The organism is Chlamydiifrater phoenicopteri (assembly GCF_902807005.1).
Lineage (GTDB): Bacteria > Chlamydiota > Chlamydiia > Chlamydiales > Chlamydiaceae > Chlamydiifrater > Chlamydiifrater phoenicopteri.
The window spans coordinates 57,672-173,014 of record NZ_LR777658.1; the positions used below are offsets into that span (position 1 = coordinate 57,672).

At 40.2% G+C, this 115,343-nt stretch carries 98 protein-coding genes, 6 tRNA genes and 2 pseudogenes (2 of these 106 cut by a window edge); 67 read left to right on the plus strand and 39 right to left on the minus strand.

What is annotated here, in order from left to right:
* On the minus strand, positions 1–729 hold the 5' portion of the coding sequence (gene ftsY, locus KJA58_RS00250; RefSeq protein WP_213357484.1) for a signal recognition particle-docking protein FtsY. Its footprint begins 138 nt before the window's first position; only the first 729 of its 867 coding nucleotides appear in the window; it begins with the start codon at positions 727–729; its stop codon lies beyond the left edge, outside the window.
* Positions 730–797: 68 nt separating this feature from the next.
* On the opposite strand from ftsY, the gene sucC reads away from it, so the two are divergent.
* From sucC to htrA, 4 genes are all read left to right on the plus strand, one after another.
* Positions 798–1,973 carry an ADP-forming succinate--CoA ligase subunit beta gene (gene sucC / locus KJA58_RS00255; RefSeq protein WP_213357485.1) on the plus strand — a complete coding sequence of 392 codons (1,176 nt, stop codon included), beginning with the start codon at positions 798–800 and terminating at the stop codon, positions 1,971–1,973.
* A gap of 4 nt (positions 1,974–1,977) precedes the next feature.
* Positions 1,978–2,847, plus strand: a complete 870-nt coding sequence (gene sucD, locus KJA58_RS00260; protein ID WP_213357486.1) for a succinate--CoA ligase subunit alpha — start codon at positions 1,978–1,980, stop codon at positions 2,845–2,847.
* 1 nt (position 2,848) lies between these two features.
* Positions 2,849–3,505, plus strand: coding sequence for a zinc metalloprotease (locus KJA58_RS00265; RefSeq protein ID WP_213357487.1), 657 nt, complete (start codon positions 2,849–2,851; stop codon positions 3,503–3,505).
* Between the two features lie 302 nt (positions 3,506–3,807).
* Complete coding sequence (htrA, locus tag KJA58_RS00270) at positions 3,808–5,205, plus strand: serine protease HtrA (RefSeq protein WP_246485735.1); 1,398 nt, start codon at positions 3,808–3,810, stop codon at positions 5,203–5,205.
* Positions 5,206–5,249: 44 nt separating this feature from the next.
* On the opposite strand, the gene KJA58_RS00275 is transcribed toward htrA, so the two are convergent.
* Positions 5,250–6,608 (minus strand): M20/M25/M40 family metallo-hydrolase, encoded by a 1,359-nt coding sequence (locus tag KJA58_RS00275; protein ID WP_213357489.1) that lies wholly within the window; start codon positions 6,606–6,608, stop codon positions 5,250–5,252.
* A 171-nt stretch (positions 6,609–6,779) separates the two neighbouring features.
* Here KJA58_RS00275 and KJA58_RS00280 point away from each other — a divergent pair, with 171 nt between their 5' ends.
* Together KJA58_RS00280 and KJA58_RS00285 are read left to right on the plus strand one after the other, a co-directional pair.
* Entirely contained in the window at positions 6,780–9,704 is a 2,925-nt protein-coding gene (locus KJA58_RS00280) for an insulinase family protein (RefSeq protein WP_213357490.1), read from the plus strand.
* Positions 9,705–9,786: 82 nt separating this feature from the next.
* Positions 9,787–10,473 (plus strand): 3'-5' exonuclease, encoded by a 687-nt coding sequence (locus tag KJA58_RS00285; RefSeq protein WP_213357491.1) that lies wholly within the window; start codon positions 9,787–9,789, stop codon positions 10,471–10,473.
* Between the two features lie 38 nt (positions 10,474–10,511).
* Here KJA58_RS00285 and KJA58_RS00290 read toward each other — a convergent pair whose 3' ends face one another.
* Both KJA58_RS00290 and KJA58_RS00295 read right to left on the minus strand, forming a co-directional pair.
* Positions 10,512–11,873 carry a DNA recombination protein RmuC gene (locus KJA58_RS00290; RefSeq protein ID WP_213357492.1) on the minus strand — a complete coding sequence of 454 codons (1,362 nt, stop codon included), beginning with the start codon at positions 11,871–11,873 and terminating at the stop codon, positions 10,512–10,514.
* Positions 11,874–11,919: 46 nt separating this feature from the next.
* Complete coding sequence (locus tag KJA58_RS00295) at positions 11,920–12,738, minus strand: CDP-alcohol phosphatidyltransferase family protein (RefSeq protein ID WP_213357493.1); 819 nt, start codon at positions 12,736–12,738, stop codon at positions 11,920–11,922.
* Between the two features lie 464 nt (positions 12,739–13,202).
* Between KJA58_RS00295 and KJA58_RS00300 the strand changes: the two genes are divergently transcribed.
* Positions 13,203–16,343: a ribonucleoside-diphosphate reductase subunit alpha gene (locus tag KJA58_RS00300; RefSeq protein ID WP_213357494.1), complete on the plus strand. Its 3,141-nt coding sequence runs from the start codon at positions 13,203–13,205 to the stop codon at positions 16,341–16,343.
* Between the two features lie 24 nt (positions 16,344–16,367).
* Positions 16,368–17,408: a ribonucleotide-diphosphate reductase subunit beta gene (locus tag KJA58_RS00305; protein ID WP_213357495.1), complete on the plus strand. Its 1,041-nt coding sequence runs from the start codon at positions 16,368–16,370 to the stop codon at positions 17,406–17,408.
* Positions 17,409–17,480: 72 nt separating this feature from the next.
* Here KJA58_RS00305 and KJA58_RS00310 read toward each other — a convergent pair whose 3' ends face one another.
* On the minus strand, positions 17,481–18,086 hold the full coding sequence (locus KJA58_RS00310) for a hypothetical protein (RefSeq protein ID WP_213357496.1): 606 nt from the start codon (positions 18,084–18,086) through the stop codon (positions 17,481–17,483).
* A 182-nt stretch (positions 18,087–18,268) separates the two neighbouring features.
* On the opposite strand from KJA58_RS00310, the gene KJA58_RS00315 reads away from it, so the two are divergent.
* A complete protein-coding gene (locus KJA58_RS00315) occupies positions 18,269–18,946 on the plus strand; it encodes a tRNA (guanine(46)-N(7))-methyltransferase TrmB (RefSeq protein ID WP_213357497.1) in 678 nt (225 codons plus the stop codon).
* Here KJA58_RS00315 and KJA58_RS00320 read toward each other — a convergent pair.
* Positions 18,937–19,010, minus strand: a tRNA-Val gene (locus tag KJA58_RS00320). The two genes, KJA58_RS00315 and KJA58_RS00320, sit on opposite strands and share 10 nt — an antisense overlap.
* A gap of 111 nt (positions 19,011–19,121) precedes the next feature.
* Between KJA58_RS00320 and mnmM the strand changes: the two genes are divergently transcribed.
* Positions 19,122–19,691 carry a tRNA 5-(aminomethyl)-2-thiouridylate-methyltransferase MnmM gene (gene mnmM / locus KJA58_RS00325; protein WP_213357498.1) on the plus strand — a complete coding sequence of 190 codons (570 nt, stop codon included), beginning with the start codon at positions 19,122–19,124 and terminating at the stop codon, positions 19,689–19,691.
* On the opposite strand, the gene murB is transcribed toward mnmM, so the two are convergent.
* Both murB and KJA58_RS00335 read right to left on the minus strand, forming a co-directional pair.
* Positions 19,686–20,576 (minus strand): UDP-N-acetylmuramate dehydrogenase, encoded by an 891-nt coding sequence (gene murB / locus KJA58_RS00330; protein WP_213357499.1) that lies wholly within the window; start codon positions 20,574–20,576, stop codon positions 19,686–19,688. The two genes, mnmM and murB, sit on opposite strands and share 6 nt — an antisense overlap.
* Before the next feature lie 19 nt (positions 20,577–20,595).
* Complete coding sequence (locus tag KJA58_RS00335) at positions 20,596–21,240, minus strand: transcription antitermination factor NusB (protein WP_213357500.1); 645 nt, start codon at positions 21,238–21,240, stop codon at positions 20,596–20,598.
* Positions 21,241–21,477: 237 nt separating this feature from the next.
* Between KJA58_RS00335 and infC the strand changes: the two genes are divergently transcribed.
* The 6 genes from infC to KJA58_RS00365 all read left to right on the plus strand — a co-directional run bounded on the left by infC (position 21,478) and on the right by KJA58_RS00365 (position 25,991).
* Positions 21,478–22,035, plus strand: coding sequence for a translation initiation factor IF-3 (gene infC, locus KJA58_RS00340; protein WP_213358346.1), 558 nt, complete (start codon positions 21,478–21,480; stop codon positions 22,033–22,035).
* Entirely contained in the window at positions 22,016–22,210 is a 195-nt protein-coding gene (gene rpmI / locus KJA58_RS00345; protein ID WP_213357501.1) for a 50S ribosomal protein L35, read from the plus strand. The genes infC and rpmI overlap by 20 nt, the downstream gene beginning before the upstream one ends.
* Positions 22,211–22,241: 31 nt before the next feature.
* The gene (gene rplT / locus KJA58_RS00350; protein WP_213357502.1) at positions 22,242–22,607 is read left to right on the plus strand and encodes a 50S ribosomal protein L20; all 366 of its coding nucleotides are present in this window, start codon (positions 22,242–22,244) and stop codon (positions 22,605–22,607) included.
* A gap of 25 nt (positions 22,608–22,632) precedes the next feature.
* A complete protein-coding gene (gene pheS, locus KJA58_RS00355; protein WP_213357503.1) occupies positions 22,633–23,661 on the plus strand; it encodes a phenylalanine--tRNA ligase subunit alpha in 1,029 nt (342 codons plus the stop codon).
* Between the two features lie 19 nt (positions 23,662–23,680).
* Positions 23,681–23,765 (plus strand) — tRNA-Ser (locus tag KJA58_RS00360).
* A 174-nt stretch (positions 23,766–23,939) separates the two neighbouring features.
* The gene (locus tag KJA58_RS00365; RefSeq protein WP_213357504.1) at positions 23,940–25,991 is read left to right on the plus strand and encodes a hypothetical protein; all 2,052 of its coding nucleotides are present in this window, start codon (positions 23,940–23,942) and stop codon (positions 25,989–25,991) included.
* Here the strand turns inward: KJA58_RS00365 and KJA58_RS00370 are convergent.
* Entirely contained in the window at positions 25,978–27,078 is a 1,101-nt protein-coding gene (locus tag KJA58_RS00370; RefSeq protein ID WP_213357505.1) for an LptF/LptG family permease, read from the minus strand. The genes KJA58_RS00365 and KJA58_RS00370 overlap by 14 nt on opposite strands.
* Positions 27,079–28,158: an LptF/LptG family permease gene (locus KJA58_RS00375; RefSeq protein WP_213357506.1), complete on the minus strand. Its 1,080-nt coding sequence runs from the start codon at positions 28,156–28,158 to the stop codon at positions 27,079–27,081.
* A 106-nt stretch (positions 28,159–28,264) separates the two neighbouring features.
* Between KJA58_RS00375 and tilS the strand changes: the two genes are divergently transcribed.
* Both tilS and ftsH read left to right on the plus strand, forming a co-directional pair.
* Positions 28,265–29,224 carry a tRNA lysidine(34) synthetase TilS gene (gene tilS / locus KJA58_RS00380; protein WP_213357507.1) on the plus strand — a complete coding sequence of 320 codons (960 nt, stop codon included), beginning with the start codon at positions 28,265–28,267 and terminating at the stop codon, positions 29,222–29,224.
* Between the two features lie 199 nt (positions 29,225–29,423).
* Positions 29,424–32,150 (plus strand): ATP-dependent zinc metalloprotease FtsH, encoded by a 2,727-nt coding sequence (gene ftsH, locus KJA58_RS00385; protein ID WP_213357508.1) that lies wholly within the window; start codon positions 29,424–29,426, stop codon positions 32,148–32,150.
* Between the two features lie 75 nt (positions 32,151–32,225).
* On the opposite strand, the gene pnp is transcribed toward ftsH, so the two are convergent.
* Positions 32,226–34,331, minus strand: a complete 2,106-nt coding sequence (gene pnp, locus KJA58_RS00390; RefSeq protein WP_213357509.1) for a polyribonucleotide nucleotidyltransferase — start codon at positions 34,329–34,331, stop codon at positions 32,226–32,228.
* Between the two features lie 31 nt (positions 34,332–34,362).
* The gene (gene rpsO / locus KJA58_RS00395) at positions 34,363–34,632 is read right to left on the minus strand and encodes a 30S ribosomal protein S15 (RefSeq protein ID WP_213318155.1); all 270 of its coding nucleotides are present in this window, start codon (positions 34,630–34,632) and stop codon (positions 34,363–34,365) included.
* Positions 34,633–34,891: 259 nt separating this feature from the next.
* Between rpsO and KJA58_RS00400 the strand changes: the two genes are divergently transcribed.
* Genes KJA58_RS00400 through KJA58_RS00410 form a run of 3 tightly spaced genes read left to right on the plus strand, consistent with a single transcriptional unit; the run spans position 34,892 to position 36,249 of the window.
* The gene (locus KJA58_RS00400) at positions 34,892–35,545 is read left to right on the plus strand and encodes a hypothetical protein (protein ID WP_213357510.1); all 654 of its coding nucleotides are present in this window, start codon (positions 34,892–34,894) and stop codon (positions 35,543–35,545) included.
* 1 nt (position 35,546) lies between these two features.
* On the plus strand, positions 35,547–36,026 hold the full coding sequence (locus tag KJA58_RS00405; RefSeq protein ID WP_213357511.1) for a nucleoside deaminase: 480 nt from the start codon (positions 35,547–35,549) through the stop codon (positions 36,024–36,026).
* Positions 36,007–36,249 carry a hypothetical protein gene (locus KJA58_RS00410; RefSeq protein ID WP_213357512.1) on the plus strand — a complete coding sequence of 81 codons (243 nt, stop codon included), beginning with the start codon at positions 36,007–36,009 and terminating at the stop codon, positions 36,247–36,249. Before KJA58_RS00405 ends, KJA58_RS00410 begins: the two co-directional genes overlap by 20 nt.
* A gap of 21 nt (positions 36,250–36,270) precedes the next feature.
* Here the strand turns inward: KJA58_RS00410 and KJA58_RS00415 are convergent, their stop codons facing one another.
* From KJA58_RS00415 to KJA58_RS00430, 4 genes and pseudogenes are all read right to left on the minus strand, one after another.
* Positions 36,271–36,984 carry a hypothetical protein gene (locus tag KJA58_RS00415; protein WP_213357513.1) on the minus strand — a complete coding sequence of 238 codons (714 nt, stop codon included), beginning with the start codon at positions 36,982–36,984 and terminating at the stop codon, positions 36,271–36,273.
* Between the two features lie 79 nt (positions 36,985–37,063).
* A complete protein-coding gene (locus tag KJA58_RS00420; RefSeq protein ID WP_213357514.1) occupies positions 37,064–37,600 on the minus strand; it encodes a CT847 family type III secretion system effector protein in 537 nt (178 codons plus the stop codon).
* A gap of 16 nt (positions 37,601–37,616) precedes the next feature.
* Positions 37,617–38,054: pseudogene (locus KJA58_RS00425) on the minus strand (DUF720 domain-containing protein); the annotation flags it as partial.
* Positions 38,055–38,162: 108 nt separating this feature from the next.
* Complete coding sequence (locus tag KJA58_RS00430) at positions 38,163–38,645, minus strand: DUF720 domain-containing protein (RefSeq protein WP_213357516.1); 483 nt, start codon at positions 38,643–38,645, stop codon at positions 38,163–38,165.
* A 339-nt stretch (positions 38,646–38,984) separates the two neighbouring features.
* Between KJA58_RS00430 and KJA58_RS00435 the strand changes: the two genes are divergently transcribed.
* A complete protein-coding gene (locus KJA58_RS00435) occupies positions 38,985–39,167 on the plus strand; it encodes a hypothetical protein (RefSeq protein ID WP_213357517.1) in 183 nt (60 codons plus the stop codon).
* 13 nt (positions 39,168–39,180) lie between these two features.
* Entirely contained in the window at positions 39,181–40,464 is a 1,284-nt protein-coding gene (locus tag KJA58_RS00440) for a coiled-coil domain-containing protein (RefSeq protein WP_213357518.1), read from the plus strand.
* Here KJA58_RS00440 and KJA58_RS00445 read toward each other — a convergent pair.
* From KJA58_RS00445 to KJA58_RS00455, 3 genes are read right to left on the minus strand one after another with little or no spacing between them, the layout of a single operon-like run.
* The gene (locus tag KJA58_RS00445; RefSeq protein WP_213358347.1) at positions 40,421–41,299 is read right to left on the minus strand and encodes a methionyl aminopeptidase; all 879 of its coding nucleotides are present in this window, start codon (positions 41,297–41,299) and stop codon (positions 40,421–40,423) included. The genes KJA58_RS00440 and KJA58_RS00445 overlap by 44 nt on opposite strands.
* Before the next feature lie 14 nt (positions 41,300–41,313).
* A complete protein-coding gene (locus KJA58_RS00450) occupies positions 41,314–41,931 on the minus strand; it encodes a MarC family protein (protein WP_213357519.1) in 618 nt (205 codons plus the stop codon).
* Between the two features lies 1 nt (position 41,932).
* Positions 41,933–42,517: a MarC family protein gene (locus KJA58_RS00455; protein ID WP_213357520.1), complete on the minus strand. Its 585-nt coding sequence runs from the start codon at positions 42,515–42,517 to the stop codon at positions 41,933–41,935.
* Positions 42,518–42,580: 63 nt separating this feature from the next.
* On the opposite strand from KJA58_RS00455, the gene KJA58_RS00460 reads away from it, so the two are divergent.
* Positions 42,581–43,246 carry a nucleoside monophosphate kinase gene (locus KJA58_RS00460; RefSeq protein WP_246485701.1) on the plus strand — a complete coding sequence of 222 codons (666 nt, stop codon included), beginning with the start codon at positions 42,581–42,583 and terminating at the stop codon, positions 43,244–43,246.
* Here the strand turns inward: KJA58_RS00460 and KJA58_RS00465 are convergent.
* A complete protein-coding gene (locus KJA58_RS00465) occupies positions 43,206–44,987 on the minus strand; it encodes an ABC transporter substrate-binding protein (protein ID WP_213357521.1) in 1,782 nt (593 codons plus the stop codon). The two genes, KJA58_RS00460 and KJA58_RS00465, sit on opposite strands and share 41 nt — an antisense overlap.
* 74 nt (positions 44,988–45,061) lie before the next feature.
* On the opposite strand from KJA58_RS00465, the gene fumC reads away from it, so the two are divergent.
* Positions 45,062–46,444 carry a class II fumarate hydratase gene (gene fumC, locus KJA58_RS00470; RefSeq protein WP_213357522.1) on the plus strand — a complete coding sequence of 461 codons (1,383 nt, stop codon included), beginning with the start codon at positions 45,062–45,064 and terminating at the stop codon, positions 46,442–46,444.
* Positions 46,445–46,460: 16 nt separating this feature from the next.
* On the opposite strand, the gene KJA58_RS00475 is transcribed toward fumC, so the two are convergent.
* Positions 46,461–48,173, minus strand: coding sequence for an SLC26/SulP family anion transporter (locus KJA58_RS00475; protein WP_213357523.1), 1,713 nt, complete (start codon positions 48,171–48,173; stop codon positions 46,461–46,463).
* 438 nt (positions 48,174–48,611) lie between these two features.
* Between KJA58_RS00475 and KJA58_RS00480 the strand changes: the two genes are divergently transcribed.
* From KJA58_RS00480 to KJA58_RS00495, 4 genes are all read left to right on the plus strand, one after another.
* A complete protein-coding gene (locus KJA58_RS00480) occupies positions 48,612–49,871 on the plus strand; it encodes an NhaD family Na+:H+ antiporter (RefSeq protein ID WP_213357524.1) in 1,260 nt (419 codons plus the stop codon).
* Positions 49,872–49,940: 69 nt separating this feature from the next.
* Complete coding sequence (locus KJA58_RS00485) at positions 49,941–51,809, plus strand: protease-like activity factor CPAF (protein WP_246485702.1); 1,869 nt, start codon at positions 49,941–49,943, stop codon at positions 51,807–51,809.
* 19 nt (positions 51,810–51,828) lie between these two features.
* Positions 51,829–52,773 (plus strand): 4-hydroxy-3-methylbut-2-enyl diphosphate reductase, encoded by a 945-nt coding sequence (gene ispH, locus KJA58_RS00490; RefSeq protein WP_213357525.1) that lies wholly within the window; start codon positions 51,829–51,831, stop codon positions 52,771–52,773.
* Between the two features lie 24 nt (positions 52,774–52,797).
* The gene (locus tag KJA58_RS00495) at positions 52,798–53,499 is read left to right on the plus strand and encodes a class I SAM-dependent methyltransferase (protein ID WP_246485703.1); all 702 of its coding nucleotides are present in this window, start codon (positions 52,798–52,800) and stop codon (positions 53,497–53,499) included.
* Here KJA58_RS00495 and KJA58_RS00500 read toward each other — a convergent pair whose 3' ends face one another.
* The 4 genes and pseudogenes from KJA58_RS00500 to KJA58_RS05225 all read right to left on the minus strand — a co-directional run.
* Positions 53,500–55,080 carry a hypothetical protein gene (locus KJA58_RS00500; protein WP_213357526.1) on the minus strand — a complete coding sequence of 527 codons (1,581 nt, stop codon included), beginning with the start codon at positions 55,078–55,080 and terminating at the stop codon, positions 53,500–53,502.
* Positions 55,081–55,121: 41 nt separating this feature from the next.
* On the minus strand, positions 55,122–56,741 hold the full coding sequence (locus KJA58_RS00505) for a hypothetical protein (RefSeq protein ID WP_213357527.1): 1,620 nt from the start codon (positions 56,739–56,741) through the stop codon (positions 55,122–55,124).
* Between the two features lie 11 nt (positions 56,742–56,752).
* Positions 56,753–57,289: a SycD/LcrH family type III secretion system chaperone gene (locus tag KJA58_RS00510; protein ID WP_213357528.1), complete on the minus strand. Its 537-nt coding sequence runs from the start codon at positions 57,287–57,289 to the stop codon at positions 56,753–56,755.
* A gap of 1 nt (position 57,290) precedes the next feature.
* Positions 57,291–57,731: pseudogene (locus KJA58_RS05225) on the minus strand (hypothetical protein); the annotation flags it as partial.
* A gap of 1,315 nt (positions 57,732–59,046) precedes the next feature.
* On the opposite strand from KJA58_RS05225, the gene KJA58_RS00520 reads away from it, so the two are divergent.
* Both KJA58_RS00520 and KJA58_RS00525 read left to right on the plus strand, forming a co-directional pair.
* Positions 59,047–59,128: transfer RNA gene (locus tag KJA58_RS00520), tRNA-Leu, on the plus strand.
* A gap of 152 nt (positions 59,129–59,280) precedes the next feature.
* Complete coding sequence (locus KJA58_RS00525) at positions 59,281–59,619, plus strand: hypothetical protein (RefSeq protein WP_213357530.1); 339 nt, start codon at positions 59,281–59,283, stop codon at positions 59,617–59,619.
* Between the two features lie 13 nt (positions 59,620–59,632).
* On the opposite strand, the gene xerD is transcribed toward KJA58_RS00525, so the two are convergent.
* Entirely contained in the window at positions 59,633–60,541 is a 909-nt protein-coding gene (gene xerD / locus KJA58_RS00530) for a site-specific tyrosine recombinase XerD (RefSeq protein WP_213357531.1), read from the minus strand.
* Positions 60,542–60,608: 67 nt separating this feature from the next.
* Between xerD and KJA58_RS00535 the strand changes: the two genes are divergently transcribed.
* The 3 genes from KJA58_RS00535 to KJA58_RS00545 all read left to right on the plus strand — a co-directional run bounded on the left by KJA58_RS00535 (position 60,609) and on the right by KJA58_RS00545 (position 64,251).
* Positions 60,609–62,204 carry a glucose-6-phosphate isomerase gene (locus tag KJA58_RS00535; RefSeq protein ID WP_213357532.1) on the plus strand — a complete coding sequence of 532 codons (1,596 nt, stop codon included), beginning with the start codon at positions 60,609–60,611 and terminating at the stop codon, positions 62,202–62,204.
* A 213-nt stretch (positions 62,205–62,417) separates the two neighbouring features.
* Positions 62,418–63,404, plus strand: coding sequence for a malate dehydrogenase (locus KJA58_RS00540; protein WP_213357533.1), 987 nt, complete (start codon positions 62,418–62,420; stop codon positions 63,402–63,404).
* Positions 63,405–63,426: 22 nt separating this feature from the next.
* The gene (locus tag KJA58_RS00545; RefSeq protein WP_213357534.1) at positions 63,427–64,251 is read left to right on the plus strand and encodes a hypothetical protein; all 825 of its coding nucleotides are present in this window, start codon (positions 63,427–63,429) and stop codon (positions 64,249–64,251) included.
* Here KJA58_RS00545 and KJA58_RS00550 read toward each other — a convergent pair.
* The 7 genes from KJA58_RS00550 to aroA form a co-directional block, all read right to left on the minus strand.
* Positions 64,212–65,264, minus strand: a complete 1,053-nt coding sequence (locus tag KJA58_RS00550; protein WP_213357535.1) for an NAD(P)/FAD-dependent oxidoreductase — start codon at positions 65,262–65,264, stop codon at positions 64,212–64,214. The genes KJA58_RS00545 and KJA58_RS00550 overlap by 40 nt on opposite strands.
* A gap of 109 nt (positions 65,265–65,373) precedes the next feature.
* Complete coding sequence (locus KJA58_RS00555) at positions 65,374–66,279, minus strand: DUF2608 domain-containing protein (RefSeq protein ID WP_213357536.1); 906 nt, start codon at positions 66,277–66,279, stop codon at positions 65,374–65,376.
* A gap of 68 nt (positions 66,280–66,347) precedes the next feature.
* A complete protein-coding gene (locus tag KJA58_RS00560; protein ID WP_213357537.1) occupies positions 66,348–67,835 on the minus strand; it encodes a type I 3-dehydroquinate dehydratase in 1,488 nt (495 codons plus the stop codon).
* A complete protein-coding gene (aroB, locus tag KJA58_RS00565) occupies positions 67,835–68,938 on the minus strand; it encodes a 3-dehydroquinate synthase (RefSeq protein WP_213357538.1) in 1,104 nt (367 codons plus the stop codon). Before aroB ends, KJA58_RS00560 begins: the two co-directional genes overlap by 1 nt.
* 95 nt (positions 68,939–69,033) lie before the next feature.
* Positions 69,034–70,131: a chorismate synthase gene (aroC, locus tag KJA58_RS00570; protein ID WP_213357539.1), complete on the minus strand. Its 1,098-nt coding sequence runs from the start codon at positions 70,129–70,131 to the stop codon at positions 69,034–69,036.
* Complete coding sequence (locus tag KJA58_RS00575) at positions 70,128–70,706, minus strand: shikimate kinase (RefSeq protein WP_213357540.1); 579 nt, start codon at positions 70,704–70,706, stop codon at positions 70,128–70,130. Before KJA58_RS00575 ends, aroC begins: the two co-directional genes overlap by 4 nt.
* A gap of 37 nt (positions 70,707–70,743) precedes the next feature.
* Positions 70,744–72,036, minus strand: coding sequence for a 3-phosphoshikimate 1-carboxyvinyltransferase (gene aroA / locus KJA58_RS00580; RefSeq protein WP_213357541.1), 1,293 nt, complete (start codon positions 72,034–72,036; stop codon positions 70,744–70,746).
* A gap of 427 nt (positions 72,037–72,463) precedes the next feature.
* Between aroA and KJA58_RS00585 the strand changes: the two genes are divergently transcribed.
* Positions 72,464–73,192 carry a hypothetical protein gene (locus KJA58_RS00585; protein WP_213357542.1) on the plus strand — a complete coding sequence of 243 codons (729 nt, stop codon included), beginning with the start codon at positions 72,464–72,466 and terminating at the stop codon, positions 73,190–73,192.
* 18 nt (positions 73,193–73,210) lie between these two features.
* Here KJA58_RS00585 and KJA58_RS00590 read toward each other — a convergent pair whose 3' ends face one another.
* Positions 73,211–74,233, minus strand: a complete 1,023-nt coding sequence (locus KJA58_RS00590) for a Ulp1 family isopeptidase (RefSeq protein ID WP_213357543.1) — start codon at positions 74,231–74,233, stop codon at positions 73,211–73,213.
* A gap of 86 nt (positions 74,234–74,319) precedes the next feature.
* On the opposite strand from KJA58_RS00590, the gene KJA58_RS00595 reads away from it, so the two are divergent.
* From KJA58_RS00595 to KJA58_RS00620, 6 genes are all read left to right on the plus strand, one after another.
* Positions 74,320–75,144 carry a 4-hydroxy-tetrahydrodipicolinate reductase gene (locus KJA58_RS00595; RefSeq protein ID WP_213357544.1) on the plus strand — a complete coding sequence of 275 codons (825 nt, stop codon included), beginning with the start codon at positions 74,320–74,322 and terminating at the stop codon, positions 75,142–75,144.
* Positions 75,145–75,275: 131 nt separating this feature from the next.
* Entirely contained in the window at positions 75,276–76,637 is a 1,362-nt protein-coding gene (locus KJA58_RS00600; protein ID WP_213357545.1) for an aspartate kinase, read from the plus strand.
* Between the two features lie 56 nt (positions 76,638–76,693).
* Positions 76,694–77,572 (plus strand): 4-hydroxy-tetrahydrodipicolinate synthase, encoded by an 879-nt coding sequence (dapA, locus tag KJA58_RS00605; RefSeq protein ID WP_213357546.1) that lies wholly within the window; start codon positions 76,694–76,696, stop codon positions 77,570–77,572.
* Between the two features lie 16 nt (positions 77,573–77,588).
* Positions 77,589–77,864, plus strand: coding sequence for a hypothetical protein (locus KJA58_RS00610; RefSeq protein ID WP_213357547.1), 276 nt, complete (start codon positions 77,589–77,591; stop codon positions 77,862–77,864).
* Positions 77,865–78,190: 326 nt separating this feature from the next.
* The gene (gene asd, locus KJA58_RS00615) at positions 78,191–79,303 is read left to right on the plus strand and encodes an aspartate-semialdehyde dehydrogenase (protein WP_213357548.1); all 1,113 of its coding nucleotides are present in this window, start codon (positions 78,191–78,193) and stop codon (positions 79,301–79,303) included.
* 165 nt (positions 79,304–79,468) lie between these two features.
* Positions 79,469–80,725: a hypothetical protein gene (locus KJA58_RS00620; protein ID WP_213357549.1), complete on the plus strand. Its 1,257-nt coding sequence runs from the start codon at positions 79,469–79,471 to the stop codon at positions 80,723–80,725.
* Between the two features lie 57 nt (positions 80,726–80,782).
* Here KJA58_RS00620 and KJA58_RS00625 read toward each other — a convergent pair whose 3' ends face one another.
* Positions 80,783–81,997 (minus strand): hypothetical protein, encoded by a 1,215-nt coding sequence (locus tag KJA58_RS00625; RefSeq protein ID WP_213357550.1) that lies wholly within the window; start codon positions 81,995–81,997, stop codon positions 80,783–80,785.
* A gap of 154 nt (positions 81,998–82,151) precedes the next feature.
* Here KJA58_RS00625 and KJA58_RS00630 point away from each other — a divergent pair, with 154 nt between their 5' ends.
* Together KJA58_RS00630 and KJA58_RS00635 are read left to right on the plus strand one after the other, a co-directional pair.
* Positions 82,152–84,107: an ankyrin repeat domain-containing protein gene (locus tag KJA58_RS00630; protein ID WP_213357551.1), complete on the plus strand. Its 1,956-nt coding sequence runs from the start codon at positions 82,152–82,154 to the stop codon at positions 84,105–84,107.
* 53 nt (positions 84,108–84,160) lie between these two features.
* Positions 84,161–84,233, plus strand: a tRNA-Ile gene (locus tag KJA58_RS00635).
* A 171-nt stretch (positions 84,234–84,404) separates the two neighbouring features.
* Here KJA58_RS00635 and KJA58_RS00640 read toward each other — a convergent pair.
* The 3 genes from KJA58_RS00640 to KJA58_RS00650 all read right to left on the minus strand — a co-directional run bounded on the left by KJA58_RS00640 (position 84,405) and on the right by KJA58_RS00650 (position 88,571).
* Positions 84,405–86,315, minus strand: a complete 1,911-nt coding sequence (locus KJA58_RS00640; protein ID WP_213357552.1) for a DUF687 family protein — start codon at positions 86,313–86,315, stop codon at positions 84,405–84,407.
* An 830-nt stretch (positions 86,316–87,145) separates the two neighbouring features.
* Positions 87,146–87,616, minus strand: coding sequence for a SufE family protein (locus KJA58_RS00645; protein WP_213357553.1), 471 nt, complete (start codon positions 87,614–87,616; stop codon positions 87,146–87,148).
* Positions 87,606–88,571, minus strand: coding sequence for a hypothetical protein (locus KJA58_RS00650; RefSeq protein ID WP_213357554.1), 966 nt, complete (start codon positions 88,569–88,571; stop codon positions 87,606–87,608). Before KJA58_RS00650 ends, KJA58_RS00645 begins: the two co-directional genes overlap by 11 nt.
* A gap of 292 nt (positions 88,572–88,863) precedes the next feature.
* Here KJA58_RS00650 and infA point away from each other — a divergent pair, with 292 nt between their 5' ends.
* From infA to KJA58_RS00720, 14 genes are all read left to right on the plus strand, one after another.
* Complete coding sequence (gene infA / locus KJA58_RS00655) at positions 88,864–89,085, plus strand: translation initiation factor IF-1 (protein WP_213358351.1); 222 nt, start codon at positions 88,864–88,866, stop codon at positions 89,083–89,085.
* A gap of 73 nt (positions 89,086–89,158) precedes the next feature.
* A tRNA-Thr gene (locus KJA58_RS00660) sits at positions 89,159–89,230 on the plus strand.
* Positions 89,231–89,276: 46 nt separating this feature from the next.
* Positions 89,277–90,461: an elongation factor Tu gene (tuf, locus tag KJA58_RS00665; protein WP_213318203.1), complete on the plus strand. Its 1,185-nt coding sequence runs from the start codon at positions 89,277–89,279 to the stop codon at positions 90,459–90,461.
* 41 nt (positions 90,462–90,502) lie between these two features.
* Positions 90,503–90,575: transfer RNA gene (locus KJA58_RS00670), tRNA-Trp, on the plus strand.
* Between the two features lie 29 nt (positions 90,576–90,604).
* Positions 90,605–90,850: a preprotein translocase subunit SecE gene (gene secE / locus KJA58_RS00675; RefSeq protein WP_213357555.1), complete on the plus strand. Its 246-nt coding sequence runs from the start codon at positions 90,605–90,607 to the stop codon at positions 90,848–90,850.
* Positions 90,851–90,854: 4 nt separating this feature from the next.
* Positions 90,855–91,403 (plus strand): transcription termination/antitermination protein NusG, encoded by a 549-nt coding sequence (nusG, locus tag KJA58_RS00680; protein ID WP_213357556.1) that lies wholly within the window; start codon positions 90,855–90,857, stop codon positions 91,401–91,403.
* Between the two features lie 110 nt (positions 91,404–91,513).
* Entirely contained in the window at positions 91,514–91,945 is a 432-nt protein-coding gene (gene rplK / locus KJA58_RS00685; protein WP_213357557.1) for a 50S ribosomal protein L11, read from the plus strand.
* A 30-nt stretch (positions 91,946–91,975) separates the two neighbouring features.
* Entirely contained in the window at positions 91,976–92,671 is a 696-nt protein-coding gene (gene rplA, locus KJA58_RS00690; RefSeq protein WP_213357558.1) for a 50S ribosomal protein L1, read from the plus strand.
* 11 nt (positions 92,672–92,682) lie between these two features.
* Complete coding sequence (gene rplJ / locus KJA58_RS00695) at positions 92,683–93,198, plus strand: 50S ribosomal protein L10 (RefSeq protein ID WP_213357559.1); 516 nt, start codon at positions 92,683–92,685, stop codon at positions 93,196–93,198.
* 45 nt (positions 93,199–93,243) lie between these two features.
* The gene (gene rplL / locus KJA58_RS00700) at positions 93,244–93,642 is read left to right on the plus strand and encodes a 50S ribosomal protein L7/L12 (RefSeq protein ID WP_213357560.1); all 399 of its coding nucleotides are present in this window, start codon (positions 93,244–93,246) and stop codon (positions 93,640–93,642) included.
* 132 nt (positions 93,643–93,774) lie between these two features.
* Positions 93,775–97,533: a DNA-directed RNA polymerase subunit beta gene (gene rpoB / locus KJA58_RS00705; protein ID WP_213357561.1), complete on the plus strand. Its 3,759-nt coding sequence runs from the start codon at positions 93,775–93,777 to the stop codon at positions 97,531–97,533.
* Between the two features lie 27 nt (positions 97,534–97,560).
* Entirely contained in the window at positions 97,561–101,718 is a 4,158-nt protein-coding gene (gene rpoC, locus KJA58_RS00710; protein ID WP_213357562.1) for a DNA-directed RNA polymerase subunit beta', read from the plus strand.
* A 210-nt stretch (positions 101,719–101,928) separates the two neighbouring features.
* On the plus strand, positions 101,929–102,912 hold the full coding sequence (gene tal, locus KJA58_RS00715; RefSeq protein WP_213357563.1) for a transaldolase: 984 nt from the start codon (positions 101,929–101,931) through the stop codon (positions 102,910–102,912).
* A gap of 93 nt (positions 102,913–103,005) precedes the next feature.
* Positions 103,006–103,425, plus strand: a complete 420-nt coding sequence (locus KJA58_RS00720) for a ferredoxin (protein WP_213357564.1) — start codon at positions 103,006–103,008, stop codon at positions 103,423–103,425.
* 10 nt (positions 103,426–103,435) lie between these two features.
* On the opposite strand, the gene KJA58_RS00725 is transcribed toward KJA58_RS00720, so the two are convergent.
* Entirely contained in the window at positions 103,436–104,071 is a 636-nt protein-coding gene (locus KJA58_RS00725; protein WP_213357565.1) for a hypothetical protein, read from the minus strand.
* A gap of 191 nt (positions 104,072–104,262) precedes the next feature.
* Here KJA58_RS00725 and KJA58_RS00730 point away from each other — a divergent pair, with 191 nt between their 5' ends.
* The 10 genes from KJA58_RS00730 to pknD form a co-directional block, all read left to right on the plus strand.
* Positions 104,263–104,910 carry a V-type ATP synthase subunit E gene (locus tag KJA58_RS00730; RefSeq protein ID WP_213357566.1) on the plus strand — a complete coding sequence of 216 codons (648 nt, stop codon included), beginning with the start codon at positions 104,263–104,265 and terminating at the stop codon, positions 104,908–104,910.
* A gap of 51 nt (positions 104,911–104,961) precedes the next feature.
* The gene (locus KJA58_RS00735) at positions 104,962–105,762 is read left to right on the plus strand and encodes a DUF2764 family protein (protein ID WP_213357567.1); all 801 of its coding nucleotides are present in this window, start codon (positions 104,962–104,964) and stop codon (positions 105,760–105,762) included.
* Positions 105,756–107,534: a V-type ATP synthase subunit A gene (locus KJA58_RS00740; RefSeq protein ID WP_213357568.1), complete on the plus strand. Its 1,779-nt coding sequence runs from the start codon at positions 105,756–105,758 to the stop codon at positions 107,532–107,534. Before KJA58_RS00735 ends, KJA58_RS00740 begins: the two co-directional genes overlap by 7 nt.
* Positions 107,535–107,537: 3 nt before the next feature.
* Positions 107,538–108,842, plus strand: a complete 1,305-nt coding sequence (locus KJA58_RS00745) for a V-type ATP synthase subunit B (protein WP_213357569.1) — start codon at positions 107,538–107,540, stop codon at positions 108,840–108,842.
* Between the two features lie 8 nt (positions 108,843–108,850).
* Positions 108,851–109,477, plus strand: a complete 627-nt coding sequence (locus KJA58_RS00750; RefSeq protein ID WP_213357570.1) for a V-type ATP synthase subunit D — start codon at positions 108,851–108,853, stop codon at positions 109,475–109,477.
* A complete protein-coding gene (locus tag KJA58_RS00755; protein ID WP_213357571.1) occupies positions 109,467–111,410 on the plus strand; it encodes a V-type ATP synthase subunit I in 1,944 nt (647 codons plus the stop codon). The genes KJA58_RS00750 and KJA58_RS00755 overlap by 11 nt, the downstream gene beginning before the upstream one ends.
* A 99-nt stretch (positions 111,411–111,509) precedes the next feature.
* Positions 111,510–111,935, plus strand: coding sequence for an ATP synthase subunit C (locus KJA58_RS00760; protein ID WP_213357572.1), 426 nt, complete (start codon positions 111,510–111,512; stop codon positions 111,933–111,935).
* Positions 111,895–112,392: a hypothetical protein gene (locus KJA58_RS00765; protein WP_213357573.1), complete on the plus strand. Its 498-nt coding sequence runs from the start codon at positions 111,895–111,897 to the stop codon at positions 112,390–112,392. The genes KJA58_RS00760 and KJA58_RS00765 overlap by 41 nt, the downstream gene beginning before the upstream one ends.
* A 25-nt stretch (positions 112,393–112,417) precedes the next feature.
* Positions 112,418–115,261, plus strand: a complete 2,844-nt coding sequence (locus KJA58_RS00770) for a valine--tRNA ligase (RefSeq protein ID WP_213357574.1) — start codon at positions 112,418–112,420, stop codon at positions 115,259–115,261.
* A gap of 38 nt (positions 115,262–115,299) precedes the next feature.
* Positions 115,300–115,343 carry the beginning of a serine/threonine-protein kinase PknD gene (gene pknD, locus KJA58_RS00775; RefSeq protein ID WP_213357575.1) on the plus strand. The gene runs 2,809 nt beyond the window's last position, so 44 of the gene's 2,853 nt are visible here — the first part of the coding sequence; the start codon lies at positions 115,300–115,302; its stop codon lies beyond the right edge, outside the window.

Here is a 115,343-nt window from a genome sequence, read left to right on the forward strand (position 1 = left end):
GGCGCTACTGTCCGTTTTTGTTAAAATAAAGCCCGTAAGAGGGAGAGACTGTAAGAAAGCTCCGACCTGTTCTACAGCATTTCCGCCGGCTGTAGCATCTACAGTGATCAATATCTCATGGGGAGCATTAGGAATGGCCTTATTGCATACTTGAGTGATCTTATCTAATTCATGCATTAGAGGTTGGTTTGTATGCAATCTTCCAGAAGTATCTACAATAACAATGTCGTAATCTTTTGCTTTGGCCGATTGGAGGCCGTCGAAAGCTACAGAAGCAGGATCTCCCCCAGGTTGACCTGAAACGAATCCGCAATGCATCCTATCTGCCCAAAGCTTGAGCTGATCTATTCCTGCTGCGCGGAAAGTATCTGTAGCCACGACAAGAACTTTTTTTCCTTGTCGCTGAAAATAAGAGGCCAGTTTAGCTACAGAGGTTGTTTTACCTGTGCCATTGCTTCCCACGATAAGAAAGACTTTAGTGGGGAAATTGTTATTAATTTCGTGCGCCGTAGATGGCGGTACATCCCAAACTACTTTGGAAAGAACGTCTTTGAGATGCTTAGGTAATTTAGAAGTTTCTCCTGATCGCTGAACGGTCTTTAAAAGTTTCTCTGTAAGCTCAGCTCCAAAATCGGACTCATAGAATAACCTCTCCGCATTCTCCAGAAATTCTTCATCAACAGTTCCTTTGAACAATGACTTAAGCTTGCTGGAAAGAAATTTGAACATCCGAAAGGTAAAGTTGAGTTGAACGAAAAGGGATTATACAAGATAAGGGGGCAAATAGGAAGATTTTTATGAATCTGCATGAGTATCAAGCCAAAGATTTATTATCGCGCTATGAAATGCCTATACCCCCCTATGAAGTAATTTCTTCTGGAGAGGAAATTACCTCAGCGTTGAGCAAGTTGCGTGTAGATGAAGGTATAGCAAAAATTCAAGTACATGCAGGAGGGCGAGGTAAAAACGGTGGAGTAAAGGTTTTTAAAGGAAAAGATTCTGCGGATTCTGTAATTAACGAGTTATTGGGAATGAAATTTTCTAATAACCAAACAGGGGGAAAAGAGCTTTTAGTAGAAAAAGTCTTGGTTTCACCCTTAGTGGACATTGATTCAGAATATTACGTTGCTGTAACTATGGATAGGAGAAGACAATGTCCATCATTAATCATTTCTCCATCAGGAGGTATGGATATTGAAGAAGTTTTAATTTCTTCTCCTCAAAAAATGCTGTCTGAGCCAGTCACTTACTACGGGAAGATTTATGATTACAGATTGCGAAAGTGCGTAAAGTTCTTAGGCTGGACAGGAAAGATTGCGGAGCAGGGTATTCTCTTGATGAAGCAGTTAGTACGGGCGTTTATGGAGAATGATGCTTCTCTTGTTGAGATTAATCCTCTAGTAATCACAAAGTCTGGAGAGTTCTTTGTTTTGGATGCTAAGATCTCCATAGATGATAATGCTTTATATAGGCATCCCATACTATCTTCTTGTTATGATCCCTCTCAGGAGAACATCAGAGACGTCATGGCTAAACAGATAGGATTATCCTATATAGCTATGGACGGAAATATAGGGTGTCTGGTTAACGGGGCAGGATTGGCCATGAGTACGCTGGATATCCTGCAGTTCTATGGGGGTAACGCCGCTAACTTTTTAGATGTTGGTGGAGGAGCTTCTGAAAATCAGGTTAAAGAAGCTATTTCATTAACCCTTTCTGACACAAATGTACAGGTGTTGTTTGTGAATATTTTTGGAGGGATTATGGACTGTTCCATAATTGCTTCTGGATTAGTCTCTGCCCTGGGCCAGGGGGAGACGTCTAGAATTCCTCTAGTATTGCGCATGGAGGGGACAAATGTGGAGAAAGGGAAAGAACTTCTCAAGCAAGCAGGGTTGGAATTTTATAGTGTTGACTCGATGGATGAAGGAGCTCAGCTTGCGGTCAAATTATCCCAGAAAGTAATTGAGTGAGCGCATGGTATTTTTATTGTCTTCGGATTTAAAAATTATTACTCAAGGGATAACAGGAAAATCGGGATCATTTCACACTGAACAATGTATGGAATATGGCTCCAACTTTGTAGGAGGAGTAACTCCTGGTAAGGGTGGGGATTTTCATCTCGGGTTGCCAATATTTGATTCTGTCAAGGAGGCCCGAGAAGAGACCGGATGTGAAGCGACGATGATTTTTGTCCCGCCTCCTTATGCGGCGGAATCTATATTGGAGGCAGAAGATGCTGGAATTCCCCTCATAGTTTGTATAACAGAAGGCATTCCAGTTAAAGATATGATGGAAGTTGTTCATGTGATGAAGAACAGCAAAACTTCCAAATTAATAGGGCCCAATTGTCCAGGAGTTATTAAACCAGGAGCTTGCAAAATAGGTATTATGCCCGGGTATATTCATTTGCCTGGTAAAGTTGGAGTAGTTTCAAGATCGGGAACATTGACATATGAGGCCGTATGGCAGCTGACTAAGTTAGGGATAGGACAGAGTGCTTGTGTGGGTATAGGAGGAGACCCCCTTCATGGAACATCTTTTGTTGACGCCTTAAGGGAGTTTAACGAAGATCCTGATACGGATGCGATCCTTCTCATAGGAGAGATCGGTGGTTCTGCTGAAGAAGAAGCTGCTGAGTGGATAAAAGAAAATGGAAAGAAGCCTGTAGCAGCTTTTGTTGCCGGTGTTACTGCTCCTCCAGGGAAAAGGATGGGGCACGCAGGAGCTATAGTTTCTGTAGGTTCAGGTAGGGCTGAAGATAAGATTATTGCTTTGAGAGATGCTGGGGTTGCTGTAGCGACGATCCCTTCGCTTATAGGGCAAACTGTTCAGGGATTATTGTAATATGGTAGATGTCAAAAGCTTGCTTAAGAAATTTTCTTTCCAGTGGTCATGGACAGTGTTTATTTTTCCTCTTTGTGTGGGCCTTTTTGGAATCAAGTATTACGGTCTACTATTGTCGTTATGTTATTGCATAGTATTCTTAGGCTCCCTATTTCTGCATGAATTAGGACGTTCCTTGGTATTTGTCGCTAGGAACAAGTCTGTATCAGTCTTTTTTTCTGGTTTAGGTGCTCGATGGAAAAAAGGTGGGCAACTTTTTTCTGTTTTGGAAAGATTGGGAGCATGCTTTTGTGGTTGGGCAGTATCTTTAGTAGTCTTTTTAGTAGCGTTCCTTTTTTCTTGTATTACGGATTCTTTTTCAAAAATACTTTTCGAATTGTTCCGTTTGATAGCAGAAGTTAACCTTCTTATTTTGATAATAAATTTATTTCCAGCGAAACCTATGGATATGGGGTATTTAGTAGATACGCTGTGTTACGCTTGCTTGCAAGATTTGGGGTTAAAGTTGGCTTTTTGTATTTCCTTTCTGTCTTATTTTGTTTTAATTTTCTTCTTGTTCTTCATTGGGAAGGGAGTTTTAGGCGCAGTTTTTTTAATTAATTTATTTGATGATTTTCGATTTTCCATTTTTTCTAAAAAGAAAGAGCTTTACTACTAGTTTTTAGTCGGATTTATTGTATTCTTTTTAGAAAGAGTTTTCTCTTAACCCTTTTTGTAAGATTCCTCGATAAAAGTTCCTTTAATTGTCGTATACCTTGAGGAAATGTCTCTTGTTGTATAGGATGATCATTTCTTCTTGGTTTAACAAAAAATAGGTTGGGTTTGTTCAACCCGTTTTCTGCTTTTTCTGAGAGAGTTGTCGTGTGTTCATGTTTCTTTAAGGTTGTGAGTATGTTTAGGATTTTTGTGTCACGAATGCTTTTAGGAAGCTTTTTTGCTGCGGTGTCTTGCCTCCCTTCCATGTCGGTCGCAGCATTGAAAAGAGATGTTAAAGGTTCTGAAAGTTCTCAAGATGCTTTGTTGAAAGAGATTTCTAGTGGTTTTTCTAGGGTAGCTAAGCAAGCTACTCCAGCAGTAGTTTACATTGAGTGTTTCCCTAAAAATGCTCGGGAGTCTCGAAATATGCAAAGAGGAAATAGAATTCCTCATGAGAACCCTTTTGATTATTTCAATGATGAATTTTTTAATAGATTTTTTGGTTTCCCTTCTCCTAGAGAACGCTCCGTGCCTAAAGAAGCTGTAAGAGGGACAGGTTTTATTGTATCCAGAGATGGTTTTATTGTTACCAATCATCATGTAGTTGAAGATGCAGGAAAGATTAATGTTACCTTACATGACGGTCAAAAATATCCTGCTACGATGGTAGGAATAGATCCTAAGACGGATCTTGCTGTCATTCGCATTAAAGGAGATAATCTTCCTTATCTGCAGTTTGGAAACTCAGATAAACTGGAGGTGGGAGACTGGTCCATAGCTATAGGAAATCCTTTTGGATTACAAGCAACCGTAACCGTCGGTGTTATTAGCGCTAAAGGAAGAAATCAACTACACATAGTAGATTTCGAAGACTTTATTCAAACTGATGCGGCAATAAATCCAGGTAATTCTGGAGGCCCTTTGCTAGGTATAGATGGGAAAGTTATAGGGGTTAACACTGCAATCGTCAGTGGCAGTGGTGGATATATGGGCATAGGATTTGCTATTCCGAGTTTGATGGCAAGTCGGATTATTGATCAGTTGATCAAAGAGGGGCAAGTAACTAGAGGTTTTCTAGGTGTTACTTTGCAGCCTATAGATTCAGAGTTAGCTTCTTGCTACAAGCTAGATAAAGTCAAAGGGGCTATGATTACCGACGTTGTTAAGGGCTCTCCCGCTGACAAAGCAGGCTTGAAACAAGAGGACATAATCGTTGCTTGTAATGGTAAAGAAATAGAATCTCTTAGTGCTTTTAGAAACTCAATTTCTTTGATGACTCCGGGAGCGCGTGTCGTACTTACTATCGTTCGAGAAGGCAAATGTAAGGAAATAGCTGTTGTTGTTGCTCTGGCTCCTAGAGAAGATGGTACGACAGTACTACAGAAAGTTGGTATCACTGTTCAAAACATTACTCCAGAATCTGCAAAGAAATTGGGGTTGGGGGACGCTAAGGGCGTTCTTATCGTTGGAGTGGAGCCTGGTTCTGCTGCTGCCTCATCAGGAATAGCCGCCGGACAAGTAATACTGGCTGTTAACAGGCAGAAGATAACTTCCATAGAAGAACTTAATAAGGTTCTCAAGGAAAGTCATTCAGAAAATATTCTGCTAATGGTTTCTCAGGGAGATGTCATTAGGTTTGTTGCCTTAAAGCCTGAAGAGTAAATGAATAAAAGATTCAGCTTTACGCTGAATCTTTTCGTATACAGTCACTCCTTCATAGACTCTATAAGGGCTCTTACAGATACATAGCCTTTCTCTAACTGTTCCATAGAGAATTGTTCATTAGGGCCATGTATGTTGTCGGAGATATAAGATACCCCGCAAATTAACGGTGAGGCATTGGATAGCCTTGCTAGAATGGGTACTATTGGAATGGACGCTCCCATAATTATGTTCTGGCAAGGTTTGTTGTAAAGAATGGAATAGATACTTCTAAGTTTTATTGCTATATGAGAGCGGCTGCTGGCTTGCCAAGCAGGAGATCCTGAAAGCAAGAGGTGTTCAAGATGCAAGCCTTCAGGTAAACGCTGTTGGAGGTGATCTATTATTCTATCCCAAATAACTTCTGGATTTTGAAAAGGAACAAGTCTGCAAGAAAGATAAGCTGTCGACTTGGATGGTATCACCGTCTTGAACCCTTCTCCAGTGTAACCTCCTTGTATACCGGTAATTTCCAAAGTGGGTCTTATAGATATGGCCTCTCCGACAGAAAATCCAGCTTCCATGCCATGAGGACAAAAGTGTAAGTTTATCTTGCATTCTTCGGTAATATCTTCGTAAAAGATTTCATCTCTGAAGTTTTGTTGAGTAACTTCAGCATAAAAATTTTCTACAGAAATAGAGTTGTCTGGTCGGTGGAGAGAAGCTAAAAGTTCGGAGAGAGCTCTATTAGGGTTGTAAGCGGCACCACCGAAGACTCCAGAATGTAGGTCTTTGGATGCTTCCTTAACGACAATGTATCCGTTAGCAAGGCCCCTAGCTCCTATGCTCACGCTTGGTTGAAGAGGAGAGGAAAAACCTCCGTCAATAAATATGAGATCATCAGCTTGCAGTCGGTCCTCATAAGTGCTAGCAAGTTCCTTTAAAGCATTGCTTCCGATCTCTTCTTCTCCTTCTAAGATGATTTTAATGCTGCAGGGGAAAGATTTATGTTTGCGGAAATGATCTCGAAGAGCACACAATGTGTAAAAACATTGTCCTTTGTTATCTGAAACACCTCTTCCATAGAAGGTATTACCCCTTCTGGTAAGAATAAAGGGATCCGAAGACCATCCATCAGAAAGAAGTGCTGGTTGAACATCATAATGGCAGTAGATTAATAATGTCCTGGCTTCTGGATCTTCGGATAAATTGTAGGCGAATAGAATTGGAGGGGCATCTCCAGTAGACCAAGTTTCAACAGAGAAACATTCCGAGAGAAAATTTTCAAGAAAGTGCGCGCAGGATAATAAATCCTGGCCATAGACATCTTTGTCAGCAGAAACCGTCTTAAAAGCTATGAATTGGGAAAAATTTTTTAAAAAAGTTTCTTCATTTTTTCTAAATTCATCAGAAAGGTGTTTCATGAAGTCTCCCAGGAAAGATTGAAATTAATGTTCAAGGTAACTTAATTTAGTTCTTATCGGAAACAGCATTGAAAGGAATTTCGGCTTTTTTCACCTCGTGTTGAGAATACCTTCCCGGATTCTAAATCATGGGGTAAATTAGATCGAGTAGTAAATATCCAGGAGAGGGGAATGAAGGCTGGAGACTCTTATCGTAATTTTGTCATACGATCGTATAGAGAAATCCCAGAAATCGAAAGCGTTTTGTTAGAGGCTGAACACAAGCCTACAGGAGCTTCTATCATGATGATCATTCATGATGACGATGAAAATGTATTCAATATTAGTTTCCGCACTTGTCCCGAGTCTTCTAATGGAGTAGCACATGTCCTCGAGCATATGGCTCTCTGCGGGTCTACTAATTATCCTGTTCGAGATCCATTTTTTTCCATGACTCGTAGGAGTTTGAACACTTTTATGAATGCTTTCACTGGTTCAGACTTCACTTGCTATCCCGCAGCTTCTCAAATACCAGAAGATTTTTACAATCTCCTCAGCATGTATATCGATGCCGCCTTCCATCCTCTATTGTCAGAAAATGCTTTCTTGCAAGAAGGGTGGAGGTTGGAGCTAGAAGATGGGAAATTAATTTTCAATGGTGTTGTCTTTAACGAGATGAAAGGCGCGTTGATGTCCGGAGAGGCTAGGTTGTCAGAAGCCCTTAATGCATCTTTGTTTCCTTCGGTTACCTATGGAGTGAACTCTGGAGGGGATCCCAGAGAGATTCCCTCGCTGACTCTGGATTTTATAAGGGGATTCCATGAGTCCAACTACACTTTGGGTCGGTGCTTGTTTTATTTTTATGGAAATATTAAGCCTTCTGCTCATTTAGATTTCTTGGAGGAAAAGCTTCTGAGAGATGTAAAGAAAGTGGATAAGACTACTGTCTCTATGCCTCTGCAAAAGCGTTTCAAAGAGCCTGTAAGACAAATACTTTCTTATCCCGCTGATCCAGGACAAAAAGATAAAGTCTTATTTGGATTGTCATGGTTGACTTGTTCTATTTTAGAACAGCAAGAGCTTTTAGCTATCAATGTGTTAGATTTGGTCTTGATGGGTACTGATGCTGCGCCGCTCAAGAGTTGCCTGCTGAAATCTGGGTTCTGTAAGCAGGCAGATTTAATCGTCGATAATGAAATTCGAGAGATTCCTGTCACCTTGGTGTGTAAAGGTTGTTCTCCAGAGGGAGCTAGGGAGCTTGAAGGTTTAATTTTCTCTACGTTAGAGGAAATTGCTAACACCGGATTGGCGGAAAATTTAGTTGAGGGTGCCATACATCAGCTGGAACTTTCTCGCAAAGAGATAACCGGGTATTCCTTACCTTACGGGTTATCATTATTTTTCCGAGCAGGACTTCTCAAACAGCATGGAGGGGATCCTGCTGATGCTCTAAAGATTCATAGCTTGTTCTCGACTCTCAGAGAAAAGGTAAAGGATCCTACCTATCTACCGGGATTGATTCGAAAGCACTTTTTAAACAATATGCATTTCTCTAGGATCATAATGGTTCCAGATCCTGAGCTGAATGCTAAGGAAAATGATGAAGAAAGAAGAAGATTAGAAGAAATAGATTCTAAATTAACGGAAGAAGATCGAGAGCAAATAAAAAGAACTTCCTTGCAATTAGAAGAATATCGGTCCGCAGAGGAAGATGTCGATGCTATTTTACCAGGAATAACTCTAGATAAGATCCCTCAAAATGGAAAAGAGTATGCTCTGACATTAGTAGAGTCCGATATAGGTAAGGTGTATCATCACGAGTGTTTCACCAACGATATGGTTTTTGTTGATGTTGTTACTGATTTACCACCTCTTAGTGCAGAAGAGTTGCCTTGGTTGCGTCTATTATCTTTCCTCATGCCACAGCTGGGATGCGGAGGAAGGAGTTATAAAGAACATTTGGAATTCCTTTTGGAAAACACTGGTGGAGTGGATGTTTCTTATGACTGGTCTCCTCAAGCAAAAAATCCTGCTTTCCTGAAGCCTTCTATCAGTTTCAGAGGGAAAGCTTTGGCCACAAAAGCTTCTCAGTTATTTTCTGTCTTTTCTGATCTAGAGATGTCTGTGGATTTTTCTGATACGGAAAGAATAGGTGAGTTGTTGATGCAGCATGAGGAAGCTTTAACAAACAGTATTCGAAATAATCCTATGGGGTACGCCGTGGGCGAGGCTTGTTCTGCTTTGTCCGTGCCTTCTGGAATTTCGTACCTAACTTCAGGTCTTCCTTATGTGCGTAAGATTTGTGGATTAGTAAATTTGTTTAAAGAGAACCCAGAAGAAGTTGTCACAAATCTTAAGGCTTTGTATGCAAAATGTTTTCAAGGAGACAGGGTACTTTTGATAAGCTGTAATAAATCTTTGTTTGAGATTCTTCAAAAGGAGAATTTCTTTGGTTTGTCGCTAAAAAGTTTATCAAAACCGCTACAGAGATGGGAAGCTCCAAAGATGGCCTTGGAAGCTCAGTCGAAAGCTTATGAGATTCCTGTCCGCGCAGCTTTTAATGTCTTAGCGTTTCCTTTAGGAGAGTTCCATTATGAGGATCCTGATTCTGCCGCGCTATTAGTTGCGGCGGAAATTTTGGACAACGTAATTTTGCATACAAAGATTAGGGAGCAGGGGGGAGCCTATGGTTCCGGAGCTTCCGTAAATTTGTTGCGGGGAGTTTTTTATTGTTACAGCTATAGAGATCCAGAAATTTCTATCACAAAAAAAGCCTTTTATGAAGCGCTAGAAGCTGTTGCTAAAGGTGATTTTAAAGACAAAGATGTGAATGAAGGTATACTCGGAGTTGTCCAAGATATAGATTCTGTCATCCCTCCCGGTGGACGAGCTTCAGCTGCTTACTTCCGCTTGCGTTCAGGAAGGGATCCCGAAGTTCGGCAAAAGTTCCGAAAAAATTTGTTGGGTGTTTCTAAAGAACAAGTAGTGTCAGCTTTCTCTCGTTGGCTGTCTTCACAGAAGGAGAGAGCCGTGTTCGTAACTTTCTCTGGAAGAGAAATGTTGAACGAAAACGCAGACGTTTTGGAAGGTCTTTCCGTAAGCTCTCCTATTGCCTAAGATTTTGGAAAGGAGAAAAATTATTTGTAAAAAAAAAGATAAAGGGTACGTTGTAAATTGATAAACGTCTCTTTTCTTGCTCATGTTTTTGATTTTTTTGGATACGGAAACTTGTGGACTACGTCCAGAAGTTCATAGGATATTGGAACTGGCTTTTCGGATTGTTTGCAGTGATACGTACGAAGTAGTGGCTTCGTATTCATCATTGGTCAAACATGAAGATAGGGAAGTTTGGGCGCAAAGAAGCGAGGAAAGTTGCCGTATTACGGGGCTAGACGAAGCTTTTGTTAATTATTTTGGTAAAACGGAAGAAGTCGTTGCCGAAGAAGTATTGGCGATCTTTTCTCAAGTAGGAGTAACCAAATTTTCTGCTGTGTTTGTATGCCAAAATCCTGGCATGGATAGATCGTTTTTCTCTCAGCTTATTTCTGTAGACAGGCAGCAACAACTAGGGCTGCCCTATCATTGGTTTGATTTGGCATCGATGTTTTGGGCTTTGGAAGTTATGGAAAGAGGTCATGTTGCTAAAAATTTTTCAGGATTATTGTCAAAAAACAATATAGCAACTTACTTCGGTTTGGCTGAGGAAAAGATGCCTCATCGAGCCCTACAAGGAGTGGATCATCTTATAGAGTGTTACCGAATGTTAATGGAAAATGGGCTCAGAAAGAATTTGCCTAGAGTTCCCCTTACCATTGATGTACCTGCTGTGAAGAAAAAATCATTATCTGGGATTTCAGAAATAGTGGAAAAAGGGTACAGAAAGTAGAGGCGTTTAGTTTATCCTTAACTTTGAAGGGCTGTAAATCACTCATCTAAAATATCTTTCGTTGAAGAAGGAGATATTTTTTCTGAGAACAAGAGCTCTTGCTCGTTTCCAAGGTTGATAGGAAGAGCTTCTTTTGTAGTGATGTCTATGCTAGTAATTTCAGAAATATGTTTGTTTTGAGAAGTTATATCTAATTTTTCAAACTTTTTAATAGTAGGAAGCATTCTTGTTTGCAGACTGGAGGAGAGGTCGTTGTAGCTTTGAGATGCTGCCCTTAGATGGTTTCCTAACTTGTTGAAATGTCTAAAAACCACCCCTAAACGTTCATAGAGCTCTTTTCCTAGAGTTCCAATTTCTTGGATCTGTTGGTGTAAGTTTTCTTGTTTCCAAGTGTGAGCTACAGTTTTCAATAACGCTAATAAAGTGGAAGGCCCAGCAATAAGGACATTAGAAGAAGCCCCGATATCCATAAGTTCTGGAGCATGTCTGACAGTGTCATTAAATAAACTTTCCCCGGGTAAGAAAAGGATAATAAATTCCGGTGTCTCGGAAAATTTTTCCCAGTAAGCCTTCGTTTTTAAAGATTTCACATGTTCCTTGATTCTGGAAATCATGTCATCTTTATCATACTCCCCTTGTTCTAGGTAACTTTCTGAAAGAGGAGCTTTAGAGTCTATGATAAGACAGCGATTTTTGGGTAGACGGATAATGGCGTCTGCTCTCGATTGACCAGAAACAGAAGACACCTGCATTTCATAATCACAGTATTTTAACATTCCTGAAAGTTCCAGGATTCTCTCTAGTTGCACTTCACCCCAACGACCTCTTTTTGCTGGGTGAGCAAGGATGTTTTTTAGAGCAGAGGTTTGAACTTCAAGTTGTTTTTCAGCTTCCATCAATTGAGAGATTTGTTCTTTTAGAGAACCTCGTTCTTCAGCTTGCTTTTTCTCATACTCATCGATATTCTTTTTAAATTCTTTGAGAATGGAGTTCACTGGAGAAACGATATCTTCAAAGTGTTTAGATTTTTCTGAAAAATACTCTTTGGTTTCTTTCTGAATTTCTTTAATTAGGGATTGTGTAGAGCAGGAGAGTTTGTTGCTAAAAGCTTCTATAAGTTGCTTTCTATCTTCTTGAGATTCCAAAGATTGAGATAGGAAAGCTTTTTCTAGTTCATACTGTTTCAAGATTTTTTCGAATTCCTTGTTTTGAAGTTCTTTTTCTAAAGCATGTTTTTGAGAAAGATCTTCCAGCGTTTTTTTTAAGACTTCGTGGGCAGTTTTTTCTTTTTCGAAAAGACGTTCTAGAGATCTCCTAGAGAGTAAGTCCAAAACTTTTACAAGCAAAGATCCGATAATGAATCCTAGAAGAAAGTAAGAAAAGGGTGCGGAAGCCAACATAAGGACCGGTATCTATATTTTATCTGAGATGAAGCTTACAGTTCGGTTAATTTTTTCTGCTTTTCGAAATAGCTTTTCTGAAAAGAGCAGATAAAGGAAAGATAACAAAAATGTAGGTCCAAGCGATAAGGAAAAATACTTCTACAAAATGATCTATTATTCCTAGGAAAAGCAGACAAGCAACGATTCCTAAAAGGACAATAAGCAGGAACGATGAGATCTTAAACCGCAGGGCCCCTAGGGAAGGAAAGTAGCAGCGAGAAACCATTAAACCACCAAGAAGTAATTGACCACACCAGAGAATTAACAAGCGTAGATTAAGGGAGAGAGCCGAAGCACTTTCCGAAGAAAGAAATAGGGCCAGGGATACGATGGATGCGGCAGCAGCCGGAATGGGTAACCCCTTGAAAAAACCTTTTGGAAGCTTTTCTTCTGTGTTGTTCGGATGTTTCATGATTGTATAGCGAACGAGACGCAGGACTCCGCACAAGGAGTAAATCATGGAACAAATTAAAAGAATCGAAGAATAAAAGCTTCCAAGGCCTATCCCTTCGACACTTTTGATGGTAATTAGAGAAGGAGCTATACCGAAAGTTACAGCATCGGAAAGAGAGTCAAACTGTTCACCGAAAGCGCTTTCTGCTTTCATAATTCTGGCGACAGCCCCATCAGAAAAATCTGCAACAATAGAACAAATCAAAAGAACAGCCAATCCCTGTAGACGATGGAATAACTCCTGTTGTCCTGATGTAGAAAGCATGCTTTTGAAAATGATAAAAAGCCCGCAGCATAAGCCAAAGGCCGTAATAGTATTTGGAGCGACGACTCGTCGACGCTGACGCTGAGAAAATTCCGTATCAGACATAAATGATCACTACATGATTGACCCTGAGCATGCCACAATTTTGTAAAATCAACAAGCTTTTGGAATTCTTTTTTGTTCTTCGTTTTTTAGATCAAATGGAGAGGGAAAATAGATGCAGAAAAAAGGATGTTTTTTTACCCTCTCTCGTTTCGGTCTTACCTCTTTTGAGGCGTGAAAAAAGGCCTTTGGTTAGCAGAGTTTTTTCGCGAGAGAGACTGTATTTTTCAATTGCAGATAAAACGGCTCTATTCCTATATATGGTATACATAGCGGGCGATGCGCACTATATGTTGGGTTTTTGAGGGTATTTCCGCTTTTCGATTGTGTTTTTTTTTTTCAAGTTTTTTGGGTGGATGGAGTGAATTTTTAGCACTCTAATAAAGTGTTTTCAGAGCTTTCTAAATCAGCAGTAGAAGATGCTTGCGGTTTGGTTTTTCTGAAAAGAATTACGGAGCAAGGGAGTTATGGTAGAAGCAGAAATTCAAGAAGACAAATGTTCGATTGTTAAACGTAACGGAATGTTTGTTCCATTGAGCAGAGATCGTATAAGCCGAGCTCTGGAGGCTGCTTTTCGAGATACTAAACAACTTGGAAATGAAGAGCCTTTGCCAGAAAATTTAGAGACAACGATATCAGATATTACGGCCAAAGTTGTTAAGGAGGTTGTCGAAAAAATAAATGAAGGGCAGGTCGTTACTGTAGAAAGAGTTCAAGATATAGTTGAAAGTCAATTATATAGAAGCGGAATGCAAGATGTTGCCAGGGATTATATCGTTTACCGAGATAACCGGAAATCTTGTAGAGAAAATCGATGGGGAAAGGTCGTTGTTATTCGTAGAGATGGGACGAAAGTTCGTTTCAATCCCATGAAGATTTCTTCAGCGATAGAAAAGGCTTTTCGGGCAACACTGGGAAATAAAGAAAACTCTTCGGAAGTTGTTCCCATTATCAATAACCTGACAGAGACTATAGTAGAAGAACTTTTTCTCATGCATAATGATACTGAAGCAGGGCTTCATATAGAGTCTATTCAGGATGTTGTAGAGAAAACGTTAATGTCGTCAGGCCATTATGAAGTGGCAAAAAGTTACATTCTTTATAGAGAAGCTAGAGCAAGAGTCCGTTCCAAGAGTGGAGAGGAGTCGTCGGCTCTTATTGAAGAAGAAGTTTATGAGGTAGTGCGAGGAAATGGAACCTCTTATGTCCTTAGGAAGGAGGATCTATTTCGTAAATTTTCTTGGGTAAGCCAACGGTTCCCTTCTACTGTAAGTCCTGAGATGCTTGTAGATATGACCTTTTCTAACTTGTACTCTGGGATAAAAGAATCAGAAGTAGATTTGGCCTGCATTATGGCTGCTCGAGCCTGCATTGAAAAAGAGCCAGATTATGCCTTTGTTGCTTCTGATTTACTAATGGATATAGTTTATCGAGAAGCTCTTGGAGTCGACATTACCCACCCTGATCTGGAACACATTCAAAGAGAATACTTCAAAGAGTATATCAAACAAGGAGAAAAGTATCGATTGAACCCTGCTTTAGCTGACTTCGATCTTGATAAATTAGCCAACGCTTTAGATTTAAGCAGAGATCGTAGATTCGCTTACATGGGTGCCCAGAATTTATATGATCGGTACTATAACCAGCTTGATGGTAGACGGTTGGAAACAGCACAGATTTTCTGGATGCGCGTGGCCATGGGGTTAGCTCTCAATGAGGGCGAACAAAAAGAAGATCAAGCTATAGCTTTCTATCGCCTAATTTCAGACTTTCGTTATGTTCCAGCAACTCCAACGCTGTTCAACTCTGGTACGATACATTCTCAGCTGAGTTCTTGTTATTTATCTATGGTGAAGGATGATCTAAACCATATTTTCAAATCGATATCTGATAACGCTCTGTTATCAAAGTGGGCAGGGGGGTTAGGAAATGACTGGACTCTAGTGAGAGCTACCGGAGCACACATTGCCGGAACCAACGGTAAAAGTCAGGGTGTCATTCCTTTCATAAAAGTGGTTAATGATACAGCTATTGCTGTAAACCAGGGAGGGAAAAGAAAAGGAGCCGCCTGTGTATACATGGAAATCTGGCACTATGATTATGAAGATTTTCTAGATTTACGAAAAAATACCGGAGATGACAGGCGTCGAGCGCATGACATAAATACGGCTAGCTGGGTTCCTGATCTTTTCTTTAAGAGATTGTTAGCTAATCAGAAGTGGACATTATTTAGCCCAGATGAGGTTCCTGGTTTGCACGAGACTTATGGACAAGATTTTGAGCAATTGTACGAAGAATACGAGAGAAAAGCTGAAAGAGGGGAGATTAGAATACATAAAACGGTAGAGGCCGCGTCCCTTTGGCGAAAGATGCTGAGTATGTTGTACGAAACAGGGCATCCTTGGATGACCTTCAAGGATCCTTCTAATATTCGCTCTGCTCAGGATCATTGTGGTGTGGTTCGCTGTTCAAATTTATGCACGGAAATTCTTTTAAATTCTTCGGAAGAAGAGACTGCTGTTTGTAACTTAGGGTCCGTTAATTTAGCTGAACATTTTACCAATGGTAAGTTTGATGAAGGTAAATTGGCTGAAACGGTTTCTATTGCTATCCGTATGTTAGATAATGTGATAGATCTGAATTTTTATCCTATTCCAGAAGCTAGGAAAGCTAACTTTACTCATAGAGCTATAGGTCTTGGGGTAATGGGCTTTCAAGATGCTTTATACATACAAGATATAGGTTATGCACAAGAAGAAGCTGTGGCTTTCGCTGATGAAAGCATGGAACTGATTTCTTATTATGCCATCCTAGCTTCCGCACACTTGGCTAAAGAAAGAGGTGTGTACGAGTCCTACAAAGGGTCTAAGTGGGATCGAGGACTGTTGCCGATAGATACTATAGAACTTCTAGAAAAGGCTCGAGATAAAGGTAATTTAGTACAGGATAAATCTGGTAAAAAAGATTGGACTCCCGTTAGGGAAGCTGTAAAAGCTTACGGTATGCGTAATTGTCAAGTGATGGCTATAGCGCCGACTGCTACTATATCAAACCTAGTTGGAGTTACTCAATCTATAGAGCCCACGTACAAGCATTTGTTCGTAAAGTCCAACATTTCAGGTGAGTTTACAATTCCAAACGTATATTTGATTAAGAAGTTGAAAGAAAGAGGTCTATGGGATGAGGACATGCTGGATGATCTCAAATACTTCGATGGTTCTTTGTCTGAGATTGAAAGGGTTCCGGATGATCTCAAAAAGATTTTTCTCACAGCTTTTGAAATAGATCCAGATTGGTTGATTGAATGTACTTCGAGAAGAACCAAGTGGATAGATATGGGAATATCTCTAAACCTATATCTCGGAGAGCCCGATGGTAAAAAGCTTTCCAATATGTACATTAATGCTTGGAAGAAAGGATTGAAGACTACGTATTATTTGCGATCTATGGGAGCTACGTCTGTTGAAAAATCTTTCACAGATGTCAATAAAAGAGGTATCCAACCTCGATGGATGAAAAATAAATCTGCTTCGACAAGCATTCTTGTGGAGAGAAACTCAGTTCCAAAAGCTTGTAGTATGGAAGAAAGCTGTGAAGCTTGCCAGTAAGGTGTCGCTTAAAAGGAGGTTGCTATGGAAGGAGACCTTTTAGAAGGTAAAAGTAAACGCGTAGATGTTAATCAAAAGTTTTTGATTAACTGTAATCAAGTGGATGTTAATCAGCTGGTTCCAATCAAATATAAATGGGCCTGGGAGCACTATCTTAACGGATGTGCTAATAATTGGTTGCCGACAGAAGTTTCTATGGCTAAGGATATTGAAATTTGGAAGTCCGATAAGTTGTCTGAAGATGAGCGTAGAGTGATACTTCTAAATTTAGGTTTCTTCAGCACAGCAGAGAGTTTAGTAGGGAACAACATTGTTTTAGCCATATTTAAACACGTAACTAATCCGGAGGCCAGACAATATCTTTTGCGACAAGCTTTTGAAGAAGCTGTGCACACCCATACTTTCTTGTATATTTGTGAATCTTTAGGCCTTGACGAGAGAGAAGTTTTTAATGCGTACAATGAAAGGGCTTCTATCAAAGCTAAAGATGATTTCCAAATGACTTTGACAACGCATATTTTAGATCCCAACTTTTCTACAGATTCTGTGGAAGGAATCAAAGAGTTTATTAAAAATTTGGTTGGTTATTACGTCATTATGGAAGGAATTTTCTTCTACAGCGGTTTTGTTATGGTGCTATCGTTCCATAGGCAAAATAAAATGACTGGAATAGGAGAACAGTATCAATATATCCTTAGAGATGAAACTATTCATTTGAATTTTGGAATAGATTTAATTAACGGGATTAAAGAAGAAAATCCTGAAGTATGGACTCCAGAGTTGCAGCAAGAAATAATATCTCTAATAGAAAAAGCTGTTGAGTTAGAGATTGCTTATGCCGAAGATTGTTTGCCGAGAGGTATCTTAGGGCTCAAATCTTCCATGTTCATAGATTATGTTCGACATATTGCTGATAGAAGATTAGAGAGGATAGGTCTTAAGCCCATTTACCACGCCAAGAACCCATTCCCTTGGATGAGTGAGACCATGGATCTAAACAAAGAGAAAAACTTCTTTGAAACTCGAGTAACAGAATATCAAACAGCTGGTAGTTTGAGTTGGTAAAGTTACTGAAGGTTAGCTCAACCAGGAAATGATGGCTGAGCTAATTATTGAAAAAGAAAGAAGCCCTATGTGCTAGCAGGGAGGGAGGATCTCTGTTCTAAGAGAGACTTCTTCTGAGGGGAGCTGTTTTTCAAGGCTTTCATATTCACTAGTCGTAGCTTCAGCAGTGTCAGAAAGCGTTGAGACTGGGGTTTCTCCCTCTTCTTTTTTAGAGGAGTTTTCTTGAGTCATTTTAATAACTGAGAGATTTGCGAGTTCTTGGTTTTTTAGATGACTAACCGTTTTCATATAGGCTAGAATTTCTTCTTCGTTCATGAATTCATCAACAAGAAGTCGCTCTTCGATAATTTCTGCTATTATGCTCCATGCCAAACCCTCTTTAACTTGTGAGTCGAGGGAGCAAAGAGCTTCCATTTCTTTAGCGGTATCCTGGATGTTTTTGTAACACTCTTTAAATGTGGAATGAGTAAGCTTTGTTGGATGTTTTCTTAATTGATTTAAGGTGCTTAAGAATACGGCGCCTTCTTCCAAAGCCTCATCAAGAAGGTTTTGTAAATTTCTACGAAACATTATTTGTTCTTTTGCATTTATTGTTGCTAAATGTTCTTCAGCGCCTAATGCAGAGCTAAGGAGTATTGGAGACACAAGAATTGCAATAAAACAATAAAACCTTCTCATAAAAACCTTTATAACTTTATATGTTGTCGGTCTATTTTAATGTTGATTTGTATTTTTTTCGATTAAATAAAATAGTTTGAGTTTTCTTCTAATTTTTTTATTATTTTAGATTCAATCGTATTGGCCGAAAAATCCTGTACAGTTATAGTCTCACCACCGTTAACTAGATGCGAAGGTATTTTGTGAGACCTAAAGATTTGCCTCTTCCCTTTGATAGAAGTCGACAGCATGTTTTGATCAGGGACGGGATCTTATTTATTCCTTCCTACTCAAATTCTGAGTCAGACGATCTGTTTAGCATGCCTTCTTGGGGGGAGTTGTTTTCAGAGAATAACCCCATTTGTTGCGAAATTTGCTCTGGCAATGGAGATTGGATCATAGATCAGGCAGAAAATTTTTCCTACAAGAACTGGGTTGCTGTGGAGAGAAGATTCGATAGAATTCGAAAAATTTGGTCAAAAAGAGAAAACAGGGGGTTACAAAACCTTTTTCTTGTTTGTGGAGAAGCTCAAGTTTTTTTTAGGAAGTTTGTTTTAGAAGCCTCTTTCAGTGAGGTGCATGTCAACTTTCCAGATCCTTGGCCTAAGCTTAGACACCATAAACACCGTCTGTTTCAAACAGATTTTGTCGACGATTTGGCTAAAGCTATGTGTGATAGAGGGACGTTGTCGCTAGTCACAGACCACGAGGACTTTTTACGAACTTCTTTAGGCTCTATTATGAAAAGATTTTCTCCTCAGCAGATAGCACCTTACTACGAGGAAATAGAATCTAATTACGGGAACTCTTGGTTCGAAAATTTATGGAGGATGAAGGGGAAAAAGATTTTTCAAGCAAAGTTCGAAAACGATGGGATATAGCTGACTTGAACAGCTGACCTTCACGATGTCAACGTGACGCTCTAACCAACTGAGCTAATACCCCAAATCTAGTCAGGGATGTTATCATGGGAAATCTATCTTTTCAATTCAAAAATCTAAAAGATTTGCGGATTTAAAAAGATTTTTTAAACAAGTTTTAGGGTGGTTTTTGGGTATGAAAACATTTTTTTCTAATGTAGTATCGGTAGCCCATAATTTATTCAGGGAGTTTTTATCTCCAGGAGATATTGTTGTTGATGCTACCTGTGGTAATGGTAAAGATATTTTAGTCATGGCTAAGCTTTTAAAAGGTAAGGGAAAGATTATAGGCTATGATGTCCAAAAAGAAGCCTTAGCCAAATCTATGATGGCCTTTGAAGCTCTGCTTAGTAGAGAGGAGGCTAGCATCATTTCTTTAAAGCATAGCTCTCACGTCTGTCTGGAAGAGAATGGAGCAAAGCTATTTCATTATAACTTAGGATACTTGCCTGGTGGAGATCACGATATAACAACTCTCACGGAAGATACTATTGCTAGCTTGAACAAAGCTTTGGATTTATTGCATTCAGAAGGGATTATTACGGTTATTTGTTACCCAGGGCATGAAGAGGGTAAAAGAGAAAGAGATGCTGTAGAATCTTTTGCTGAGGCTTTAGATCCAGGACGTTGGACGGTAGTTCTTCGTAAAATGATGAACCGAAATTTGGCTCCAGAGTTGTTTGTTTTTAAAAGAAATCTTCTATGATCGGTTGTGGGGAATAAATAAAACTTCTTCTTCTAAGGAAAAGCCGCGTTTTTGTGCAGCCTCCTTTATTATATTGATAAGTTTTAATACGTCTTTAGCCTTGGCTGCTCCTCTATTAACGATAAAGTTGGCGTGAAGAGGGGATATGATAGCATCGCCAACGCTTAGTCCTTTTAGCCCACATTCCTCAATAAGCTTTCCTGCTGGCATGTCTTTCGATGGGTTTCGAAAGATACAGCCTGCAGAAAATTGGTTATAGGGTTGAGATGCAACTCGTTTTTCTTTATAGGAAGCTTCTAATTTTATAGAAGCAGGATTGTTGTATAATTGAAATTCTGCACTAAGGATGAATTCAGAAACACTTTGGAATCGGGAGGAGCGGTATTCAAACTTTAATTCAGACTTTGAGTAAGAAACAATCTTTCCTTCAGGAGTAATAGCTTCGACGCGAAGAACTGAGTCAGAAGTAGATTGGCCTTGTGCGCCCGCATTCATAAAAATAGCGCCTCCCACAGAGCCTGGAATCCCGGAGGCAAATTCCAATCCACCTAGATTTTTTTTTGTTGTATAGCGCCCAAGTGCGGCAAAAGAATGTCCCGAATAAACCTTTAGGAGATGAGGGGTTAAAAAATTTTTTTTGTTGAGATTGTTGAGCAAAACTAAGCCATGAAAACCTAGGTCGTCAAATAAGCAATTAGAGCCCTTGCCTAAGATGAAATGAGGTAGGGGATGTTTGTGTAAAAAGCGGAAGACTTCGACAGCTTCCTCGACAGAAGAGATAGATTTAAAAAATTTAGCGGGACCCCCTATTCTAAACGTAGAATACTTACTTAGGGGAACCCCTTCTTTAACGGGGAAGGGAAAGGTTATTTCCGACTTCTGCATGTAGGCCCTAATCGAGAAACTAATTAATTTTTAGATTAGAGGGAAAAGATATTCTGGTAAATGTTAAGGGATATTTTTTTTGAAAAATTGCGTCTAGCAGAGCATGAACAAAGGCTGACGCTGGAGGATGCCCAAATTTCTTTGTTAGCCGTATAGCTTCAGAAATTAGTACAGCATCAGTGGTTGAGTCTGGATTATTAGAAGAAAAGTGTTCATAACAAATTAAGCGGAGAACATTCTTTTCTAGTCTGGAAATTTTTCCTTGGTGGTTGCCCAGAATATTTTCCTCAAGAAGAGCGTCGAGGTGATTTTTATTGCTGATGACGGCGGACGCTAGCGAGAAGGCGCTTAGGGCGTGTCGTTTTGAAACACGAACCTCTCGCATTATCATGGGAACAACTTCGTTTCCCTGGTCAGAAAGGTCCAAAGAGAAAAGAATTTGTAAAGTTATTTCCCTAAACTTAGTTTGAGGGATAGAGCCGCAACAAGACTCTACGCTAAAAGGAACTCCCTTTGTAGCAGGCGCAGCCATTAAAACACCTGTGTAAAAAGAATCTAATTTTTTGTAATAAAGCAACCACAGCAACGATCTCGTAGAGAAGAAGGCTCCTACAGCGAGAATATGGAAGGAACAATTGTAGTTACTAAGAAAGTTTATTTGCAATAATGAATTTTCAAAGAACTGGGGTTCATAAAATTAATTTTTCACATTTAATATTTTTTTTGAACAAGCTTCTTTCACTCGGGAATCTATAGATTTTCGATTGATTTTCTTTTCACAATAAACTAAGATCTTCCCCTTCTTGGAAGGGCCTTTTTGGCCTCGGAGAGCAGGAGTACGATTGCCGGGAAGTTCTCGGTGGTGCGATTTAGATTCTCAAAATATAATTGCAGGATGAAAGTGGCTGTCAATCTGAAAATTAACAAGCAAATTCGTGCTCCTAAAGTTAGGGTGATCGGAGTTGGTGGGGAACAAATGGGAGTTGTTTCCATCAAGGAAGCTCTTGATATGGCCAGGGAAGCGGACTTGGATTTAGTTGAAGTTGCTTCTAATAGTGAGCCCCCAGTCTGTAAGATCATGGATTATGGGAAGTACCGATATGATCTAACCAAGAAAGAAAAAGATAACAAAAAAGCTCAGCATCAAGTTCGTGTTAAAGAGGTGAAACTTAAGCCGAATATTGATGAGAACGATTTTATGACGAAGTCCAAGCAAGCTCGGTCTTTTCTCGAAAAAGGGAATAAGGTCAAGATTACTTGCACCTTTCGTGGAAGAGAGCTCGCTTACCCAGAACATGGTCATAGAGTGGTTCAGCGTATGAGCCAACTTCTAGAAGATGTTGGAGGGGTAGAGGCCGAACCAAAGTTAACGGGGAGGTCTCTAAGTTGCGTTATTGCTCCTGTAACAGTAAAAACTAGAAAAAAACAGGAAAGAATACATGCCCAAGATGAAAAGTAACAAATCTGTAAAGTCTCGTTTCAATTTGACGGGTACAGGGAAATTGCTTAGAACTTGTCCAGGGAAGAGACATAAGTTAACAAAGAAATCTTCTCAGGCTAAGAGGAATCTCTCCAAGCGTCCCGTAATGGATGATTCTCAAGTGAAAATGTATAAACGCATGATGCTCGTGTAATCCGAGTGTTTTGAAGGATGGTTTTTAGAATATGGTACGTGCAACAGGTTCAGTAGCTTCCCGTCGTCGTCGCAAGCGTGTTTTGAAGCAAGCAAAAGGGTTCTGGGGAGATAGAAAAGGTCATTACAGACAGTCTTGTTCTGCTGTCATGAGAGCTATGGCTTTTAACTACATGCATCGAAAAGATCGGAAAGGGGATTTTCGTCGCCTCTGGATCACCAGATTAAATGTAGCTTCCAGAATCAATGGTCTTTCTTATAGTAAGTTGATCAATGGATTAAAATTAGCTGGAATTTCATTGAATAGGAAAATGCTTTCCGAAATGGCTATACATAGCCCTGATGCGTTTTCTACAGTAGCCAACGAGGCTAAAAAAGCTCTCGAGGCTGCAGTTTAAGAAACAGTAGACGGGATCTTTTTTCATGGATATAAAAGAACGGATTTCTTCTGTTCGAGATGCTTTCTTTGCAGAGATCGGTAGCGCGAAAAACTCTGAAGATTTGACTGAAATCAGGGTCAAATACCTTGGAAAGAAGGGGATTTTTCGTGGTTTTTCTGAAGAGCTAAAGCAGGTTTCTCCAGAAGAAAGACCTGCTCTGGGCTCTCTAATCAATTCTTGTAAGGCTCTTATAGAAGAACATCTGTCCACTGTGGGAGAAAGGTTACTAGAAGAGGAGGAAAATAAAAAACTCCTGTCTGAAAAAATAGATATAACCCTCCCAGGAGAGGCCTACTTCTCTGGAGGGGAGCACGTCCTTAAAAAAACTCTTCGTGAAATAGTCGATATATTCGTTTCCCTAGGTTTCTCTGTACAAGAGGCTCCAAATATCGAAACCGAAGCTAACAATTTCTCCTTGTTAAATTTCTCTGAAGATCATCCAGCTAGGCAAATGCACGATACGTTCTATCTGGATGAGAAGACTCTTCTTCGCACGCATACTTCAAATGTGCAGGCTCGCGAGTTAAAGAGAAATCAAGAAAAAAAAATGAAGGTCGTGGCCCCCGGACTGTGCTTTAGAAATGAGGATGTCTCGTCAAGATCTCATGTAATGTTTCACCAGGTAGAAGCTTTCTTCATAGACGAGCGCGTTAATATGGCAGATCTTGTTGCAGTTCTTAAAGAAGTTTTTCAACGCTTCTTTAGAAAGAACGTGCAATTGAAATTTCGACACAGCTATTTTCCTTTTGTAGAACCAGGTGTTGAAGTGGATGTATCTTGTATAGAGTGTTCTGCGAAAGGATGTTCTCTATGCAAAAACTCTGGGTGGTTGGAAGTTGCTGGAGCAGGAATGATACATCCTAACGTTCTATGTAAAGGAGGGGCAGATCCAGAAAAGTTATCAGGATATGCTCTGGGAATGGGCATAGAACGATTGGTTATGCTACGACACGGTATACCAGACATTAGACTGTTTTTTGAAAATGATGTTAAGTTTTTGAAGCAGTTCTAGTATAGTGTTTCCTTTGTGTGGAAGAATGGCAGAGCGGTTTAATGCACCTGTCTTGAAAACAGGAGATCTGAAAGGATCCGGGGGTTCGAATCCCTCTTCTTCCGTTTTTTTTCATTTTCTTTTTTCTTCTCTTTCTTTTCTTTATTAGTTAATTGCGTTTTTGCTGTTTTTAAATAAACTTGTAATTATTGGTAATAAAATTATTTATTTGATAAATTAAATAATTATTCTTTTGTTTGGTTTTTTTATATTTTTGGTTCCATGTCGGGGGGTGGGCGATGGAAAAAAGAGAGCAAAGCTTTCAAGATGCTATGAGGCATGTTCAAAATATAAGAAAGAATCTTTCAGACACGGCCTGTTTCTTTGAAGACGCCGACCTATTATCGAAAGACAAAACCCCTTCCTATAATCAGTTTCAAATGTTTCCTTGCGGAGAGCTGATTGATTCCATAAAGCATTCCTTAGAATCCGTGGGTAGCTACATCAATAAAATTTCTAATAAACAGCAAATTGAGGGGACCCCACTTATCAACGAGGTGGAGAATCTTCTAGAAGTTTTTGATGATAATAAAGAGTTGCTGGAAACTATAGGTATTTCTAGCGAATACAATGAATTACGAAGTGCCTACACAGAAGTCATTAACTCAAACGAGGATGATTCATTTAAATCTAAGGGGCCGGCTGTAGATTCTGATAAGCCTTCTATAGTAATTCCCATTCTGGATAGTTTGGTAGAAGTCAAGAGAGACAAATACTACGAACTTTTCTTCATAACCAATGAGAATAACAAGAAGTTTTATACGGACTCCTTAGCGCAAATTATAGCTAAGCACGGGAAAGTATACGAAACATCCTCTACCTCAGATCCTTTAACAAGAACTTTCCTATGGCAAGGAAAAGAAAAAGAACGGCAGAGCAGGTACATGTTTTCTGTCGCAGAACCTTGTATTCGAGATTTTTACAAGTTAGAGGCTTTAAAAGAAAAAGCTATTCCTGAGATTTCTATTGTTCATAACGCGGTTATGGCTTTGATGTTGTCAAAACAACCCAAAACAATGATTTCTTCAAAGCCAGTGAAGAGCAATGTAGCCTATTTTAATGATTTCTTGGGCTTTCTTAGAGAAGCTGTGATTTTGTTAGAAGAAGTGCACTATAATTCTGTTGAGACACCAGCCCTTAAGATAAAGGCGAAAAAAATCATTGATGAATGGTTGCTTTCCTTAGCTTCTTATCGTCCGACCTATTCCGAAGCATTACATTATTTGCTAAGTCAAATGAATGTTTCTATGGAAGGGAAAAAAATATCTGCAAGTAAATATCTGTCGGATTTGTACGATGAACAACATCGAATATTTTCTAAATTTCCGAACGGTCCATTGCTTAAAGCTGTGGATTATCTATCTGATAGAAGCTTATGTCAACAGTTTGACCCATTTAAAATGGGTTTGACTCCATCTTTTGAAGGGGAGCTTGTTTATAATGAAAGGGAAATAGCTATAAAAGTGCTCTCCTCGGCAAGTCCTGTTATTCAAGAATCTGTTTCGTATGCGTCTTTGAATCAGGAGTTTTTGTCTTTGCTGAAGGTGTTTAAGCAGGAGGGATCTTCTGTTTTCATTGTTAACTTTCAAAATAGAAGATCTAAGAAGGACAAAGCCAGGACTCGATTATTAGAGGAGTGTGCGGATAGCTTGGATTTTGCTGGTAATGTAACGCTATTTTCTTGTCCAGAACCAGAGGAGCTTTTATCAAACATAGAAAATGAAAGAGAGATAGAAGATTTTAGTGAGTTTATACAAGCAGTTGAGAAAGAACTTAGAAAGGATAGATCTACTTCTTCTTATGGAATGAACTTGGAAGTAAAAAACCAATTGGAAAAAGAATTTTTACCTAAGTGTCTTAGTAGTTTGAAAGAGCTCTTTTTTGCAAAGAAAAAAATTCTGTTCCGAAATGATAAGTTATTGCTGCTTCATCTCATATCTTATTTGTTGATTTTTAAACAATTAGAAGTCGTCTTGCCAAATTATTTTTGGATTATGTCAAAAGATGGTTTGGATTATGCAGATACATTTCTCGCTGGACTTTTTTGTTTTTCTAGAAAATCAACAGATTTGGACGAGAAATCTTTGAAACTGATGTTAGCGAAACTTTCTGTACAAACATTTTTAATGAGAGATCGACAGGTTTTATCCTCTTGTGTAGAGCTTTTGGAGAAATTAATGGGGGCGTTAAGAAAAAACAGAAAAAATTTGCCCAAATTACAAGCATTATATACCTGTGATTTAGAAGGGTGGGTGTTCTCGGGATTTTTACCAGAGATCAACGAAGGTTAGCAAATTTATAGCCGGAATATAGAGCTAGGAGAAAAGGTGCTATGATCATTGTTTGTAGGACCGGCAAAACGCTGTTAGAGGCTAGGACCATCCCTGCTTTTAGGAAAACAAAAAAGATGTTTATTAAGCTTAGAGGAACTAAATAAGCCAAGACCACTTTCGGGGTTCGGGAAAATCGTAGGCAGAAAGCGGCTGAGATAATAGTTGCTGCTAGACACGCTAGGGGCGAAAATAGTCTGTAATAGAAATGAGATATTAGAGCGGCAATGCGTTGGGGGATACCAACAGTAGTCCCTGGCCCAGTAGCTTTCCACGGAATGGCTCCAAAAATCTCCGATAGCCTATTTTTTGCTCCCGCAGTAAAAATCTTCGAGAAGGGGTTATCATAGAATCCAAATTCAATTTCTGGGAACTCTTTCATATCAAAGAATTGCTGAGATACATTGTTTGTAGATTCTTGAGTTTTGAAGAGCGTGACGCTAAAGCCCATAGGTAATGAAAGCGTATTGAAAGCTAAGCGTTCGATGGAATAAATTTCATTTCGTGATTTTATCCAAAAAACCTTGTTCAAGGTCATAGATGTTCGGTCGATGTTGGAATAAATCAACACTGTCTGATCTTTTAGGTAAAGAGCAGGTATTTTATCTTCTCTAGTGGTTTTCGAACCTTTTTCTAGAGACTCTTTTTTTAAAGAAATACTTTCACAGGCAGGGTACAACCATTGAAAGTTTGCGTAGAGGAACAAGGTTATAAGTCCCACAGAGAATATGAGCGGAGAAACGAACTGTTTCAGAGATAATCCGGAGGCCTGTAGTAAAGATACTTCGCGTTTGTTCTGCATTGAAGAGAGAGTCAGCGTAGTAGTGACGACAATTAGTTGGGGAAGAAGGAACTCGCTTTTTAGCCCAATTTGAGAGAGGTAGTATAGCGCATTCAATTTCCAAGAAAGAGTCGTTCCACTCAAGTTGGAAGATTTCATGACATGCAAAGAATGATGGATAGAGGAATAGAATAGAAAAGAAGATATTACAAGTAACAGGAAAATAGTCCAAAATCTGACTAGTAGGTGTCGCTGCCATAATTTCATTTAAGCTTGGCCTCGTGTTTCTCTATAAGACAAAATTGCAAAGATTATCCAAGTAGACAGTTGGGGTAAAACAAATAACAAAAAGGCCATGGCCACAGATTTTGTATTTTTCCCTATGATTAGAAGAGTAAGGGTCAGGATTGGTAGTATTACAAAGGGATTAAAGCGTTTTTTGAATCGAGGTTTGTATGTTCCAAGGACTATACCAGAGTAAGTGAGAGTGATGCATAGGGATCCTATAGCTAATCGTCTAAAAATTTCTGGTAATAGCTCTTTTGAGTCTTTGTTTTGTTTGCAACTTTTTAGTAACGTTTTCCATGACAGGTAATCCGTTCTAGTTTTCATGTAAGATTTTCCTGCGAATAGAGTGGAAGTAACTTTGGGAATTAAGATGCTGTCAATAGTTTCTGTGTAAATTTCCTGTGAATCAGACTCATGCTTTAGAGAGTTTGGTATCTTTGATATAATCAGTACTTTGTTTGCGGATACGGTATCTTTAGCGGTATTTGGAATGATATTCTTAATAATCCCGATATCAGAAATTTCTCCGTCCCTCTTTAAGGCTACGATTACATCGTTAAAGGTATTTTTTCGACAATTGTCAACAGCTATAAAGATGCGATTGGTTTCGTTTTTTTGAATCGTTTGTAAGAGTAATGCTGGGGAGGTCATAGCTATATTGGCTATTTCTTTGCAGGTTCTGTATCTGCAGATAGAGGCTAATTCAGAGCAAGTATAAAAATTGACACAGCAGATAATTCCTGCGGTAACCAGTAAAGGAAAGATGATCAAGCTTTGAGAAGCCCCCGAGGATCTTAAGAATGTAATCTGGTTATTGTCTGATAATTTTCTGAAAATGGAAAAAGAGGACACAAAGCAAGAAACTGGGATGATAAAAGGAAGTAGATAGGGGATTTGGTAAATAGAAAGCTTGAAAACAGTAATATAAGAGATATTTTTAGCTATTAAAGAAACAATTTCTTGCAGGGAGCCTATTATGGAGATAAAAATAAGACTTAAACTACATAGGAAGGTAGTTTTCAAGAATCGTAGTATAAGAAGCTTCCAGAGTAGAGGCATGTAGTGCAAAATCCCTTGACTTTCTTAGAAGAGAGAGCTAACTTCTCCAGGTTTTATTCCGTCTCAAAGGGCGTAGAGTAGTATTTTGCCGCCTTGAGTTGTTTTTATGCATAGTGCTCATTTTAAGGATAATCAATTAGAGTTATTTTTTTCTTCCCTGGATAAGAAAAAACGTTATTTATTGGCTCTTTCTGGAGGTTCAGACTCTACTTTTTTATTTTATGTGCTCATTTCTTATAGGATTCCTTTTGCTGCAGCTTACGTGGATCATGGGTGGAGGGACAGTTCCTCTTTGGAGGCGATTCAGTTGCAAAAGCTTTGTAAGGAGTATGAGGTTCCTTTTTATTGTCACAGAATAGACAATGCCGTTTGGAAAGGAAAAGATTTAGAAAATACAGCTAGGAAGGTTAGGTACGATTTTTTTTTAGAAGTTTGTCGGCAAGAGGGGTTGGGGGGAGTTTTTGTTGGCCATCATGCGGATGATAAGGTAGAAACAATTTTAAAACGTCTTTTTGAAGGGGCTGGATTGACAAATCTCTCTGGGCCTAAGGAGACGTCGAGCATGTCTTCTATGCCCATCATTAGGCCTTTGCTGCACCTAAGAAAGCAAGATATCGAAGATAAGCTGCAAAAAGCGAATATTACTTATTTTTTTGATGAGACTAATTCGGACGAGCACTTTTTGCGAGCAAGAATGCGTAAGTCTATTATTCCTTGTCTTCAAAAGAATTTTGGAAAAAATATTATCAATCCATTGTTGGCTTTGGCTAAAGATTCTGATGAATTAGCCGAATATATAGATCAAGAATCAGCGGTATATCTCAAAGGAATTTTTCGCGCAAAAGGGGAAGTCTCTATAACTCTGCCAGATGCTTTGCTAGGAAGGGCTTTTTTAGCTAAGCAAGTGATAAAAAAATTTTTTATTGCAGAGGGGATTGGGGTTTCTAGGCATACGGTGTTAGCCATTTATCAACATTTGATTCAAAGGACTTGCAAGGTGACTATGCGAGTTCATGATAAAAATGTTAAGATCTGTGGAAATATTGTTAGCGTATGTGAGAACTAGTCCTTTAGCTAATCACTTGGAGGCTTAGCTGTGAGCTAAAGCGCCAGTGGATTAGGTTGATAGGTAAACTAGGGTAATATATGATGGGTGTTTGCAAAAGTTTTTTTGTTTTTTAGAGTATACGCTTTTTTGCGAAAAATAAAACTGTAGTTATATAATAATAATTATTACGAATAATTAGTTCTTAGTTAGTGCGATTATGTCATACGAAAAAAAGTTTAATAGTGACCCTAAAAAGAATTTCCCCTCGATGTTTTTTTTCCTTTTGTTTGGAGTCATTTTTGGTGTTTTCGCATTACAAAATTTTGTCGGCTCGAAGAGAGCAAAAGTAGGATTCAGTCATCAGTTAGAACACTTAGTTAATTTACGTTTAATTCTTCCAGAAGATAGTCGAAAGGTCGCTCTCAATGATAATCTGGTATCTTTCAGCGGTAGGTTTAGAGATAGTAGCAGCGCTGAAAGTCAGGCTAGATATCGATACTTAGAGCTCATAGATAAAGAGCATCGTCTTTTGTCCGAAAGACAAGAAACGCTTTCTTCTTTGGGGGGGTTAGAAGTTGAGATTTCTTCGGCAGTTTCTTGGTTTTCGGCTATTTCTGGAATGGCGGCTCCAGAATCTGGTTATATGATTTTTGATAGGGCTAATAGCAAGTTAGGACCTCTCATTGTTAAAGAGATTGTTGCTCCTCAGATTATAAACTTACAATCTTTATCAGCTAAATTTCGAAAAGATATCCGAGATGCGGCGGATTTAAAGCGTTTCGGATCAGATCTTTATGAGTTAATAGGTAAGTATCTATCTCCAGCTCTAGGTATCAGCGCTGAATCGATTAAGGAAGATTTAAAAACGCTTTCCAGTAAGGTTGAGGTTTCTCTGCAACAAGAACAGAGCTCAGAAGATACCCGTCAGCTGTATGGTCAAACATTAGATTCATTACAAAGAATTTCTCAGTCGTTCCTTTATCCAGAGGATGGTGTCCGCTTTGCTTCTTTGCGCTCAGTAAGGCTGTATAAGGAGGAAAGAAAGAAGTATCTTTCCATAGAAAAATCTTTGGAGCTAAATTCCAGTCAGTTGGAAAAATCTCGAGGGGAAGTTTCCGAGGTTGTTTGGTTTTTCAATAATAAGGAACTATCTTCTAAAGCCTTGGAAAGGCAGGACTCAGAGTTGTTTTCTCATTGGTTTAACGGTGCCAAAGAAGAGTGGAATAATTTCAGCCATAACAAATCCCTTTCTTTTAAGGCTCCTGACCAACCACGTAACCTAGTTTTAGAAAAAACCTTTAAAAGTGAAGAGCCCGCTCCTCACTATATGGGGTACATCTTTACGCTCATGCCAGTGATGTTAGTAGTGTTCCTGCTTTACTTAGTCTTCTCTAGACAGCTTAAGGGAGTTGGAGGTTCTGCTATGAGTTTTGGGAAGTCTCCAGCAAAATTATTGCCGAAAGGGCAAAATAAAATCACTTTTGCTGATGTTGCCGGGATTGAGGAGGCCAAAGAAGAGCTAATAGAAATTGTTGATTTTCTCAAAAATCCATCCAAGTTTACAGCTTTAGGTGGACGCATTCCCAAAGGAGTTTTATTAATAGGGCCTCCTGGAACTGGAAAAACTTTAATAGCAAAAGCTGTTTCCGGAGAAGCTGACAGGCCGTTTTTCTCTATAGCTGGTTCTGATTTTGTAGAAATGTTTGTTGGGGTTGGGGCTAGTCGAATTAGAGACATGTTTGAGCAAGCTAAAAGAAATGCTCCATGCATAATCTTTATCGATGAGATAGATGCAGTAGGTCGACACAGAGGAGCCGGTATCGGTGGCGGTCATGATGAAAGAGAGCAAACCCTGAACCAGCTTCTGGTTGAAATGGATGGGTTTGGCACGAATGATGGCGTGATCCTCATGGCGGCAACGAATAGGCCAGATGTTTTAGATAAAGCCTTATTACGTCCTGGAAGGTTTGATAGACGGGTTGTGATCAGTTTGCCTGATATCCGCGGTAGACAAGAAATATTATCCGTACACGCAAAAAAGATTAAACTAGATCCTACCGTGGACCTTATGGCAGTGGCGAGAAGTACTCCTGGAGCTTCTGGAGCAGATTTAGAAAATTTGCTCAATGAAGCGGCCTTACTAGCAGCTAGGAGAGATCGAACAGCTGTGACAGCTGTAGATGTAGCCGAAGCTCGTGATAAGGTTCTGTATGGCAAAGAGCGAAGAAGTTTAGAAATGGATGCTGAAGAACGTCGTACAACAGCCTACCATGAATCGGGTCATGCTGTGGTTGGGTTGTCCGTTCAGCATAGCGACCCAGTGGATAAAGTTACGATTATTCCTAGAGGGTTATCTTTGGGAGCAACACACTTTTTACCAGAGAAAAATCGGCTTAGTTATTGGAAGAGTGAGCTTTTCGATCAGCTAGCTGTTCTTATGGGAGGTCGCGCGGCTGAGGCTATCTTTTTGAATGATGTTTCAAGTGGAGCGCAACAGGATATCGCTCAAGCCACAAAATTAGTGCGCAGTATGGTTTGTGAATGGGGAATGAGCGAGCAATTGGGTACTGTTGCTTATGATGAGCGCTCTGATAACTACACCGGGTACGGTAGTTACCATGAGAGGGTCTACTCCGAGGAGACTGCTAAAGTCATAGATGCTGAAGTGAAAGCCATTTTAGAAGGGGCGTATGCCAGAGCTTTAGACATTATTCAGACTCGACGAGAAGAAGTAGAGTTAATGACAAAAATGTTGATAGAGTTTGAAACGCTAGACGCCAAGGATGTCAAAGAAATTATGGACCACACTTGGGATCCGGAGAGGAAGAGACTCCGACTTAAGGAAGAAAACCTACTGTTCAAGAAAGCTCCGGAAGAGCTTCCTCCTCCTCCCCCGGATGAAGGAGATTCCATACATAATGGACTAGGCTTCAATGTCACCTAAGATAAGAAAACCCCGCTTTTCATAAGCGGGGTTTTTAATTTCCTTAAATGATTGCTTTTTGAGCTTCTTTAGCCGTCAAACATCCGATGTCGTCTGCTCAGAAAGAACTGCTTTATGGCTCAACTTAAGCTGCCCTTTTTCATTTATACTCAGGAGTTTAACTTTAAGGGAGTCTCCTTCCTTCACTATATCCGAAACATTCTCTACTCGTTTGGAGTCTAATTCAGAAATATGGCACAGACCTTCTTTCCCAGGAAGGACTTCAACAAATGCTCCAAAAGAGACAACAGAAGTTACTCGACCATTGTAGATCTTACCAACTTCGACTTCACAGGTTAGCTCTTCTATGATAGCTTTAGCTTTTGCCATAGCTTCCGGTGTTTGAGCTGCAATGCTGACGAGCCCAGAATCATTGATATCGATCTGTACGCCTGTTGTTTCTATAATATGACGAATCTGTCTGCCTCCGGGGCCTATGACGGTAGCGATTTTATTTGGTTTAATACGCACAGTCTCTATTCTAGGAGCATAGATGGACATTTCTTTCTTGGAAGCAGGAACAACTTCCCTCATAGAATTTAAAATGCTTTTTCTTCCAGCTTTTGCCTGTGCTAAAGCCTTCTGCATAATTTCTTTTGTGATGCCTTCTACTTTTATGTCCATTTGGAAGGCTACGATGCCATCCTCATTCCCAGCAACTTTAAAGTCCATATCACCAAGGTGATCTTCTATGCCAGAAATGTCAGAAAGAATCACTGATTGATTCTCTTCCAAAATTAATCCCATAGCTATTCCTGAAATGGGAGTAGTGATGGGAACACCAGCATCCATTAAAGCCAGACAACCGCCGCAAACAGAAGCCATAGAAGAGGAGCCGTTAGACTCTGTAATATTCGACTCTAAGCGAATGGAGTAGGGAAAGCTGGTAAAATCTGGAAGAATGTGTGAAAGAGCCCTTTCGGCTAATTTTCCGTGACCAATTTCCCTTCTCCCGGGAGATCCAATTCTACCTACCTCTCCAACGGAGAAGGGGGGAAAGAAATAGTGCAAATAAAACCTACTGATGCCTTCACCATTCAAGTCCTCATACCGCTGTCCCATGCTATCGCCCCCCAAAGTACAAACAGCTAGAGATTGGGTCTCTCCTCTTGTAAATAAGGCGCTACCATGAGTTCTAGGAAGCACGGAAGGTTCTATAGTAATTTTACGGATATCAGTAACGCCTCTCCCGTCTGCTCGGCGGTTGCTTTCCAAAATCATTTTACGCATGAAGTTGGACTTCACTTTCTTGAACGCAGATTTGATATTGAAGGAAGAAAAATCAGAAGTTTCTTCAGAAGTTAATTCCAAAAGGAGAGAGTCCTCAATTTCTTTGAGGGCAGCTTCTTGAAGTTTTTTATCACACAAAGAAAGCGGAGCAGAAAGCTTCCCTTCTGTTTTCTGTTGAACAGAAAGAAGAACGGACTGAGGAAGGGGCACTACAGAATCTACTTCTTTTGCTTTTCCTACAGCTTTTTGCCAGGAGGACAATTGACGACATATGACCGAAAGAGACTCATGTCCAAAGGCTATGGCGTCTAAGACTTGTTCTTCATCCAGAAAACGGCAATGCCCTTCTATCATTAGGATAGCGTTTTCCGTTCCAGAGAGCATTAAATCAAGTGCAGAAGAGGGCTGCTGTTGTACATCTGGGTTAATGATAAACTTTCCGTCAATGTATCCAACCCTGACTCCAGCGACGGGATTTAAGATAGGAACACTGGAAATAGTTAGGGCTGCAGACGAAGCACAAATTGCTAACGGATCGGGAGAGGTTTTTCCATCGTAGGACCAGATGTAAGAGAGAATCTGAACGTCTCTCATTAACCTTTCTGGAAGAGTTGGCCTTAGAGATCTATCAATAAGACGGGATACTAAAACTTCTCTTTCAGAAGGACGCCCTTCCCTTTTCAAGAATCCTCCAGAGGTTTTTCCTGCTGCGGAAAAGCGTTCTTGGTAGTCTACTCTGAAGGGAAGGAAGTCTGTTTCTTCTGTCAAAGATGCCGAGCAAGCGGAAGAAAAGACGACGGTATCTCCCGATCTAGCTAAAACGGCACCGCTAGCTTGTCTAGCAATTCTGCCTGTTTCGAAAAATATTTTCTTACCATTACCTAGGTCGATGTCGATAACTTCTGCTTTCATTTCTTTGTTCCGCGCCCAATAGTGGAGAAGCTTACTTTCTTAAGTTAAGCCTTTTGATTAAGTTTTTGTATCGTTCGGTGTCTGTAGAGTTCAGGTACTCTAGAAGTTTTCTTCTTTGTCCTACCAGTTTCAGGAGTGACAAACGAGAGTTATGGTCTTTAGGAGACCTTTTAAGATGTTCTTTTAAATCGGCGATATGCTCTGTTAATATCGCAATCTGGACGTCTGCAGAGCCAGTATCCTTTTCATGAAGTTGAAACCGTTTTGTAATTTCTTCCTTAGTTCCCTTATCCAAAGACATTCGGATATCTCCTTAACATGTTTACTGCAAAATGCAATTATACGTCAGAGTGGCGTTAATGTACAACTTTTGTGAGAGCTTGAAAGTGTTTTTCTAGAATCAAATAAATCGTAAATAGCTGCATTCTCTTCTCTCAATGGTGCAATGATTTTTTTTGAACATCTTTTAAACGTTGGTTTGAATGATTATTTTTACTAAATCACCAAAACGTTTAAGCTCCTGATACTATTAAAGACATAAATGCTGTAGGGAGGTTTTAATGGAGTACACAGAGTGTTTGAAAAAACTTAGTCCCTGGTTTAAAGAAATAATTTCTTTAGTTAAGAAAGATTTGAAACAGGAACATTTGGCCAGGGATGTTCGTTTTGTTAAAGAATTTTTTCCAGGAAAAAAGTTTTCGTCTTTGTCGCTTGACGAGATGTCGGAGGGATATTTGAAGGTTATAGAAAATTCTTCAGGAGAATACGAAGAGTTGGCCTCGTTTATCGCTTCCAGGTGGGTATTAAAAAAAACTGAAATTTATGATCTCTTTTTTGATGCTCTTTCTTCTATTTCCAGTGAGACCGAATCCATAAAGTCTATTCCTTCGAATGTTTCAGAGCCTTTAATTCAATCTGCTTTGGGGAAGTTTTGTCCTATAGATGTTTATCTTTTTTCAGAAATGAACTTTGTTGTTTTTTCTCCTGAAGAGAAGTTGATGTTGCGTCAGAAGGCATTGGAAGGAATAGCGGGCCTAGAATCTTGTGGGGAAGAAAAAGTTTCTGAAGAAATTCTTATCGCTGTTAGAAACTGTTCAGATCGTTATGAAAAGAAAATTTCAGGAATGCAAAAGAAATATTTGACAGACATAGCAGCTCTAAAAAAACAAATATCCACATTGCAAAAAAAATTATGCAAGTTACAAGGAGTTTAAAGTGATTTCTGAAGAAGATCGTCGATTTATGCTCCTAGCTCTGAAAGAGGCAGAGAAAGCATATGCTGAAGATGAAGTTCCTGTTGGATGTGTAATTGTGAAAGACAATAGGGTGATAGCTAGAGGCTATAATAGGGTCGAGTCTTTACTCGATCCGACAGCTCATGCAGAAATTTTGTGTATAGGGTCCGCAGCTCAAGCTCTCAATAACTGGAGGTTAAATGGAGCAGACATGTATATCACCCTGGAGCCCTGCCCCATGTGTGCAGGAGCCATACAACTGGCTAGACTTTCCAGAGTTATCTGGGGGGCTCCAGATCTTAGGTTAGGTGCTGGGGGGACCTGGATTAACTTATTTGCGGAAAAGCATCCATTTCATACTGTAGAGTATATTTCTGGTGTAGAGAAGGAGGCTTCTGAGTACTTAATGAAAAAATTTTTCTTAGAGAAAAGGAAAAAAAATGAGGAAGGGTTGTTGTAGTAAAAATTTTATTTCCCTTCTGGAAGAGTTAGTAGAAAGACAAGCAGAAAAAGTTAGAGTTGTGGGAGAGTCCGTGATCCCAACCCTTACTTCTGAAGATCTTTTACAGCCTATGGATTTTCCTGAATTGGAGTGTCACGCTGCTTTTCGTTTTGAGGAAGGAGTTCTTTGCGGGCTGAGGGAGGCTCTAGCTGCTGCTCGGGCTGGGACAGCTTCAGAATAGACTCCAATGTTTATGCTGTTATCAAAACGAGAAAGAGTTAAACGTGGCGTAGGGATTAGGGAGCTTCTCTCCTTGACAGAAGAGAATGGAAAGGAGGACAGAGAGAATAGCTCCTCCTAAGAAGAAGAATGCTTTACAAGCTATAAGAGATAGGAAAAAGACTCCTAGTACGATGAGAAAACCCCATTTTCTTGAAATGTAAAAGGGAAAGGGGCGAAGATAAAATCGTTTCTCTGGGTCTAAGAAGACGCTAACGGTAGCTAGAGCGCATAAGATGCACTCGGCGCCGAAGAACGCGGAATTTGATCCGGTAAGCTTCATCAAGCTCCAAACAGCAGCTCCCACGCAAGGGATTTGTATTCCTAAAAATACTAGAAAACTAGTAGTCCCTAACTTTTGAATAAAATGTCTAGAAATTTTTTGAAGTAGAATACAGACCAATGTATTTCTAAGTAGCAGTCTTTGTGAGAGCTCAAGACTAGCATCTACAGACAGATTTATGGAATCTGAGCAGATCAAAGGATAGGTGAAAAACTGCCAGATGCGGTGAGAGTCTATACTGTTTTTAGAGAGAGAGAAAAGCTCTAGGAGTCCCGAGGTGTGAAAAATTTTCTTTAAAATATAAGAGGCTATAGGAGCTGTGCAAGAAAATAGGAGAAGGGCGAGTGGTACCCTAGAAAAGATTTTAGAGAAAAAATGTGATCCTTGCTGCTTATTTGGGAAAATAACTCTCATAGAGACTTTCCTTGTAACCACGAAAGCCTCTATGGTATAAGATCTTATATTTTATTAAAACTTTTTAATTTATTCTAAATTAACCAGCAGGTCTAGTTAAATTAGCCTTAATAGTTAATTGTTCTAGCATTTCTAGAAGTGCGCAGGCAGCTTGGATCACTTGCAATGATTCGCTGAAGGATGAGTTAACAATTTTCTGATTTGCTTGAGCCCTTTGTTGAGCCGAAGATAATTCTTGTTGAATAAAAGATCTTTGAGCGCCTATTTGTTGGTTTGAGTCTTGGTAAGACTGAACTTCAACACTATTTTTGTATTCAGGTTTGTCAGAATTTTGATCTTTGGCTTCTAGAGAAGGAACGCTAAGCATAGGAAGGTTTATAAGTTCCTTCGTTTTAGCTTGTTGAACAACGGTGTTTTCTTGAAGAACAGTCATAACTGATTTAGCGAAGTCTGTTGTGGCTATTGAAAGTTGCAAGAGTGTTGATATGCAAAAGTTTATGGCTGAATTTTTATTGATGATAATCTCATCTGCTCTAACTTTTGTTGAGGGGACGATGATAGTGGCCACAGGAGAAGTGGGTAAACTGGCTGTTTTCCCAGAACTATAAAGAGGCATAGTTTTTCCTTAGTTGTTAAATGTTAGCAATCAAACTCACTACTTGGGAGAAGGTTTGTATCAGAGCTTGTCCCACTTGCAAAGATTGTTGAATAATGTTGTTGTTAGTGTTCAGGTTGCTGGAGATAACTTGAGAGGCATTTCCTAATCCAGAAATCTGGTTTTGTATGGCTTGTCTCGAAGCTCCAATAGCCTGGTTTTTTGACTGAATATCTTGTAGGTAGCCAGGGGAGTTGTTGTTAACTTGATCTTTGGGGACTGTCGTGTATTGGTAAAGAGCTTCTTGATTATTTAGGTAAATTTGTGCGGAAGAATTCGCTTGAAGCTCCTTTGCTATAATGGTCAAGTTGTCTTGAGCAACTAACACAGACTGATAAACGTAGTATACTGTGACAATAAGAGGGTTAGAGTCTTTAGAAAACCTTTCGATAATAGAATCTGCTGTTGTAGAGCTTACTCTTCCTGAAGAGGTTGTCATTGAGTTAATAATACTAGATTGGTTTGAATCCATAATTCCTAAAATCCTTGGAGGTTACGTTTTTAGACTGTAATTTGCAGACTATTATCCTGGAGGTTTATTAAGTTGGTTTACTACTGATCCGATAGAATTTGTCGTTTTTAGGAATGAGGAGTCTTGAGAAGCTAATTGTTGGATGATATTAATGTTCGTCGAGGCGTGGGACAAAATAATCTGACCATTTTGTCGACATGTAACTAATTGGTCTTGGATGTTAGATCTTTGTGCTGAGTAGTTTTGGTTTTGGTTCTGAACGGAGGTTATCTCAGATTCTTTTGCTCCTGAATTGACTACAGCAAATTTAATTTGATTAGTTTCTTGGTTTAATTGTTGTTGAATATTAGTATTGTCATTCAATTGAGTTGATTGAGTTAAAACGGTTTGCTGCCTGATAGTGATGGCTTCTAACAATAACTCGTAAATATTGAACAGGATGATTCCGATTTTTGGCGTATTCAAAGGTTCCAAGGGCGGTAGTTTAGACCCTTGTACAGGTCCTGTTGGTGTTGTTCCTGTGGATGCTGACATGTTTTTATCTCAAAAAAAAATGAATTTTGTTGATTTGATTTTATCAATAGATGCTTCCGTTTTTTAATTAATTTTTTTTGTGTTTTTTAGAAGTGGTTAGTTTTTAGTTGGTAGTGTTTTTAGTTTATTTTTTTTCAAGAAAAGCTTTTTGATTGCTTAGCCAATTTGACGGGATTAATTTGCTGTTTCTAAAAAAAAGTAAGCTTGTTATCCGTAAGTTTGGTAGCCTACTGAACTTTGGTAGATTATAGGGCTCTTGTAGGCTCTGGGAGAGGTTTCCCGTTTGCTAATGGAAAAGAGAGGTTTTAGGTTCAAAGCAATTGTGAAGGGAGGTTGTCTATGACTAGGGAAGACGTAAGTGCTTATATATTGATCACTTGTGGAAACTCCTCTTTAGACGGAAAAATTCACGTGGAAATGACCTACGAGGGAGATCCTAGTTTAGTGAGTTATCTGTTGAAAACAGCTAAAGAATCTATGGATCAATCTATTGAAGAATCTTTTGAGCAAGAGACACAGTGAGTTGTTTGAGAGAATGAGATTACCTAGGTTGAGATTTGCTAGAATTTTCTCTAAGAAAATTCTAAGCTCATACTTTTCCGAGAAGCTACGTCCTTTTCAGAGGGACTGGATTTTCTTAGTTTCTTTGGCTCTTATTTTAAGCGGTTCTTTTTGCGCCTCTTTTTGTCAGTATGCGCTTCTTTCCTTGATGCTGGTATACTCCGCTTTGGCGTTTCTTTTGGTCCTCTTTTTTGACCTCTGGGGATTGATCTTTTCTTTTGTTAATATTTTATTTTTAACTTGTTGTGTTTTTTATTCGGGTTCTTTGTTGACCTTTGAGTTTATTTGGAACTTAGGAATGGTCTGCGCTTTTTCTTTAACTTGGTTTGTGTTTTTTTTATGGACTAAGAGTTCCAAGGAGCAATCAGGTAAAAAACAAGAAAGCATTAAGAACTTGATAGATGAATTGAGTTCATTGAAGAATACTTATGAGGAAGAGAAGGCTCGACTTTTAGAAGGGAATAAAGAGCTGTCTATCCAGCTGGACGAGACTAATCAAAATTTTGGTGCAACTAAAGAAGACTTAGAAGAATTAAAAAAGAAATATTCGTACTTGGAAGTAGATTTTAGAATACTATCTGAACAAAAAGACAGTTGGTTAGAAGACTACGCTATTCTGCACAGGGAATATGTACAAATTTCGGATCGTTTGGAGATGCTGACTGCTGGAGGAGCGTCTTTATCCAATGAGGAGAAATCGTGTCTACAGAAAAAAGACGAAGAGAATCAAAGGCTTATAGAGTCTTTGGAAAAACAACTTTCTTTAAAAGAGAATGCGTTTTTTGAATTATCTCAAAAGCAAAAAGATTGGATGAAAGAAAAGTCTTCTTTTGAGGAGATTAACCAGCAATTGGCTAAAGATATAGAAGGGTTGAAAAATTTACTAGATAGGAAAGAATCAGAAGTCTGTTCGCTGCAAGAAAAAATAGATGCTTTAAAACAACAGTTGGTTTCTGAGTCGGAAGTTAAAAGGCCTAAAGAGGTTACTGTTTTAGAAGCTAAGGTTGATTGCCAAGCTCTTTATCATCAATTAAAGCTACAATTTGCTGAGAAGGATGCTGTTTTATCCTCTGTCAGAAAAGAATTTTTTCTTTTAAAAGAAAAGCTTTTAGAGAGAGAAAGGATGGAAGAACTATCTTTGGGGGAGGAAAACTTTGAAGAACTTAGACTTATAGAGCATTTGACTTCGGAGATTGCTCTTTTAGAAGAAGAAGTTACTCTCTTAGAAGGGTTAGTATCTCGCATCCTTCTTCAGTAATTAGGAGGGTGTGCTCCCACTGAGCGCTAGGCTTGCCATCGACGGTCCTAGCCTCCCAGTGATTTTTGGGGTCTATAAACCCTTTCTTGTTTCCGATATTAATCATTGGTTCTATGGTGAAGGTCATTCCAGGAGCTAAGGGAATAGAGCAGTTATTCCTGTGATGAGGGATATACGGCTCTTCATGGAATTGGATGCCAACTCCGTGTCCCACGAATTGATCTACAACAGAAAATCCGTATTCAGCGGCAACATCCTCTATAACGTCCCCAATAGCGTGAACAGGGATCTCTGGTTTTAGTATGTTTATGGCCTGTTCTAAACATTTTAGAGAGGCTTCGCAGACAAGTTTTTTTTCTTCTGGAACAGGATCTATTATCACCATACGACTACAGTCTCCGAAGAAACCGTCTACGATGCAAGAAACATCTATGTTAAGAATATCTCCTTTTCTTAACGGTGTATCATTTGGAATACCGTGACAAATTACTTCGTTCAAGGATGTACAAATGGTTTTTGGAAAAGGAGGATGTCCATAATTTAACGGGGCAGGAATAGCCGAGAATTCTTTGTGTAATTTTTGAGACAACTCGTCCAATTCGTTAGTAGTGGTACCTTCTTTTGCGGCAAGACAAAGTTCGTTTAGGATATGCGCTGTGACCTGACAGGCATTCCGGATCTGTTTTATTTCATAGTCATTTTTTATTAAAATCCCGTATTTCGAACGATACTGCGAGGCAATACTTAGGGTTTTATCTTGTATCTGCTTATTAGGGTAGTGGCAGTGTTTCCATTTCTTCTTGCTGCCGCACCAGCAAGGGTCATTTCTGTTAATCACTTTGCTCTCCACTAAGTCGCGTAAAAACCAATGTTAAAGGCTATTCCGAGACCTTTTAACACTAAATTGCCAGCTATAAGAAGGAGGATGACTCCAAACAATCTTTCAAGAGCTACCAACCCGTCTTTACCCATGATGCGGTTAAATACTGTGGAGTAAAGAAAGATTACAAGTGAGGCTGCCCAAGCCAAACAGATGGCGCAAAAAATAAACTCTAGACTGTAAACTTTTTCTTCAACACAGCTTAGTGTTGCAGAAATTACGGCTGGTCCCGTTAAAACTGGAAAGGCTAAAGGAAAAAATATTGGATCCTGAACAACTTTTTGATTTGTTGTTGAGAGGTCTTGCTTTAACGGAGAGAAAGCCATATCCAATCCAATGGCGAAGAGCATAGCTCCCCCGACAACTTGGAAAGAGTAGAGAGATACATTGAAGAGATGAAAAATCTTTCGCCCGAAAGTGATAAAAACAACTAGCGTAGCTAGAGCGAATAGACACTCTCGTATGATTATTTTTCGGCGCCTTTCTGGAGAGAAGTCTTTTAGCAAAGTGACAAATACAGGGAAAGACCCCAGGGCGTCAAAAAGCATGAAGAAAAGAAGGCTTAATTGGAATAAAGCTAATAACATTTTAATGTGCCAGCAGAGCTAACTGCAGCCCCCTTATAAAAATTTGGACTCCGATTATGGATACAAATAAACCTATAATGGCCCTAGATGCTTGTAGGACTTTATCTTTTCGTGTCAGAGCGAATAAAGTTAGCGTGCTAAAGAAGAGAAATATCCAAGAAAGCCCTAGAATGTAACTGTATTCTCTCGGTTGGGGATTACTTATGATCAGAACAAAGCAACCAGCAAACCAGGCGGGGCCAATGATTAGAGGAGTAGCCACAGGAAAAAGCAAGGATCGGTTTTTAGAAATTTCTGGAATTTCTTTAGATTTGTTAAAAGAGGCCTTCAGGCCATTTAAAGTTATCAGAGCTCCAGCTGAAGCTAAAATAGCACAATCTGGAGTTCTTAGGGCTGAAAGAGCTCCTTTCCCTACAAAGAAGAGAATGAATATTATAGGTAAAGAGATCAGCAGATCTCTGGAAAGTAGTAGTAAAGATCTTTTTAATGAAAAGGATTGAAATATGGCTTGCAAATGCGCCATATTTAAAAAACTATCGGCTATCAAGCAGAGCACGAGAGAAAAAGATAAAAGTTGGATAGTCATTGTTATATTTTCTTTTAACTAATTAATTGGAAGAACAAGGGTTTTCCAAATCAACAAAGGACGATGAATTTTATAAGTTTTGGTATGTTTAATCAAGAAATTATTGATGTAATAAAACCTTATTCAGAACTTTTTTCTACAATACTTCTTTTTGGCCCTCCTGGGGTTGGAAAAGATTTGTTAGGAAATTTTTTATCTCAATCGGGCAGTCAATGCTATGTGTCTATGGGGGATGTATTTCGTTGCTATTCCCCCGAGTCTCCTATACGCAGAATGTTTCACCGTTATGCTGTGAGTGGTGCTTTAATTCCGGATGAGATTGTAATAAATGTATGGCAATACTATGTTCAGGGGCTGATTGCCACAGGAAAGTACTTACCTGAGAGGCAGGATCTGCTACTTTCAGGAGTTCCCAGGACTTTAGGACAATGCCAGCTTTTAGAATCGTTTACAAGGGTGCGTCACGTAATCGTGTTGGAGGCCTTTGATGAATCAGAATTATTAGCTAGAACACAAAAATTAGCGCATACAAGAGGGTTAATTGGAGAGGTTGGACTGGATGTGCTGAAGCGTAGGCTGGAGTCATATTACAAGGACATAGAGGAGCTTATAGCATTTTATCCCAAGCATAAAGTTTCTAGAATACAGGCGGAGCAAAAACCTTTTGAAGTTTTAAGGGATGTCCTATCTAGGCTTTCTCACGTTCTATCAGATCCTTGTGCGGCGTAGTTTTTGAACAAGCAATTTTTTTTAAATGCTCTGACGCAGCTTGGGCCAATTCTGGATAATGCTGGGAGATCGTTTTAATAAGTTGTTCTTGCAATTCCTGGTCTAAAGGAGATTGATTTTCAGCTAGAAGATTTAATGTTTCTTCCCATTGTTTTCGTTCGTCTCTCAGAGTTTCAGCGGCCTTTGATGTAGCTTTTGCGTATATGGAAAAAGCCTTGTCTGGCTGTTCCTTGCAGAAGCAAATGCTTTGATGTAAAGCTTCTTGGAACAGACTAATAAATTGTGCAGATGATGTTCGAGTATTAGCTTTAGCGCAAACCAATAGTTGAGGACCTGAGGGCAATCCATAGTCTTCAGGAAAGAAATGTACGATGGGTATTCCTAAGGCTTTTAGTTTAACGCCCTCTATATTGTAAAAACCGCCATATATACAGTCCACCTGTCGAGAAATGATTGGAGACAACATGTCCGAACTTACATTTCTAATTTCTCCAGGGCGGATGCCAGCAGCATTTAAGGTTTTTAGAAAAGAGGAGAGATTTTGTGGGTTGCTTAAACAGAATCCTAGAGTTTTTCCATTGATGTCTTGCATGGAGGAAATTCCACTGTCTTTTCTGCAAATTAGTCCACCAAGGCTTTTATCTATCAATCTTCCTATAGGGATGATAGGAAGTCCTTTTAATTGGCCTCGAATAACACCAAGAGCATGGTAGAGAGTGAGGTCAGTTTTTTCAAACATCAGGTGTGGAATAACGGAGCCATTGTCAGAGCTTTTTATAATAGTCAGTGAGATTCCTTGACTGGAAAAAAAACCCTTTTCTATTCCTACATAGATGGGGACGTGGTTTGGATTTGGGGTCCAATCAAGCAGCAAGGAGACCTCGTACTCGCTTTTGGGTTTAACTAAGGATGTTTGCTTTGGATGGTAAGCAAGAATCCCTATTAATAAACAAGTTAGAGAAAATAATGTATAAAGAGGGCCTTTGGTTTTGTCTTTGGTTTTTGTTAATGAATTTTTTCGTTTTATGTTGTGAATGGCAAAGACTGTGTTTTCAAAGTAAACAACTAGGTTATACAAAGAGATGGTTAGAGTTGAAAGAGCTAGGAGTCCTGCAAAAGTAAGGTCCGTTTCGTAGTTTCTTCGACTTTCTAGGATAAGAATTCCTAGTCCAGAATTTCCAGCAACCCATTCCCCAGCAATAGCACCGAACCCAGCGGAGCCTATAGCAACTTTCAGCCCAGAGAAAATATTTGGAACAGAATAGGGGAGTAGAAGTCTTCTAAATGTTTGAATTTTTGTTGCGTTTTGCAGTTTAAAAAACTCTAGTAATTCGATAGGAGCGGAAGAAAAGCCCTGGTACAAAGTCAGTGTCAAAGGAAAAAATATTGTTAGCACTGTAGGAATAAGGACGGCACTCATTCCCCATCCAAACCACAACACTATTATGGGGGAGAGTGTAAACATGGGGATACACTGGAGTAAAACAAAAAGGGGTTGTAGGAAAGTTTTAGAGCTTTTATAGGAGAGCATAACGAGGGCTAAGACAAAGGAAAGGCCTCCGGCAAGAAGAAATCCGCCTATGATTTCTTTTAAGGTTACCAAAGACTCTTTTAGCAGGATTTCTCTAGAGCGGATGCAGCGTAGGGCTATGGATGAAGGGGGCGGACATACGAGCTTTGCTACGGGCGAGTAAAGGGCCCATATTTCCCAGCCAGTTAGGAAAGCGATGATGAACAGCATTGGAAATAAAAAATTTTTCTTCATAGATCAGTTTGGCTTAGGAAAGGATTAGGGATTTAGTAGGAAGTAAGCATATGCGAAAGGAGTTTGACAGCTTAGGAGAGGTAGAGGTTCCCGAGGACCGATATTATGGAGCACAAACGCAAAGATCTCTACAATTTTTTTCTTGGGGAGAAGAAAGAATGCCAGAGCCCGTTATTAAAGCTTTGGTTCTGGTGAAAAAGTGTGCAGCTAAAGCTAATGCTCTTTTGGGTTTGCTAGATGAAAAAACAGCAGAAAGGATTGTTGCTGCTACAGAAGAAATTCTAGCAGGGAATTTCTCTGAACACTTCCCCTTGAGAGTGTGGCAAACAGGAAGTGGCACACAATCTAACATGAATGTTAATGAAGTGATTGCAAATTTAGCTATCAAGAGGGCTGGGGGAATAATAGGTTCAAAAAATCCTGTTCATCCTAATGATCATGTGAATTGTTCACAGTCATCCAATGATGTTTTTCCTACGGCTATGCATATAGCTGCAGTTCAAGAGATGAAAAGCAAGCTATTGCCTGCTTTGGAGCATATGATTTCTGTCGTGAAGGATAAATCTGAAGAATTTCACAAGTACATCAAAATAGGTAGAACCCATCTCATGGATGCTGTTCCTATGACTTTAGGGCAGGAATTTTCCGGTTACTTGGATCAGTTAAAAAAGAATATTGAAAGAATAGGGTTTTCTCTATCTCATTTGTATGAGCTTGCTATAGGTGCTACAGCAGTCGGCACGGGCCTGAATGTTCCTCCTGGTTTTGTTGAGAAGTTTCTTGAATGCTTGAGGCAGGAAACTCAAGAACCTTTTTGTGCAGCTTCAAATACTTTTTCTGCCTTATCTTGTCATGACTCGTTAGTCTTCGCTCAAACTTGTTTGTCCTCTTTGGCTTGTTCTTTGACCAAGATTGCCACAGACTTGAGTTTTTTAGGATCAGGCCCTCGTTGTGGTTTGGGAGAACTTTTTTTCCCAGAAAACGAGCCAGGCTCATCCATAATGCCAGGGAAGATTAATCCCACTCAATGCGAAGCTACATTAATGGTGTGTACGCAAGTTTTCGGTTATACACAATCTGTTCTCTATGGTGGCAGTAGGGGTAATTTTGAATTAAATGTAATGAAGCCTGTGATCATTTATGATTTTCTAAGATCCGTTTCTTTATTATCGGGGGCTATGAGATCTTTTGCAGATAATTTTATTTCAGGGCTGCGTGTGAATGAAATAAAAATTAAAGAGTATACGGATAGATCGTTGATGATAGTGACGGCGCTATCTCCGGTAATAGGTTATGATAAGTGTTCCAAAATAGCATTAAAAGCTCTTCACGAAAATTTGACCCTCAGAGAAGCTGCAATCTCTCTAGGATTTGTCTCAGCAGAAGACTTTGACAAGTACGTTAACCCGTCTGATATGGTGGGTGACCGCTAGCATTTGCAAAAAAATATTAATCATGAATAGCTGTTTTATTTTCTAATTTTGCTAGGGCGTTAGCAAATAGGAGAGCACCTTTGAGGCTGGAGAAAATGTGATCTTCTCCAATTAATTCATCCAAATGATAACGTTTTAGATCATTGAGAGGAGTTCGCTTAACTCCAGCGAGGAGAAGTAAAGTGCCTTGCCGGTCACATTCTAAATAGAATTCTTCTAAGGCATGCATAGCGGAAACATCAATTGTGGGCACTCTTGTCATACATAAGATAAAGATCTTTGGTGGAGAAGAAACCTCGTTAAGAAGGTTTTTTAATCTATCTGCTATTCCGAAGAAGAAGGGGCCGTTGATTTCATAAATCTCTGTATTTGGAGGTACTTCGGACTTTAAAACTTTGGTGTCTTCTTTTGATTGAGTTTCATCATCAAAATAGTTTGCTGTTGATATAGCATCTGATAAATCACTCATTTGTTTCATGAATAAGAACGCTGCTAACATCATGCCAACTTGCACAGCAGAAGTGATGGTTGTCATTACTGTGAGAATGAAAACGGCTAGTAAAACAATAACATCTTTTTTAGGAGCGGTAAACAGGTGAATAAAGTGATGAATATCACTCATATTCCAAGCTATGAGAATCAAAACAGAAGCTAGGCATGTAAGAGGTATTTTTGTTGTTAAGGGCCAGAGGACCAGTAGGATGATGCAGATAAATATAGAATGTACTATGCCGGCTACGGGAGTTGTTGCGCCAGATTTTACGTTTGCTGTTGTTCTTGCCAGAGACCCTGTGACGGGAAGACCTGAAAACAAAGAGGTTCCCATATTAGCAATTCCTTGAGCTACTAGCTGGCAGTTAGATTGGTGTCTCCACCCAGTCATACCGTCGGCAACGACAGCGGATAGTAGAGTCTCTATACCGGCTAAGACTGCCAGAGTTAAAGCGTCTGGCATTATTTGTAAAATTCTTGTGATACTTAAATGGGGCCAAGAAGGTGTAGGGAAGGATGCTGGAATTGATCCATAGCGACTTCCTACTGTAGGAATGTCTATTTGTAGCAACCAAACGGCTAGGGTAGATATGACAATAGCAATCATTACTCCGGGGTATCGGGGTTTATAATTTCGGAAGTAAATCATGATAATTAGAGAAAAAAATCCTACAGCAAGAGATTTAGGGTCCCAAGTCCACCGGAAATCCCAATATGCTATCCATTTCCCGACAAAATCCGCTGGGATAGAGTCTCCCATTTGCAGGCCTAAAAAATCTTTGATCTGCGAAGAAAAGATAATCACAGATAAGCCCGTAGTAAGGCCTGTGACAACGGGATAGGGCATGTACTTGATGAAAGTACCCAGCCCCATCAAACCAAACCCTACAAGGAGGAGTCCAGCCAGAAATGTGACAATGAAAAGAGTTTCTACTCCGTATCTAGCAGAGATTCCGTAGAGGATAGTAATGAATGCACTCGTAGGGCCTGAAACTAATACCCGACTTCCGCCAAAGAAGGAGGCTAAAAATCCGCCAACAATAGCAGCATGAATTCCTTGTAACGGAGAGACTCCTACCCCAATAGATACCGCAATAGCAAAAGGGAAGGCCAGGATACCAACCGTAATGCCAGAAAGCACATCCTTTTTTAGGGCCCCGAGATTATAATCTTGTCTTAAGCAAGTATACAGTTTAGGTACAAAACTTTTTACAGACCAAGACATTCGGAAACCCATAAGATCAAACTTTTCCTATTATTGTTCGTTTAAAAGGTATCTTTGTCAATCTGTTCGTTAAGGATTTTTATCTTTGGAGTTTGGTTTTTATTTTTTGTCTTATTTCCTACGGAGAGGAAGCAAATTTTTTGTTTTTGGGAGTATTTGATAGAGGATTTTATTTTGATTGATTGGTTGATTTGAATTGTTTCTTGAGCTTAACACTCAGCTGTCGTATCCTGTCTATTGTGTTCCTTTCAGAAGGAGCTTTTCAGGTTCGAATCTTGCTACAAGGGGCTTGATTCGAGACTCTTCCTAATGTATGTCAATTATTTTAGCTTTTTAGCTAGGAGGATGGTATCTAGGCATTTTTCTAGAGCGTATGAGCGTGTGCCTGTGCGGCTTGTTGATGTTCCTTGGGTAGAGTTTAAGTGAAAAACTTTTAGTTGAGGGTAGTTTATGCTGGGTTTTCAATTGGGCATTCTTTTCTTATTTGGTTATTTAGCTATTGTTTTTGAGAACGTAGTTAGGGTAAGCAAATCGGCAATTGCTCTCGTAATGGGTGGACTCATGTGGTTAGTCTGTTTTGCTCATATGAATCAATCCAATGAAGCGGCTTTAGCTGCGCAACTGTCAGAAACCGCGCAGGTTATTTTTTTCCTATTTTCTGCCATGGCTATTGTGGAATTAATTGATGCGCATAAAGGTTTTTCCCTTATTTCAAGATTTTGCCATATAAAATCTAGAGCCGCTCTTTTGTGGGTTTTGATTATACTGTCATTTTTTCTCTCCTCAGCTCTAGATAATCTGACGTCCATCATAGTAATAGTCTCCATTCTGAAGAGGCTAGTGAAGTCTAGGGAAGACCGGTTGATGTTAGGGGCGGTATGTGTTGTAGCCGTCAATGCTGGTGGGGCATGGACTCCTTTGGGCGACGTGACTACAACGATGCTTTGGATTCACGGGAAAGTGTCCACTTGGGGAATTATCCGATCTTTATTTTTGCCTAGTGTTGTATGTGCAGTAATAGCAGGTTGTTTAGCTCTTTTGGCTATGAAAAAGCAGTCTGGAATTATTTCTATGGATGAAGAGAAAAAGTGTCGCGCTCCCGGAGGAACGTTAATCATTTGTCTAGGATTATTTTCCTTGCTGATGATACCTGTTTGGAAGTCTTCTATGGGATTGCCTCCATTCTTGGGTGCATTGATGGGATTAGGGTTGGTTTGGCTTGTTAGTGACTGGCTACATCACCCTCACGGGGATGATAGGAATCATTTGCGAGTCTCACATATTTTGACAAAGATAGATATCTCGTCTATCACCTTCTTCATAGGAATCTTACTTTCTGTGGGAGCTCTTTCTTATGCAGGTATTTTAACAGCCTTTTCCGCTCAGTTAGATAGCTTGTTCCCGAGGAAAATTGTGGCCGTTGTTATCGGTTTAATTTCTAGTGTTCTAGACAATGTTCCCTTAGTTGCCGCTACAATTAACATGTACACCGAGCCCCTGGATGATTCTTTGTGGCACTTAATAGCTTATACAGCTGGAACCGGCGGAAGCATACTTTTGGTAGGCTCTGCAGCGGGAGTGGCTTTTATGGGGTTAGAGAAAGTGGACTTTCTTTGGTACTTAAGGAAGATGTCTTGGATCGCCTTGTTGAGTTATTTTGGTGGGGTTGGTGCATATTTCTTTTTAGAAAAATTTTTTTGCATTTTTTAACCTAAAAATCGAATAAAAATAGTTAAATAGTATAAAATCCCCCTCCATTTTTTTTCATGGAGTTGGAGGATGATGAAGTTAAAAAACTTTTCTGCGGCGTTCTTGGTGTCTCTTCTTTGTTGTGGAGGGACGATATTTGCTGATAACAATGTTTCTAAGGATAAAGTTAGGGAGAACGCGCGTTCTGATCTATCGTTTCTAGAACATCTCGTAGCTACCAAATACGCCCCTCTTTCATGGAAAAAGCTCTTGTTTGATTGGGATTTAGAGAGAGAAGTTAATCGGTGTAAGGTTAAATTATTAGTCCAGGAGAATTTGACAACAAAGTATTGTCAATCGGTGTTTGCTGAATTCTTGGAATCTTTAAATGATTATCACGCTGGGGTGACTTTTTTTAGTACAGAAAAAGCTTACTTGCCTTTTGAATTAAAATTGTCTGACACAGGAAAGTGTTTTGTTGTAAGCACTGCTAAAACAGCAACAAATCTACAGGTGGGCGACGAGATTTTAGAGATAGAGGGCACGCCCATTTTGCAGATAGTGGAGTCGCTAAGGAAAGGGCGAGGAAGCTTGGCAGATTATGCTGGAGCTGTAAGAAATATCACTTTTAGAAGTGCTGCCTTGGGGCACCCCGTTCCAAAGGGTTTAGTAACAATCAAAACTCGGAGAGCTAGCGGAATAGTACGAACCTTAATGGAAAGGTGGAGATATACTCCAGAAAGTGTGGCTGATTTTTCCTTGGTCTACCCTCTAGCTCCTAAAGAAGTTGCTATACGCGCAACTGTTTTTCCTGAGCGCAAGAGTGAAGGAGCCGTATCTACTGTCTTTGGAACTACTATGGTGCCTTACTTCTTGGAAGAGATGCAGGCTCAAAGTAAGATAGCTGATAGGTCTAGCAATTTCAGCATGGGAGATAGGAATGGTTTCTTACCAAACTTTGGGACTCCCGTGTGGCAGATGAGTGGAGAAGGGCCTTTCAGAGCTTATATCTTCGTTGTCAGGGATCATCAAGGAATAGAGCACAAGGTTGGTTATGTTCGTATAGGCACCTACCTTTGGACAGATCTCGTTGCCGATGAAGGCAAAGATGGTCCTTGGAAGGATTTTGAAGCAATAATTTCTAAAATGGATGCCGAAACAGATCTGCTTGTGGTAGATCAGCTAAACAACCCAGGGGGCAGTGTTTTCTATCTTTACGGGTTGGTTTCTATGCTCACAGATCGTCCATTAGATACTCCTAAGCATCGGTTAGTTTTAACTCAGGAAGACGTAAATGCTGCTGTTGGTTGGTTAGAACTATTAGAAGATGTTTACACAGACGAGCAAGCCAGAGTGGCTTTAGGTGAGGATATGGAAGGCTTTTGTATAGACGTTCGCGGAGCAGAAGCTCTACGATCCTATTCTCGAACAGTACTTGCTGAGTGGCAAAATGGTCATTATGATTTAACAGCTCCTATGCCTCTTTTAGGTTTTGATAAAGTGTATCCTCATCCTAGAGTAAATTATGAGAAACCTATAGTAGCTCTGATTAACGAGGATAACTATTCTTGTGCGGATTTGTTTGCTGCTTTGTTTAAAGATAATGAGAGAGCTGTGCTTGTTGGTAAAACAACGGCAGGAGCTGGAGGTTTTGTCTATGAAGTTAATTTCCCGAATAGGAGTGGTATCCGAAGATGTTCTTTAACGGGCTCCTTAGCTGTTAGAGGGGATGGGTCCTTCATAGAAAATTTAGGAGTTGCCCCTCAGATCGACTTGGGCTTTACAGAAAAAGATTTACAAACGGGGAAATTCTCTGATTATACGAACTCCATTTTATCTTTGATCAAAGACTTATTGACACAAAAAGGTGAAGGTCAGTCTAATCTAGATGGTTCTTCTGCTTCCAGCGCTGTGGAAGCTATGGATGAGGGAACTGTAGGAGCCTGGTCACCTTATTGAGGTTGTTTTAAAAATTTTTATGCCTAAAATCATTTTGTGTAGTCCTAGGGGGTTTTGTTCTGGTGTGGTTCGCGCCATAGATACAGTGAAGGTCGCTTTAGAAAAATGGGGGCCCCCTATCTACGTAAAGCATGAGATAGTTCATAATGCTCATGTTGTTTCTTCTCTTAGAGAGCGAGGAGTGATCTTCGTAGAGGATTTATCTGAGGTTCCTGAGGGAGAGAAGGTTATTTTTTCTGCTCACGGTGTTCCTCCTTCCGTTAGGAAAGAGGCTGAGTTGAGGTCTCTGTTTGCTATTGATGCTACGTGTTCTTTAGTGACAAAGGTTCACTCAGCCGTCAAGCAGTATGCAGCTAAAGGATACAAGATTGTTTTAATTGGGCATAAAAATCACGTAGAAATTATTGGGATTAAGGGAGAAGCGCCAGAAAGTGTTTTTGTTGTAGAAACAGTCCAAGATGTGGATTTCTTGGCTTTTTCTAATTCCGATAAGCTTTTTTACATTACACAAACTACTTTGAGTTTAGATGATGTTGCAGCTATCACTAAGAGATTGATAGAACGTTACCCTTCTATAATAACACTACCAAGTTCTTCAATTTGTTATGCTACAACTAATCGTCAGCAAGCTTTACGTTCAGTTTTGCCTAAGGTTCAGTTTGCTATCATTATTGGAGATAAGACTAGCTCTAATTCCACAAGGTTATACGAGATAGCTGTTAGAAGAGATGTCCCCGCAGCGTTTATCAATGATTCTTCGGAAATATCTTTAGATATGGTAAATCATGGGGGAGATGTGGTAGTGACTTCTGGAGCATCTACGCCGGAAAAAGTTGTCCAGGATTGTATAAAAGAACTTTTAAGGTTAAATCCAGCGTTTGAATTGGAAGAAGACTTGTTTGTTCGAGAGAACGTAAGCTTTGGACTCCCCAGAGAGTTGGATAAACTGCCTGCTTCAAAATAGTCTAAAAACAATAAAGGTCTTCTTGTGCGTCGTGACGTATTGCGGATAGGAAGCTTTCTATTTTTTTTTCTTAGATGGATTAAAGAAAAGACTCTCTTGTGTTTGACTTTATACTGGAGATTTCCTTCTCTACTTATCTACGATTTGGCCGCTTTTTCTTATTCTCTCGTGTATAACCCCTATGTTAGATTGAACAGGAAAGCTTCTGAAAGTATTTTGCGTAGGGGAGAGGTTTATGGAGAAACACCCTGGCGTGCGCTAAGTAGAATATGTCAAGATTTTGGGATATCGTCGAAAGATTCTGTTTTGGACCTTGGATCAGGACTAGGTAAAGGTTGTTTTTGGTTTGCGCATGTCGTTGGGTGTAAGAGGGTTTGTGGTGTTGATCGGGAGAAAAAATTCCTTTCTTTTGCTAAAAAAGTCGGCCGGCTCATTTCTTTTGGGGTGTTTTGCTCTGGAAGGTTAAATTATGTTTTAGGAGATTTCACAGAGCTATCCTTTACGGACTATTCTTGCGTATACTTTTATGGCACATCTTTTTCGCCTAGGGTCATACGTAAGCTCATAAAATCTTTGGCTAGCCTGCCAAAGAACGCGAGTGTGATTTCTGTTAGTTATCCATTAACAGAGTTCCTTGAAGGAGAGGCTTTGTTTTTTGTAGAGAAGACTTCAAAAGTTTCTTTCCCTTGGGGAAGCGCAGAAGTATATAAGAATATCCGAAAATGATTACTGATAGATAGATCTAGTTGCTTCGTGCTCTGCCTGCAAGACTTGTAATAAGAAGTTTTCCATGTTTCGCCAATTTTCTTTAATTTCTTCAATGGTCCGTGTTTGCTCTTCTGTTTCCATTCGTAAGAGGTCTTTATACTGTTCATGAAGAGTTCTGTCTGCAGTAGATTTTAATTCGTAAATTTTGGAAGAGGTATCCATTAACTGAGACAATGAAGTTAAAGTTTTTCCGAAGCCTTCGAAAAAGGTTTTAGACTGGGTGTCGTTGAATTTAGCGGAAACATTTCTAAGGATGCTGAGAACTCCTTCTCCAGCACACTCTCCAATAAGAGGAGAAGAGGCGCCGAAAACTCCTAATGTAGCAGATCCTATTGAGAGCCACTTGTTGACTTTGGCTTGATACAAGAAACTATCAACCATTTTCTGGGCCTTTTCCATTAACCTCTTTCTAGATTCTATGCGTTCAAGAGAGTCATTGTGTCTGCTTTTTAACAAAAGTTTCATAATCTCCGCGCATAGAACAAGAATATCTAAACGTGTAACACGTAGTCCTGCAATAGGGGAGCATAGTGCTTCTGAATCTGCAAAATCTATGATGGATTTTGGAAGCACAGTTATATTGGTAGATTGGTTGATTGATTCTTCTAGATCTCCTTGGGACAAATTTTTAGCAGTCTTAATGTATTTTGGATTTTCCGTATGGCCGATTTTATTTTTTGAGACTTTTTTGTCAGAGGATGCAGGGTCTTCTTCTTGGTCTGATTGAGAATCGGAATGTTTTTGTTGTCTTTGTTGCTGATCTTGACGTTCTTTTCTGGAGTCTGTTGTGGAGTCTCTGGAAGCATACTTGTTTTCATCAAGAGATCTATGGAACAATTCCATTGGAGAACATGGTGCAGAATCTCTTTTAGCTGTCAGCACAGGAGAATCTTTCTGTTCTTGAGGTTTAATTTTTCCTTGATCTTTACAGTCTCTTGTTTCTTTAGAGAATGTTGTGAAAGAAAAAGTGGTTGGAGTCAGCGACATTTTGCCTGAAGGTTGGCCTGGGTTATTGTTTTCTTGATCTCCTGGAAGGAAAACAGTTAGAGAGCAGGGTTTATTCGCCAAGGGACCTTCTGGAGAAGGCTGTTGTAAAGTGCTTAAAGAGAGCGCAGCCTTACCTGTCGAACTTACTAATTGATCTTGTAAAGAAGACTCTCTTTGGTCTCTTTTGGAGTTGTTGTTGAATGGATTGTTGGATTTAAATGAGTCAGAAGAGGATTGGGAGCCTGAACTGCTAGAAAAATTAATACCAGCTTTTGCAGAAAGATTTTCTGCTGGGTTCCCGTAGGAATCGGAAAGCTTAGTGCTGTTGAGTGATTCAGAAAGAAAACCCACAGCTACAGCACAAGACTCGGTAACCCCACGAAGCAAAGCCATTTGATTATTAGAAGGAGAACTGATCTTAGAGGTTACAACACTCTGTTCCTCGTTGGAAGAGTTTTCTGCTGTTTCTTCAGCTTCAGCTGCTTGCTGCAAATCTGGGTTAAGAGGCGCCTCAGATGGTGCGCTAGAAAAACTAGGAGTGGGCGTGGACATAACAGCTCCAGGTAGGGTTTAAAAACTCTTTCCAAAAACAACTAACTTCTCATGAGACTGAGATGAGAAGCATTCAATTCTTGCTCTAGAGAGAGTATTCGAGATATAGCCTCGAACTGTTCTTGTATATTTTCAACTAGCTCCTCAACTGATTGGTAAGTATCATCTCTTTCCTGGTTTAATTGGTCAATGAGATTTTCAAGAGAAACCAGAGAGCCTTTTGCTGCTATAACCATAGATCGAGTCCACACAGCTCCAGAGCGTATTACCGCGGATGCAGACTCGAAAGCTGGAGCTACTCCAAGCATGAGTCCATTGACCATCGAAGACATTTCCAATTTATGATATTTCACAGTAATAAGAGATAGGATACTGTTGGCTGTGAGGATAGAAAAGTATGCCATTCTGGTGATTTTTCTTTTTTTCTCTTGGTTAGACCCGGGCAAGAGCCTTTCGAGTTTTTCCCAAGCATCCATAGAGTCCATCAAAGCCAAAGTAAGGGTAATGAGCCCAGAAAAAAGAGTTAGTGTAGCGAAAATGCTTTCTCCTGAAGAAATCGATAGAACAGATAATCCAATGGAGAGCCAGGGCATGATCCATTCGACTAAGGTAGCAAGAGTCCCCCATCGCTTAGCAGTATTTTCTTTGTCTAAATTATTCTTTAACTCCTTCATTCGTTGCTTATGAGTAAGCTCTAGCTCCTTCTGAGTAGCTTCTATATTATCCTTGTAGGTTCCGTAGGAAGCATAATCGCAAAGGATACCTTGTTTGGTTAGGAGATAACTCAGTGTAAAGACTCCTACAGAGGGTAAAGGGATCACGGGGACGACAACTTCAGGAGCTAAAGGTTTTTTGTTTTTATGATTCTTGTGTTTAAAGAATGCTGCGCGCTCTGAAGTTTTTTTTATTGTCGCGGACTTTCTTTTGATATTGCTTGAGTGTTCCTTTTCTTCTTGATGTTTTTCTTGTTGCTCTTGGTGGTTATCTTTGTCAAGATTTTGTCCTAGAGAGAGCCAAGGATTTTTATTTACTCTAGATTCTTTAGAAAAGAGATTTTCTTTTTGAGAAAGAGGATTTTTTTCTGGATTAAGAGTTTTTCTTATGGGTGTTTCAGGGAGATTTCGGGAACCCTTCTCAAAAGAAGAATGTTTTTGTAAAAGGCTAGGAGAGTCTGTTTCTAAAGCCTTTTGTGAACGATTCAAACCGAGATTTTTTTCAAGGTTGCAAGAAGACTGGTTTTCAGGAGATTCGTGTTCTGCCTTAGAGGTGTGCGAGTGAAGATCTTGAAATAATTTTTCGGATTCTTTCCTAGAGGGTTGAGAAAACAACTTCCACAATGTGGACTGAGAGTGAATTTCTCTTGGCAGAGATTGGGATTTTTCAGAAAATCCGAAGAAAAGAATAGCTTCTTTTTTAGAACAAACTTTGATAGCGAGTTCCTTTAGATTTGTTGTTGTTTCGGCTCGTTCTCTTATAATTTGTTTTGTTACTTTTTGCTCGAAAACGTTGAAAAGAGTTCTCGAGGAAGATGCTACAGTTTCGTTGGATTGTTGAGAAATCGAGTATGAGTTTGGCTTGGTTTCTACTCCAGGCTCGGTTGCGCTAGGGTAGTTCCTTTGGGTTAGATTGATTTCACAACTTTGCGATAACCACGAAGACATAGATCCTCCTATTAAAATTCATCGGAAAGGGATTCTGAAGAATGCTTAATAGCTAGAAGTTCTTCTCGTAGTTCTTTGTATTTTGGAGCAGTAGCTCGATCCCAGGCCATTTCTAAAGCTTTAGTAGCTTCTGGTTCTATATTAAGCAGCTTGTAACACAAGTGAGCGTAGTAATGAGGGTAGGGATCCTTATTTCTAAAGATAGCTGTGACGGCGTACGCGTGAATAGCTTTCTTAAAATTTTTTTCCATTTGTAGAGAGGCGCCTAAGGAAAACCAAAATTTAGAAATAAAAGGGTTAAAGAAAATTAACCATCTAAAGGCTGCAGTGCTAAGAGGATAGTTACCACTTAAGTATTCTTGGTAAGCTTCTTTGTAGATGAGTTCCAATTCTTCATTAGAGACATTGAAAATTTTTTGATATGTATCTAATCCCGTAGATGGATTAGGAAAAAAATCTTCAAGGTAATCTTCTAAGTTTTCTGGGAAAGGAAAGGCTTCTTTTGATTGCAGAGAGATCCTTTCCAGTAAAAGAGAAAGAGTATTCATTTTAAGGACGCAAGTTATAGATGAAAGTGTCCATTAGCTCCTTGAGAAGTTTCAAAACATTAGATCGGGCTTGGTGACATTGAGAAACTTCTTGAAGGAGTCTTTGCATATCTGTACGTTCGAGCTGCGTAATTTTTTCCATGTTTTCCTTACGCATTTGGATGTTCTCTCTGAACATTTTCTTTTCTTCTTCGGTCCATTTGTAATTGTTATTTGGAACGACTACACCCAATTGTTTGGCTTTATCCACTAAAGCGATCATTTCAGGATTTTTAGACCAATCTATGTCGCCTTTAGAAGCATTTACTTTGGACATAAGGAGAGTCAAAGATTCCACGTCATCCGTTCTAGCTTTTACTTTCAGATAAAGCTCATGGGCTTCTGCTTCTGCTTGTCCTAATATTCTGGCCATGAGTTTCATAAATCTTAGGAAGATATTCTCATTAGAGGAAGCTTCTGTTTCGGAAGAGGAATTGCCTATAGAAGTGGCGGTAATATTTGCATCAAAAGTTCTCTTAGATTTTTCGCTAAGGTTAGAAGCGAAGAACGCCATAGGAGAAGAGGACTTTTTTTGAAAGCTAGGAGAACGACTATCTTTTGATTGGGAAGAGTTTTTCTGATACTGGAACAGCAGGTGATTTATCTCTAACGTCTGGAAAGGACTATTAGATGTAGGTTTTTTTTCACTTTTTTCTATTTTAAGTTCCTCGGAATCTTCTTCTGAATTTTCTTCCGAATCTTTATTGGAATGTCTGTGTTGTTCTTGCTGTGAAGCGCCTTCTCTTTGATCCTTCGAAGATTGCGAAGATGACGCCTTAGTTGTTGGCTGTGAATCGTTTTGGTCGACAGTCTTTACTTCAGAAGGCGCGAGTTTTTCTGGTGAAGAATCTTTATTTGTTGATACAAGAGTTTTTGTGGTTTCAGGTTTCGCTGCTTTTTGAGAAGCTGGAGAGAATAAAGATGGAGAATCTTTCCCGGATGAAGGGGAATTTTTTTGTTCAGAAGTTCTGAGAACAACCTTTTCTTCAGGAGATGTAGTGTTTTTTTCTGGGTTCGATAGTTGGGAGCCTTTGCTTACCGGATTGTTGGGCAAAAGTAGAGGATTCTCTACGAAACCTTTAGAAAAGGCTGTTGGCTTGTTGCTGGTCTCTTCTTTCTTTGTATCAGGTTTTTGTAATTCCAGCAGAAGGTCTTTAACCTCTATTTCTAGGGAGACTGTTTCTGGAGATAGAAAAACAACGGCTTGTTCTAGAGGAGCTCGAGAAGGCGCAAACAGCTCTTTAGCATTTTCTAAGATGCTTTGAGAACAGATTGTCTGCATGGCTTGTAGAGAGCTTTCTAGAATATCGCTGGGGCATTCGCTAGAGAAAACCAGGGTTCCTACCTGCGTTTTTAGGGATCCTTCTTGAGTAAGGGAAGCATCTCCTTTAGGAGAAAGTGGCATATTATTAGAAGCCGTGGTCGAGGGAGCAGAGGTCTGGTTCATACGATTCTCCGAGGGGCCTGAGTGTTTAAGTCTCTCGCTGAAAAGGGACGTAACTTATATGATCTCAATAATTTTCGGCAAGGAGGATTGTTTTTTCTGTAACCCTTTATATTCTAATGTGTTTCGTGTTGACGGGCGTTCGTAAGCAATTGTAATAAAGAGGAGTAGAGGTTGGTGAGTTTTTTTAGTTTTAGAAAGAATTTTTTCTGATAGGCTTTTCGAAACAAAAAGTGTTTACAAATATCCTTTTCGGTATAGAATTGTTCCCTCAGCCCGGGTGGTGGAATTGGTAGACACGCCGGACTTAGGATCCGGTGCTTTCGGGCATGTAGGTTCAAGTCCTATCTCGGGCAGTCTTTTTTGTTTTTGTATCTCCTTGATTTCGTGTGAGTTGCTTCAGCTCGCCCCTTTGCGCTGGGTTGTTTTAGAGTCTTTTGTTGTGTGAAAAAATTTTTTTTGACTAGTAAAATGAAAGGTAGGAAAAAGAATTTTTTTGAGGATATTTATGAAGACCTGGCTAGCCTGTGCGTTACTTTTACTAAATATGGCTCCTTGTTTTGGTGACAATATTCAAGGGACTTCTTTTTCGTCTAAAGAAAATAAAGAGGGAGCTACTACTAGTTGCGAGACTGTTAGTCGTAAGGCGCAAAAAAAGAAAAAAGCAAAGAAAGCTCCTAAGAGTTCTTCCAACAATAACGGTAATCAGGACGCGGTTCCTTACAGTTTTTATTATCCTTACGACTACTCTTTCTACTATCCTGAGACAGATGGTGAGGACGAGGAAGAGGAAGAGGAGTGCCATGCTTCTTTTCAGGACGGGAACGTTTTTTACGAGTGCAATTAGCGATTCCTAAAAATTAACCGTTGTTTCTTGGGTGAAAAGCTTTGAACTTTTCTGTGAGGCTTTCTTTTGATATGTGAGTATAAACTTCTGTGGAGGATATGCAAGCATGTCCTAGCATTTCTTGGATAATTCGGAGATCAGCCTTATTATCGAGAAGATGTGTAGCGAAGGCGTGTCTAAGAGAGTGTGGAGAAATTTTTTTATCTATACCAGCAAGTTGTGCATAGGACTGTATATTTTTCCAGATAGTAGTTCTATTGAGCTTTTCTCCGCGCACAGAAAGGAACAAATGATCGTTGGTGATAGGAGGCTTTTTATGCAAAGAATCTCTGAAGTGAATAAGGTAGTCGTTGACAACTTGTAAAGCTTTTTTCCCTAGAGGCACCAGTCGGGATTTGGATCCTTTCCCTAGAACTCGGATAAACTCATCGTTGACATCTCCTAATTTAAGATTACAAAGTTCAGATACTCTTATTCCAGTGGAATACATAAGGTATAGGATGGCTTTATCGCGAGCAGAGCAGTAAGCATCCTTAAAGTTTTTAATAGACTTATAGGAAGGAGCTTCCAATAATATATCGACCTCATCTTTGCTGAGCACTGAAGGTAGTTTTCTCCAGATTTTGGGGTGCTCTATGACGGGGACTTGTTTTAAAAATTCAAACTCCTTTAAAAACTGAAAAAAGACCTTTAATGCAATAAGTCGTCGAGTAATGGATGTTTCAGCTTCGCCCCTTGAGTGGAGGAGATCTGAAAAGTCTGTAATGGTTTGTTGAGTAATATCTTTGCAAGATTGAATTTTGGAACTTTCTAAAAATAGAGAAATGTCCCTTAGATATGCAGACACTGTATTGGGAGAAAGCCCGCGATCTATTTTTAGAAAAGTCTCAAAAGATAGAAGAGTTTTGCAAAAGTTGTTCATATATGGATGGCAGGCAATGCAGTTTTAATTGCTCTCTCTGAGGTCTATAAGGGTAGTCAGGGTGTTTATGAAAGACAATGAAAATTTTTTGGCATCTAAATCTGTTTCGCTTCTTTATGAACTAGCAAAATCTCCCTTTAATCTGAACCACAAAGATGTGTTAACTTCCGATAGATTTCTTAAATATAGCATGTCGGCAGCAGGACTTCTTTATTGCTATGCTTTGGAAAGAGTAGATGATTCCATAGTAGGGAGCTTGCAAAATTTAGGAGAGGAAAGAAGGATCGTCTCTCTGATGCGCTCTATGCAGCAAGGCGAAGTTGTTAATGTAATAGAAGGTTTTCCAAGTGAAAATCGCTCTGCTCTACATACAGCGATGCGAGGATGGGTGTCTTCAGAGGTGTCTGAAGAGATACAATCTCCTGTAGCGAAAGAAATGATGACGCGAGCTAAACATGAATATGTTAAGCTGGAAGCTTTCTTAAATTCTATAGGTGATAGATTCTCCACCTTGGTTCAAGTTGGTATCGGAGGGTCTGAGTTGGGGCCTCATGCTTTATATCAGGCTCTTTGTCATCCCAATCAGCAACGCTTTGTTCGGTTTGTTTCTAACATTGATCCGGATGCTGTAACAGCAACGTTTTCTGATTTAGATTTGCAATCCACCCTGGTTGTGATTGTTTCAAAATCTGGAAGTACTTTAGAGACGGCTACTAATGAGATGTTTATCCGATCTTTATTTGAAAAGGCAAATTTAGATTCGAATAAGCATTTCATAGCTGTTACTAATGAAGGAAGTCCTATGGATAATCCCCAACGTTACCTAGAAGTTTTTTACATGTGGGATAGCGTAGGAGGGAGATATTCTGCGACATCTATGGTAGGAGGGGTCGCTTTATCGTTTGCTTTTGGGTTGCAAAGTTTTAAGGAGGTTTTGCTTGGGGCGGCGAGTATGGACTACAATGCTCTTTGTAGTGATTTGTCTAAAAATCTTCCCGCTATGTCAGCCCTTTTAGGTATATGGAATAGAAATTTTCTACGCTACCCTACGGTGGCGGTTATTCCCTATTCGGAAGCTTTACTACGGTTTCCTGCGCACTTGCAGCAATGTACAATGGAATCCAACGGCAAAGGAATTGATAAGTATGGGGATAGGGTAGCTTTTCAGACTTCTCCTGTGATATGGGGAGAAGCAGGAACAAATAGTCAGCATTCTTTCTTCCAAATGATTCATCAAGGCACAGAAGTTGTGCCTGTAGAATTTATAGGATTTCGTAGGAGTCGCTATGGAGAAGATTTCCATTTTAAAGGAACTTCTTCTCAACAAAAATTGTATTCAAACCTACTAGCACAAGCCTTGGCTCTCGCTAAGGGAGAGGATTCTGATAATCCTAACAAACGTTTTGAGGGAAATAGACCTTCTTCTCTGCTTGTAGCAGATGTTGTCGATGCTAAAACTTTGGGAGCTCTATTAGCTTTCTACGAGCATAAGATTGTTTTTCAGGGCTTTTGTTGGGGTATTAATTCTTTCGATCAGGAAGGTGTTTCTTTAGGAAAACGCCTAGCGGACAATTTTTTGGAAGCGATTACGGAGAGGGCGCCTGATGTACCATCAGAAGTGAAGTTGCTTTTAGATTTTTTCTATGATAAGCAGAATTCCTAATTTGTTTTGTTTCTCAAGTATCTGTGGATGACGTACTTTTTATAAGAGTTCGTTGTGATTCTTTCTTCGAGGACACACTGTCTTGACGTCTGTTAATAAAGCTTCGAGAGTTTTTCTTTCTACTGTTGTTCAGAGAGATATTTTTATCCTGGTAGTAATTCTTGATTTTGTTTGATTTCGTAGATATAGTTTCCTTTTTTTGGAGGCGTTATTATGGCGGGTGGATCTTTGGTGAAGGTTGCTGTCACTGGTGGGACAGGGCAAATAGCATACTCTTTTCTGTTTTCCTTAGTTAATGGGGATGTGTTTGGCAAGGATCAAGAGATTGATCTTAGGGTTTATGATGTTCCTGGAACAGAGAAGGTCCTTTCTGGCGTGCGTATGGAGCTTGATGATGGAGCGTACCCTTTGATGAGATCTTTGCGCGTTTGTACAGATTTAGAAGATGCATTTGATGGTATTGACGCGGCTTTTCTTATAGGAGCGGCGCCGAGGAATGCTTCCATGGAGAGATCCGATCTTTTGAAAATCAACGGAGGGATTTTTGCTTTGCAGGGCTCCGTGTTGAATGCTTGTGCTAATAAAAATGCCAAGATATTTGTTGTTGGAAATCCGGCAAACACGAACTGTTTGATAGCCATGAGAAATGCTCCATCTTTGAAGAGGAGGAATTTTCATGCCATGTTGCGTTTGGATCAAAATCGGATGCACGCTATGCTCAGTCACAGAGCAGGAGTTCCCATTCGTGACGTGGAAAGGGTTATTGTTTGGGGGAACCACTCCGCTAAGCAAGTTCCTGATTTTACCTTAGCTACAATCAAAGGTCGTGCAGCAGCTGAGTACATAGGGGATAGGGATTGGCTAGAGAATGTTATGATACCTTCGGTTCAAAGAAGGGGCACGGCTGTTATAGAGGCCAGGGGACGTTCCTCCGCAGCATCAGCAGCTAGAGCTTTGACTAATGCCGCGGCGGAAATTTTTCTACCGGTCGAAGGCAGATGGTTTTCATCTGGCGTTTGTTCTGATCATAATCCTTACGGCATAGAAGAGGATCTTATATTCGGTTTTCCTTGTCGAATGAAGGCTGATGGAGAATATGAGATTGTAGCCGGCCTTCAGATAGACCAATTTATTCAAGCGAAGTTACGCGTAGTTCAAGAAGAATTACTAGAAGAGAAAGCGAGCATAGCTTCTTTATAGAAGAATTTTTGTAGAGGTACTTATGGGCGAACCCTTCAATTTATTGTGCCAAATGGCATTCAGACAAACTTTCAATAAACAGAGGTTTAATCTTATTTTCTCTGGTTTATGTGGTTTTGGGATGCTCTTTACTCTGTTTTTGAAAGTTGGAGCAGAGTTTTCTACTGATGTTTCTGTTTTTATGTGGTCGTCAGGAGCATTTTTCTTAGCTTTCACTGTTTTGTTTGTCATAGGGGTTATTGTTCACCAGTTGTTAAAGAACGAGAATGTTGAAGAAGATCAGCTGCCAACTGTTTTGTCCGCGGTGAGAGCTGGATGGAAGGGGATATGGTTATCTTTGTTACTTTCTATGCCTTTCTTTGTAGCTGTTGTCGCTTTAGTAACAGCTGTAATGTTGACTTTGGTTCTTTGTTCTCTCCCTGTTGTGGGGAAGGTTTTTAGCGTGATTTTAGCTTTTGTGCCTTATGTATCGGCTTTGATGTGTACCTTATTGTTTGTGGGAGCTTTTTCCGCTTTGTTTTTCTGCTTACCTATTTTGAGTTTTTCTGATGGTTTTGATTATACAAAGATAGTTTCCGGTTTTCGGGGTTATATTGCCAGACAGTTGGGAGCTTTCTTCATAGCTCTTGCTCCTATAGTTGTTTCTGGATTTTTAGTTGTGAATTCCTACCTTCTTTCAAAGAATATTTTTATTTTTGCAGAAGTTGATAGCTGGACTTTTTTGTTGCAAACACTGGTGCTTGTTGTGCCTACAGCGCTTATTTTGACTCCTTCTCTAGCCTTTTTCTTCAGTTTTTCTTTTGCTTACTATGTGGACGCAGAGAAGAGAAATTCTTTATCTATGTAGGCGGTAGATTTCGCTAGGACAGCTTTTGCTAACATGTCGCCAACTAGCCCATGATAGAGGAGACCTTTAGAGCCGAAGCCTCCCACGAACCAGACTTTGTCTTTGATTTGTGCGGTTACAGGCTTCCTCGTTGGGCTAGATACCCTCACACCAGAAAAACAGTCGATAATTTGGGCTTCTTTAAGCTGGGGGAATAGGGGGAGTAAGGCTGGAAAGATTTCATTGTACGCGACTTCTTGATTAGGTTCGTCGTCTGCAAGGTTATGTTCAAATGTGGCGCCCAGCATGTAGGTTCCGTCGGTAGCATGGGAAACCATATATTTATGAGCGTTTATGCTGTATTTAGGAGTTTGGAAGCTTTTGGGTAGTTCTACTTTTAGGAGCTGTCCTTTGACTTTGTTTAAGGGAATATCTTTGGTCTCAGGAAGGACATCCCAGTTAGCTCCTGGAGCTATAACGATATGATCATAGAAATCTTCAATATCCGAGATATTTTCAATAATTTCATCATAGAACTGCGTGCCCAGATTAGAGCAAGCCATCCACAAGCCTTGCATATATTCTTCGTTATTGATGGTAATGCCATCCTTAATAAACAGAGCTCCACCATCATCGGGAATAACGATGCCGGGAATTTCTAATTCACAACGAGACTTTTCCCACCACTCTAATTCTTGAGGAAATTCTTCTACTCGTTTTTGAAAAAGTGTTAGTTGTTCTTCATCTGAAGCAGGTCTGACTATTCCTGAAGAGAGGACTACAGAATGCCCTAAAACTTTGCTTGTTTCTGTTATAAGATAGTGGGCGGAGACGAGAGCATCTGAGGCTCTGTAGGGTTTTAAGGCTTTGCGTCCAGTGAAAGCATGTAATAAACCGGAGGACATTCCTGAAGTTCCTTCTCCAATAGGGACTGGGTCGAACAGATCGATAGCTGCGGTTCCTTGAGAATGCAGAAGGAGATGCCAGGCCAGGGATAATCCAGCGTAACCAGCCCCTAGTATGGCGATATGCATAACGTCCTCATGTCTTTACTTCTTTTCCGATAAAACCAGAGGATACGGGAAGAACAAATTAAAAAACAGAGAAGAACTTCCTTAAAAGAAAGAAGTTTTTAAAAAATTTTTAAGAAGTAATGTTATTGCGAAAAAGTAAGGCTGCAGCGTCGTTGCTTAGAAGCTTCTCAGTGAAGGTGTGTTGGATTTTAGATAGTTCGGGTGAGTATACTTGGGGTTGGTAACGCAAAGCTTTGTAGGTTGCGGACAATGAAGGGAAGCCTAACTCTTTACAGGCTTGGTGGAAAGCACCCACTCTTTGGGAGTCCTCATCTAAGAAAATAATTTTTTTAAAAGATTTTTCTTTTAGGTGGTCTCTTAAGAAAAGAAGAATCTTTCGAAAATCTTCTGTATTGGTTTTATTGGCCAGAAATAACACGCCAGAAGAGATTCCGGAACTCAACTCGCCCTTGTCAAGGAAAGTGTCTGCGAAAGATGAAATCGATTTATTTTCTGACATGAACGCCGTTGGAGTCGGAGAAAAGTTAATAGAAACAGAATTTAACTGATCTTTTACTAAGGCTCTATCTTCCATGCATTTATCTGTGCAGCCGATGATTAATTTATTTTTTTCTAGAACTCTGGAGACCATGATCCTTGCAACCTCCTCTACGAGTTTAACAGAACCCTTCTTTTGGTATTCGACCCAGTAAGGGTAAGCAACAAGCCAAGCTTCTTCCTTAGATAGTCCTAGCTCCATAAAGCCTGAAACAGTAGCTTTAAACCAATCCTTATGGGAGAGAGCTTCTGCCCCTTGTAGTAAGGTATTATCTAGTCCTACAATCGTTATAGTAGAATCATCAGCAAAGAGTATTTCTTCTGCAATTTCATTTAAAAAATTAATAGAAATGAGACGATTGCCTTCTATTTCTTTAATGTAAGCGGAATTTTTTTCCGAGGGGACATTGCCAAAGCCTATTCCCATAAAAAGTGCTATTAAAGAAAACAGAGAACAAACCTTTTTTAAAATGCTCATGACTATGCCTCAGAGAAATGCGTGGGCAGAGTATAGAAAAGAAATAATTTTTTATACGAATAATTTTCTTAAGAGAAAAAGAGGGAGTATTCAGTTTTTTTTAGTAATTTTTTACGAGTATTTGAAGAAAGGGTGTTAGGAAACCATAAATGGATTTGATCTAGTGCTTGCTCGAAGAACATTTGGTATCCATATACGATGGGGATATTTTTTTTCTGCGCCAGCAGGATATTGGGGGATTTTCTAGGGAAAGTGGTTAGGTCCATAAATCGATTTGTTATGTGCATTGGTATGTCTATAGAAATGTTGGGGGGGAGTGTGGAAATTAACAAGTCGTAGGTGGTTTTTGTTGAGTAAAGATCGTCTAAGGGAAATATTTGAATAGGGTATTCTTGGGATAGGTAGGGAAATTTGTTAATGGTTCTATTGTACACAGAAACCTTTGATCCGTTAGAAGCCATTGCTAGAGCAATGGCTCTTCCTGCTCCCCCGAACCCTAGGATGGCTATTTTTTCCAAAGGAATGTTTAATCGTTGTAAGGCGCGAAGACATCCGATGCCATCGGTGTTAAACGCGTGGATGTGACCTTCTTGTATGACGAGAGTATTTGCAGCGCCAACTTTTTTGACAAAAGAAGATGCAGAGTCTACAAAGGGCAAAATAGCACTCTTTAGTGGAGCTGTTACACTCAATCCCTTAAAGGGGAGGACTTTTACCATTCGCAAGATCTCTTTGAGGTCTTCTAGAGGGGTTTCTAGTTTCAAATAGCAAGTGTTAAGTCGTTTTTTCGATAGGAAATAGTTGTGAAAGATGTGTCCAATACTGTTTTTTATAGGATTTCCTATAAGGCCGAGGATTGAGGAATGCTTATTTAAGTGTCTGTAGTTATGTCTGAAGAGATCCTTGGTAGATAATTGCCCATTAGCAACGGGGGCATATCCCGGAACGTAAGCATAGTTTATAGGATTTTCTCTTATTGGAGACAAGACTCTAGAGGAAGAACCGTTTTCTCCTGAGCACAAGAATATTAGATCTTTACCTAGGTTCAGTGACTGAGAGAATAGTTCCAGGGTTTTTAAAGAAGAATTAGCTTCAATAACTACTTTATGTAGGTGGGCAAAAGATTCTCTTTTCATAGAAAAATAAATTTCTGGAAGTGTTGTGGCGTGGAGATCCTCTTGGTCAAGATGAGTAGAGCGAATAACTTTTATCTTCTTATAACATTGCAAGATTTTTGAAGTAGGAAGTGAAGGGACTGAGACATCTATATCGAGATAGTCTGGACGGAGAGAAGTTAACTTTTTTATCAGAGATAGGTAGGCATCCAAAGAGTGAAACTGTTTCTTATATGGACAATTAATGATTATAGGAACAGTAGCAACTTCTCTAATCTTTCGTAAAACATGAAAGTCTACAGAGTTTATAGATTCTTCGGAGTTGGGAAAGATTTTATCTAATCGAAACTCTAGTAGGTCGGCAAAACATAAAGCACGCTGTATTTGTCTGATGATGGAACTTAGTGAAGATTCTGAGATGACGGCGCAAAGAAGAGACATCAAAGCCCCTGAGATTTTAGAAAAGAGAAGATGATATCCTCCTGTATTTCACAACAGAACTTTCCGTCGAAGGGTTCCGGTTTGCCAATATCGTTTAGAAGCACAAACTTTGGATTTCTCTTGGTAGAGTTTTTTTTATCATGAGCCATAAAAGAGAGAATTTTTTCAGGGTCAAGATGGGCTTCCAGAAAATTCTTTTCGTATAATTCATGAAAAGAAGTTGGGAGATCAAAAATTTGCAAAGAGTCTTTCAACTGCGTGAGCATAAAGTGGGAAGACCTTCTGCTTATTTCCATTGTTAAGGCTGTCTCTAGAACCATTCCCAAAGATATGGCGTGTCCATGAGAGACTTTTGGAGAGTAAAAAGCTTCTAAAGCATGTCCTAAAGTATGGCCAAAATTTAAGATGTTTCTTCTACATTTACCGTCCAAGTCAGAGGCTACTACAGAAGTTTTGATCTGGTTGTTTTTAGCTACAAGTATATTGAGAGTGGCTGGATCTTTATTTAGTAAATTATGTTTATTTTGGAACAAAAACTGTAAGAGTTCTGGGGAGTGTATGAATGAGTGTTTGATTACTTCAGCAAATCCTTCTAGATAGGCCTCTTTGGAAAGGGTTTGAGAAAAATTTACATCTATCCAAATAGATTTTGGAAAGTAAATTGTTCCTATAGAATTCTTTATATTCTTTATGTTAACTCCGTTTTTCCCTCCTACGGAAGCATCCACCATAGCGAGCAAAGAGGTTGGTATGGAAATAAAGGGCACTCCTCTCCGAAAAGTAGAAGCTAAAAACCCTGCAATATCTAGCACTACGCCGCCACCGATCCCTAAGATTAGCGTATTAGAAGAGCACTCTAGTTGGATTAGGGAGTCTTGTAATTTTTCTAATGTTGTTCTGTTCTTGAACTCCTCTCCGGGAGGGAAGGAAAGGATGAGGTCTTTTGTGAGGAGAGGATAAAGAGTTTGTAAAAGAGCATCAGAGTATAGCTTCCGAATGTTTTCATCACAGATGCACACCACAGTGCATTTAAAAGAAGCAAGATAGTCTAAGAAACTTTCAGAGAACGGTGATTGGTAAAATATTTGAGTAGGTAGGGTCATGAGACAAAAAACCTGCAGCAACAAAAATCAGGTGAAAGCACTAGGGACAGTTTAAATAAAAAAGCTCTATTTTCGATAGATTTATGTTTAGGAAATCAAAGCCGGGTACACCTATGCCATAAAATTAAGTCAGCTAGTACTAAGTTGATCATAGCTTCTACTACAGGAACGGCTCTGATAGCTATGCAGGGATCGTGTCTAGAAGATTGTGGATGAAAAGAAAGAGGAGTGGCTTTGTTGTCGCAAGAGACAGTGTTTAGAGGTTTCCCTATGGAGGAGGTTGGCTTAAAAGCTACGGCTCCAATTAAAGGAGTTCCGACAGAGATACCACCCAGACAACCGCCACAGCGATTACTTTTCATGCAAGGTTCCCCGTTGATTACGCCGATTTCGTCTGTGAAGTTTGATCCCGTGTATTGCGAAGAAGAAAATCCTTCGCCGATTTCAAACCCTTTGACTCCGGGGATACTAAACATGGCCTCTGCCAAGCGAGCTGGGAGTTTGGCATAGACAGGCTCGCCAATACCTGGCGGGATGGGGGAGGTTACGAATCCAACAATCCCTCCTAGAGAATCTTGTTGAGAGCGTATCTCTTGTAGATTGGCACAGAACACTTTTTCTAATTCTTTCTCAGGACAGAATATGGGTGAGTTGTAGGTGGCATCACGCAGGGAGATAGAAAAAACTTCTGGGCAGGGGATTTTTTCTGAGTCACCGACAGAAGATAGATAAGCTAAAACTTGTACGTCGTAATGGTCTAATAGTTTTTTTGCTACAACTGCTGCGGCCACTCTACAGACGGTTTCTCTTGCTGAAGACCTTCCTCCTCCTCGGTAATCATAGATTCCGTATTTTTGGCTGTATCCGAGGCTAGCGTGTCCTGGCCTATAAACATTTTTTACTTGGTCGTATTCTTTTGTGTTGTGATGAAGATTTTGGATGAAGAGGGATATAGGTGTTCCTGTTGTTTTTCCTTCAAAAGTTCCTGAAAGGATGCGTACAATATCAGGTTCTTTCCTTGGGGATGTGAAGGGAGAGTTGCCTGGTGCTCTGCGACGCATAGCTGGAAAGAAATCTTCTTCCCTTAGAGGTATTCCCGAAGGGCATCCATCTATCACTACGCCCATAGACTCTCCATGAGACTCTCCCCAGGTAGTGAATGAAAAAATTTTTCCGAAAGAGTTTTTATTCATACATTTGTTGCTAGCGCTGATGTCGGTAAAGTGTCAGGGAAGGTCCTCAATAGAGAGTTTTTTTTCAAGATATTGATGAGATTTTCAGAATTTTCTCTTGGAGATAAAGAAAGATCGTAGGAGAAGGTAATGTCAGCTAGTCTTTTGAAAAGAAAATTTCTAGATTTTAGATGGCTTTCTAGTTCGTTCGAGGGGGAGTTTCTCAATGTTTCGGGTAATCTTCGACTGTTAGTAGCCAAATATTCCCTAAAGGGAATTTCAATGTGTATTAGGGTGCCTAGGTTTTTTACTAAGGGTATGGATTGAGCGTGTGTTAGGGTCCCTCCTCCTAAGGATATTACAGATGGTTGATAATGTTGGCCAACGAGTGTCAGACAAAAAGTTTCTAGTTCGCGAAAGAATAGCTCTTGATGTGTTTGTACAATCTGCGTGCAGGAGAAAGCTTTCTTATAGATGTACAGGTAAGTGTTTTCGCAACAAAGATCCAAATCTACTAAGGGAAGGCAGAGTTTTTTTGACAGCTGCCTTCCTAAAGAAGTTTTTCCGATTCTGGGAAGACCACAAATGACGAACATTATTTTTGAGTGTCCTTGTATTGTAATGCCCTATAGCTTAGGATTCTTCATGAAGAGTGACGCCAATTTTAGACAAGTTTTCTAAGAAATTTGGGAAAGTTTTCTTCACGCATTCGGATTGATGGATGACGGTAGAGCCTTTTGCTTTTAACGCGGCAACAGTAAGCGCCATAGCTAGTCTATGATCGTTATGGGAATACACATGAGTTCCTTTTAATTTTGAGGGGTAAATTATCAGTTCGTCGTTATTACGGACAAAGATTTTTGCGCCCATTTTTTTCAATTCTTTGGCTGTGCACTCTAATCGATCGCATTCTTTAGTTTTTGCCACTCCAGCATTGTATATTCGAGAAGGAGTTTTAGCAAATAATGCTAAGACAGAAAGAATAGGCACAGCATCAATAAAGGGATTAACGTCTATAGAGAATCCGGACCAAGTTTGTTTTGAAGAGGCAAAGACGGAGTGTTTCTTAAAATTGATGTCAGCTCCAGCCGTTTGTAAAAGGTGAAAAAGCTTTTTATCTCCCTGAGGATCTTCTAAATTTAGGTTGTGAATGACGCTCGAGTTCGTTTTGTCGCCAGCCAATAAAATAGCTCCTAACAGGAAGGCTGCGGAGCTGAAATCTCCAGGGACAGAATAAGAAAAAGGCCTGTACCTTTGGCTGCCAGGTATTGTAAATAGAGTTCGACTATCATTCGTGGTAATTTTAATTTCTAGTTTTTTTAACCAATCCAGCGTTAGGTTTACCCAAGGAAGTTCTCCAGGCCTTAGAACGGAAAGAGTAGAGTCTTGTTTTCGAAGTGGTAGCATTATTAGGTATGCAGAAACGAATTGAGAGTCCGAGCCATCTACTGAGAAGTTAATTTTTGAAGAAGTATTGAGGTTGGAAATAGAAAAAAGTTTTCTTGTGTCAGCCCCCAGATTTATCTGTGCTCCAGCAGATTGTAGTGAATGAAGTAGCGGATTCATGGGCCTTCTGCGGATAAAAGGATCTCCAGTAAACGTGATGGGATATTTAGATAGAGCTGCTATAGCAGTCAAAAAGCGCAAGGTGATACCAGAATTTCCTACATTGATTAAGGCTGGTTTATTGAAGAATTTCTGAGGATTTCCATGAATCACTAGGTGATTTTGTTGTATTTCAAGAAAGGCTCCAAGCTTTTTGCAAGCATCTGTCATCGCTTCCGTATCTGAAGACATCAGTGGGTTGGTGATAGTCGATGTTCCATGAGCTAAAGAGGCAAACAATATAGCTCTTAATGTGTGTGATTTTGATGGGGGGGCAAGAGTTTCTCCAGATACTGTGGATGGGTTAACGACATACTTCACAAATAGGTGTCCTTCGTGTCAGCAGGTTGTGGCCGGCATATTACAATTGTTTTGGTTTATTTATCTTTAGAAAGTTTTCAGTTTGGGGTGGTTATAACACCGCTATTAAAAAAATGTTTATATAACAGGTTCTTTTTAATCCGAGAATGAGCTATCCTACTCGCCTCTAGGTTTTTGTTGCTCGCTTCATTGTAACAAAAATAGAAAAATCCCCACTTTGGTAGACGTGGTTTGTCGTTCAGTGTTAGAGTCTTTCTCTGCCCGTTCTTGGTTTTTCTGAGTTCTATGCGATGTTGTCGTTAGGGTATCCTTCGCTTTAGCATGGAAAGTCTTCAGGAGAACCGAGTTGCTCGCTTTTGGTGGTATCTTTTAAGTGGGGTAATCTTTGGATTATTTTGCTTAATAGTAGGTTTGGTGGGAGGCTTTTATGGCTAGTAGTATTAGGGCTCTTTTTAGTTCGATGGGGGCTAATATAGAAGCTGATAGAGCTAGCTTTTCTAATGAAGAGACGACAGCGTGTGAAAGGAGAAAGATTTGCCAAGTAGCTTTTTTGATATTCGGTATGATCTTTGCAGTAATTTCGGCTACTTCTCTGTTATTTGCTAATTTTTCCTTCATTCCTATTTTTGTAAGCCTGATCTCCGCTTCTTTGTTTTTAGTGGCTCTATTTAAGTTTTTCTCAATATCCGTTCAGAGTGGTGTGATGAAGGAGGAGGAGGTCCTTTTGTTTAAAGAGTTTGGGTGCGGGAGTTTCCAAGAGTTAGAGGGCGACGGAGAAGAGGAAATAGCAAATTCATTAGCTATAGAAGAATGTGAAAGTTTTGTGCCTTCCAGAGGAGAAAAAGCGGACCCTTTGGTGTCTAGAAGTAATATGTTTGCTAGAGAAGCTATAGATTTGGAGGAGTTAGAAGATTTATTTGAGTATTCCGAATTAGGTAAGAGAGGTGCGAAGGCTTTGGTTTCTTCGGTGTCGTCGAGCTTGTGTGTTTTAGGAAAGAAAGTGGTAGATCTTTTAAAGGATGAATCGTTTAGATCTTCCGTAAGTAATGTTGTTCATCGCACAGTAGAGAGCGTTTACGTATTGGCTGCAGGAGATTCCTTGAGAAGAGAAAAAAAAGACAGGAATGAAGATCTTTTTGAGACAAAAAGAACTTAGTTTGGGGAAAACATTAAGTTAACTATTTTCAGCTTCGTACCATTCTCTGTCGTCGTCTGAGAGAAACCTTCTTGCGTGTAGGACTGCTGCGGCCATGTGTTCTCGGAATTGTTGCAGCAAACGATTTGCTTTTTCAGATGAGATTCTGTTGTAGGTTTCTTGAGTGCTAGAAAGGGGATTCTGGAGGTGATTGTACAAAAACCAGCAGGTGAAGGCTCCGCAAGAGACACCATCTGTTTGTAGCGTTGTGTTTGCTGTTATATTTTCTACAGTAAAAGGCCGGTCCCCCGGATAGCTAGTAGACAATAATTCCGCAGTTTCTTGAAGTTTTTTCAGAAGTTCTGTTTGCCCGGTGTAATTGCATAAACTATTGAAGTAGAGTATTTTTCTTAATTGCATATCTAGAGCGACAAGGACCCAATGATTGGCTGCTCCTCCCGTAAAAGTAGGAGAAAATAGATAGGGTATAGGGATGAGCTGGTCTGGGAAGATTTCCTCGGCCTCTATTTTTCTCTCGATATGTTTGTGAACATCGTTAGGGTGAGAGTGCCAGTGCTCTTTACCACGCAGTTGCGGAAACTTTTGAGCTAGAGACATAACTATCTCTGCTATTAACTCGGTGGAGAATTGTAAGGGTGGGGACATCCGTTTTAACAGGCGTGGGTAAAGACGTTCTTGCTTGAGGGAGGTGAGATCTAACTCTTTTGTCAGAAGCTCTGGAGAGGGGATCGCTTCAGGAGATCTTTTCCTTGGAGTAGTGAAAGGGCGATCGATGATTTGTTGTGCTGGTTTTGATAACTCTTCAATAGTTTTTTTCTTAGGGTGTACTTGTTCTGGAGGAAGTGTTATAACCTTGGGTTCGCCTATTAACTCGCCAAAGGAAATGCAACACAAGATGGTTCCCAGGGTGAGGATCACTAGGATTATAGCAGCTATTACTAACAAAACCTTTCCTGCAGTTAGGTTTTCATCCCCCTTTTCAGAAGAGGGAAGGGCGGGCGTTTGGTTAGTGAATAGAGAAGTTTTTGGAATTTGTGTCATAAGAACTTGTAATTGTTATTGACCATTCTATTTTATTAAAAAGTATTTGTTTTTGAAAGTTTCTTTTCTTTTGAAAAGAAATCTTAATGATTTTAAATAGACGTTCCCTTTTGAGGTTAGAAGTGAAAGTAGTCGGCGTTATCGGTGTTACGGGGCGGGCGGGTAGTTGCGTTGCTTGCCATGTTAGGAAGTCTTTGCAATTCCATTTAGGTAAGGGAGTTGGAAGAAAGAAGGAGACTCCCTTTCCTCTAGGTTCCTTAGAAGAAGTTATCGCTGAGAGTGACTTTCTAATAGATTTTTCTTCTCCAGAGCTTGTGCATGAACTTTTGGAAAAACTAAAAGATAGGCCCAAACCTATTGCAATATGCACGACAAATTTAGACTTATACGAAGGGCGGATAGCAGAACTTATAGATCTTTTATCTAAAAAAACTTTGGTAGTTATTGCTCCAAATGTTTCTTTTGGTGCCTGTGTGCAAAGTTTTTTAGTTTCCTTGCTAGCAAGGGTCCTAGATGACGAGTACGATATACATATTCATGATGAGCATCACAGAAGCAAAAAAGACGCTATTTCTGGGACTTCTAGGGCTCTCGTAGACACTATTGTACGAATAAAAAAAGATTTTTGGAATGCAGATTACAGCTATGGGCTTCCTAAAGAAGGTGGTCGAATTGATAACTTTGTAGAATTAAGTTCTTCAAGGTCTGGAGGAATCTTTAGTAATCACGAAGTATCGTTTACTAGTTCTAGAGAATCCCTCTCTGTTGTTCACAAAGTTTGTGATAAGGAGGCTTTTGCTTATGGAGTGGAAAAGATTTTAGAGTGGATGAACAAGAATTTAGGTAAAGTAGGGACTTATGGTATGACAGATGTTTTCGGTTTAAAAAAACGCTTCTTCAATATGAAATAAGGCATTCATTCCATCATGGGGCTGAGACTTTTTCCCTAGGTGATGGTTACTGATCAAGGTATATACGAACGGATCTAGACTGTTAGGCATTATACTCCAATGGATTCAAATAGTATACCTAAGGCATAAGAATGAGTAGAGTTGTAGTAAAGTTTGGCGGGGGGAGTATAAGATCCGTTAAGAGTATACGGAAGGTTGCAGAGATTATTCGTGGTACTCCCGAAGCAGAGGTGATAGTTGTCAGCGCCTTTGCTGGGGTTACGAATATGCTTTCGGATCTTTTTGTTCTTAGCAATAAGGATAGGAGGCTCCTTTTAGATAAGATTTTGCTTCTTCATGAGCAGATAGCTTCTGAGCTTAGAGTTCCTTTTTTTTCCAATTTTTTCCGAAATAAAATCCGAGACAATCTGTTTTGCGATGGAGGCGTACATCCAAGGAAAAAGGCTGAGGTCCTTTCCGTTGGAGAGGATATGTCTCAAGCTATCTTGGCAAATTTTTTTATCAAGATGGGCATTTGCACAGAAACTTTGTGTGCAAGAACTCTTATCATTACCGATGCTAAATACGAAAAAGCTTCTCCTGATCTTTATGCTATGAGAAGATTGTGGTCGAAAAGAAAGAGTTTGCCCGGAGTTCACTACCTCATACAAGGATTTTTAGGTGCGACAGAGCACGGAGAAACCACTCTTTTGGGCCGCGGTGGAAGTGATTATACAGCTGCACTGGTTGCTGAAATGATAAAAGCAGATGAAGTGCGTTTGTATAAAGATGTCGCTGGAGTATATTCTGTAGATCCTGGGTATTCTTCCCGAGCAGAAGTTCTCTCTCGACTTTCTTTTCAAGAGATGGAAGCGCTCTCCCATAGGGGGGCCAAAGTTGTGTATCCACCAACGTTGCTTCCTTGCATGAGAGCTAATATTCCCATTAGAGTGTTGTCTACCTTTGATGAAGATCCAACAGAGCTTTTGAATAAAGGGACATTAATATCTTATGAAAAGGGATGTCTAAGTTCTTCGACGGATACTTTTGATTCTCGAATAAGAGCTTTGGCTATTCGCACAAGGCTGGTGATTGTTTTCATCCACTTGAAAAAGCACGAAGATAAGTTCAAAGTTCACAACTTTCTAGAAACCTTGTCTCAGAAGTGCTTCCTAGATTATATGCAACATGATGATAAAAGTTATGCTGTGGTTTTGGAAGAGATATGGTTCAATAGGTTTTGTAGTAGACACAGGGTGTTTCAGAAGTTAGCATCTTTTGCAGATTTAAATATCATAAAAAACGTTTCTACTTTATCTTTGGTCGGCCGGGGCTTGTCCAATCTAGACTATTTGTCAGATGCTGTGAGGAAGCTATTGCAGAATGTGGTGTCGGTAGTTGTTCTGTACCAGGTTGGTGATACTGCATTCACTGTCGTGGTAGGAGATGATGAAGCCTTCTTGACTGCTTCTTTGTTGCATGATGAGCTTGTTAGAGAAACCTCGTTAGTTTGATCAAAGATTAGAGTTTCCTTTAGGTAATGTGTAGTTCCTTTCTTCCAGAAGTGATTGTGGCGTGTGTGACCCCTTTTTTAGACTCTGGTGCAATAGATTACAGTTCTTTATCACGAGTGCTCCGTATGGGAGAATCTGCCTCAGGAGGAATCTTACTGTTGGGAAGTACAGGGGAAGGGTTGTCGCTGTCTTTTCCTGAGAGACTACGAATTGTGCAGTATACTTGCGAACAAGAGCTTTCTGTTCCCATTTTCGTGGGCGTGTCGGGCATAGATATTCTTGGCGCAGAAATTTTTATACAGAAGTGTAATCGTCTACCCATACAAGGATATCTTTTGACAACGCCTATTTATTCTAAACCGGGCGTTTTTGGACAACTGTCATGGTTTAGGAGATTAATGCATCAAACAACGCTTCCAGTTATTTTGTATAATATTCCTAGTAGAAGTGGAGTTTCTATATATCCTGAAGTTATTAGAACTTTGCAGATAGAGCCTAATTTTTACGGCATTAAAGATGCTTCCGGTCGACCTTCTTTTTATTCGGAGTTTTTAACAGGCCCTTCAGCGTGTACCCTTTTTTGTGGTGACGATATTTTGGTAGAGGATTTCCTAAAAATTGGAGCTAAAGGTTGGATTAATGTAGCTGGAAATGTTTGGCCAGAAATTGTTTCTAAGTATTACAACTATCTGAGACAGAACTTTATTGATATAAGGATGGATGATTTTCCCTGGAGAGAGGCCTGTTCCCTACTGTCTTCGGGGGGGAATCCTGTGTCTGTAAAAGCTGTGTTAGAAAAACTAGGCGTGATAGCTTCTGCGACTGTTAGAGAGCCTTTGAATGTTGCAGATTTTGTTCGTTACAAGGATATAGAATCTGTGCATCAAAAATTAACAAACTGGTCTGTATTTTTAGATGCTGCCTGCACAACTTAGTTGATAGAAGTGAAATATGATAAAAGTGCATTACGAAACGGGGTGCCCTTGCGGGAAGAGTCATCCTTGGACAAGTCCTAGAAGGAATCCTTTAACAATATTTATTTCCTTTATTCTGAATTTGCTGAAACAAATGTTCTTGCGTATGAAGGAAGCTTGGCAGTTAGTTTCTAATCGCCTCAAAGTTTATAGAGCAGATTTTCGAACGGCGAATTCAACGCATATCCTGTTTAGTGAAAGCCCGGAAAAGGTTGCTAAAGCTTTTTTCAAGTTTTTATATCTTTTGTCTTAATGATCCTCGACCATATGTCGGAAGGATTGTGGGGTGAGGTCCTGTATTTCTACCAGATCTTTGGATAGTGAATACTTAGTTTTTATTGCGGTAATATTTATAATCGCTTCCGTTTGTCGGATGTTCTGGTTTTATGGGAAGGTCGTGCTTTAGATTATTTATGGGACTCTCTAGAAGCCTTATGCATAGGATCCAGAACATATTTTGAAACATTTATTCTTATTACAGCAGCTCTGGTTTTCGGATTATTTCTAGAGGTGACTTAACTAATTTAGCAGAGTGGTTTTGATGAGCGCGTAGAGAAGAAAATCTAATGAAGGAGAATTATGGTTATTCGAAGTGAGGATGAACTATCGAAGATTCCTGTAGGAATTTTAGGAGCTACAGGCTCTGTAGGTCAGAAATTTGTGAGTCTGTTAGCAGATCATCCTTTTTTTCGAGTGGTCTCTCTTATGGGGTCTGATCGTTCCGTAGGAAGGAAGTTTGGAGAGTTGGTTCCTAATCTTTCGGGTTTTATTCCTCAAAAATTATTAGCTATGGAAGTACAGCCCAGTGAGCCTAGGGGAGAGTATTCTCTAGTTTTTTCTGGATTACCTTCAGAGGTTGCTTCACAACAGGAGGTGCTCTTCGCTTCATCAGGCTGCTTCGTTATTTCCAATGCTTCAAGCCATCGAATGGAAGCAAAGGTGCCTTTGTTAATACCTGAAGTAAATGCTGATCATTTACAGCTTTTGGATAGTTCGTTAGGGAGCATTGTTACGAACCCCAATTGTTCGGTTGTCGCAATAGTTGCTGCTCTTAAACCTCTGGTAGACGCGTTCGGGGTGTCTGACGTTCAGATTGTTACAATGCAGGCAGTTTCTGGTTCCGGATATCCTGGAGTCTCAGCGTATGATGTCCTAGGGAATGTCATTCCTTATATACCTGGAGAAGAAGAGAAGGTAGAGACCGAACCAGCCAAAATTTTGGGAAAATTTTGTCGGAAGGCTAAAGTTATACAGCCATATCCGATTAACGTAAGTGCTTGTTGTACTAGAGTTCCTGTGTTAGATGGTCATACTGCCTGTGTTTCCGTAAAATTACGAACACCTGCGTCTCGAAAAGAGATCATAGATGCTTGGGAGAACTATTCTGGGGAGCCTCAAGAATTTTCCTTGCCTAGTGCTCCTAAAAAGTTTTTATATTACCTGGAGGATCTCTTTGGACCTCAGCCTGTAAGACATTCTAGGATTGAGCGAGGAATGTCCATAATCATTGGTCGGTTATGCAAAAGTTCGGTATTAGACTGGAAGTTTGTTGTGGTTTCTCATAATACTATTCGTGGTGCCGCTGGCGGAGCTATTCTAAATGCAGAATTGATGTTGCAGAAGGGACTGCTAGCACATTGCCTTGAGGGATCCTCCCATGATGTAGGGTCAGAGGCTGCTCGGCTTGTTTAGTAAAAACCAGCTCTTTTTCTGTTTTTTTTCATATTTTTATAATTGTCCTTACTTTTAAAGTTTTATTTTTCATTTGTTTGTGTTTGTTTTGAGATTGTCGTGTTAAAACGCGGTTAGTTTGTTTTTGGTTTATTTTTTATAATAAAAATAAAAAATTTACTAAAAATGAGCAGTATTAATTCTAATAGTGGAGTGGGAGGTTCTTTCCCTGTACCAGATAACTCGTCTTCAAATGTAGGAAAATCCTCTAAGCTGGGAGGACACAATATTAGCAACAAGGGAGATTCTAAGCAGACAGAATCAGCTTCAAAATCCTTTGATGCCGCTAAAGCAGCCTTAGGAAAGGCTCTTGGCGGGGCTTCGTCAAGTTCTTCTACTCCATTATCTTCCAGAATTAGTACAACTGCAGGAGGCCCCCAAGGAAAGACCTCTTCTCCAGGGAACCAGGGAGTTCCTCCACCTCCTGCTCCCCCATTACCAGCAGATTTAAGCAAGTTTGACGCTGGGGGGCCGTTAAAATTGCCTCCGAGATCAAGCTCTCCCAGAAAGCCTGACGCTTCTCAAGGAAAAAAGGAAGCTGGTGGAGGATTTTTAAGTGAGCTGCAAAAAGCTATTTCTTCTAGAGGAAAAGATGAGGTTGTTTCTGAAAATAATCCCACTCCAGAGTCAGAATCTTCGCCTGCTACTCCAGAGTTGGCTCTTCCCGAGGATACCAATTTACCTTTTGATCCAGCGAATAATCCCCCGCCCCTTCCCCTGAATTTTGGAAGTTCGTCGGCTGCTTCTGTTTCCTCTCCAAAAACTCCTTCTACACCGGAAAAAAAGACGCCGGTATCAAGACCTCTGTCGAAACCTGTTGCTAATGAAGGGTTGATGAACGAATTGAAGGCTAAGCTGCAGCAAAGAGCAGCTTCTGCTCCAAATCTTTCTAGTAGTGAGACAGAGTCTAAACCAGAGTCCAAACCCTCTTCGCCATCTTCTCCTGCTTCTTCAGGAATGAAAGCTGGAAAGGATCCTGTCTTAAAACGCCCAGTTAGTGCTCCTGGTGGATTGAATTTTATGGATGAGCTGAAGACTGCTTTACAAAAGAAAAATTCTCCAGGAAGTGGCGAGACTGAGACGAAAGAAGCCCCTGCCAAGGATAGTAAATCAGAAGTTGAAAGAGGCTCTGTGGAGTATCCTCCTGTGGATTATGAGGATTCTGAAGCAGATAGATCTGGTGCACAAAATATTCAGCAGCAACCGAGATTAGGGCGTAGTCTGAGTGAATCGGATTTGCCTGAAGTGGATTATGAATCTGGAGTTGCTTCTGGAGAAGTTTCAAGGGAGACTCCAAAAACAGATGGTGATGCCAAAAAATCTTTACCAGCAAAGGTTGGGGATAAGATCCGTAAGTTTTTCAATCGAAGAAAGTCTATATAACGCCTGAAGAATTCTGTGGAGATAACAAATCAAAAGTTATCTCCATTTTTTATCCTTTTAGGTGTTTTTAGTAGAGGGACCTTCTTCGGGATCTTCCTCATCCTCGTCGTTGGTAGCGCTGGAAACTTTTATACTCAAAATGGGTTCGCTAAAAGTTCTTAACTTTAACATCTGTTGTTTTGGAGCAGGAACATCCATCGGATCGCCCTTTTTTCTCGGTCTTTTACAAAGAAGAAATTCTCCCAAAAGTGTTTTCCTAAATGTTTCTGCAGAAGACGTAATTAGTTCAGAGATTTCTTTAGGGAAGTATTGAAGAAGGGCTTTGTTTCTTAATGATGGGAGTTTTCCTTCAGCTTCTAGAGATGCTATGAGGATACAAAAGATGAGTTCTGTAGAGCAGGCAGGAAAGACCTCTTCCTCGATGGATACGGTGGAGAGGAGAGATTCCTTGTATTTGCTGTTGCTCAAGATGCATGAAAGGGTTGTTTGTACTTGCAGAGCTAGGTGTGCTGCCTGGCTTGGGGAAACTCGAGCTCCGCTCCTACGACTTTTGAGAGAAAAGAGGGTTAGAGAGGACAGGAAAGATTCTAGTCGATGAGAACAGAACGGCGATACCTGGCCTTCTTTATTTTGCACCCAGAGAGTAAAAGTATTAGACAGATCTCTAGCATCGGACTTTTTAGAGCTTTTCCATAGTTCTAAAATCAGATATAAATTATGAGATCTATCATATGAGGCGCAAATTAATTGGTTTCTAGCGTTAGTGATTTTATCTTTTGCCTCCTCAAGATCTAATTCATAGGGGTTCTTGCATCCACCTTTTAAAATTTCTTTTTGTTCTTCGGTAAAGTTGTTTTGTTGTCGCATTACAACGCCTAGAGAGATTCCTTTACGAAGGATAGTATCTGCAACGCAGTGAACGTTATGTTGTTTTGTGAGTTCTTTTAGAAATAGGTGGAGGTCTCTGATATCTTTCCCATGAGTTTTTCCAAAGCAACAGGTCCAGCAGTGGCATAGTTCTAAAAGAGGGGCGCCGCCGCCGGAGTGTACACAGTTTTGTGGTGGGCAGGAAAGACATCCCGAATATCTTTTTAGGCATCTGTCTGAAGTCAAGGGAATTAATCTGGAAGTAAAAGATTCTATTTTCCTTGCTACAGTTATAATCTCTTCTGGACTTGGTGTTTGGGAGAGCTCGGATCTTCTTAGAGTTGGATAGAAGTGGGAACAGGAGGAAAGCTCTTCTGAAGGAGAAGAGTGGGGAGCTATTGACATACTTTTATTTGTTAATTTGTTTTAAAGGTGAATTTTTAGATTTTAAAAAATTTTTTAATTTTTCCTTTTAACATTTTAAATAAAATTGAGATTTTTTTTGATTAAAATTAATATAATTTCTGTTTTTTGTTCTTTTAATTAAATAGAAGTCAAAATGTCGATACAATCTTTCTTTCGAAGCTTAACAGGTTTCATTTCCTCCCCCTCTTCCTCTAGCGAGGAAGGACAAGAGGATGAGGGCATGCCTGTAGACTTATTGCCTGTGGAAGTTTCTTCAAGAATCTTCGATTGTCTATCGGGGAGGGAAGTCTTTTCTTATGCTCTAGTTTCTGACGCCGCTAGGGTGCAGGCTATTTTGTACGCGAACCATAGGTCGAAGAAGGCTCTGAACAGCTTAAAAAGAGGATCTGAGGCCTTTTCTAAAGCTGTCAACGTATTAAAAATAGTTTTAAATAAAAGGATGGACTTGCTGCCTACCCTTGAATCAGGAGATATGGATGTTTTATCCAACTGTTTAGAGGAATTACAGCTACCACTGCTTTCGGATCAAGTTTTTTTGCCCTTTATTTTACAGAAAGAAGGGGAAGAGTTAGACCTTTCCTTAGCAGTTTCCATCAGCAATAGGTTTGATTTTGTTAGAGGCGTTTTTTCTACCCTAGACGCTTTAGATAGGCTGGATATATTGATTAAGGCTGAGTTTGAGCGTATTCTGATGCCTCTTAATCCGATGCTAATGGAAGAGCTAAGAACCCTTTTGGTTCCTTTATTCAATTGTGTTTGTGACCATTTTTCTTGGAAAATTACTGATGGAGAAGTGGATGAGTTATTGGAATCTTGCTCAAAGGAAGTTTTGCAAAAATTTTTAGAAAAAAACTTTTTAGAGGAAGAAACTAGTCGTTCCGGTACAGTAACACATATCTTTTTGGAAAGACTGTACAAGTTGATCTCTTTAGGTCTTAGCTGGGATGCTTTTTTATTTTTTACAAAGGTTTTTGGACTATCCATTTCCCGACTGCATCCTGGGTCTTTAGAAAGAATGCTGAAAGCTTCGATGACTCGTCCAGATTTTGTCTCCCAACTACTTCAGTTGCCTGTGAAGATGGAGCCTGTTCTTCTAAATAATGAGATATATCAAGCCTATCCCCCCTACGCCTGTTTGAGCATCTTTTTTCTGCAAGGAAATCAGGAAAAGTACTCCCAAGCAATGCGTTCTTGTTATGAGATTCTGACAAAAAGTTCTAGTTGTAAACAAGCTTATAAAGGTGTTTTTTCAAATATCTTCTTAGCGGCTTTAATTGACTGTAAAGAAGCCGTACAAACTCTTTTGGAAAAACCTTTTAGTTTGGAAATGTTAAAGCCTCCCTTGCCTTCTCATGCCAACTCTATTGTTATTTATCATCAGGGACTGGGAGTCTCTATGTTACATGATGTCGTTATGAGACGATATGTGACTAGGTTTTCCAGCGTGTTTCCTCAATGTTTCCCTACAAATGCCGTGGGACAGTTAGATAGGGAATTTTTGAAGAATTTACCGTTCATATCCTTCTTTAGACTAGCTATTTTAAATTTAGATTTGTTCGCGGTAAGGAGTTTGCTGCGAAGAGGTGTTATGGAACCTTTAGAAAAATCTAATTTTGTAGGGGATTTGACTGTCACAGCTCTTGCAGATATATGCTTCCCTCTAGAACCTTTCCATGATGAGTCTCCCAAAGATCAGGGGAAAATGGCTGCTCTCCTTATGGAAAATGGAGCGAATGTTAACGCTACCGTCATCGAAGGCATCACAATCTTAATGCTGGCATGTCGTCTAAGTGGGTGGTACTCTAGAGCTTTTTTAATTCAAGAATTGTTACTTCACGGAGCAAATGTTAATGCTGTAGATAATTCGGGGAATACTGCGCTTCATTATCTGGCTCAATCTAATCCCTCAGAAGAACTTTTAGGCGAGTATCGTATGATTTTTAGGCTCCTGCTTGTAAATAACACTGTGTTGAATGCTCGTAATATGGAGGGGCGTACAGCTGTGGATGTTGCTCAAATTTTTGGTAATGAGATTTTTTTAGGTTTAGCGATAGAAACTGAAGGACTAATAGTTGATTCGGAAGTTTGATGGATAGTTCTTGCTTCTATGCAGAGGTTTATGGTAGCATGGGCCCTCTTCTAGGGGCAGTAGCTCAGCGGTTAGAGCTGCGGACTCATAACCCGTAGGTCCCTGGTTCAAATCCAGGCTGCCCCAAATCTTGTCGAGCTTTGTAGCGCTAAGATCTCTCCCTACCTTGTGTCTCATCTTGTTTCAGAAAATTAAGACTTTTTGCAAAGTAGTTCCTCTCTTGTAGTCTTCCTTATCTTTCGTAGGGGATTTATCTTCCGTCACCTAAAAGCAAGTGACGGAAGATGCTTTTTGTTATCATCGCCTTCTTCTACTTTGGCGTAAAGTTCGACCTACAACAAATAAAAGATAGATCATCATAAAGAAACACCATACAATCCTTACGGTAATCGCCATCTTGTGTAAGGATCTATTTTGATAGACCTCAGTAAAAGTTCCATTCAAATTGAATAGAGGTTCTGTGCAGTTTCCTAAAGGTGTGGGAGTTGTTGTGTTTGCGGTGGTATTGGTAAGAGTGGAATTATTGCACGGTCGACAATTTTCGGGGAATCTCCAGTTAAAGAGATCCAAGCCCCCCATCAATACAGCAAACCCGACTCCGTATATTAAATTGCACATAACTCCGACAGTTGTTCCAAAGGCATTACGTCGATTCTGATCGAAAGGTCCGCCTCGCTGTTCTACCAGCTCTTGTTGATGTTCTTGAGGAGAAACATATCTGAGGGCTAGTCGTGTGGTTCTGTGATAGAGTCTGGGGAAACGTTGCTGCATCCACCAGAACGCAAAAGGAGTCGCTCCAGTCCCGATAACCCAAATTAAAAGATTTTGTACGCAGGGATTCGGAGTAGGGAGGGCTGACACTACTCGCAGATTGTATATGCAGTGAATGTATTCTGCGATAAAAGTAGCATCCCCAATACAACACCATAATCTAGCCAGCATTCTTAATAATCTGTAAGAAGCGGCTCGTCCATTTGTGCAGAAAATAATAAGTTCTCCAGTGGCTCCCAACGTGTAGAAAGAGGCGTAAGCCACATCCATAGGGTGGTAACGGAGATCTACCTCAACCGAAGCCCGGAAGACATTTCCCACAACTTGTCTGAATAATGAAAATATCATAAGCATCAATCGACCACAGTTTCCGTTAACCGGGGGATGACTATTTCTCACGGAAGTTGCGGCTCCAGCTTCTAAGGCATTCATTAATCGTTGGAAGGCTTGACTTTCTTCTTGTTCGATTAAAGACACAAGGGCAAAAGAGTGTCCATCAGTGTTATCTCCAGGAAGTAGAGTGCTTGTAAAGCCGCTTCTCCCAGTACATCGAAGGAAGGCCATCCTTATGCCAAGTTGAAAACTATCGTCGCTTGCCGAAGGAAAGAAGCTTGTCGAGAGGGCTGAATAGGGTACGGTTGATATACGATTATCGGCGCGTGCAGTTAGGTACCCTGTTCGATCGTATAGCGAAGCATGTAGGGAGGTTCTGTAGTAAACAGCTTCTAAAGCGTTCATTGGGTAGTGGGCAGGATTTAACCCCAGTACATGAACGCGAGCTCTAAGTTCTAAAGAAAGCCATTCCAAAGCGGCTTCGACAAAAGCACCGCCGTCACCATCAAAAATTTGAAGAATAATTCCTTCGGGATGAGTTTCCAGAAACCGCATCCATAGTGCATGTAATGCCAGAACTTGTGGATGATAGCGAGGACACCGAAGTCGATGAAGAGGTCTAGAACAGCTGAAACCAACTCCTTCATTCAAAACCGTATTTACGGGGTGTCCCCCGCAACATTCACTTAGAACACATCCCGCGCTTAACGCTTCAAAGGCCGGTGTGCCGCTGTCATTGACATATACAATACAAACTTCCCCAAAAGATGACCCAAGTAGATCTTGAAGTTCCCCATTATTCTCTGTGCTGCCAGTACATACTCGGATTCCTTGAATGAGTTCTTCAGATTGTGGAGGCTGTTCTGAGATAGGAGAGTAACTTGTTGAAGAGGGTAACCTGCCTTCGCTTTCTCCTACAGTAAGAACGCGTATGGTTTCAGCAGTATGCTGGAGGCTTGATTGCGGGGGTAAGCCAGAAGAGGAGAGAATTTCTCTTTGGTCATTACCACTTGTACGGTCACTGCTCGCTTCCTCCCCCGATGATGGTGGCTCTTCTTCTACGTTTGATGAAGGTTGAGAAGCTGAGGATTGAACGGGTTGCATAAAATAATCTCCTAAATTTTAAGGGCTTGTTTTGTTTGTTTTTTTTGCCAGCAAGAGAAATAAGTCTCCTATTTACACAACGGTATCTCTTTTCATAGAGAGGGATTGGAAAAGGGAGCGCTGAGACGAATCTCTGGAAAATTATTAGCTTCTGGAAAAAAAAAACCCCTTTGTCTGGGGGACAAAGGGGTTTTCAAAAGTCTCATTCTCTGATAAAGACAATAACTTCTTGTTTAAGACCACTAGATCCCTCCCAGATAGCTTCGAAAGCCAGCAATAGACTCAATAATTCTGTTTAAAGAAAAATTGCTATGCGCTTGTTCAGAAATGGGTGAAGAGTAGAACCGCCATTCCATAGCAACCCAGCTTCTGTTTTTAAAGAAGAAAATAAAAGGAAAAAAAACGCAGACCAGCTGTAATGCCATAAAATGCTTTTTCGATGTTTTTAAGTAATCGTCCTCTATGCTCCGAAAAAATTGAGCGGCTCATTGTCGTGGAGCGAAGGCTCAGTATCTTAATGATTTAAGAAAAAACAACAAGTAAAAAATCAATTCTTGGAAGAATTGTTTAGATACAATTTTTTTGCCTTGTTGGAGCAAGGTTTTGTTTTGAAGAGAAGACTTCAAGGGAGGGGCTGTCACACTGACTTTTGTTTTTTTTATAATGAAAAGTGGATTTAATCCTTGCCTGGGGTGGCGATTGAAAAAATAGCAAGCGCTTCGGTTTTGCGCATTACAACATGTAAAGGAGGAGTTTATTACTCCATTACAGTTTTATTAAAGCTGTGGAGAGAGGCGGCCTTGTTCTTTGAATAATTTTTTCTTTAAACTCTAAGGAACCCAACTAGATGATTCCGCATCTTTTACTGCCTGCACGGCCAGCAGTTTCATTTTTAAAAACAGAGCGTTCATTCCCTGTTGTCTTCCAAGAGATATTGACGAGTAAAATTGTAGTTTCTCAGAAAAAATAGGGGGAGTGGAAAATAGCGTCTGGGGAGTCTCTTCTGAGTAGGCAATGAGGAATAGTTTGGTCATGCCCAAAGATAAAAGAGCTTCGGAAGAGGCCGCAAAAATTAATTTATTTTCAGTCAATTGGCAAGTTAAGTAAAGGTTGCTTTGGCATCCTCTGACTAAATTTTGTTCTATTTTGTGTTCCGAAGGAAAAACAACAGGCTCTCTGCCGAGCTCTATGAGCGCTTGATAGAAGGCTTCCTTGGAAGGCAGATTGTTAAGGGTAGAAACTAGAAGGTGTTGCTTCTCTTGGCAGGAGAGCCCGTCTATTTTCAGTGATTTAAGATTCATCTTCTACAATCCTGTCTGGCGTTTCTGTTATGCTTGCTAAGCGAACAGATAGAGCTAAGATGCTTTTTTCCAAAAGTTCTATTGCTATTTTAGGGTTATCAAGACTTATAGGTTTTGGTGCCGAAGGTTCGCTAAAATCGTAGATCCTGTTCATTAGTCCAGTAAGTTTTATAGGAACAGTATGTGTGAGAGATTCTTCAGGGGATGAACTTTGATATTTTTTTAATAGGAGAGTAAGTATTTCCTGATTAATTAGAAGATTTCGAAAAATTTGACATTCATTAATGGAGTGTCGGATAGAATTGGTTCTTTGCTCGAAAGCTTCCGGATCGTACAGATAGCGGACAGATTCTTTTCCTAGTTGTATGCCGTAGCAAGCTTGAATAGATATCTGATTCCCTATACATGTTCCGATAATAAAGCCGACAACCTCAGGAATCATGTATATGAGACCTGAAATCGAAGCTACCATAGTAGCTAGTAGTACCTGTCTAGTTCCATTTTGGTCTAGCTGCGTGATGCCGTGATTGAGAAGGTTCCACAGGCTGTTGATTTCTTTATTTTTATTTTCTTTGTCCAGGAGGGTCGCAGAGACTATGCCGATGACAATTCCTGCCGCAAAACCAATGCAGAGCCATACAGTAAGTGTTATTGCCACAGTAAAGTGGCAAGCTAGAATGAGAGCCCAAGCCAGCATGTATAAAAGGATGTGTTTCCAATTAGCTTTTAAAAATTCTCCTATCTTATCCGTTATAACAAAAAGTTTTCCCGAGATTCCAGTGGAGGGGGCTCTCTGTAGAGGAATTATCTCTAGTTCTGTAATAGGAGCTTCTTCTAATAGCCTTGACTGAGGAAAGCGGCCTATCATATTCGAAGAACTATTGGTCGGAGGTGTGGAGGGAAACTCTAAAGGTGAGGGGCTTTGAAAGGAGTTGTTAATAGATGGTGTGCTCATTCTATGATGATTTCATGTTGAAAGCTATTATTTTAAAAGTGGTCTCTTTAATTCTAAAGAGAAAGTTTTTTCTTTTTCATTTTTGATTTTTCAAAATAAATGATTTAGAGAAATGAATTTTTTTAATGTCTGGGAATATTAAAGATGAGCCTTATTACTTTCTCTTAAAAGGAAGTCATTTGACTTTTTCTTGTTGTCGAATATACTTTTTTCTTTTCTCGGTCTTGTTTCGGCCTTTTGAGGTTGTGGCGGCGGGGGAATCATTTTGCAGTTGGGTGTCGAAAGCAGGGTTATGGCTAAAAAAGAAGATACTATAGTTCTAGAGGGACAAGTCAAGGAATTACTTCCAAATATGAGTTTTCGTGTGGTTTTGGAAAACGGAATGCCTGTCACAGCTCACCTGTGCGGAAAGATGCGTATGAGTAATATCAGACTTCTGGTTGGAGATCGGGTAACAGTAGAGATGTCGGCGTATGATTTGACGAAAGCTAGGATTGTCTATAGACATCGCTAGAGGTTTTCTGTTGATGTTTTAAAATTGGTCACATAGACTAGGCTATTCTCTATGATGCTTTGGTCTTAAACGAGCCCAGATAGCTCAGTGGTAGAGCACTTGCATGGTAAGCAAGCGGTCGTAGGTTCAATTCCTATTCTGGGCATTTGTAGGAACAGTAGAATAATTAAATATAAAGAGGATTCTGAAAGATGTCGAAAGAAACTTTCGAGCGGAAAAAGCCCCACGTAAATATTGGAACAATTGGGCACGTTGACCACGGTAAAACTACTTTGACGGCTGCTATTACGAAAGCTTTGGCTGGTGATGGATTGGCTGATTTTCGCGATTACAACTCGATCGACAATACTCCAGAAGAGAAAGCTCGAGGAATTACCATTACCGCTTCTCACGTGGAATATGAAACGCCAAACAGACACTATGCGCACGTCGACTGCCCTGGGCACGCTGACTACGTAAAGAATATGATTACGGGTGCTGCTCAAATGGACGGAGCTATTTTGGTGGTTTCAGCTACGGATGGAGCTATGCCCCAAACTAAGGAGCACATCCTTTTAGCTAGACAAGTTGGGGTTCCATACATTGTTGTCTTTTTAAACAAGATAGACATGATTTCTGGTGAAGACAGCGAGTTGGTTGACCTCGTAGAAATGGAGCTTTCAGAGCTCTTGGAGGAGAGGGGATACAAGGGGTGTCCTATTATCAGAGGGTCCGCTCTTAAGGCTTTGGAGGGGGACGCTCAGTACGTTGAGAAGATTCGAGAGTTGATGCAGGCAGTTGATGACAATATTCCGACTCCTCAAAGAGAAATTGATAAGCCATTCTTAATGCCTATCGAGGACGTGTTCTCTATTTCTGGTAGAGGAACTGTGGTAACAGGTCGTATTGAAAGAGGGGTTGTCAAAGTTTCGGATAAGGTTCAGTTGGTAGGGCTTGGTGAAACTAAAGACACTATTGTTACTGGTGTTGAGATGTTCCGAAAAGAGCTTCCAGAAGGTCATGCGGGAGAAAACGTTGGCTTGCTTCTCAGAGGTATTGGGAAGAATGAAGTTGAGAGGGGGATGGTAGTTTGCGTGCCTGGAAGCGTTAAGCCTCATACAAAGTTCCAGGCTGCTGTTTACGTTTTGAAGAAAGAAGAGGGGGGAAGGCATAAACCTTTCTTCAGTGGTTACAGGCCTCAGTTCTTCTTTAGAACTACAGACGTTACCGGTGTGGTCACTCTGCCTGAAAATGTAGAGATGGTTATGCCAGGAGACAATGTTGAGATCAAAGTGGAATTGATTTGTCCAGTAGCTCTAGAGGAAGGAATGAGATTTGCTATTCGAGAGGGTGGCAGAACTATTGGAGCTGGAACAATATCTAAAATTGTTGAATAAGTTTCCCTGGTTGTGAGTGCAGGCGAAGGTCTGCGCTCTCTGGGTGTGTAGCTTAGCTGGTAGAGCAGTGGCCTCCAAAGCCGCCGGTCGGGGGTTCGATTCCCTTCGCACCCGTTGAAAACATAATTTCTGAAAGTTCGTTTATGAAGCAAGGTCAAAAAAACGCAAAATCTCGAGCAGCGGCTCTTAAGAAAGCCTCTCAGTTTGCGGGGAGTTTTTCTGATGAAATAAAGAAAATAGAGTGGACCAGTAAAAAGGACTTGAAAAGATACCTAAAGATTATTTTAGCGAGTGTTTTTTCTTGCGGATTAGCTGTTTATTTGATCGATATAACTATTCGAAGGGTGCTTGTTGCTATAGGTGAATTGGTAAAGGTTATTTTTGGTTAATTACATGTTTAAGTGGTACGTTGTACAAGTTTTCACGGCTCAGGAAAAGAAGGTTAAGAAAGCTTTAGAGGATTTTAAAGAGTCCTCTGGAATGTCCGATTTTATCGAGGATATTGTCCTGCCTATAGAGAATGTCATGGAAGTGAAGAAAGGAGAACATAAGGTCGTAGAGAAGTTGATTTGGCCTGGGTACCTTTTGGTTAAAATGCACTTAACCGATGAGTCTTGGTTGTATATTAAAGGTACTAACGGGGTTATAGAGTTTCTCGGAGGAACAAATCCTGTGGCTCTTTCGGAAGAAGAAGTAGGAAATATTTTAAATGACCTCGAAGAGAAGAAGTCTGGAGTTGTTCAAAAGCACAAGTTTGAAGTGGGATCTAGGGTCAAGATTAATGACGGGGTCTTTGTGAACTTTGTCGGGGTTGTTTCCGAAGTTTTCGAAGATAAAGGACGTCTTAGTGTGATGGTGTCAATCTTTGGTCGAGAAACTAGGGTCGATGATTTGGAGTTTTGGCAGGTAGAGGAAGTTGCTCCTGGACAGGAAATTGAATGAATTTTAACAAAATAGTGCATTCTAATTGTCAATCCTTTTATAATGCCGACTTTCTGTTTTCTTCTCGTCAAATTATGTAAGAACGTACAAACGTACTCAGGGTTATTCGTATGTCCAATAAAAAGATAGTTAAGCTTGTTAAGTTGCAGATCCCTGCTGGGAAAGCAAATCCAGCGCCTCCTATAGGGCCCGCCTTAGGTGCGGCTGGGGTTAACATTATGGGGTTCTGTAAGGAATTCAACGCTGCCACACAGGACAAGGCTGGAGATATTTTGCCTGTGGTCATAACGGTTTATGCAGATAAAAGTTTTACTTTTATTACGAAGCAACCCCCAGTGTCTTCTTTAATCAAGAAAGCTTTGGGGTTGGAGTCTGGTTCCAAAATTCCGAATAGAAACAAAGTTGGAAAAATCACGCGAGAGCAAATGAAGGCTATTGCCGAGCAGAAGATGAAAGACATGGATGTTGTAAAGCTCGAATCTGCGATAAAGATGGTTGCTGGTACAGCTCGAAGCATGGGAATAGATGTTGTAGAAGGTTAGTTCGGGGTATAAGGTTTAGGGCGTCGTGTTATGAAGTGTGGAAAAAGAATGAAAAGCATAGCAAAGAGTTTCGATTCGAGTCGCAGTTACTCTTTGTTGGAGGCTATAAATATTTTAAAGTCGTGTCCTTCCGTTAAGTTTGATCAGACGGTAGATCTTTCTATGAAGTTGGGGGTAGATACTAAGAAGAGTGATCAGCAAGTTCGTGGTTCGGTATTGCTTCCTAGTGGAACGGGGAAAAAGCTTACGGTTCTAGTATTTGCTGCTGGTGACAAAGCTAAGGAGGCTTTGGAAGCTGGAGCGGATTATGTGGGTAGCGATGAGCTGGTTGAAAAAGTCAAGGGGGGGTGGACAGATTTTGATGTGGCTGTGGCGACTCCTGATATGATGAGGGAAGTAGGTAAGCTGGGGAAGGTTTTGGGGCCGAGAAATTTAATGCCCACGCCTAAGGCTGGAACTGTTACGACGGATGTTGTTAAGGCTATACAAGAGTTGAGAAAAGGACGGGTTGAATTTAAAGCTGATCGAGCTGGTGTTTGCAATTTGGGTGTGGGTAAGCTATCTTTTGAGGCTCAGTCTCTGAAAGACAACATAGAGGCTTGTGTGTCTGCTGTAGTTAGAGCTAAACCCGCTACTTCTAAGGGGCAGTATCTTGTTTCGCTGGTGCTTTCATCTACGATGGGGCCTGGGATTATGATTGATTTGCGTGAGCTTGCGGTGGCGTAAAAGGTGTAGATATGAAAGAAGAGAAAAATTTACTTTTGCTCGAGGTTGAAGAGAAGATAGCGGATTCCCGGGGCTTTATTTTAATGAGTTATTCTGGGATGGATGCTGCTCGAACTAGGGATTTTAGAAATTCTTTAGCGGGGATTTCTGCTGAATTTGAAGTGGTGAAGAAAAGAATATTTTTCAAGGCTTTGTCTGCAGCGGGGTTGGATATTCCTTTCGAGTCCTCTAAGGGTCACTTGGGGGTTGTTTTTGCTTATGAGGACATGCTCTCTGCGGCAAAAGAGGTTTTGAATTTTACCAAGAAGAATGAAAACGCTTTGGTTTTTCTTGGTGGAAGGATAGATAACGCTTGTTTGAGCGGTAAAGAGGTTGAGAGTGTGGCGAAGTTGCCTTCGTTGCAAGAGTTGCGTGGACAATTTGTTGGTTTATTAGCAGCTCCGCTCTCAGGTGTTGTTGGAGTTATGAACTCTGTTCTTTCTAGTGTTGTTTCTTGTGTAGAACAGAAGGCTGGGAAGAGTTCATAGAAAGTCTATAGTTTTTATTTAAGTTTGTAGAAAAAAGGTGTTAACGTGACTGCGGAATGTTTGGATGAATTGGTAGAAAAATTAAGTGGTTTGACCGTTTTGCAACTTGCTGATCTAAAGAAAAGATTGGAAGAGAAGTGGGACGTTACAGCTTCTGCTCCTATGATGGCTATGCCTGTTGCAGGCGCTGCTGCTGGTGAGGCGGGTGCTGCTGCTGCCGAATCTTCGGAGTTTGCAGTAATTATTGAAGAAGTTCCTGCAGATAAAAAAATAGGAGTTCTCAAGGCTGTTCGAGAATTGACTGGATTAGCTCTTAAAGAAGCTAAAGAGATGACAGAGGGATTACCTAAAACTGTTAAAGAAAAAGCCTCTAAGGCTGATGCTGAAGATATGGTGAAGAAGTTGCAGGAAGCTGGAGCAAAAGCTGTAGCTAAAGGCATGTAAGCTGCGCATTTCTTGTGTCATTGGATTTTCTTCATTTTGCTTATGAAGGAATCGTGAGTGTTTTCTCCAGATTTGAGGCTTTCTTGTTTGGAGAAAACTTGGTTGCATTCGAATTAGTTTAGGAGATCACGCATGTTAAGGTGCCCTGAGAGGGTGAGTTTCATCAAAAAGGAAGACATTTTAGATCTTCCTAATCTTATAGAAATTCAGATTAAGTCTTATAATCAGTTTTTGCAGATAGGGAAACTTGCTGAAGAGAGAGAGAATGTCGGGCTAGAAGAGGTCTTTAGGGAAATATTTCCCATCAAGTCCTATAATGAGACAACCGTTTTAGAGTATCTTTCTTATAATTTGGGTGTGCCAAAGTATTCGCCAGAGGAGTGCGTTCGAAGAGGGATTACCTATAACGTAACGTTAAAAGTTCGGTTTCGTTTAACGGATGAGACCGGTATTAAAGAAGAAGAAGTCTACATGGGGACAATCCCCGTCATGACTGACAAGGGAACTTTCGTTATTAATGGAGCTGAGAGGGTTGTAGTTTCTCAAGTTCATAGGTCTCCCGGTATTAACTTTGAGCAAGAGAAGCGCTCTAAGGGCAGTGTTCTTTATTCCTTCCGGATTATTCCTTACAGAGGGAGTTGGCTGGAAGCTATCTTTGATGTTAATGATTTAATTTATATTTATATTGATAGAAAAAAACGTCGAAGAAAAATCTTAGCGATGACGTTTATCAGAGCTTTGGGATATTCTTCTGACGCAGACATCATAGAAGAGTTTTTCCAGGTAGATACCTTCTCTCTAAAAAGCGAAAAAGACTTCTCTGTTTTGGTTGGAAAAATTCTTGCCGATAACGTCGTAGATGAGTCTTCCTCGCTAGTCTTGGGTAAGTCTGGAGAGAAGCTGACCACAGCTATGTTAAAACGGATGTTAGATGCTGGGGTTGACTCTCTCAAGATAGCTCTTGATGCAGACGAGTCGCATCCAATCATTAAAATGTTAGCAAAAGATCCTACAGATTCTTATGAAGCGGCTTTGAAAGATTTTTATAGAAAGGTGCGACCAGGCGAGCCTGCAACCCTGGCCAATGCTCGCTCCACGATTATGAGACTTTTCTTTGATCCTAAGAGATACAATCTAGGTAAGGTCGGTCGTTATAAAATGAACCGCAAGCTTGGATTTGAGATGAATGACGAAGTTCTTTCTCAGGTGACTCTAAGGAAAGAGGACGTCATAGGCGCATTGAAATATTTGATCAAGCTTAAAATGGGAGATGAAACAGCTTCCGTAGATGATATCGATCATTTGGCTAATAGAAGGGTTCGTTCTGTAGGAGAATTGATACAGAATCAGTGTCGTTCAGGATTAGCCAGAATGGAAAAAATTGTTCGTGAGAGAATGAATTTGTTTGATTTCTCTTCCGACACTTTGACTCCAGGAAAAATAGTTTCTGCGAAAGGTTTGGCGAGCGTTTTAAAAGATTTCTTCGGGAGATCTCAGTTGTCTCAGTTTATGGATCAAACGAATCCGGTAGCAGAGCTGACGCATAAGCGTAGGCTTTCCGCTTTAGGGCCTGGAGGGCTAAATAGAGAAAGAGCTGGTTTTGAGGTTCGGGACGTACACTCTACTCACTATGGAAGAATATGTCCGATAGAAACTCCTGAAGGTCCTAACATTGGCTTGATAACCTCTCTTTCGGCTTTTGCTAAGATTAATGAGTTTGGGTTTATAGAAACTCCTTACAGGATAGTTAGAGACGGTGTAGTCTCTGATGAAATTGAGTACATGACTGCAGATATCGAGGAAGAATGTGTTATAGCTCAAGCCTCTGCAAGGTTGGATGAGTACAACATGTTCGTTGATAACGTTTGCTGGGCTCGTTACAAAGGAGAAGCTTTTGAGGCGGATACAGCAACAGTAACTCACATGGATGTTTCGCCAAAGCAATTAGTGTCTATCGTGACGGGCTTGATACCCTTCCTGGAGCATGATGATGCTAACCGAGCCCTGATGGGATCTAACATGCAACGTCAAGCGGTTCCTTTGTTGCAAACGGAAGCTCCTGTCGTTGGGACGGGATTAGAAATTCGAGCAGCGAAGGATTCTGGGGCTATTGTCTTGGCTGAAGAGGATGGTGTTGTTGATTATGTGGACGGCTTCCAAATAGTTATCGCTCCCAAGTATAATTCTACAATTAAAAAGACTTACAAGCTTAAAAAGTTTTTAAGATCCAACTCTGGAACATGTATTAATCAAACGCCCCTAGTTTCTGTTGGAGATGTTGTTTCTGCCGGAGATGTGATAGCGGACGGACCAGCTACTGATAAAGGAGAGCTGGCCTTAGGTAAGAACGTGTTGGTCGCGTTTATGCCCTGGTATGGATACAACTTTGAAGATGCTATTATCATTTCAGAAAAACTTATTAAACAAGATACGTATACTTCTGTTTATATTGAAGAGTTCGAGTTAACGGCTCGGGATACTAAGTTGGGTAAAGAGGAAATCACTCGAGACATTCCTAATGTTTCTGAAGAGGTTTTAGCGAATCTCGGAGAAGATGGTATTATCCGTATTGGAGCTGAGGTAAAGCCTGGGGATATCTTGGTGGGTAAGATTACTCCAAAATCTGAGACTGAGTTGGCTCCAGAAGAGCGGTTGCTGCGAGCAATTTTCGGTGAGAAGGCTGCAGATGTTAAGGATGCTTCTTTAACAGTACCTCCGGGGACGGAAGGTGTTGTTATGGATGTTAAAGTCTTTAGTCGAAAAGATCGCTTGTCAAAAACTGATGATGAGTTAGTGGAAGAAGCTGTTCACTTGAAAGATCTGCAAAAAGGATATAAAGCGCAGCTCTCGGAGCTTAAGATAGAGTACAGAGAGAAGTTAGGGGCATTGCTTCTGAATGAGAAAGCTCCAGAAGCTATTTTGCATAGGAGAACAGCAGAAGTAATTTTGAGCAAAGGAGAAGTCTTTGATCAAGAGATCATAGAACGGATAGAAAAAGAAGATTTAGTAGATCTTTTGATGCCTCAGTGTGAGCTTTATGACGTCTTAAAGAACATTTTGACAGACTATGCAACTGATCTACAAAAGTTAGAGGTCGGTTACAAAACTGAGATTGAGCAAATCCGAGAAGGAGATGCAGACTTGGATCATGGAGTGATTCGTCAAGTCAAAGTCTACGTGGCTTCTAAGAGAAAGCTACAGGTAGGAGACAAAATGGCGGGTCGCCATGGAAATAAGGGAGTGGTTTCCAAAATTGTTCCAGAGGCTGATATGCCTTTCTTGCCTAATGGAGAAACCGTTCAGATGATTTTGAATCCTCTTGGGGTGCCCTCCAGAATGAACTTGGGGCAGGTTTTGGAAACTCATTTAGGGTATGTAGCTAAGACTGCGGGCATTTATGTAAAAACTCCGGTATTTGAAGGATTCCCAGAAGATCGTATTTGGGACATGATGCTTGAGCAGAATCTTCCTCAAGATGGTAAATCGTTCTTGTATGATGGTAAAACTGGTGAACGGTTTGATAATAAGGTGGTTGTGGGTTACATATATATGCTAAAACTCAGTCACTTGATCGCAGATAAGATTCACGCTAGATCGATAGGTCCCTACTCCCTAGTAACTCAGCAACCTCTTGGAGGAAAAGCTCAGATGGGGGGACAAAGATTCGGGGAGATGGAGGTCTGGGCTTTAGAGGCTTATGGAGTAGCTCATGTTCTTCAGGAAATTTTGACAGTTAAATCTGACGATGTTGCCGGAAGAACAAGGATTTATGAATCTATCGTTAAGGGAGAAAACCTCTTGCGTTCAGGAACTCCAGAATCCTTTAACGTGTTAATTAAAGAAATGCAGGGTCTTGGACTTGATGTGAGACCTTTAGTTGTAGAAGCGTAAACTTTTCACTTGTTGGAGATAAGATTAATGTTCGGAGAAAATTCTCGAGACATTTCTGCCCTAGCTATGAAGGAAGGGCTTTTTGATAAATTGGAAATAGGTATTGCCTCTGACTCTATCATTCGTGACAAGTGGTCTTGCGGAGAGATAAAGAAACCTGAAACGATCAACTACAGGACTTTTAAACCAGAAAAAGGTGGGTTATTCTGTGAAAAGATCTTCGGACCTACAAAAGACTGGGAGTGTTGCTGTGGTAAATATAAAAAAATTAAGCATAAGGGCATAGTTTGTGATCGTTGTGGAGTAGAGGTTACGCTTTCAAAGGTTCGTAGAGAGCGTATGGCTCACATAGAGCTTGCAGTCCCTGTCGTTCATATTTGGTTTTTTAAAACAACGCCTTCCAGAATTGGAAATGTTTTAGGTATGACTGCTTCGGATTTGGAGCGGGTTATCTACTATGAAGAGTATGTTGTAATAGATCCAGGAAAAACGGATCTAGTGAAGAAACAATTGCTCAATGATATCCAATATCGAGAAGTAGTTGAGAAGTGGGGTAAAGACTCTTTCGTGGCGAAAATGGGGGGAGAGGCTGTTTACGATTTGCTAAAAAGCGAGGATCTGCAAACCCTTCTTGTAGAGTTAAAGGATAAACTACGAAAGACGAAGTCCCAGCAAGCAAGAATGAAGCTAGCGAAACGACTGAAGATTGTGGAGGGTTTTGTTTCTTCTTCCAATCGTCCTGAGTGGATGGTTTTGAAAAATGTTCCTGTCGTTCCACCAGATCTTAGACCCTTAGTTCCTCTTGACGGGGGAAGGTTTGCTACTTCCGATTTAAATGATTTGTATCGTCGTGTTATCAACAGAAATAATCGTCTAAAGGCTATTTTAAGGCTTAAAACGCCTGAAGTTATTGTTCGTAACGAGAAAAGGATGCTTCAGGAGGCTGTTGACGCTCTATTTGACAATGGTAGGCATGGTCACCCAGTGATGGGAGCTGGAAATAGGCCGTTGAAGTCTCTTTCGGAGATGTTAAAAGGAAAAAATGGCCGGTTTCGTCAGAATCTCTTAGGAAAACGGGTGGACTATTCTGGTCGTTCCGTAATTATCGTGGGCCCCGAATTGAAGTTTAATCAATGTGGTCTTCCCAAAGAGATGGCATTGGAATTGTTCGAGCCCTTTATTATCAAAAGATTAAAGGATCTCGGATATGTTTATACCATTCGTTCTGCAAAGAAAATGATTCAAAGAGGTTCTCCAGAAGTTTGGGACGTTCTTGAAGAGATCATAAAGGGACATCCGGTTCTATTGAACCGAGCTCCAACTTTGCATAGGTTGGGTATACAAGCTTTTGAGCCGGTTTTAATTGAGGGCAAGGCTATCAGAGTACATCCTCTAGTTTGCGCTGCATTTAACGCGGACTTCGATGGAGACCAGATGGCTGTCCACGTTCCTCTTTCTGTAGAGGCTCAGTTAGAAGCCAAAGTTTTGATGATGGCCCCTGACAATATTTTCTTGCCATCCTCAGGGAAACCCGTGGCTATTCCGTCCAAGGATATGACTTTAGGCTTGTATTATCTCATGGCAGACCCCACTTATTTCCCCGAAAAAATCAAAGTATTTAGTGGGGAGAAGGAGGTTTTGGTAGCTTTGAACAGTGGAGGCTTCATAGATGAAGAGCTTCCTGGGAGACGCGATGAGACTGGTCGAGGTTTACATATTCACGAAACAATCAAGGTTAGGATAGATGATCAGATTATACAAACTACTCCTGGGAGAGTTTTGTTTAATCAAATAGTTCCGAAAGAGCTTGGTTTTCAAAATTACAGTATGCCAAGCAAGAGGATCAGTGAGTTGATTCTTGAATGTTATAAAAAGGTCGGGCTGGAAGCTACCGTTAAATTCCTGGATGACTTGAAAGATCTTGGATTTGTTCAGGCGACAAAAGCAGCAATTTCTATGGGGTTAAAAGATGTGACAATTCCTCCTATGAAGGAAGATGTCTTAAAAGAGGCCTATGAAAAAGTTGCTGTTGTTAAAAAGCAGTATGAAGATGGGATTATTACGGACGGAGAAAGACACTCCAAGACCATTAGTATTTGGACAGAAGTTTCGGATACCCTTTCTGATGCGCTTTATGTTGAAATTAGTAAACAGAAGAATAGCAAGCATAATCCGTTGTTCCTAATGATAGATTCGGGAGCAAGAGGAAATAAATCTCAGCTGAAGCAGCTGGGAGCTCTTCGAGGATTAATGGCAAAGCCTAACGGAGCAATTATTGAATCTCCTATTACCTCTAACTTCCGTGAAGGGTTAACAGTACTGGAATACTCAATTTCCTCACACGGAGCTAGAAAAGGTTTAGCAGATACGGCGCTTAAGACTGCGGATTCTGGATATCTGACTAGAAGATTGGTGGATGTCGCGCAAGATGTCATCATAACAGAACCTGATTGTGGAACGTTGAATTGCATAGAAACTGCAGCTATTCGTCAAGGAACTGAAGAACTTTTGTCCCTCAAAGATCGTATTTACGGAAGGACTGTTGCTGAAGATATTTTCCGTCCAGGGGATAAGAGTCAGCTACTGGCGAAGGCCGGTGATGTGATAACTTCTGTACAAGCAGAAGCTATCGATGATGCAGGCATAGAGTCTGTGAAAATCTTTTCTACTTTGACTTGTGAAAGTCAAAGAGGTGTTTGTGCAAAATGTTATGGTTTGAACCTGGCCAATGGTCGACTAATTGGTATGGGAGAAGCTGTTGGGATTATTGCTGCACAGTCCATTGGAGAGCCTGGAACACAGTTAACCATGAGAACCTTCCACTTAGGAGGTATCGCTGCGACATCCTCCACTCCAGAGATTGTTTCCGATCATGATGGAGTTTTAGTTTACATGAATTTAAGGGTAGTAGAAGGTCAAGACGGTAATAACCTTGTGCTAAACAAGAAGGGGGCTTTGCATATTGTTAAAGATGATGGCCGAAGTCTTGAGGAGTACAAGAAGCTCTTAGGAACTAAATCTATAGAAAGTTTGGAAACCATTCCTGTAGAACTTGGTGTTAAACTGTTAGCGGGAGATGGAGAACGGATTTCAAAAGGACAAAAAATTGCCGAAGTAGAACTTCATAATATACCTATCATTTGCGATAAACCCGGTTTTGTAAAGTACGAAGACCTAGTAGAAGGAGTCTCCACAGAAAAGGTTGTTAACAAAAATACAGGTCTTGTGGAGTTAATCGTTAAGCAACATAGAGGAGAACTACATCCTCAGATTGTTATTTACAATGATCCGGCATTGACAGAACTAATAGGTACCTATGCTATTCCTTCAGGAGCTATTATATCCGTGGAGGAAGGACAAAGGGTTGCTCCGGGAATGCTTTTGGCCAGGTTGCCTAGAGGCGCTATTAAAACAAAGGACATTACAGGTGGATTGCCTAGAGTTGCTGAGTTAGTAGAAGCTAGGAAGCCCGAAGATGCTGCCGACATAGCGAAAATCGATGGAGTGGTGGACTTTAAAGGTGTTCAAAAGAATAAGCGTATAGTTGTAGTCCGAGATGAAGTAACGGGAATGGAAGAAGAGCATCTTGTTCCATTGACTAAACACCTTATAGTTCAAAGGGGAGACAGTGTTTTAAAAGGCCAACAATTGACGGATGGGCTTGTGGTCCCTCATGAGATTTTAGAAATCTGTGGGGTGCGAGAATTGCAAAGGTACCTTGTTAACGAGGTTCAAGAAGTTTATCGCTTGCAAGGGGTGGATATTAACGATAAGCACGTAGAAATTATCGTTAGACAAATGTTGCAAAAGGTGCGGATCACAGACCCGGGAGACACCACACTTCTGTTTGGAGAAGACGTAGATAAGAAAGAATTCTATGAGGAGAATAAACGAACGGAAGAGGATGGAGGAAAGCCTGCTCAGGCAGTTCCAGTTCTTCTGGGGATTACAAAAGCTTCCTTAGGTACAGAATCCTTCATTTCTGCGGCATCATTCCAGGACACAACTCGAGTGCTTACTGAAGCGGCTTGCAGTAGTAAGACAGACTATCTGCTCGGCTTTAAAGAAAATGTGATTATGGGGCATATGATTCCTGGTGGAACAGGATTTGAAACTCATTGTCGAGTCAAGCAGTATCTGGAAAAAGAACAGGAAGAGTTGGTTTTCGATTTTTCTGACGAGTAAGAAAGTACTAAGCGGACTGCTGAATTACAGTGGCCCGCTTTCGTGTTTTTCTGAAGTTATTAGTTCTATCACTTAGTGCGAAGAGGAGCTTTTTGGTGTTGATTTGATAACGGTTGGTATCTCCTTAATTAAATTCTTCGCTTCCTTGATAGTAAAGTATCTTTTTGTTAGATTCCCTAAAGAAAGGATTTGGAAAAAAGTAGGTGCGTCATGGCAAGTCAGCTAGATCAACTTAAAGAGTTCAGCACTATTTCTTGTGATACTGCCGACTCGTCTTTAATTAAGAAGTTTGGGGCTAGGGACGCTACGACGAATCCATCTTTAATTCTTCGCGTTGCTCAAGATGAGCGTTACGGAGAACTTCTCAATGAAGCTGTTTATTGGGGAATTAAACAGAATGGAGATGAGGTTCAGACTCTACAATTTATTCAAGACAAGATTTTGGCTAATATTGGTGCAGAAATTTTAAAAGAAGTGCCAGGAAGAGTTTCCACGGAAATAGACGCTCGTCTTTCCTTTAACACAGAGGGAATGGTTCAGAGAGCAAAGTTTGTTATGAGTCTCTATGAGGCTATGGGGATATCAAGAGATAGGGTTCTAATTAAACTTCCAGGGACCTGGGAGGGGATTCGTGCTGCAGGATTTTTGGAAAGTGAGGGAATTAAGTGTAACGTTACCCTAGTTTTTAGTCTTATGCAGGCTATTGCTGCAGCTGAAGCCAAAGTGACTTTGATTTCGCCTTTTGTTGGTCGTATATATGATTGGTGGATAGCCCATTATGGAGAGGCTGATTATTCTATAGATAATGATCCTGGGGTTGTTTCTGTAACCAATATTTATGCTTATTATAAGAAGTTTAAGATTTCCACGGAAATTATGGCGGCCTCTTTTCGTACCAAAGAGCAGGTTTTAGCCTTAGCAGGATGTGATCTTCTTACAGTCTCTCCAAAATTGTTGGAAGAGTTGCAGCAGTCTGAGGATAAAGTAGAAAGAAAGCTTTCAGAAGATGTTGCCAATGCATTACAAATAGAGCCCATTAATTTGACAGAAAGTGTTTTTCGTTTTCTTCTGAACGAGGACATAATGGCTACGGATAAATTATCTGAGGGAATCAGGATTTTTGCTTCAGATGCTCAAGTGCTGGATGCTTCCATAACTGAATTTATTAGATTAATTTCAGAAGGGGCAAAATAAAGTTCCTTTTGGTTGGGAATGAGCCTAAAGTCTGAAAGCATTGTTTAGGAAGTGGCTTGCGAGACTTTTTGTTTCGGTTATTGGAGAGAGAGGATGAATGAGAATGTTGCGTTAGAGTTTCTTTGTGTTAAGTGCAACAAAGAGCGTGTCTCATTCTCTCTTCTGCATTTTCCTTCGGAGTTGATTTGTCCGCACTGTGGCTCCTTCTATAAGTTGGATGAAGAGAGCGAAGGAAAAACTCTGAAAAACTTTAGAGATTTGTGTAGACAGATTCAATTGTCCAAAGATATTTTGGGCGCGATGTCTGTAGGAGTCTCCGTCGGAGAGTCTACGGTGGAGGTGCCCTTTAATCTTTTGCTTACGCGTTTTCCTCTGAGACTGTCTTTTGTTCTAGAAGGGAAGAAGTTTTTTGTGGAATGTATTTTTGATGCCTTGCGCCAGGAACCGTTAGCTAGGGAAGTGGCGTGCGTATTCTCCGGAGGAGCTTCTTCTGATTCTGAGTTCGATTTTTAAAATAAGATCCTTATTTTTCTATACTACGCAAGGCTTGTTCTAAAATTTCATCTCCAGAAAGCTCTCTGCTTTTTTTAAGTTGGAAAGAAGTAACAGTTTTCAAAAATTCCTGAGAAATCTGAGGGAAGTCGTCCCATGCTGACATGCAGTTGAAAAGGTAGACTTTGTTGTTTTTTACTGTAACTGCTTGTAAAAATACTACTTGTCCCCAACAAGAATTTTTTTCTGTTTTAATGATTATGAATTCGCAACAAGGAGACCTTACAGAAGTAAACACTGCAGAAGAAAGAGTGTTGGAGTCTTGTAGGTGATAAGAAATAATTTCTTCGGCGTATTCTGTGAAATTTTTTTGAGTAATCTCTGAAGCTACGTTTATAGTGGGGGTTAGAGAGCTTACTCCCTTTCCTATAAAGAGAAGATCTATTTTCTCAGGCAACTGCTGTTTATCTTCTATGCACTGCCAGATAGAGGATAATTTGATAGAATAGTCTTCGCCGAAGTATGTAGTGTCTTTTGTGTCTGAAAGATTCTTTTTAAGAAGTTTCTTTTTTTGTTTGTTTTTAAGTGTCTGGAGACATTGTTGTCGATTTTTGCTACGTTGCACCAAAATTTGTCTTCGAGTTTTATTCTGCTCGTTTCCATCCATGCTCAGGGGGTAAGCAAGGAAAAAAGATAGACCAATCAGGAAATTAAAATAATTCATTTTCAAGAGCATTATTTAACGTAATTCGGGTTTTGCTTCTTAGATTTATGTTGCTTAACTAGTTGAACGATAAAGCAATTTTTCTTTAATATGAAACCGATTTCTTGAAAATGATCAACTAAAAGGCGAGGATTATGGGTGAATCGCACTCTGATGAGAAGCTAAAACGTATTTGTGATGCTTTAAGAACAGAAACCCTTGAACCTGCTGAGAAGGAAGCGGCTTCTATCATAGAGGGAGCAAAAGGTCAGGCGAGTGCGATCATAGAGGAAGCCAACAGGAAGGCCGAGTCTCTTTTGGCAGAAGCTGAAAGTAAAGCTCGAGACAAAATAGCTAAAGCAGAGAAGGCTCTATGTCAGGCTGGGAAAAGATCTTTAGAGGCTCTCAGGCATGCCGTAGAGGAAAAGTTCTTTAAAGCAAATCTTTCAGAGTGGCTTTCTTCGGTCTTGTCCTCAGAGAAGGTCGTTGCAGATCTTATAACAGCCTTAGTGGGTGCCGTAGATGCTGAGGGAGTTAAGGGGCCTTTAGTGGGTTATATTTCTAAAAAATTAACGCCAAGATCTGTTAACGAATTGTTAGGAAAGACAATAACAGAGAAGTTCAAGGGAAAAAGCGTAACTCTCGGAGATTTTCAGGGAGGGGTCCAGCTTAAGGTTAATGATAGACATTGGATTTTGGACCTTTCTTCAGAAGCTTTGCAAGAATTGTTCGTTCGCTATCTTCAAAAAGATTTTCGAGAGATGATTTTTGCTGATTCAATGAGCGATGATTTTTCCTCATAGGTCCTGTAGTATGTTTTACAAAAATTTTGGTATCCTTAGAAGATTGTATTCATGACTAAATATTACTTCCTTTCGTCTTTCATGCCTGCGCAACAGCCCGATAAAGAGGCTGTATTTTCTTTGGCTGATTTGGACGATTTGTTGGTCACGAATCTTTCTAAAAAGGATTGGTCTGATTACAGGTTAATTAAGCGGTTATTCGACTTAGAGAATTTTGCTTTTTTTTGGAACAATAAAGAAATACGTCACTCTTTTGGTGAAGTTACGCAAGAAAATGTTTGTGAGTTGTTGCGTTTTCAGCAATGGGAGGGCGAAGAAGATTTTGAAGACTTTTTCAGGGACTTTTTGCAGGTGTACAAAAGTTCCGAAGAACGGATCCAAGCTTATTCTCTATTGGTTAGGGATTTCTTAGTTTATTATAGTGATCGTTGTAGTGGATTTCTCAAAGAGTATCTTTCTTTTAAGCAGAATTTGCGAATAGTACTGGCTGGATACAGAGCTAGGGCTATGCGCATGGATATGTCCTACGTTTTAAGAAATGAGGATCATTCAGATCCGATAGTTCTACACACTCTTATGCAAAAAGATGCGCCACAGTATGAACTTCCGTGGGAGTTCAGGGATTTGAAGGCTAGTTTAGAGGATTATGGTAGGCTTTCGCATACTTTATACCAGTCTTTAGAGTTGTATGAATTTTATAAGCTGGAAGAAATGACGAGAGATTATTACTTTGACTCAGGCTTGGTTCTTGGTAGAGCCGTTTCGTACTTATTGGCTTTAAGGCGATCTAGAGCGAATGTTGATGTTGGGAAAATTTTTATTGGTGAAATGGAGAAGTCGTTGACATGGTGAATAGTAGCGGACAAACAACTCAGGGAGTTGTCGCAGAAGCATTTGGAAATTTATTGCGAGTGCGTTTTGAGGGGGCAGTTCGTCAGGGGGAAGTTGCATATGTCAATGTAGGAGAGGCCTGGTTAAAGGCTGAGGTTATAGAAGTTGTAGATCAAGAAGTAAAGATCCAGGTTTTTGAAGATACCTTAGGAGTTTCTCGGGGTAATAAGGTAATGTTTTCAGGAAGCCTTCTGGAGGCAGAATTAGGGCCAGGTTTATTGAAAACAATTTTTGACGGATTGCAAAACCGCCTAGAGGTTTTAGCTGAGGACGACCTGTTTTTACAGCGGGGAAAGTATGTCTCGCCCATTTGTAGAGAAACTCTTTGGAAGTATACGCCTAAGGCTTCTGTGGGGCAAACTGTTCGGAGAGGGGATGCCCTGGGTTTTGTTAAAGAAGGACTTTTTGATCACAAGATTTCCGTGCCTTATAGCCTATTTCAGACTTTTACATTAACTTGGGTGATTTCTGAAGGAGACTATACGGTAGATACAGTTGTGGCCAAAGGTAGAGATGAGACTGGGACGGAACATGAATTCACAATGATTCAAAAATGGCCGATTAAACAGCCTCTTCGAGAGGGAGTAGAGATTCCCTGTAAAGAAATTATGAGTGTGGGACTCCGCGTATTGGATACTCAAATTCCTATCCTAAAGGGCGGAACTTTTTGTACGCCTGGGCCTTTTGGGGCGGGGAAAACTATCTTACAACATCATCTTTCTAAATATGCCGCTGTAGATGTCGTCATTATGTGTGCTTGTGGCGAAAGAGCGGGGGAAGTCGTTGAAGTTTTGCAAGAATTTCCTAAGCTAGTAGATCCTTACACTAAAAAAGCCCTGATTGATAGGACTTGTATTATTTGCAATACATCATCCATGCCAGTAGCTTCTAGAGAATCTTCTGTTTACATGGGAGTAACCATTGCGGAGTACTACCGTCAGATGGGATTGGATGTTTTATTATTAGCAGATTCTACTTCTCGATGGGCTCAGGCTCTTAGAGAAATTTCTGGTAGGCTAGAAGAAATTCCGGGAGAGGAGGCCTTCCCTGCGTACCTATCTTCTAGAATTGCCTCTTTTTATGAAAGAGGAGGAGTAATTCGGAACCGAGAAGGTGTAGAAGGGTCTTTGACAATATGTGGCTCTGTTTCTCCTGCTGGAGGAAACTTTGAGGAACCAGTGACCCAATCGACGCTAGCTGTTGTAGGAGCTTTTTGTGGGCTGTCAAAAGCTAGAGCAGATGCCCGAAGATATCCATCCATAGATCCAATGATCTCTTGGTCTAAGTATCTAAGTAAGGTAGGTGAGATTTTAGAAAATAAAGTCTCTGGGTGGGGAGAACTAGTAGAAAGATCAGATCGACTTCTCAGAGAAGGCAGTGAGATTGGAAAAAGAATGGAGGTTGTAGGAGAAGAGGGAGTTTCTTTGCGGGATATGGAAACTTACCTGAAAGCCGAATTGTATGATTTTTGCTACTTACAGCAAAATGCTTTTGATCCTGTTGACAGCTATTGTCCATTTGATCGTCAGGTAGTTCTATTTCAATTAATGAATAAGATATTTGACACCACTTTTTCATTTGAGAAAGTGGACGATGCTAGAAGTTTCTTTTTGGAGCTTCAAAGCAAAATTAAAACTCTGAATGGATTGGTATTTGAGTCTCCGGAGTATGCTGAGGGGATAAATGCTATTATGAAGTTGTTGGAATCAAGAACGGAAATAAAAACGGCTTAGGGTATGCGAACGATTTACACAAAGATAACAGATATAAAAGGGAATCTTATCACAGTTGATGCGAAGGATACTTCTTTAGGGGAGTTAGCTTTAATTGAACGTGCTGATGGTCGTTCCTCATATGCTTCCGTTTTGCGCTTTGACTCCAATAAGGTTACTCTACAGGTTTTTGGAGGTACCTCAGGGCTTTCAAATGGGGATAGAGTTACATTTTTAGGACACGCCATGGAGGTTGTTTATGGTGATTCCCTTCTGGGTAGAAGATTGAATGGCATTGGACGGCCTTTAGATGATGATAAAGAGCCCATTATGGGTGACCCTATAGGGATATCTACTCCAACATTTAATCCGGTATGTCGAGTCGTTCCCAGAGAAATGGTGCGAACGAATATTCCCATGATAGATGTTTTCAATTGTTTAGTTCGTTCACAGAAGATACCTATATTTTCTTCTTCTGGGGAGAAACACAACGCTTTACTTATGCGTATTGCTGCTCAAACTGACGCAGACGTTGTCATCATTGGGGGTATGGGTTTAACTTTTGTAGACTATAGTTATTTAGTAGAAGAGGCGAAAAGGACGGGACTACTAGATAAGTGTATTATTTTTGCGCATAAAGCTGTAGATGCGCCAGTGGAGTGTATGCTTGTTCCTGATATGGCGTTAGCTTGCGCAGAGCGATTTGCTATTGATAAAAAGTTAAATGTCTTAGTTTTGTTAACGGATATGACAGCGTTTGCTGATGCTCTAAAGGAAATATCCATAACAATGGATCAAATCCCTGCTAATCGTGGTTATCCAGGATCTTTGTATTCAGATTTAGCTGTGCGTTACGAAAAGGCTGTAGAAATTGCCCAAGGAGGATCGATCACGCTTATAGCTGTGACGACAATGCCTGGAGATGACGTTACTCACCCTGTTCCCGATAACACGGGATATATTACCGAAGGGCAGTTTTATTTAAGGGGTGGTAGAATAGATCCCTTTGGATCTCTTTCTCGATTAAAGCAGCTTGTAATAGGTAAAGCTACTAGAGAGGATCATGGAGATTTAGCAAATACTTTGATTCGTCTGTATGCAGACTCTCGTAAAGCTGTGGAGAGAATGTCTATGGGATTTAAGCTGTCGAAGTGGGATCAAAAGTTATTGAGTTTTTCAGAGCAATTCGAATCTAGACTTATGGATTTGAATGTTAACATATCATTGGAAAAGGCTCTGGATATCGGTTGGCAGATTCTTAGAAACTCTTTTTATCCCGAAGAAACAGGAATAAAACAACAACTGATAGATAAATTCTGGCCTAAGTAGGATATGTTATGGCGGCGCCCTTGAAGCTAACAAAAAACGAATTTCGTGCCAGAAAGTCTAAGCTAGAATGGCTGCAAGCTTATTTGCCCACATTAAAGCTTAAAAAGGCTTTATTGCAATCAGAAGTGCAAGCAGCACTGTCAGAGAATGAGTTGTGTGAGAGAGAATACGAGTCAACGAAGCATCAGGTGTATGCTATGGCGGAGTTGTTTAGTATTCCAATTTATATTCGTGATGTCGAAGAAAGTTTTCAAGTTTCTAGAATAGATAAGGAATTAGAAAATATAGCTGGAGTAGAAGTTCCTGTTTTTCGTGGTGTTGAAATGAAAAACTCTTCCTATTCACTCCTAGATACTCCAGCATGGACAGATACTTTAATAGCTTTGTCTAGAGATTTTGTTGTTGCTAAGATTAAGTCAGCTATAGCCAAGGAGCGTTGCGAGATTTTACAAGCAGAGCTTCGAAATGTTTCTATTCGGGTAAATTTATTTGAAAAGAAGCTTATCCCAGAGACTAAGGAGGCTATGAAAAAGATAACAATTTTTCTTAATGATAGGGCTATGGTTGACGTCGGACAAAACAAAATAGCTAAGAAAAAAATCGAAGAGAAGAAAGAGGCTTTTCATGAGGGTTGATATAAAGAAATGTCTTTTCATTGCTACTTCTCGGGTAAAAGAAGATTTTTTTTTAGACTGTCGTAGCTTGGAAGCTGTAGAATTTTTTTCTAAGGAGTTTACTTTTTCTGAAAGAGTTTCTGGTAAACATGCGGAGGCCGTAAAGATTCTGCGTAGACTGGGGGCAGAATTCTCTTTAGAGGAATTAAAAATTGACACAACGAATTTTCAGCTGTCAGTAGAGGAAATCATAGAAGAAGTTTTAAGACTGGATCGTGAAGCGGCCAAGTTAAAAGAACTTTTAAAGGCTGTCAATAAGGAGATTCTTCGAGTTCAACCTTTAGGTAGATTTTCTACTCAAGACATAGAGGATCTGTGTCGTCGTACGGGCTTGTCTGTTCGTTATTTTTATCGCAGACATATTGATGGAGACCCCATAGAGGTTAATGACGAAAATGTTTTCCATATATCTACCGCACATAATTTTGACTATTATGTGGTAATAGGCGTTGTTAACCTTTCTAAGGATAGATATACGGAAATTGTTGTTAAGCAATCATTTTCAGAGCTTCAAGAGCGGGGGGCAGAACTTCAAAAAGAAATTCGAGAAAAGACAAATCGTTTGCTAGAATTTCACTCAGCTTTACCCTTAATTATAAAAGATTTGTACGAAAGGATAAACTATACCAATCTATCAAATGTAGAGAAGTGTAGTAGTCCCGCATTCAATGGTAAGCTCTTTTCTATTACGGGATGGGTTGTGGCCAACCGCATGAAAGAACTTGCAAAGATATGTGAAGCTCACGGTGTGTGGATGGAAGAGGTATTTCCAGACGAGGGGGAAAGAATCCCCACGCATTTGGAGAATACTGGCTTGGGTGCCATAGGTGAGGATTTAGTTAATATTTATGACACCCCCTCATCCGCAGATTTAGATCCTTCCACGTGGGTATTTATTTCCTTTGCCCTATTCTTTTCTATGATTATCAATGATGCTGGGTACGGATTACTATTTCTGCTTTCGTCCTTATGGTTTAAGTTTCGTTCTAAGAAAAAGCCGAGTGGTCTGAAAAGACGTTTCCTTAAAATGGCAACTATTTTAGGAGGTAGTTGCATAGTTTGGGGGCTAGCTACAGCGTCCTTTTTTGGAGTTTCATTCTCTTCGAACAGCATTATGAATGAAATTTCTTTAACGCGATTTTTAGCTTTGAAGAAAGCTGAATACTTTTTAGAAAAAAAGCCTTCTTCATATAAAAAATTAATAGTAGAGTATCCGATTTTAAAAGAAAAAACTTCTCCAAAAGAATTTTTAATGACTAAAGGTTCGAGAAGTGGAGGAGAAGAGGTTAAATATCTCATTTATGACAAGTTTATAGATAACATCTTAATGGAGATTTCTTTATTCGTTGGCATAGTGCATATTATGCTTGGTATAATAAGGAATTTTCGACGAGCTCCGACAGGAGTGGGATGGCTGCTATTTTTGGTTGGAGGATATCTCTACTTCCCTATCTACCTCAACTGCGTCTCCTTAATACACTATTTCTTTAAGGTTCCTTATGCTATGGGCGGGGAACTCGGTTTGTATTTTCTTTTAGGAGGAATAGGTCTAGCTAGTGTGATAGCTGTTATCAAAGATAAGTGGAAAGGGATAGGGGAACTTACTGTAGTTATCCAGGTGTTTTCTGATGTGCTTTCTTATCTGAGGATCTACGCTTTGGGGCTTGCCGGAGCCATGATGGGAGCTACTTTTAATAGCATGGGGGCAAAACTTTCTGGAGTGTTTGGAGCGCTTGTGATCTTGTTGGGCCATTCTGTGAACATTGTTTTGTCTATCATGGGAGGGGTGATTCATGGTTTGCGTTTGAACTTTATCGAGTGGTATCACTACTGTTTTGAAGGTGGAGGAAAGAAATTAAACCCTTTTCGTAGAATTGCTCAAGAGGATGAGTAGGGGTGGTTTTCCTTAGTCTTAAATCTTAGTTTTGGTAATATTGCCCTTTTGTTTCGGTTTTTAGCACCAAAAAGGGTAGGTACATAGTCGGGGTAAGGTATGGGTGTTTTAGAAGTTGTTGGGCCAGCATTGCTTTTGGGCATGGCCATGATTGGAAGCGCTATAGGGTGTGGGATTGCCGGAGTAGCCTCTCACGCTGTAATGTCCAGGATGGATGAAGGACATGGAAAGATTATAGGTATGTCTGCTATGCCTGCTTCCCAGTCTATCTACGGATTTATTTTGATGTTATTGATGCAAAATGCCATTAAGGACGGAAAGTTGGGAGCTATAGGTGCTATAGCTATAGGAGTTTCTGTAGGGGTGGCGCTGATGGCATCTTCTGTTATGCAAGGGAAGTGTTGTGTAAGTGGTATACAAGCCTACTCGAGATCATCTTCTGTATATGGAAAGTGTTTAGCCTCTATAGGGATAGTAGAATCGTTTGCGCTCTTTGCTTTTGTTTTTGCATTATTACTCTTTTAAGTTTGTTCTGGGAATTGCTGTCGTACTTGCCTTCTTGTTTTTTTCTTCAACGGGATGTACGGCTCCTGTTCTCTACACCTTCACGGAATACGTTTCTGAGGAGGATTGTGCGTCTTCAAAGATTGGGCTAGAAGACTCCTATGGTCCGGTCTTTCTGGGGAAACAGGTCGTGATCAATTGGTCTCTTCCAAAAAAATATCTTTCAACAACTTCTTTGAGTTTGCTCCTGAGTGTGTTTTACAGTGATGGAGGGAATGAAAAGCTGGTATATGAGGTCAAAGGAATTTCTGGATACAGAGTGTATAGGATTCAAGAGCAAGCGGAGTCATCCAAAGAAATAGTCTCTTACAAAGCGGTTTTAGTTGCTGATGGTAAAGAGATAGTTTCTTCTTCGCATCATTTGTGGACAGAGGTTATTCCTACCACTAGGGGAGATGCTACGGATCAGTTAAACTAAAACAAGACAAGACATATCTAACAACATGAAAAAAGAAGAGTTATCTAAAGCATATTCAGCGGTCTTAGTAGAGGAGAGGTTGTATGCTTTTTGGGAATCAGCGGGATTATTTAAAGCAAATGCAGAGTCTAGCAAACCGCCGTTTTCTGTAATAATGCCTCCGCCGAACGTTACAGGAGTTCTACATATGGGGCATGCTTTAGTTAATACTCTTCAGGATATTGTCGTTCGCTACAAACGTAAAACAGGCTTTGAAGTCTGTTGGATCCCTGGAACAGACCACGCCGGCATAGCAACTCAAAGTGTTGTTGAAAAGCATCTGTTGGCTTCAGAGGGAAAAAGAAGAAGGGATTATTCCAGACAAGAGTTTTTAGAAAAAGTAGAAGCCTGGAAAGAGAGGAGTCAGCAGGTAATCCTTTCTCAATTACGTAAGTTAGGGTGTTCTTGTGATTGGTCTCGTCAACGGTTTACAATGGACGCAGGGGCCAATGCGGCGGTGCGAAAAGCTTTTAAGATTCTTTTTGATAAAGGCTTAATCTATCAAGGAGACTACCTGGTAAACTGGGATCCTGTGTTGCAAACAGCGCTAGCTGATGATGAAGTAGAGCATGAAGAAAAGAAGGGTTACCTCTACTACTTCAATTATCCGATAGTAGGTGATAGAGATGGGCGAGTAGTTTCTGTAGCAACGACTAGGCCAGAAACTCTTTTAGGAGACGTTGCTGTAGCAGTTTCCCCTGAGGACGAGCGTTATCAAGATTTGTTGGGTGTTAAGTTATACCATCCCCTTTTGGAAAAGGAGATCCCATTAATTTTTGATGTTCGTGTTGATCAGAACTTTGGGACTGGGGCAGTAAAAATTACCCCAGCTCATGACAAAGATGATTATCGTATAGGGGTGGACCATGGTTTGCCTTTGATAAACATCTTAACTCCTGAAGGGTTAATTAACGATAATGGTGGAAAATTTTGTGGTTTGACGCGTGAGGAGGCTCGGGAGAAAGTTACGGAGGCCATGAAGTCTTTGGGTAGGTTTGAAAAGAAGGAAGACTACGCCGTCCGAACGGGAGTTTCCTATCGTTCTGGAGCCGTTGTGGAACCTTTTCTCTCAAAGCAATGGTTTGTTCGAGCAGAACCTTTTATTGGAAAGTTAAGGAGTGTGGCGGAAGAACAATTAGTGAAACTATTTCCACCTGAGTTCAAGCAAAACTATCTCTCTTGGGTTAACAATCTTAGAGATTGGTGTATTAGTAGACAATTGTGGTGGGGACATCAGATACCTATCTGGTACAAAAAGGGAGAAGAGTCTACGGTGATTTGCTATGATGGAGAGGGCGTTCCTCCCGAAGTAGCAGAGAATCCTCATGAATGGGAGCAGGATCCAGATGTTTTGGATACTTGGTTTTCCTCAGGTTTATGGCCCATTACTTGTCTGGGATGGCCCGATCTTAATTCGAAAGATCTTGCCAAGTTTTACCCAACTTCCTTTTTGGTGACTGGGCATGATATTCTATTTTTCTGGGTCACCAGGATGATATTGATGTGTTCAGAGTTCTCTGAAGGGGAAGTTCCTTTTAAGGAAGTTTTCTTGCATGGGTTAATTTTTGGAAAATCTTACTTTCGTTTTGATGAGCTAGGGCAGGTCACTTATATCACGGGGGAAGAGAAAAAGAGCTACGATTCTGGATCTGTTATTCCCAAGGATGTTTGCCATAAATGGGAAAAACTATCGAAATCAAAAGGCAATGTAGTAGATCCTCTAGATCTTATAGCTTCCTATGGAGCCGACGCTATTCGAATGACCTTGTGTTCTTTTGCTAATAGGGGAGAACAAATAGATTTAGATTATCGGGTTTTTGAAGAGTTTAAGAATTTTTCCAATAAAATTTGGAATGGAGCTCGATTCATACTGGGGAATATTGAAGGGCTTAAAGCTGAAGACATAGAAGAAGGTATAGATAGTTCTCTATTAGGAGTAGAGGATTATCAAGTTATGTATCGGTTCAATGAGCTTGTATCTCTTCTCCATGAATACTATACGAATTACTCTTTTGATAAGATAGCTACAAGAGCTTATGAGTTCTTTAGAAACGATTTATGTTCTACTTACATAGAGCTAATAAAACCTGTCTTATTTAATAAGTTGGGGACTGATTTAGAAAAAAGAAACAAACAAAAATTGTTGGTATGCTTACTTGCAGGTGTTTTGGGCGTTCTGCATCCTATGGCTCCGTTTATAACAGAGGAGCTTTTCCAAAAACTGAAACAATCTCTGGGTAAAGAAAACTATGAAGGTGGCGACGATTATACGAGGTCTACTTGTCGGGCTTTATCGGCAATATCTTGTATGACAGCAAGTTATCCTGAAGCTTTTCCAGAGAGAGGATTTCCGGAAGATTTGTTGCATCGTTGTGCTCTTAGAGATAGATTAGTGTATATAGTAAGAAATATTCGTAGTGAATCAGGAATTTCTCCAGGAGAAGCCGTTAAGGTTTATATAGCTTCTTTAGAGTATGGTCATTTACAAGAGCATGCCACTGCTTTGCGTTCTTTGGCTGGTGTTGGCGAGCTGTTTTTTGTAGAGGCTCTTCCTAAGGATGAAGTTTTATCTATAGGGGTTGTGGAACATATTTCTGTTGGAGTAGTTGTTTCACGAGAGCTTCTGAAGAAAGAGACCGACCGACTGCGAAAGGATTTATCAAAATTAGAAGCATCGTTGGAAAGAAATTTGGCTCTTTTGGCAAATCAGGAGTTTATATCCAAAGCAAAAGCAGAGCTTATTTCAGAAAAAAAAGAAATGGTCGACAAGCAGAAAGCTGAAGTTGCTAAGATTAGAGAAAAACTTATAGAAAAAGAAAAGCAACAATAGAAGGTTTACTACATTTGTCCATTTGCCAATGGAGGTTTATGAAGGATAATGGTTATCAGATTATTCGCTTAATTGGCAAAGG

Bases quoted from the DNA above. Each gene is read 5' to 3' on its own strand.
- sucC (WP_213357485.1), top strand. From the start codon at position 798: ATGAATCTGCATGAGTATCAAGCCAAAGATTTATTATCGCGCTATGAA.
- sucD (WP_213357486.1), top strand. From the start codon at position 1,978: ATGGTATTTTTATTGTCTTCGGATTTAAAAATTATTACTCAAGGGATA.
- KJA58_RS00265 (WP_213357487.1), top strand. From the start codon at position 2,849: ATGGTAGATGTCAAAAGCTTGCTTAAGAAATTTTCTTTCCAGTGGTCA.
- htrA (WP_246485735.1), top strand. From the start codon at position 3,808: ATGTCGGTCGCAGCATTGAAAAGAGATGTTAAAGGTTCTGAAAGTTCT.
- KJA58_RS00275 (WP_213357489.1), bottom strand. From the start codon at position 6,608: ATGAAACACCTTTCTGATGAATTTAGAAAAAATGAAGAAACTTTTTTA.
- KJA58_RS00280 (WP_213357490.1), top strand. From the start codon at position 6,780: ATGAAGGCTGGAGACTCTTATCGTAATTTTGTCATACGATCGTATAGA.
- KJA58_RS00285 (WP_213357491.1), top strand. From the start codon at position 9,787: ATGTTTTTGATTTTTTTGGATACGGAAACTTGTGGACTACGTCCAGAA.
- KJA58_RS00290 (WP_213357492.1), bottom strand. From the start codon at position 11,873: ATGTTGGCTTCCGCACCCTTTTCTTACTTTCTTCTAGGATTCATTATC.
- KJA58_RS00295 (WP_213357493.1), bottom strand. From the start codon at position 12,738: ATGTCTGATACGGAATTTTCTCAGCGTCAGCGTCGACGAGTCGTCGCT.
- KJA58_RS00300 (WP_213357494.1), top strand. From the start codon at position 13,203: ATGGTAGAAGCAGAAATTCAAGAAGACAAATGTTCGATTGTTAAACGT.
- KJA58_RS00305 (WP_213357495.1), top strand. From the start codon at position 16,368: ATGGAAGGAGACCTTTTAGAAGGTAAAAGTAAACGCGTAGATGTTAAT.
- KJA58_RS00310 (WP_213357496.1), bottom strand. From the start codon at position 18,086: ATGAGAAGGTTTTATTGTTTTATTGCAATTCTTGTGTCTCCAATACTC.
- mnmM (WP_213357498.1), top strand. From the start codon at position 19,122: ATGAAAACATTTTTTTCTAATGTAGTATCGGTAGCCCATAATTTATTC.
- murB (WP_213357499.1), bottom strand. From the start codon at position 20,576: ATGCAGAAGTCGGAAATAACCTTTCCCTTCCCCGTTAAAGAAGGGGTT.
- rpmI (WP_213357501.1), top strand. From the start codon at position 22,016: ATGCCCAAGATGAAAAGTAACAAATCTGTAAAGTCTCGTTTCAATTTG.
- rplT (WP_213357502.1), top strand. From the start codon at position 22,242: ATGGTACGTGCAACAGGTTCAGTAGCTTCCCGTCGTCGTCGCAAGCGT.
- pheS (WP_213357503.1), top strand. From the start codon at position 22,633: ATGGATATAAAAGAACGGATTTCTTCTGTTCGAGATGCTTTCTTTGCA.
- KJA58_RS00365 (WP_213357504.1), top strand. From the start codon at position 23,940: ATGGAAAAAAGAGAGCAAAGCTTTCAAGATGCTATGAGGCATGTTCAA.
- KJA58_RS00370 (WP_213357505.1), bottom strand. From the start codon at position 27,078: ATGAAATTATGGCAGCGACACCTACTAGTCAGATTTTGGACTATTTTC.
- KJA58_RS00375 (WP_213357506.1), bottom strand. From the start codon at position 28,158: ATGCCTCTACTCTGGAAGCTTCTTATACTACGATTCTTGAAAACTACC.
- tilS (WP_213357507.1), top strand. From the start codon at position 28,265: ATGCATAGTGCTCATTTTAAGGATAATCAATTAGAGTTATTTTTTTCT.
- ftsH (WP_213357508.1), top strand. From the start codon at position 29,424: ATGTCATACGAAAAAAAGTTTAATAGTGACCCTAAAAAGAATTTCCCC.
- pnp (WP_213357509.1), bottom strand. From the start codon at position 34,331: ATGAAAGCAGAAGTTATCGACATCGACCTAGGTAATGGTAAGAAAATA.
- rpsO (WP_213318155.1), bottom strand. From the start codon at position 34,632: ATGTCTTTGGATAAGGGAACTAAGGAAGAAATTACAAAACGGTTTCAA.
- KJA58_RS00400 (WP_213357510.1), top strand. From the start codon at position 34,892: ATGGAGTACACAGAGTGTTTGAAAAAACTTAGTCCCTGGTTTAAAGAA.
- KJA58_RS00410 (WP_213357512.1), top strand. From the start codon at position 36,007: ATGAGGAAGGGTTGTTGTAGTAAAAATTTTATTTCCCTTCTGGAAGAG.
- KJA58_RS00415 (WP_213357513.1), bottom strand. From the start codon at position 36,984: ATGAGAGTTATTTTCCCAAATAAGCAGCAAGGATCACATTTTTTCTCT.
- KJA58_RS00420 (WP_213357514.1), bottom strand. From the start codon at position 37,600: ATGCCTCTTTATAGTTCTGGGAAAACAGCCAGTTTACCCACTTCTCCT.
- KJA58_RS00430 (WP_213357516.1), bottom strand. From the start codon at position 38,645: ATGTCAGCATCCACAGGAACAACACCAACAGGACCTGTACAAGGGTCT.
- KJA58_RS00435 (WP_213357517.1), top strand. From the start codon at position 38,985: ATGACTAGGGAAGACGTAAGTGCTTATATATTGATCACTTGTGGAAAC.
- KJA58_RS00440 (WP_213357518.1), top strand. From the start codon at position 39,181: ATGAGATTACCTAGGTTGAGATTTGCTAGAATTTTCTCTAAGAAAATT.
- KJA58_RS00450 (WP_213357519.1), bottom strand. From the start codon at position 41,931: ATGTTATTAGCTTTATTCCAATTAAGCCTTCTTTTCTTCATGCTTTTT.
- KJA58_RS00455 (WP_213357520.1), bottom strand. From the start codon at position 42,517: ATGACTATCCAACTTTTATCTTTTTCTCTCGTGCTCTGCTTGATAGCC.
- KJA58_RS00460 (WP_246485701.1), top strand. From the start codon at position 42,581: ATGAATTTTATAAGTTTTGGTATGTTTAATCAAGAAATTATTGATGTA.
- KJA58_RS00465 (WP_213357521.1), bottom strand. From the start codon at position 44,987: ATGCTGTTCATCATCGCTTTCCTAACTGGCTGGGAAATATGGGCCCTT.
- fumC (WP_213357522.1), top strand. From the start codon at position 45,062: ATGCGAAAGGAGTTTGACAGCTTAGGAGAGGTAGAGGTTCCCGAGGAC.
- KJA58_RS00475 (WP_213357523.1), bottom strand. From the start codon at position 48,173: ATGGGTTTCCGAATGTCTTGGTCTGTAAAAAGTTTTGTACCTAAACTG.
- KJA58_RS00480 (WP_213357524.1), top strand. From the start codon at position 48,612: ATGCTGGGTTTTCAATTGGGCATTCTTTTCTTATTTGGTTATTTAGCT.
- KJA58_RS00485 (WP_246485702.1), top strand. From the start codon at position 49,941: ATGATGAAGTTAAAAAACTTTTCTGCGGCGTTCTTGGTGTCTCTTCTT.
- ispH (WP_213357525.1), top strand. From the start codon at position 51,829: ATGCCTAAAATCATTTTGTGTAGTCCTAGGGGGTTTTGTTCTGGTGTG.
- KJA58_RS00500 (WP_213357526.1), bottom strand. From the start codon at position 55,080: ATGTCCACGCCCACTCCTAGTTTTTCTAGCGCACCATCTGAGGCGCCT.
- KJA58_RS00505 (WP_213357527.1), bottom strand. From the start codon at position 56,741: ATGTCTTCGTGGTTATCGCAAAGTTGTGAAATCAATCTAACCCAAAGG.
- KJA58_RS00510 (WP_213357528.1), bottom strand. From the start codon at position 57,289: ATGAATACTCTTTCTCTTTTACTGGAAAGGATCTCTCTGCAATCAAAA.
- KJA58_RS00525 (WP_213357530.1), top strand. From the start codon at position 59,281: ATGAAGACCTGGCTAGCCTGTGCGTTACTTTTACTAAATATGGCTCCT.
- xerD (WP_213357531.1), bottom strand. From the start codon at position 60,541: ATGAACAACTTTTGCAAAACTCTTCTATCTTTTGAGACTTTTCTAAAA.
- KJA58_RS00535 (WP_213357532.1), top strand. From the start codon at position 60,609: ATGAAAGACAATGAAAATTTTTTGGCATCTAAATCTGTTTCGCTTCTT.
- KJA58_RS00540 (WP_213357533.1), top strand. From the start codon at position 62,418: ATGGCGGGTGGATCTTTGGTGAAGGTTGCTGTCACTGGTGGGACAGGG.
- KJA58_RS00545 (WP_213357534.1), top strand. From the start codon at position 63,427: ATGGGCGAACCCTTCAATTTATTGTGCCAAATGGCATTCAGACAAACT.
- KJA58_RS00550 (WP_213357535.1), bottom strand. From the start codon at position 65,264: ATGCATATCGCCATACTAGGGGCTGGTTACGCTGGATTATCCCTGGCC.
- KJA58_RS00555 (WP_213357536.1), bottom strand. From the start codon at position 66,279: ATGAGCATTTTAAAAAAGGTTTGTTCTCTGTTTTCTTTAATAGCACTT.
- KJA58_RS00560 (WP_213357537.1), bottom strand. From the start codon at position 67,835: ATGTCTCTTCTTTGCGCCGTCATCTCAGAATCTTCACTAAGTTCCATC.
- aroB (WP_213357538.1), bottom strand. From the start codon at position 68,938: ATGACCCTACCTACTCAAATATTTTACCAATCACCGTTCTCTGAAAGT.
- aroC (WP_213357539.1), bottom strand. From the start codon at position 70,131: ATGAATAAAAACTCTTTCGGAAAAATTTTTTCATTCACTACCTGGGGA.
- KJA58_RS00575 (WP_213357540.1), bottom strand. From the start codon at position 70,706: ATGTTCGTCATTTGTGGTCTTCCCAGAATCGGAAAAACTTCTTTAGGA.
- KJA58_RS00585 (WP_213357542.1), top strand. From the start codon at position 72,464: ATGGCTAGTAGTATTAGGGCTCTTTTTAGTTCGATGGGGGCTAATATA.
- KJA58_RS00590 (WP_213357543.1), bottom strand. From the start codon at position 74,233: ATGACACAAATTCCAAAAACTTCTCTATTCACTAACCAAACGCCCGCC.
- KJA58_RS00595 (WP_213357544.1), top strand. From the start codon at position 74,320: ATGATTTTAAATAGACGTTCCCTTTTGAGGTTAGAAGTGAAAGTAGTC.
- KJA58_RS00600 (WP_213357545.1), top strand. From the start codon at position 75,276: ATGAGTAGAGTTGTAGTAAAGTTTGGCGGGGGGAGTATAAGATCCGTT.
- KJA58_RS00610 (WP_213357547.1), top strand. From the start codon at position 77,589: ATGATAAAAGTGCATTACGAAACGGGGTGCCCTTGCGGGAAGAGTCAT.
- asd (WP_213357548.1), top strand. From the start codon at position 78,191: ATGGTTATTCGAAGTGAGGATGAACTATCGAAGATTCCTGTAGGAATT.
- KJA58_RS00620 (WP_213357549.1), top strand. From the start codon at position 79,469: ATGAGCAGTATTAATTCTAATAGTGGAGTGGGAGGTTCTTTCCCTGTA.
- KJA58_RS00625 (WP_213357550.1), bottom strand. From the start codon at position 81,997: ATGTCAATAGCTCCCCACTCTTCTCCTTCAGAAGAGCTTTCCTCCTGT.
- KJA58_RS00630 (WP_213357551.1), top strand. From the start codon at position 82,152: ATGTCGATACAATCTTTCTTTCGAAGCTTAACAGGTTTCATTTCCTCC.
- KJA58_RS00640 (WP_213357552.1), bottom strand. From the start codon at position 86,315: ATGCAACCCGTTCAATCCTCAGCTTCTCAACCTTCATCAAACGTAGAA.
- KJA58_RS00645 (WP_213357553.1), bottom strand. From the start codon at position 87,616: ATGAATCTTAAATCACTGAAAATAGACGGGCTCTCCTGCCAAGAGAAG.
- KJA58_RS00650 (WP_213357554.1), bottom strand. From the start codon at position 88,571: ATGAGCACACCATCTATTAACAACTCCTTTCAAAGCCCCTCACCTTTA.
- infA (WP_213358351.1), top strand. From the start codon at position 88,864: ATGGCTAAAAAAGAAGATACTATAGTTCTAGAGGGACAAGTCAAGGAA.
- tuf (WP_213318203.1), top strand. From the start codon at position 89,277: ATGTCGAAAGAAACTTTCGAGCGGAAAAAGCCCCACGTAAATATTGGA.
- secE (WP_213357555.1), top strand. From the start codon at position 90,605: ATGAAGCAAGGTCAAAAAAACGCAAAATCTCGAGCAGCGGCTCTTAAG.
- nusG (WP_213357556.1), top strand. From the start codon at position 90,855: ATGTTTAAGTGGTACGTTGTACAAGTTTTCACGGCTCAGGAAAAGAAG.
- rplK (WP_213357557.1), top strand. From the start codon at position 91,514: ATGTCCAATAAAAAGATAGTTAAGCTTGTTAAGTTGCAGATCCCTGCT.
- rplA (WP_213357558.1), top strand. From the start codon at position 91,976: ATGAAGTGTGGAAAAAGAATGAAAAGCATAGCAAAGAGTTTCGATTCG.
- rplJ (WP_213357559.1), top strand. From the start codon at position 92,683: ATGAAAGAAGAGAAAAATTTACTTTTGCTCGAGGTTGAAGAGAAGATA.
- rpoB (WP_213357561.1), top strand. From the start codon at position 93,775: ATGTTAAGGTGCCCTGAGAGGGTGAGTTTCATCAAAAAGGAAGACATT.
- rpoC (WP_213357562.1), top strand. From the start codon at position 97,561: ATGTTCGGAGAAAATTCTCGAGACATTTCTGCCCTAGCTATGAAGGAA.
- tal (WP_213357563.1), top strand. From the start codon at position 101,929: ATGGCAAGTCAGCTAGATCAACTTAAAGAGTTCAGCACTATTTCTTGT.
- KJA58_RS00720 (WP_213357564.1), top strand. From the start codon at position 103,006: ATGAATGAGAATGTTGCGTTAGAGTTTCTTTGTGTTAAGTGCAACAAA.
- KJA58_RS00725 (WP_213357565.1), bottom strand. From the start codon at position 104,071: ATGGATGGAAACGAGCAGAATAAAACTCGAAGACAAATTTTGGTGCAA.
- KJA58_RS00730 (WP_213357566.1), top strand. From the start codon at position 104,263: ATGGGTGAATCGCACTCTGATGAGAAGCTAAAACGTATTTGTGATGCT.
- KJA58_RS00735 (WP_213357567.1), top strand. From the start codon at position 104,962: ATGACTAAATATTACTTCCTTTCGTCTTTCATGCCTGCGCAACAGCCC.
- KJA58_RS00740 (WP_213357568.1), top strand. From the start codon at position 105,756: ATGGTGAATAGTAGCGGACAAACAACTCAGGGAGTTGTCGCAGAAGCA.
- KJA58_RS00745 (WP_213357569.1), top strand. From the start codon at position 107,538: ATGCGAACGATTTACACAAAGATAACAGATATAAAAGGGAATCTTATC.
- KJA58_RS00750 (WP_213357570.1), top strand. From the start codon at position 108,851: ATGGCGGCGCCCTTGAAGCTAACAAAAAACGAATTTCGTGCCAGAAAG.
- KJA58_RS00755 (WP_213357571.1), top strand. From the start codon at position 109,467: ATGAGGGTTGATATAAAGAAATGTCTTTTCATTGCTACTTCTCGGGTA.
- KJA58_RS00760 (WP_213357572.1), top strand. From the start codon at position 111,510: ATGGGTGTTTTAGAAGTTGTTGGGCCAGCATTGCTTTTGGGCATGGCC.
- KJA58_RS00770 (WP_213357574.1), top strand. From the start codon at position 112,418: ATGAAAAAAGAAGAGTTATCTAAAGCATATTCAGCGGTCTTAGTAGAG.